This window comes from Reyranella sp., assembly GCF_036558665.1.
Lineage (GTDB): Bacteria > Pseudomonadota > Alphaproteobacteria > Reyranellales > Reyranellaceae > Reyranella.
Window position 1 is genome coordinate 1 of sequence record NZ_DATBFE010000013.1, and the last position, 113,398, is coordinate 113,398.

At 65.6% G+C, this 113,398-nt stretch carries 109 protein-coding genes and 2 tRNA genes (1 of these 111 cut by a window edge); 58 read left to right on the plus strand and 53 right to left on the minus strand.

The window, feature by feature from the left end; all coding sequences use genetic code 11:
- The 4 genes from VH499_RS02395 (at position 1) to VH499_RS02410 (ending at position 2,879) form a co-directional block, all read left to right on the plus strand.
- A complete protein-coding gene (locus VH499_RS02395) occupies positions 1-816 on the plus strand; it encodes an ABC transporter ATP-binding protein (RefSeq protein WP_332051084.1) in 816 nt (271 codons plus the stop codon).
- Position 817: 1 nt separating this feature from the next.
- Complete coding sequence (locus VH499_RS02400) at positions 818-1,615, plus strand: ABC transporter ATP-binding protein (RefSeq protein ID WP_332051085.1); 798 nt, start codon at positions 818-820, stop codon at positions 1,613-1,615.
- Positions 1,616-1,750: 135 nt separating this feature from the next.
- Positions 1,751-2,083 (plus strand): iron-sulfur cluster insertion protein ErpA, encoded by a 333-nt coding sequence (erpA, locus tag VH499_RS02405; RefSeq protein WP_332051086.1) that lies wholly within the window; start codon positions 1,751-1,753, stop codon positions 2,081-2,083.
- Positions 2,084-2,093: 10 nt separating this feature from the next.
- A complete protein-coding gene (locus VH499_RS02410) occupies positions 2,094-2,879 on the plus strand; it encodes an exodeoxyribonuclease III (RefSeq protein WP_332051087.1) in 786 nt (261 codons plus the stop codon).
- Between the two features lie 3 nt (positions 2,880-2,882).
- Here the strand turns inward: VH499_RS02410 and VH499_RS02415 are convergent, their stop codons facing one another.
- The 5 genes from VH499_RS02415 to VH499_RS02435 are packed head-to-tail and all read right to left on the minus strand — an operon-like array spanning position 2,883 to position 7,893.
- On the minus strand, positions 2,883-3,653 hold the full coding sequence (locus tag VH499_RS02415; protein WP_332051245.1) for an SDR family oxidoreductase: 771 nt from the start codon (positions 3,651-3,653) through the stop codon (positions 2,883-2,885).
- Between the two features lie 30 nt (positions 3,654-3,683).
- Complete coding sequence (locus VH499_RS02420) at positions 3,684-4,940, minus strand: RNA methyltransferase (RefSeq protein ID WP_332051088.1); 1,257 nt, start codon at positions 4,938-4,940, stop codon at positions 3,684-3,686.
- 11 nt (positions 4,941-4,951) lie between these two features.
- A complete protein-coding gene (locus VH499_RS02425) occupies positions 4,952-5,953 on the minus strand; it encodes an asparaginase (protein ID WP_332051089.1) in 1,002 nt (333 codons plus the stop codon).
- Entirely contained in the window at positions 5,950-6,657 is a 708-nt protein-coding gene (locus VH499_RS02430; RefSeq protein ID WP_332051090.1) for a PP2C family protein-serine/threonine phosphatase, read from the minus strand. The genes VH499_RS02425 and VH499_RS02430 overlap by 4 nt, the downstream gene beginning before the upstream one ends.
- 3 nt (positions 6,658-6,660) lie before the next feature.
- On the minus strand, positions 6,661-7,893 hold the full coding sequence (locus tag VH499_RS02435) for a cytochrome P450 (protein ID WP_332051091.1): 1,233 nt from the start codon (positions 7,891-7,893) through the stop codon (positions 6,661-6,663).
- 60 nt (positions 7,894-7,953) lie between these two features.
- Between VH499_RS02435 and VH499_RS02440 the strand changes: the two genes are divergently transcribed.
- Both VH499_RS02440 and VH499_RS02445 read left to right on the plus strand, forming a co-directional pair.
- Positions 7,954-8,883 carry an AMP-binding protein gene (locus tag VH499_RS02440; RefSeq protein ID WP_332051092.1) on the plus strand — a complete coding sequence of 310 codons (930 nt, stop codon included), beginning with the start codon at positions 7,954-7,956 and terminating at the stop codon, positions 8,881-8,883.
- Positions 8,884-8,885: 2 nt separating this feature from the next.
- Complete coding sequence (locus VH499_RS02445) at positions 8,886-10,436, plus strand: long-chain fatty acid--CoA ligase (RefSeq protein ID WP_332051093.1); 1,551 nt, start codon at positions 8,886-8,888, stop codon at positions 10,434-10,436.
- Positions 10,437-10,441: 5 nt separating this feature from the next.
- Here the strand turns inward: VH499_RS02445 and VH499_RS02450 are convergent, their stop codons facing one another.
- Positions 10,442-10,792 (minus strand): cupin domain-containing protein, encoded by a 351-nt coding sequence (locus VH499_RS02450; protein WP_332051094.1) that lies wholly within the window; start codon positions 10,790-10,792, stop codon positions 10,442-10,444.
- A 102-nt stretch (positions 10,793-10,894) separates the two neighbouring features.
- Here VH499_RS02450 and VH499_RS02455 point away from each other — a divergent pair, with 102 nt between their 5' ends.
- Both VH499_RS02455 and VH499_RS02460 read left to right on the plus strand, forming a co-directional pair.
- Positions 10,895-11,548, plus strand: a complete 654-nt coding sequence (locus VH499_RS02455; protein ID WP_332051095.1) for a glutathione S-transferase family protein — start codon at positions 10,895-10,897, stop codon at positions 11,546-11,548.
- A gap of 24 nt (positions 11,549-11,572) precedes the next feature.
- Positions 11,573-12,055 carry a DUF2786 domain-containing protein gene (locus VH499_RS02460; RefSeq protein ID WP_332051096.1) on the plus strand — a complete coding sequence of 161 codons (483 nt, stop codon included), beginning with the start codon at positions 11,573-11,575 and terminating at the stop codon, positions 12,053-12,055.
- Positions 12,056-12,070: 15 nt separating this feature from the next.
- Here VH499_RS02460 and VH499_RS02465 read toward each other — a convergent pair whose 3' ends face one another.
- Both VH499_RS02465 and VH499_RS02470 read right to left on the minus strand, forming a co-directional pair.
- Complete coding sequence (locus VH499_RS02465) at positions 12,071-12,535, minus strand: GNAT family N-acetyltransferase (RefSeq protein ID WP_332051097.1); 465 nt, start codon at positions 12,533-12,535, stop codon at positions 12,071-12,073.
- A 190-nt stretch (positions 12,536-12,725) separates the two neighbouring features.
- A complete protein-coding gene (locus VH499_RS02470; protein ID WP_332051098.1) occupies positions 12,726-13,667 on the minus strand; it encodes a dihydrodipicolinate synthase family protein in 942 nt (313 codons plus the stop codon).
- A 59-nt stretch (positions 13,668-13,726) separates the two neighbouring features.
- On the opposite strand from VH499_RS02470, the gene VH499_RS02475 reads away from it, so the two are divergent.
- The 3 genes from VH499_RS02475 to VH499_RS02485 are packed head-to-tail and all read left to right on the plus strand — an operon-like array spanning position 13,727 to position 16,982.
- Complete coding sequence (locus tag VH499_RS02475) at positions 13,727-14,851, plus strand: fumarylacetoacetate hydrolase family protein (RefSeq protein WP_332051099.1); 1,125 nt, start codon at positions 13,727-13,729, stop codon at positions 14,849-14,851.
- Entirely contained in the window at positions 14,848-16,272 is a 1,425-nt protein-coding gene (locus tag VH499_RS02480; RefSeq protein ID WP_332051100.1) for an amidase, read from the plus strand. Before VH499_RS02475 ends, VH499_RS02480 begins: the two co-directional genes overlap by 4 nt.
- Positions 16,257-16,982 carry an RNA pseudouridine synthase gene (locus tag VH499_RS02485; RefSeq protein WP_332051101.1) on the plus strand — a complete coding sequence of 242 codons (726 nt, stop codon included), beginning with the start codon at positions 16,257-16,259 and terminating at the stop codon, positions 16,980-16,982. The genes VH499_RS02480 and VH499_RS02485 overlap by 16 nt, the downstream gene beginning before the upstream one ends.
- Here the strand turns inward: VH499_RS02485 and VH499_RS02490 are convergent.
- From VH499_RS02490 to VH499_RS02530, 9 genes are all read right to left on the minus strand, one after another.
- Positions 16,966-17,553, minus strand: a complete 588-nt coding sequence (locus tag VH499_RS02490) for a hypothetical protein (RefSeq protein WP_332051102.1) — start codon at positions 17,551-17,553, stop codon at positions 16,966-16,968. The genes VH499_RS02485 and VH499_RS02490 overlap by 17 nt on opposite strands.
- A gap of 83 nt (positions 17,554-17,636) precedes the next feature.
- Positions 17,637-18,608 (minus strand): ABC transporter permease, encoded by a 972-nt coding sequence (locus tag VH499_RS02495; protein ID WP_332051103.1) that lies wholly within the window; start codon positions 18,606-18,608, stop codon positions 17,637-17,639.
- Positions 18,598-19,536, minus strand: a complete 939-nt coding sequence (locus tag VH499_RS02500) for an ABC transporter ATP-binding protein (RefSeq protein WP_332051104.1) — start codon at positions 19,534-19,536, stop codon at positions 18,598-18,600. Before VH499_RS02500 ends, VH499_RS02495 begins: the two co-directional genes overlap by 11 nt.
- A gap of 10 nt (positions 19,537-19,546) precedes the next feature.
- Positions 19,547-20,755: an NEW3 domain-containing protein gene (locus VH499_RS02505; protein WP_332051105.1), complete on the minus strand. Its 1,209-nt coding sequence runs from the start codon at positions 20,753-20,755 to the stop codon at positions 19,547-19,549.
- A gap of 96 nt (positions 20,756-20,851) precedes the next feature.
- A complete protein-coding gene (locus VH499_RS02510; RefSeq protein ID WP_332051106.1) occupies positions 20,852-21,466 on the minus strand; it encodes a glutathione S-transferase family protein in 615 nt (204 codons plus the stop codon).
- Positions 21,463-22,560, minus strand: a complete 1,098-nt coding sequence (locus tag VH499_RS02515; protein WP_332051107.1) for a zinc-binding dehydrogenase — start codon at positions 22,558-22,560, stop codon at positions 21,463-21,465. Before VH499_RS02515 ends, VH499_RS02510 begins: the two co-directional genes overlap by 4 nt.
- On the minus strand, positions 22,557-23,159 hold the full coding sequence (locus VH499_RS02520) for a uracil-DNA glycosylase family protein (protein ID WP_332051108.1): 603 nt from the start codon (positions 23,157-23,159) through the stop codon (positions 22,557-22,559). Before VH499_RS02520 ends, VH499_RS02515 begins: the two co-directional genes overlap by 4 nt.
- 5 nt (positions 23,160-23,164) lie before the next feature.
- The gene (locus VH499_RS02525; RefSeq protein WP_332051109.1) at positions 23,165-24,049 is read right to left on the minus strand and encodes an alpha/beta hydrolase; all 885 of its coding nucleotides are present in this window, start codon (positions 24,047-24,049) and stop codon (positions 23,165-23,167) included.
- A 34-nt stretch (positions 24,050-24,083) separates the two neighbouring features.
- Complete coding sequence (locus tag VH499_RS02530) at positions 24,084-24,884, minus strand: IclR family transcriptional regulator domain-containing protein (protein ID WP_332051110.1); 801 nt, start codon at positions 24,882-24,884, stop codon at positions 24,084-24,086.
- Between the two features lie 73 nt (positions 24,885-24,957).
- On the opposite strand from VH499_RS02530, the gene VH499_RS02535 reads away from it, so the two are divergent.
- From VH499_RS02535 to cutA, 3 genes are read left to right on the plus strand one after another with little or no spacing between them, the layout of a single operon-like run.
- A complete protein-coding gene (locus VH499_RS02535) occupies positions 24,958-26,292 on the plus strand; it encodes an aromatic ring-hydroxylating dioxygenase subunit alpha (protein WP_332051111.1) in 1,335 nt (444 codons plus the stop codon).
- A complete protein-coding gene (locus VH499_RS02540; protein WP_332051112.1) occupies positions 26,293-27,732 on the plus strand; it encodes a glutamine synthetase family protein in 1,440 nt (479 codons plus the stop codon).
- 10 nt (positions 27,733-27,742) lie between these two features.
- Positions 27,743-28,054: a divalent-cation tolerance protein CutA gene (gene cutA / locus VH499_RS02545; protein WP_332051113.1), complete on the plus strand. Its 312-nt coding sequence runs from the start codon at positions 27,743-27,745 to the stop codon at positions 28,052-28,054.
- On the opposite strand, the gene VH499_RS02550 is transcribed toward cutA, so the two are convergent.
- The gene (locus VH499_RS02550) at positions 28,051-29,127 is read right to left on the minus strand and encodes a nitronate monooxygenase family protein (protein WP_332051114.1); all 1,077 of its coding nucleotides are present in this window, start codon (positions 29,125-29,127) and stop codon (positions 28,051-28,053) included. The two genes, cutA and VH499_RS02550, sit on opposite strands and share 4 nt — an antisense overlap.
- A gap of 91 nt (positions 29,128-29,218) precedes the next feature.
- Here VH499_RS02550 and VH499_RS02555 point away from each other — a divergent pair, with 91 nt between their 5' ends.
- The 3 genes from VH499_RS02555 to VH499_RS02565 are packed head-to-tail and all read left to right on the plus strand — an operon-like array spanning position 29,219 to position 31,867.
- Positions 29,219-30,091 (plus strand): LysR family transcriptional regulator, encoded by an 873-nt coding sequence (locus VH499_RS02555; RefSeq protein ID WP_332051115.1) that lies wholly within the window; start codon positions 29,219-29,221, stop codon positions 30,089-30,091.
- The gene (locus tag VH499_RS02560; RefSeq protein WP_332051116.1) at positions 30,088-30,450 is read left to right on the plus strand and encodes a VOC family protein; all 363 of its coding nucleotides are present in this window, start codon (positions 30,088-30,090) and stop codon (positions 30,448-30,450) included. The genes VH499_RS02555 and VH499_RS02560 overlap by 4 nt, the downstream gene beginning before the upstream one ends.
- A 10-nt stretch (positions 30,451-30,460) precedes the next feature.
- Positions 30,461-31,867: an amidase gene (locus VH499_RS02565; RefSeq protein ID WP_332051117.1), complete on the plus strand. Its 1,407-nt coding sequence runs from the start codon at positions 30,461-30,463 to the stop codon at positions 31,865-31,867.
- Positions 31,868-31,873: 6 nt separating this feature from the next.
- On the opposite strand, the gene VH499_RS02570 is transcribed toward VH499_RS02565, so the two are convergent.
- A complete protein-coding gene (locus tag VH499_RS02570) occupies positions 31,874-33,697 on the minus strand; it encodes a hypothetical protein (RefSeq protein WP_332051118.1) in 1,824 nt (607 codons plus the stop codon).
- Between the two features lie 70 nt (positions 33,698-33,767).
- On the opposite strand from VH499_RS02570, the gene VH499_RS02575 reads away from it, so the two are divergent.
- Positions 33,768-34,802, plus strand: coding sequence for a 5-methyltetrahydropteroyltriglutamate--homocysteine methyltransferase (locus VH499_RS02575; protein WP_332051119.1), 1,035 nt, complete (start codon positions 33,768-33,770; stop codon positions 34,800-34,802).
- Position 34,803: 1 nt separating this feature from the next.
- Here VH499_RS02575 and VH499_RS02580 read toward each other — a convergent pair whose 3' ends face one another.
- Positions 34,804-35,070, minus strand: a complete 267-nt coding sequence (locus VH499_RS02580) for a hypothetical protein (protein WP_332051120.1) — start codon at positions 35,068-35,070, stop codon at positions 34,804-34,806.
- Positions 35,071-35,141: 71 nt separating this feature from the next.
- Positions 35,142-35,561, minus strand: a complete 420-nt coding sequence (locus VH499_RS02585; RefSeq protein ID WP_332051121.1) for a hypothetical protein — start codon at positions 35,559-35,561, stop codon at positions 35,142-35,144.
- A 143-nt stretch (positions 35,562-35,704) separates the two neighbouring features.
- Here VH499_RS02585 and VH499_RS02590 point away from each other — a divergent pair, with 143 nt between their 5' ends.
- The 6 genes from VH499_RS02590 (at position 35,705) to VH499_RS02615 (ending at position 41,850) form a co-directional block, all read left to right on the plus strand.
- On the plus strand, positions 35,705-37,411 hold the full coding sequence (locus VH499_RS02590; protein ID WP_332051122.1) for a GMC family oxidoreductase: 1,707 nt from the start codon (positions 35,705-35,707) through the stop codon (positions 37,409-37,411).
- Between the two features lie 7 nt (positions 37,412-37,418).
- On the plus strand, positions 37,419-38,390 hold the full coding sequence (locus VH499_RS02595; protein ID WP_332051123.1) for a peptidyl-alpha-hydroxyglycine alpha-amidating lyase family protein: 972 nt from the start codon (positions 37,419-37,421) through the stop codon (positions 38,388-38,390).
- Entirely contained in the window at positions 38,390-39,433 is a 1,044-nt protein-coding gene (locus VH499_RS02600; RefSeq protein ID WP_332051124.1) for a hypothetical protein, read from the plus strand. Before VH499_RS02595 ends, VH499_RS02600 begins: the two co-directional genes overlap by 1 nt.
- Positions 39,433-40,392, plus strand: coding sequence for a 2-hydroxyacid dehydrogenase (locus tag VH499_RS02605; protein WP_332051125.1), 960 nt, complete (start codon positions 39,433-39,435; stop codon positions 40,390-40,392). Before VH499_RS02600 ends, VH499_RS02605 begins: the two co-directional genes overlap by 1 nt.
- A 402-nt stretch (positions 40,393-40,794) precedes the next feature.
- Positions 40,795-41,577: a DUF2189 domain-containing protein gene (locus VH499_RS02610; protein WP_332051246.1), complete on the plus strand. Its 783-nt coding sequence runs from the start codon at positions 40,795-40,797 to the stop codon at positions 41,575-41,577.
- A gap of 84 nt (positions 41,578-41,661) precedes the next feature.
- On the plus strand, positions 41,662-41,850 hold the full coding sequence (locus VH499_RS02615) for a hypothetical protein (protein WP_332051126.1): 189 nt from the start codon (positions 41,662-41,664) through the stop codon (positions 41,848-41,850).
- A 236-nt stretch (positions 41,851-42,086) separates the two neighbouring features.
- On the opposite strand, the gene VH499_RS02620 is transcribed toward VH499_RS02615, so the two are convergent.
- The 3 genes from VH499_RS02620 to VH499_RS02630 form a co-directional block, all read right to left on the minus strand.
- Entirely contained in the window at positions 42,087-42,788 is a 702-nt protein-coding gene (locus tag VH499_RS02620; RefSeq protein ID WP_332051127.1) for a hypothetical protein, read from the minus strand.
- 27 nt (positions 42,789-42,815) lie between these two features.
- Positions 42,816-42,998 (minus strand): hypothetical protein, encoded by a 183-nt coding sequence (locus VH499_RS02625; RefSeq protein ID WP_332051128.1) that lies wholly within the window; start codon positions 42,996-42,998, stop codon positions 42,816-42,818.
- Between the two features lie 176 nt (positions 42,999-43,174).
- Positions 43,175-44,662 (minus strand): sulfatase family protein, encoded by a 1,488-nt coding sequence (locus tag VH499_RS02630; RefSeq protein WP_332051129.1) that lies wholly within the window; start codon positions 44,660-44,662, stop codon positions 43,175-43,177.
- Positions 44,663-44,866: 204 nt separating this feature from the next.
- Between VH499_RS02630 and VH499_RS02635 the strand changes: the two genes are divergently transcribed.
- Positions 44,867-46,444 carry a winged helix-turn-helix domain-containing tetratricopeptide repeat protein gene (locus VH499_RS02635; protein ID WP_332051130.1) on the plus strand — a complete coding sequence of 526 codons (1,578 nt, stop codon included), beginning with the start codon at positions 44,867-44,869 and terminating at the stop codon, positions 46,442-46,444.
- Between the two features lie 133 nt (positions 46,445-46,577).
- Positions 46,578-47,636: a tellurite resistance/C4-dicarboxylate transporter family protein gene (locus VH499_RS02640; protein WP_332051131.1), complete on the plus strand. Its 1,059-nt coding sequence runs from the start codon at positions 46,578-46,580 to the stop codon at positions 47,634-47,636.
- Position 47,637: 1 nt separating this feature from the next.
- Here VH499_RS02640 and VH499_RS02645 read toward each other — a convergent pair whose 3' ends face one another.
- A complete protein-coding gene (locus VH499_RS02645; RefSeq protein WP_332051132.1) occupies positions 47,638-50,187 on the minus strand; it encodes a tetratricopeptide repeat protein in 2,550 nt (849 codons plus the stop codon).
- A gap of 112 nt (positions 50,188-50,299) precedes the next feature.
- On the opposite strand from VH499_RS02645, the gene VH499_RS02650 reads away from it, so the two are divergent.
- Positions 50,300-51,925, plus strand: a complete 1,626-nt coding sequence (locus tag VH499_RS02650) for a thiamine pyrophosphate-dependent enzyme (protein ID WP_332051133.1) — start codon at positions 50,300-50,302, stop codon at positions 51,923-51,925.
- A gap of 7 nt (positions 51,926-51,932) precedes the next feature.
- Here the strand turns inward: VH499_RS02650 and VH499_RS02655 are convergent, their stop codons facing one another.
- Positions 51,933-52,475 carry a hypothetical protein gene (locus VH499_RS02655; RefSeq protein WP_332051134.1) on the minus strand — a complete coding sequence of 181 codons (543 nt, stop codon included), beginning with the start codon at positions 52,473-52,475 and terminating at the stop codon, positions 51,933-51,935.
- A 45-nt stretch (positions 52,476-52,520) separates the two neighbouring features.
- On the opposite strand from VH499_RS02655, the gene VH499_RS02660 reads away from it, so the two are divergent.
- Positions 52,521-53,660: an alanine racemase gene (locus VH499_RS02660; RefSeq protein WP_332051135.1), complete on the plus strand. Its 1,140-nt coding sequence runs from the start codon at positions 52,521-52,523 to the stop codon at positions 53,658-53,660.
- On the opposite strand, the gene VH499_RS02665 is transcribed toward VH499_RS02660, so the two are convergent.
- Positions 53,661-54,416 carry a glucose 1-dehydrogenase gene (locus tag VH499_RS02665; protein WP_332051136.1) on the minus strand — a complete coding sequence of 252 codons (756 nt, stop codon included), beginning with the start codon at positions 54,414-54,416 and terminating at the stop codon, positions 53,661-53,663.
- A 59-nt stretch (positions 54,417-54,475) separates the two neighbouring features.
- Between VH499_RS02665 and VH499_RS02670 the strand changes: the two genes are divergently transcribed.
- The 3 genes from VH499_RS02670 to VH499_RS02680 are packed head-to-tail and all read left to right on the plus strand — an operon-like array spanning position 54,476 to position 57,095.
- A complete protein-coding gene (locus tag VH499_RS02670) occupies positions 54,476-55,240 on the plus strand; it encodes an SDR family NAD(P)-dependent oxidoreductase (protein WP_332051137.1) in 765 nt (254 codons plus the stop codon).
- A 53-nt stretch (positions 55,241-55,293) separates the two neighbouring features.
- Positions 55,294-56,439, plus strand: coding sequence for a CynX/NimT family MFS transporter (locus VH499_RS02675; RefSeq protein WP_332051247.1), 1,146 nt, complete (start codon positions 55,294-55,296; stop codon positions 56,437-56,439).
- Positions 56,436-57,095, plus strand: a complete 660-nt coding sequence (locus tag VH499_RS02680; RefSeq protein WP_332051138.1) for a DsbA family oxidoreductase — start codon at positions 56,436-56,438, stop codon at positions 57,093-57,095. The genes VH499_RS02675 and VH499_RS02680 overlap by 4 nt, the downstream gene beginning before the upstream one ends.
- A gap of 46 nt (positions 57,096-57,141) precedes the next feature.
- Here VH499_RS02680 and VH499_RS02685 read toward each other — a convergent pair whose 3' ends face one another.
- The 6 genes from VH499_RS02685 to VH499_RS02710 are packed head-to-tail and all read right to left on the minus strand — an operon-like array spanning position 57,142 to position 65,785.
- Positions 57,142-57,861 (minus strand): peptidylprolyl isomerase, encoded by a 720-nt coding sequence (locus VH499_RS02685; protein ID WP_332051139.1) that lies wholly within the window; start codon positions 57,859-57,861, stop codon positions 57,142-57,144.
- The gene (narI, locus tag VH499_RS02690; RefSeq protein WP_332051140.1) at positions 57,858-58,574 is read right to left on the minus strand and encodes a respiratory nitrate reductase subunit gamma; all 717 of its coding nucleotides are present in this window, start codon (positions 58,572-58,574) and stop codon (positions 57,858-57,860) included. Before narI ends, VH499_RS02685 begins: the two co-directional genes overlap by 4 nt.
- A gap of 22 nt (positions 58,575-58,596) precedes the next feature.
- Entirely contained in the window at positions 58,597-59,208 is a 612-nt protein-coding gene (gene narJ, locus VH499_RS02695) for a nitrate reductase molybdenum cofactor assembly chaperone (protein WP_332051141.1), read from the minus strand.
- 10 nt (positions 59,209-59,218) lie between these two features.
- A complete protein-coding gene (gene narH, locus VH499_RS02700; RefSeq protein ID WP_332051142.1) occupies positions 59,219-60,751 on the minus strand; it encodes a nitrate reductase subunit beta in 1,533 nt (510 codons plus the stop codon).
- The gene (locus VH499_RS02705) at positions 60,748-64,506 is read right to left on the minus strand and encodes a nitrate reductase subunit alpha (protein WP_332051143.1); all 3,759 of its coding nucleotides are present in this window, start codon (positions 64,504-64,506) and stop codon (positions 60,748-60,750) included. Before VH499_RS02705 ends, narH begins: the two co-directional genes overlap by 4 nt.
- 25 nt (positions 64,507-64,531) lie before the next feature.
- On the minus strand, positions 64,532-65,785 hold the full coding sequence (locus tag VH499_RS02710; RefSeq protein ID WP_332051144.1) for an MFS transporter: 1,254 nt from the start codon (positions 65,783-65,785) through the stop codon (positions 64,532-64,534).
- A gap of 204 nt (positions 65,786-65,989) precedes the next feature.
- Between VH499_RS02710 and VH499_RS02715 the strand changes: the two genes are divergently transcribed.
- Positions 65,990-66,628, plus strand: coding sequence for a TetR family transcriptional regulator (locus tag VH499_RS02715; RefSeq protein ID WP_332051145.1), 639 nt, complete (start codon positions 65,990-65,992; stop codon positions 66,626-66,628).
- Here VH499_RS02715 and mfd read toward each other — a convergent pair.
- Together mfd and VH499_RS02725 are read right to left on the minus strand one after the other, a co-directional pair.
- Entirely contained in the window at positions 66,522-70,016 is a 3,495-nt protein-coding gene (mfd, locus tag VH499_RS02720; protein ID WP_332051146.1) for a transcription-repair coupling factor, read from the minus strand. The genes VH499_RS02715 and mfd overlap by 107 nt on opposite strands.
- Positions 70,017-70,286, minus strand: coding sequence for a succinate dehydrogenase assembly factor 2 (locus tag VH499_RS02725; RefSeq protein WP_332051147.1), 270 nt, complete (start codon positions 70,284-70,286; stop codon positions 70,017-70,019).
- A gap of 86 nt (positions 70,287-70,372) precedes the next feature.
- On the opposite strand from VH499_RS02725, the gene recG reads away from it, so the two are divergent.
- A complete protein-coding gene (gene recG / locus VH499_RS02730; RefSeq protein ID WP_332051148.1) occupies positions 70,373-72,454 on the plus strand; it encodes an ATP-dependent DNA helicase RecG in 2,082 nt (693 codons plus the stop codon).
- Between the two features lie 2 nt (positions 72,455-72,456).
- On the opposite strand, the gene VH499_RS02735 is transcribed toward recG, so the two are convergent.
- The 8 genes from VH499_RS02735 to VH499_RS02770 form a co-directional block, all read right to left on the minus strand.
- Positions 72,457-74,454 (minus strand): DUF4139 domain-containing protein, encoded by a 1,998-nt coding sequence (locus VH499_RS02735; RefSeq protein WP_332051149.1) that lies wholly within the window; start codon positions 74,452-74,454, stop codon positions 72,457-72,459.
- A 75-nt stretch (positions 74,455-74,529) separates the two neighbouring features.
- Positions 74,530-74,937 (minus strand): iron-sulfur cluster assembly scaffold protein, encoded by a 408-nt coding sequence (locus VH499_RS02740; protein ID WP_332051150.1) that lies wholly within the window; start codon positions 74,935-74,937, stop codon positions 74,530-74,532.
- Positions 74,934-76,154 carry a SufS family cysteine desulfurase gene (locus tag VH499_RS02745; protein ID WP_332051151.1) on the minus strand — a complete coding sequence of 407 codons (1,221 nt, stop codon included), beginning with the start codon at positions 76,152-76,154 and terminating at the stop codon, positions 74,934-74,936. The genes VH499_RS02740 and VH499_RS02745 overlap by 4 nt, the downstream gene beginning before the upstream one ends.
- A complete protein-coding gene (locus VH499_RS02750; protein ID WP_332051152.1) occupies positions 76,151-77,815 on the minus strand; it encodes a molybdopterin-binding/glycosyltransferase family 2 protein in 1,665 nt (554 codons plus the stop codon). Before VH499_RS02750 ends, VH499_RS02745 begins: the two co-directional genes overlap by 4 nt.
- Positions 77,812-78,540: an XdhC family protein gene (locus VH499_RS02755; protein WP_332051153.1), complete on the minus strand. Its 729-nt coding sequence runs from the start codon at positions 78,538-78,540 to the stop codon at positions 77,812-77,814. The genes VH499_RS02750 and VH499_RS02755 overlap by 4 nt, the downstream gene beginning before the upstream one ends.
- Before the next feature lie 3 nt (positions 78,541-78,543).
- The gene (locus tag VH499_RS02760) at positions 78,544-78,864 is read right to left on the minus strand and encodes an XdhC family protein (protein WP_332051154.1); all 321 of its coding nucleotides are present in this window, start codon (positions 78,862-78,864) and stop codon (positions 78,544-78,546) included.
- A 3-nt stretch (positions 78,865-78,867) separates the two neighbouring features.
- Entirely contained in the window at positions 78,868-80,133 is a 1,266-nt protein-coding gene (locus VH499_RS02765; RefSeq protein ID WP_332051155.1) for a VWA domain-containing protein, read from the minus strand.
- A gap of 162 nt (positions 80,134-80,295) precedes the next feature.
- The gene (locus VH499_RS02770; RefSeq protein WP_332051156.1) at positions 80,296-81,219 is read right to left on the minus strand and encodes a MoxR family ATPase; all 924 of its coding nucleotides are present in this window, start codon (positions 81,217-81,219) and stop codon (positions 80,296-80,298) included.
- Between the two features lie 109 nt (positions 81,220-81,328).
- Here VH499_RS02770 and VH499_RS02775 point away from each other — a divergent pair, with 109 nt between their 5' ends.
- Entirely contained in the window at positions 81,329-82,072 is a 744-nt protein-coding gene (locus tag VH499_RS02775) for an SDR family NAD(P)-dependent oxidoreductase (protein ID WP_332051157.1), read from the plus strand.
- Between the two features lie 17 nt (positions 82,073-82,089).
- A complete protein-coding gene (locus tag VH499_RS02780) occupies positions 82,090-83,499 on the plus strand; it encodes an amidase (protein ID WP_332051158.1) in 1,410 nt (469 codons plus the stop codon).
- On the opposite strand, the gene prpB is transcribed toward VH499_RS02780, so the two are convergent.
- Genes prpB through VH499_RS02795 form a run of 3 tightly spaced genes read right to left on the minus strand, consistent with a single transcriptional unit; the run spans position 83,496 to position 85,416 of the window.
- On the minus strand, positions 83,496-84,416 hold the full coding sequence (gene prpB, locus VH499_RS02785) for a methylisocitrate lyase (RefSeq protein ID WP_332051159.1): 921 nt from the start codon (positions 84,414-84,416) through the stop codon (positions 83,496-83,498). The genes VH499_RS02780 and prpB overlap by 4 nt on opposite strands.
- A gap of 11 nt (positions 84,417-84,427) precedes the next feature.
- Positions 84,428-85,081: a DUF1007 family protein gene (locus VH499_RS02790; RefSeq protein ID WP_332051160.1), complete on the minus strand. Its 654-nt coding sequence runs from the start codon at positions 85,079-85,081 to the stop codon at positions 84,428-84,430.
- Positions 85,078-85,416, minus strand: coding sequence for an acyl-CoA thioesterase (locus VH499_RS02795; RefSeq protein ID WP_332051161.1), 339 nt, complete (start codon positions 85,414-85,416; stop codon positions 85,078-85,080). The genes VH499_RS02790 and VH499_RS02795 overlap by 4 nt, the downstream gene beginning before the upstream one ends.
- Before the next feature lie 137 nt (positions 85,417-85,553).
- Here VH499_RS02795 and parE point away from each other — a divergent pair, with 137 nt between their 5' ends.
- The 4 genes from parE to VH499_RS02815 all read left to right on the plus strand — a co-directional run bounded on the left by parE (position 85,554) and on the right by VH499_RS02815 (position 89,943).
- A complete protein-coding gene (parE, locus tag VH499_RS02800) occupies positions 85,554-87,572 on the plus strand; it encodes a DNA topoisomerase IV subunit B (RefSeq protein WP_332051162.1) in 2,019 nt (672 codons plus the stop codon).
- Positions 87,573-87,674: 102 nt separating this feature from the next.
- Complete coding sequence (locus VH499_RS02805; protein ID WP_332051163.1) at positions 87,675-88,241, plus strand: hypothetical protein; 567 nt, start codon at positions 87,675-87,677, stop codon at positions 88,239-88,241.
- A gap of 37 nt (positions 88,242-88,278) precedes the next feature.
- Positions 88,279-89,322, plus strand: coding sequence for a quinone-dependent dihydroorotate dehydrogenase (locus VH499_RS02810; protein WP_332051164.1), 1,044 nt, complete (start codon positions 88,279-88,281; stop codon positions 89,320-89,322).
- Between the two features lie 9 nt (positions 89,323-89,331).
- Positions 89,332-89,943: a LysE family translocator gene (locus tag VH499_RS02815; protein WP_332051165.1), complete on the plus strand. Its 612-nt coding sequence runs from the start codon at positions 89,332-89,334 to the stop codon at positions 89,941-89,943.
- Here the strand turns inward: VH499_RS02815 and ilvD are convergent.
- Positions 89,940-91,691: a dihydroxy-acid dehydratase gene (ilvD, locus tag VH499_RS02820; RefSeq protein ID WP_332051166.1), complete on the minus strand. Its 1,752-nt coding sequence runs from the start codon at positions 91,689-91,691 to the stop codon at positions 89,940-89,942. The genes VH499_RS02815 and ilvD overlap by 4 nt on opposite strands.
- 146 nt (positions 91,692-91,837) lie before the next feature.
- Between ilvD and VH499_RS02825 the strand changes: the two genes are divergently transcribed.
- From VH499_RS02825 to VH499_RS02850, 6 genes are all read left to right on the plus strand, one after another.
- Positions 91,838-92,743 (plus strand): DMT family transporter, encoded by a 906-nt coding sequence (locus tag VH499_RS02825; protein WP_332051167.1) that lies wholly within the window; start codon positions 91,838-91,840, stop codon positions 92,741-92,743.
- An 18-nt stretch (positions 92,744-92,761) separates the two neighbouring features.
- Complete coding sequence (locus VH499_RS02830) at positions 92,762-93,913, plus strand: CaiB/BaiF CoA-transferase family protein (protein ID WP_332051168.1); 1,152 nt, start codon at positions 92,762-92,764, stop codon at positions 93,911-93,913.
- On the plus strand, positions 93,910-95,454 hold the full coding sequence (locus VH499_RS02835; RefSeq protein WP_332051169.1) for an acetyl-CoA acetyltransferase: 1,545 nt from the start codon (positions 93,910-93,912) through the stop codon (positions 95,452-95,454). The genes VH499_RS02830 and VH499_RS02835 overlap by 4 nt, the downstream gene beginning before the upstream one ends.
- A gap of 130 nt (positions 95,455-95,584) precedes the next feature.
- Positions 95,585-95,854, plus strand: a complete 270-nt coding sequence (locus VH499_RS02840; protein ID WP_332051170.1) for a hypothetical protein — start codon at positions 95,585-95,587, stop codon at positions 95,852-95,854.
- Positions 95,855-95,997: 143 nt separating this feature from the next.
- On the plus strand, positions 95,998-96,831 hold the full coding sequence (locus VH499_RS02845; RefSeq protein WP_332051171.1) for a phytanoyl-CoA dioxygenase family protein: 834 nt from the start codon (positions 95,998-96,000) through the stop codon (positions 96,829-96,831).
- Positions 96,832-96,850: 19 nt separating this feature from the next.
- On the plus strand, positions 96,851-97,324 hold the full coding sequence (locus VH499_RS02850; RefSeq protein ID WP_332051172.1) for an N-acetyltransferase: 474 nt from the start codon (positions 96,851-96,853) through the stop codon (positions 97,322-97,324).
- A 6-nt stretch (positions 97,325-97,330) separates the two neighbouring features.
- On the opposite strand, the gene VH499_RS02855 is transcribed toward VH499_RS02850, so the two are convergent.
- The 4 genes from VH499_RS02855 to VH499_RS02870 all read right to left on the minus strand — a co-directional run bounded on the left by VH499_RS02855 (position 97,331) and on the right by VH499_RS02870 (position 102,751).
- On the minus strand, positions 97,331-100,012 hold the full coding sequence (locus VH499_RS02855) for a valine--tRNA ligase (RefSeq protein ID WP_332051173.1): 2,682 nt from the start codon (positions 100,010-100,012) through the stop codon (positions 97,331-97,333).
- A 68-nt stretch (positions 100,013-100,080) separates the two neighbouring features.
- Positions 100,081-100,635 (minus strand): DUF2497 domain-containing protein, encoded by a 555-nt coding sequence (locus VH499_RS02860; RefSeq protein ID WP_332051174.1) that lies wholly within the window; start codon positions 100,633-100,635, stop codon positions 100,081-100,083.
- A gap of 5 nt (positions 100,636-100,640) precedes the next feature.
- Entirely contained in the window at positions 100,641-101,984 is a 1,344-nt protein-coding gene (locus tag VH499_RS02865; RefSeq protein WP_332051175.1) for a TolC family outer membrane protein, read from the minus strand.
- Between the two features lie 137 nt (positions 101,985-102,121).
- Positions 102,122-102,751: a protein-L-isoaspartate O-methyltransferase gene (locus VH499_RS02870; protein ID WP_332051176.1), complete on the minus strand. Its 630-nt coding sequence runs from the start codon at positions 102,749-102,751 to the stop codon at positions 102,122-102,124.
- Between the two features lie 154 nt (positions 102,752-102,905).
- On the opposite strand from VH499_RS02870, the gene VH499_RS02875 reads away from it, so the two are divergent.
- From VH499_RS02875 to VH499_RS02920, 10 genes are all read left to right on the plus strand, one after another.
- Positions 102,906-102,979 (plus strand) — tRNA-Cys (locus VH499_RS02875).
- 100 nt (positions 102,980-103,079) lie between these two features.
- Positions 103,080-103,154, plus strand: a tRNA-Asn gene (locus tag VH499_RS02880).
- Between the two features lie 266 nt (positions 103,155-103,420).
- Positions 103,421-104,035, plus strand: coding sequence for an NUDIX domain-containing protein (locus VH499_RS02885; protein ID WP_332051177.1), 615 nt, complete (start codon positions 103,421-103,423; stop codon positions 104,033-104,035).
- Between the two features lie 75 nt (positions 104,036-104,110).
- Complete coding sequence (locus tag VH499_RS02890; RefSeq protein ID WP_332051178.1) at positions 104,111-105,112, plus strand: cysteine synthase A; 1,002 nt, start codon at positions 104,111-104,113, stop codon at positions 105,110-105,112.
- A gap of 7 nt (positions 105,113-105,119) precedes the next feature.
- A complete protein-coding gene (locus tag VH499_RS02895) occupies positions 105,120-106,034 on the plus strand; it encodes a ribokinase (RefSeq protein WP_332051179.1) in 915 nt (304 codons plus the stop codon).
- A 9-nt stretch (positions 106,035-106,043) separates the two neighbouring features.
- Complete coding sequence (locus VH499_RS02900; RefSeq protein ID WP_332051180.1) at positions 106,044-106,745, plus strand: alanyl-tRNA editing protein; 702 nt, start codon at positions 106,044-106,046, stop codon at positions 106,743-106,745.
- A gap of 11 nt (positions 106,746-106,756) precedes the next feature.
- Positions 106,757-107,614, plus strand: coding sequence for a 3-mercaptopyruvate sulfurtransferase (gene sseA, locus VH499_RS02905; RefSeq protein WP_332051181.1), 858 nt, complete (start codon positions 106,757-106,759; stop codon positions 107,612-107,614).
- Complete coding sequence (locus tag VH499_RS02910) at positions 107,583-108,182, plus strand: GNAT family N-acetyltransferase (protein ID WP_332051182.1); 600 nt, start codon at positions 107,583-107,585, stop codon at positions 108,180-108,182. Before sseA ends, VH499_RS02910 begins: the two co-directional genes overlap by 32 nt.
- 22 nt (positions 108,183-108,204) lie before the next feature.
- Positions 108,205-109,398, plus strand: coding sequence for a cystathionine beta-lyase (gene metC / locus VH499_RS02915; RefSeq protein WP_332051183.1), 1,194 nt, complete (start codon positions 108,205-108,207; stop codon positions 109,396-109,398).
- Entirely contained in the window at positions 109,399-110,538 is a 1,140-nt protein-coding gene (locus VH499_RS02920; protein WP_332051184.1) for an enolase C-terminal domain-like protein, read from the plus strand.
- A 4-nt stretch (positions 110,539-110,542) separates the two neighbouring features.
- On the opposite strand, the gene VH499_RS02925 is transcribed toward VH499_RS02920, so the two are convergent.
- Entirely contained in the window at positions 110,543-111,028 is a 486-nt protein-coding gene (locus tag VH499_RS02925; RefSeq protein WP_332051185.1) for a Fur family transcriptional regulator, read from the minus strand.
- Between the two features lie 72 nt (positions 111,029-111,100).
- On the opposite strand from VH499_RS02925, the gene hisI reads away from it, so the two are divergent.
- From hisI to VH499_RS02940, 3 genes are read left to right on the plus strand one after another with little or no spacing between them, the layout of a single operon-like run.
- On the plus strand, positions 111,101-111,523 hold the full coding sequence (gene hisI / locus VH499_RS02930; protein WP_332051186.1) for a phosphoribosyl-AMP cyclohydrolase: 423 nt from the start codon (positions 111,101-111,103) through the stop codon (positions 111,521-111,523).
- Positions 111,524-111,525: 2 nt separating this feature from the next.
- Entirely contained in the window at positions 111,526-112,020 is a 495-nt protein-coding gene (locus tag VH499_RS02935; RefSeq protein ID WP_332051187.1) for a hypothetical protein, read from the plus strand.
- 15 nt (positions 112,021-112,035) lie between these two features.
- Positions 112,036-113,208, plus strand: coding sequence for an MFS transporter (locus VH499_RS02940; protein ID WP_332051188.1), 1,173 nt, complete (start codon positions 112,036-112,038; stop codon positions 113,206-113,208).
- On the opposite strand, the gene VH499_RS02945 is transcribed toward VH499_RS02940, so the two are convergent.
- Positions 113,205-113,398, minus strand: the 3' end of a protein-coding gene (locus VH499_RS02945; RefSeq protein WP_332051189.1) for a M81 family metallopeptidase. It continues 1,333 nt past the right edge of the window; 194 of the gene's 1,527 nt are visible here — the last part of the coding sequence; the start codon falls outside the window, past its right edge — the gene reads right to left on this strand; the stop codon is at positions 113,205-113,207. The genes VH499_RS02940 and VH499_RS02945 overlap by 4 nt on opposite strands.

The following is a 113,398-nucleotide window of genomic DNA, read 5'->3' on the forward strand; positions in this document are numbered from 1 at the left end:
ATGGTGGCGCAAACACGATTGCGCACCACGCCCGCAGGAGCCGGCGATGCCCGCTCGCTGCTGAGCGTGCGTGATATTTCCGTTCGCTTCGGCGGCATCGTGGCGTTGGATGGCGTGTCCTTCGATGTCGAGCCCGGCCAGATTGCCGGTCTGATCGGCCCCAATGGCGCCGGCAAGACGACGCTCTTTAACTGTTTGAGCCGCCTCTATATCCCGAACCAGGGCGACATCCTGTTCGAGGGGCGCTCGATTTTGCGCAAGAGCCGGCACGCCATCGCCAAGCTCGGCATCGGGCGCACCTTTCAGAACGTGGCACTGTTCGACCGCATGTCCGTGCTCGACAACGTCAAGGTCGGCTGCCACAGCCGCACCTCCGTCGGCTTCATCACCGACGCCTTGCGTCTGCCCAGACACGAGGCGGAGGAACGCGAGATTAGCGAGCGCGCGCTCGAACTGATCGCTTTCATGGAACTTGACGGCTTTGCGCGGCTGCCGGCCGGGCCGCTGCCGTTTCCCGTGCGCAAACGCGTCGAGCTGGCGCGGGCCCTGGCGGGACGCCCGAAACTCCTGTTGCTGGATGAGCCCGCCGCCGGGCTCAACCATGACGAGGTCGACGTGCTGCGCGGCCAAATCCGGCGGGTACGCGACACCCAGAACGTCACGGTCTTGCTGGTCGAACATCACATGAGCCTGGTGATGTCGGTCTCCGACAAGGTGGTCGCCATCGATTTCGGCAAGAAGATCGCCGAAGGTTCGCCGGCCGACGTGCAACGCGATCCGGAAGTGATCCGGGCCTATCTCGGAACGGAGGCGTAAGATGGCCGCGCTGCTCGAGGCTCAAGGTCTCAAAGCATTCTACGGCCAAACCCAAGCCCTGCACGATGTCAGCTTTTCCCTGCAGTCAGGCGGCATCACCACCCTGCTGGGCGCCAACGGCGCCGGCAAGACGACGACGCTCAAGGCCATCTCCGGCGTCCTGCGCAGCGAGCGTGGCGAGGTCACCAAGGGCACGATCCGCTTCGGCGAGCGTCGCATCGACGGCATGCGCGCGAACGAGGTGACGAAGCTCGGCCTCGCCCAGGTTTTCGAGGGCCGGCGTGTGTTCGAGCACCTGACGGCCGAGGAGAACCTGATCGCCGGCGGTCATGTACAGAGCGGTCCGTCCGTCAAGCAGGGCATCGATATGGTCTACACCTATTTCCCGAGGCTGCGCGAACGGCGCAGCCAACTATCCGGCTATCTGTCGGGCGGAGAGCAGCAAATGCTGGCAATCGGCCGCGCCCTGATGAGCAGGCCCCGTGTCGTCTTGCTGGACGAGCCTTCGCTGGGACTGGCTCCCCGGCTGGTCGAGGAGATCTTCGGCATCGTCGGCCGGCTCGTGAAGCAGGAGAAGCTGTCGGTGCTGCTGGTCGAGCAGAACGCCGCCATGGCGCTGGCCGTGGCCGAGCACGGCTATGTCATGGAAAACGGCCGCATCGTGCTGGAAGGTCCAGCGGCCCAGCTGCGCGACAACTCCGACATCAAGGAGTTCTATCTCGGCCTCAACGAGGGCGGGACGCGCAAATCCTATCACGACACCAAGCACTACAAGCGGCGCAAGCGCTGGCTGCATTGAGACCGCGGCGGCCCGCTCGCACGGTGCCGGAACCGCCAGATAGCCCAATTGCCTATGGTTTGTCGCCGGCCTCAGCTCTCTGTCCGCTCCTTCTTGGCATTGACGAAAAGGCTTCCGATCCACATCTTGTAGGGCATGAGTGAAACTCCCTTCTCCGTTTCCGAGAACGCCGCCAAGCGGATCGCCTTCCTGGCAGCCAAAGAAGCCAAGCCAGTCATGATGCGGGTCGCCGTGCTGGGCGGTGGATGCTCGGGCTTCCAGTACAATTTCTCGTTCGAGGAGCGGCGCAACGACGACGATCTCGTGATCGAGCGCAATGGCGCTGCCGTGCTGGTCGACAGCACCTCCCTTGAGCTTCTCAAGGGCAGCGAGCTGGACTACGTCGAGGAAATGGTCGGCTCGTCCTTCCAGGTAAAGAACCCGAACGCCACTTCGTCCTGCGGTTGCGGCAACTCCTTCAGCGTGTGATCCGGCCGCGATGAAGATCGCGACCTGGAATGTGAATTCCGTCCGCAAGAGGACGGGCAACCTCTTGGCATGGCTGCAAAAAGCCAAACCCGACATCGTCGTGCTGCAGGAGATCAAGGCCCAGGAGGCGCAGTTCCCCCGCCTCGAGATCGAGGCGGCCGGCTACAAGGTCGAGATCGTTGGCCAGAAGGGATTCAATGGCGTGGCGCTCCTGTCGCTGCACCCGGTCGAGATCACGGCCCGCAGCCTGCCCGATCCGGCAGCCGACGAGCCGGCGCGCTATGTCGAGGGCCGGGTGCAGACGCCAAAGGGACCGCTCACCGTGGGCGGTCTCTATCTGCCCAACGGCAACCCGATCCACACCGACAAGTTCGCCTACAAGATCGCCTGGATGGACCGCCTCGGCCAGCGGGCACGGTCGCTGCTGGCGCGGGAAGAGATGTTCGTGCTGGGCGGTGACTACAATGTCTGCCCCACCGATGCCGATGTGTTCAGCCCCGCCGCCTTTGCCGACGACGCCCTTTGTCAACCACAGTCGCGCCAGGCATTGCGGGCATTGCTCAATCTCGGTCTGACAGACGCCGTACGCGCCTTCGATATCGAAGGACCGCAATACACCTATTGGGACTACCAGGCGGGTGCCTGGCAGAAGAACAACGGTCTGCGGATCGACCACCTGCTGCTTTCACCCCAGGCCGCCGACCGCCTCGCCGCCGTCGGTATCGACAAGGAAGAACGCAGCCAGCCGGAGCCTTCGGACCACGTGCCGGTCTGGTGCGCGCTGGACCTCGCTTGACGCCTACTCCGCTCCCGAGCCGATCACGCCGCCGTCGGCAATGATGCACTGACCGCAGACGAACGCTGCCGCTTTGGACGCGAGGAAGACCGCCACGCCGCCGATGTCCTCGGGTTGACCGATCCGCTTCAGTGCCGCCTTGCTCTCTTGGGCGCTGCGGATCTGTGGATTGTCCCACAGGGCCTTGGCGAAATCGGTCTGGATCAGGCCCGGCGCGATGGCATTCACCCGAATATTGTGCTTGCCCCATTCCATGGCGAGCGACTTCACCAGCGACAGGTCGGCTGCCTTGCTCATGTTGTAGGCGGCGATATGGGCCGACCCGACGAGAGCGCCGATCGACGAGACGACGATGAAGGCGCCGTCCCTTCGCTCCGCCATCTCCGGCCCTACCATGTTCATCAGCCAGAGGTTGGACATCACATTGTTCATCATGATCTTCTGGAACACGTCCTCCTTCAGTCCGGTGAGCGGTCCGAAATAGGGATTGGAAGCGGCGTTGCAGACCATGATGTCGATCTTGTCGTAGGTCCTGCGCGCCGTGGCGACCAGGTTCTCGAGTTGCACCTTGTCGGAGATGCTGGCGGCGACCGCCGTCGCTTCCCCGCCTGTTGCCTTGATGCCCTTCACGACTTCCTCGCACGCCGGCAGCTTGCGGCTCGAGACCACGACCTTGGCGCCGTGCGCGGCCATCTGCTCGCAGATCGAGCGGCCGATACCGCGGCTGCCGCCGGTCACCACCGCCACCTTGCCGGAAAGGTCGAACATCATCAGGTCATCTCCTCGTCCCGTGTTGCGGCGACCTTAGCGGCGGCTGAAGAGCGCGATCAACTCCAGATGCGCCGACCACAGGAACTGGTCGACAAGCATCAATTTCTCCAGCCGGTATCCGCCGTCCTGCAATGTGCGCGCATCGCGGGCAAAACTGCCGTGATCGCACGAGGCATGGACGATTCGCGGCACGCTCGAGGAGGCGAGCTCCGCAACCTGCGCCGCCGCGCCGGCGCGCGGCGGGTCGAGCAGCACGGCGTCGAAATCGTCGAGTTCCCTCGTCGGCAAGGGATTGCGGAAGAGATCGCGGCGCTCGACCGTGACACGATTGCTGCCCTCCTTGCGGGCAGCGGCGTCCGCAGCAGCCACGCTCGATCGATCGTTCTCGAACAGGCAGGCCCGCCCCTGCCTGCCAAGCGACAGCGAGCCAATGCCGGCAAAGAGATCGGCGAGCCGCGCCGCCCCACCCGCCCAAGATGTGACGGCCGCCCGCATGGTTTGCTCACCGCGCTTTGTCGCCTGCATGAAGGCCCCGGGCGGCGGTTCAACCGTAACATCTCCCAAGGTGAGCGCCGGCTGCCGGCGAATCACGATGGGTTCGGCATGCGCTCGATCGCCCCAGCTCAGCCGGGCGAGATCCGCGCGGTCTGAGAGACCGACCAGTGATCGGCGCCGGTCAAGCGAAAGGTCGAAGCGCTTGTGCGGGCGGATGAGCACGTCGAGACCGGTATCCGTCTCGTTCGCGACCGCGTCGGCGGCGCCGCCGTCCGGCAGAACCTCGCCCATCGTGGCCCGCATTGTCTGGAGAAGCGCGGTGAGAGATGGCCGCGCAACCACGCACGTGCCGATGTCCACCACGCGCGCACTCACCCGCTCATGGAAGCCCGCCAGCACGCGCCGCCCCTGGCGGCGCAAGACGAAGTCCACCCGCCGGCGCTCGCCAGCCAGGCCAACCATGGGCGCTTCGAACCGCGGCGTCTCGACACCGCGCTGCTCGAGCGCGCGTTCAACAAGGGTCGACTTCCATGCGGCATAGACATCGCCGCGCCAATGTTGCAACGCGCATCCGCCGCACATGGTGAAGTGTGCGCAAGGCGGCGTCTCGCGATGGCGGGATGGCGACCGCACCTCGACGAGCCGGGCGGCGATCCCGCCGCCGCGCTGATCCAGGGGCTCCGCCTCGATGGTCTCCCCCGGCAACGTGAATGGTACGAAATAGCGCCTGCCGCCTTGTTCCGCGACACCATCGCCACGCGCGCCAACTTCCAGGATGTCGAGCGTGAGCGTCACGCTCCCACTCACTACCCCAACCAGCTCTTGGCCGGGCGCATCTCGCCGACCAGCAGACCGACCACGTTCCTGACTGGTGGATGCAGGAGCTCTTGCATTTGATCCGCCGCCAGGATGCCGAGGTGTCCAAGCAGGGTCGCCATCGCGAGCTCGGCCGCACGGCCCGCGCCGTCCCACATCTTGAGCGCGATCCCCAGGCCGAGGCCCGGCAGCATGGCGCAGAATACGCCTTCGGCGCCGGTCTTGACCTGGGCCACACCGGCAAGCGTGCCGTTGATGCGCGTACAGAAGCGCCCCGTGCCCGCCATCATGAACGGTTCGGCATTCATCGCCGCGCGGATGCGGCCGGCCGCTTCGGCCCGCCTGTTCGAGAGTCGCGACGGCTCGGCCATGTTGGCCATCGCCCGGGCAAGCCTCCTGAGCGGCGTGGCAAGAGTAGGGATACCGCAGCCGTCGGTGCCATAGGCAAAGTCGTTGGCGTCCGTCCCGCACAGATCCGTCATCACGTCGCGCAGTCGACGCTGCACAGGATGATCGTACTTGATGTATCCGCGCGTCGGCTCGCCATAGGTCACGGCAGTCGACAGGAAGCCGCTATGCTTGCCCGAGCAGTTGTTGAAGGCGGGCGTGGGCGCCGTGCCCTCGCGCGCCAGCGACTCGATCGTGGACTGCAGGCGCGGCGGATGGGTGCCGCATTCGAGATCGGCCTCGCGCAGCCCGACCTTGCCAAGCCATGCGCGCACCGTTTCGACGTGGCGCGGCTCGCCGTTGTGCGAGGCACAGGCGAGGGCAATGTGCTCGTTGCCGAGGCCGAACCGCTCGATCGCGCCGCTCTCGACGAAGGCCATCGCCTGGATGGGCTTGTTGGCCGATCGCGGAAGGATGGCGGCATCGATGTCGCCCCACGAGGCTACGATTGTGCCGTCGGGCTTCATGACGGCGGCAATACCCTCGTGCCGGCTCTCCACCACGGGGCCCCGCGTGACCTCGATGACGACAGGGCCGTTGCTCACGATTCCCGTTCCAGTTTGACGATCGTGACGTTGTCCTGGTGGGGAACGCCGGCCGCGAGTACGGCGGCAATCAACTTCCGCACCGGCTGCGCCGCCAGCGCCGCGACATCGTCTGCACCCAGACTGTGCACGCCATCACTGCACAAAAGGAGCCGCACATGACGGTCCAATCGCCGACTGCCCTGGTCTATCAGGCTGAGCGGTTCGCCCATGACCGCCTCGCGTAACGTATGGCGTCCGGGATGGGCAGCGGCTTCCTCGGCCGTCAGCATGCCACGCGCCTGAAGTGCATCGATTTGCGGCGCCATCGAATGATCGGCATTCAAGCGCTCCATCGTCTTGCCGGCAACGACATAGAACGGCGAGTCGCCCACGCTGACCCACTGCACCTCGTCTTCGTTGACGAGGGCCGCAACCACGGTCGAGCCCATTCCTTCGAGCTCGGGCCGGCCTTTTCCGCCCTCCCGCACCGCCGCGTTCGCCGCCTGCAGGGCATCGGTCAGCGAGCTACCCCGCTCGACCATCTTCACCACCGCCTCGACCACGAGCTTCGACGCCGTTGCTCCGCCGGAATGGCCTCCCATGCCGTCGGCGACGATCGCGAGCAGCGATCCATCCGCGAGCGGGCGCAATGCCCAGCTGTCTTCCTGATAGGGGCGACCACCGCGATGCTGGCCGCCCTCGCCCCGCCAGCGAGAACTCATGTCCTAGTGCCACACCGCCGGAAGCTTGTTGAGGCCGCGCAGCGTGAAGTTGCGCCGCCAGTCAGGGCGGTCCTTTTCCGGCAATTCAAGCGAGGGCAGGCGCTCGACCAGGGCGGTAAAGACCAGTTCGGCCTCCAGCCGGGCAAGCTGGGCGCCCAGGCAGTGATGAATGCCGCCGCCGAACGACATCGGCCGCACGTTCTCACGTGCCACGTCCAGCCGGTCGGGATCGTCGTACTGCGCCGGATCTCGGTTCGCCGCTCCCAGCAGCATTATGATGCTTTCGCCGGCCGGGATGGTCACGCCGCCGACCTCGACCTCGGTGTTGGTCACGCGGCCGGTCATCTGCACCGACGAATCGAAGCGCAGCAGCTCCTCGACCGCCCCCGCGATCAACGACGGCTCGTCCTTCAGCCGCTGCCACTGATCCGGTGACCGATGAAGCGCCAGCAGGCCGTTGCCAATCAGATTGGTGGTGGTTTCATGGCCAGCGCCGAACAGCAGGCCGATGTTGGAGCGCAGCTCCTCGGCGCTCAGCCGGTCTCCCGCCTCCTCCGCCTTCACGAGTTCAGTCGTCAGATCGTCCTGCGGCTGGCGGCGGCGCAACTCGCAGAGCTGGTCGAAATAGGCGTTGCCGGCTTCGGTCATGGCATTGGCATGGTCCAGCTCCTGGCGAGTCATGGGGACCGGGTCGAGGACGCGGCCGCTGACGTTGCTGCCTGCCAGGAACGCCGCCCGGTGTTCCTCGGGGATGCCGAGCATGTCGCAGATCACGATCACCGGCAGTCGATGGGCGAGATCGCGGATGACATCCATGCCTCCCTTGCCGGCCACGTGATCGAGCTGCTGATCGACCAGCCGTCGGATGCGCGGCCGCATGTCGGCAATGCGACGGGCGGTGAAGGCCTTGGTCACAAGGCTGCGCAGGCGGGTATGGTCGGGCGGGTCGAGGACCAGCATGGTGCGGGACAAATTGGCGATAGTCGGTTCGCGCAACCGATCCTCGCCATAGCGGCGGCGGATGGTCCCGGCGAAATCCTTGCCGAAGCGCTTGTCGCGGAGTGAAAACGCCACGTCCTCATATCGCGTCAGCAGCCAGAAGCCCTGCTCCGCCTTGAACACAGGCGCTTGCTCGCGCAGCCGGCGGTAGAAGGAATAGGGATCGGCGAGAAAGGCGGGATCAAGCGGATCGAAGACCAGTGGCGTCGCTGTCGCCGGACGGCTCATGTCGTTCATGATCCTCCTCTAGCACGATACTGCTTGCGGCGCGAACGACGGCCACCCTAGCATCGCACCATGCATGCATTGACCTTGGGGCTGCGCCAGGCGGTCGAGCGGAAACCCGACGCGCAGTCCACGAGTTTCGCGCCGCGCCGACGGACCTGGCGGCAAACGGCGGATCGTGTCGGCCGGGTCGCCGGCGCGCTGGCTACACTTGAGGTAGAACGCGGCGACCGGGTCGCCATCCTGGCCCAGAACAGTGACCGCTATTTCGAGCTTATGTATGCCGTGGCCTGGGTGGGCGCGGTCCTGGTTCCGATAAACACCGGACTTGGCTCGGCGGAAATCGAACACATCCTTGCCGATTCGCACGCCTCCATCCTGTTCATCGACGGAACCATGGCCCACCATCTGACGGCCCTGCAGCACAGGGTGCCTCACGTCCGCGAGGTGGTCTGGATCGACGACATCGCTTCGCCGGAGGGTATGCTGCATTACGAAGATCTGTCGGCCGACGAACTGGTACCCGATGCCGGCGCCAGTGGTGCGGACCTTGCCGGTCTTTTCTACGACGGCATGGCCGAAAATACGGCCGGCACCGCCCTCACGCATGGCGCCATGGTCGGCAACGCCGTCGAGGCCATCGGCCATCTCGGCTTCGACAGCAACACGGTGTACCTTCACGCCTCGCCGATGTTCGAGCTGGCCGAAGACGCCTTGACCTTTGGCGTCACCCTGGCAGGTGGCCGCCACGTCTTCGTGCCGCGCTTCGAGCCTCGCGAAGTGCTGCAGATCGTCACTGCCGACAAGGTCACACATGCACAGCTTCGTCCCGATATGATCGATCAACTCCTCTCGCATCGCCGGTTCAGCGACTTCGACCTCTCGACCCTGTCGGCCATCCTCTGCGGCAGCACGCCGATCTCCGAACCGCTTCTCGGCAAGGCGACAATCCTGCTGCCGGGAGTCCGGCTGATCGACGCGGAAGGCAATAGCGCGAGCTGATCATGTCTGGCGTCCCTCCCTACTACGACTGGATCGCCCACCATGCCGGCCGTCGCCCCCGGCAACTCGCGATCCACGACCTGCAGACGACGCGGAAATTCAGCTATGCCGATCTCGACCGCCGCACGAATCGACTCGCGGCGGCGCTCGCGGCGCGGGGAATCGCCAAAGGCGATCGGGTCGCGCTGCTGGCACCCAATTGTGCCGAATATTTCGAGCTCCAGTTCGCCTGCGGCAGGATCGGTGCGATCATGCTGCCTCTCAACTGGCGGCTCACCGTGCCGGAGCTCCAATATATCCTGGGCGATTCAACACCCAGGCTCCTGATTCACGACAGCAGCTTTGCCGCCGCCGCGGCCGAACTGGCAATACTTTGCGCGATCCCGCACCTGATCGAGATCGATCACGAGCGTCCTGCGAGCGCCTACGAGGATGCCCTCGCCGGCGTTGCCGCCGAGCCAACGCCCGTCGTGCTCAGTCACGACGATATCGGCATGGTGATGTACACATCGGGCACGACGGGACACCCCAAAGGCGCCATCATCACCCACGGCATGGTGTTCTGGAATTGCGTCAATCTCGGCATTCCGGCCCTCATCTCTCCGCAAACCGTCCAGCTCGTCGTGTTGCCGCTGTTCCATACCGGCGGGCTCAATTGCTACGCCAACCCGGTTCTGCATGCCGGCGGCACGATCCTGATCATGCGTACTTTCGATCCGGGCCTCGCGCTGGACTGCCTTTCCGACCCCGCGCTCGGCATCACGCACTTCTTCGGCGTCCCCGCACCCTACCAGTTCATGATGCAGCATCCGAAGTTCCCGGATGCCGACCTTTCGCGCCTGCAGGTGGCCGGCGTCGGCGGCGCACCGTGCGCACTTTCGATCCTGGAAGGCTGGACGGCGCGCGGCGTGCCGCTGGTGCAAGGTTGGGGCATGACCGAGACCAGCCCTGCCGGCACGATGCTCGACGCCGCAGATGCGATCCGCAAGCTGGGCTCGGCCGGCAAGGCCATGATGCATACCGCCATCCGCATCGCCGACGAGGCGGGCGGCGATGCGCCGAGCGGCGCGATTGGCGAGCTGCTGATCAAGGGTCCGAACATCACTCCGGGTTACTGGAACAAGCCGGAAGCAACGGCCAGCGCTTTCACCGACGGCTGGCTCCACACCGGCGACGCCGCCCGCATGGACGAAGAAGGCTTCGTCTATATCGTCGACCGCTGGAAGGACATGTACATCTCGGGCGGCGAGAACGTGTATCCGGCGGAAGTCGAAAATGTCCTCTTCCAACTCCCCCAGGTCGCGGACGCCGCCATAATCGGTGTGCCGAACGAGCGTTGGGGCGAAGTGGGCATGGCCATCATCGTGCGCAAATCAGACCACGCCCTGGAAGAAGGCGAAGTGATCCGCCATTGCCTCGCCAGGCTGGCCAAGTTCAAGGTGCCGCAATCGGTCACCTTCGTCGAAGCCCTGCCTCGCAACGCGACGGGCAAGGTGTTGAAGCGCGAATTGCGGACTCAGTTCGTGGGGGCCGACAAGCCGGCGATCACTTGATCGTTTCAGACCATTGGAACGTAGTCGTACTCGCCGATACCCTGCAAGACGAGGAAGGTAAGCGATGTCGTTCCGGCGTTGGTAACGAGGTGTGGTCGCTTGGCTTTGGCGACGAAGCTTTCGCCGGGCCCCAGCCGCACTTCTTCCTTGGGATCCTGGAGGAAAAGGCGCATCCGGCCCTCGAGCACGTAGAACGTATCGCTGACGTTGGTGTGATAGTGCCAAGGGACCTTCTGAGCGGGCGAAAGCTGCAGCTCGCTGATGTGGAAGCCGTTTCGCACGACATGCCGTGCCCGATGCTCCACCTCGTAGAGATGGCTGGCGTCCTTCACCGGCTGGAGTGGTCGCGTGTCCATTGTGAAAAAGCCTAGACCTACGCGACTTCGCCGGCAAGCACGGTCCCTACTGCAGTTTTTTGGCACGGACAGGACGGCCGGCACCTGATAGACAGGCGTGCCATGCTGACGATCTACGGCATCTATCGGTCGCGCGCGTCGCGCAACATATGGTTGGCCTACGAACTCGGCCTGCCTTTCAAGCACGTGCCGGTGATCCAGCACTACCGGCTGGCCGATGCGACAGCGCCCGATGCACCGCTCAATACGCGATCGCCAGCCTTCCTCAAGGTCAATCCCAACGGCCATGTGCCATCGATCGACGATGACGGCCTGGTCCTCCACGAATCGCTGGCAATCAATCTCTACCTCGCCAAGAAGCATGGCGGTCCGCTGGCGCCGGCCAGTGTCGCGGAAGATGGTGAAATGACGATGTGGGCGCTGTGGGCCGCGACCGAGCTCGAAACCAAGGCGCTCGACATCATGTACCATCGTGTCGGCAATCCGAGCGGTCCAAAGGATCCAAAGATTGCCGACGCCGCCGTGGCGGCACTGCGCGGTCCGTTCACCGTGCTCGACCGGGCGCTGGCGAGCGGCTATCTCGTGGGCGGTCGCTTCACAGTGGCCGACATCAACACCGCAGAGATCGTCCGTTATGCCGTACCCGCTCCCGAATTGTTCGAAGCGGCTCCAGGGGTGAAGGCCTGGCTGGATGCTTGCCAAAGCCGGCCGGCCTTCAGGAAGATGTGGGAGATGCGCGACAAGGAGCCGGCCTGACCGGCGCTCATTCCGGGGGCGCAGGTGGAACTCGACAAGGATCGTCTGGCGAAGCTCCTGAACCTGACCGACAGTGCGCATGACGCAGAGGCTTTGGCGGCGATCCGCAAGGCAAACGAACTACTCCGCCTCTCACAGACGGACTGGCCTTCGGCTCTCGGCATCAGGTCGCCGGACGACGCAACTGCACATCCCGACGCGCCGGAGACCGAACGAGCCAATCGCGCGGCCGAACCGCCGACCCGCCCCGTTTCGGAACCCCCGCCTTTCGGCCATCTTCGGGCGTACGCCTACCGCAATGCGTTCCGCCGCGAACCGCTGATGGCACGGCTGATCGGCTTCCCGTTCTGGATCGGAGTCGAGCTCCTGGCGTCACTGGCTCCGGACAAGCTGCTCGATACCCGCGGACGGTGGCTGATGGCCGTTTTCACGCTTTGCGTGATCCTGGGGCTGATGGCCTGGATCGGGTTCGGCTACGCGGCGTTGATCGGCTTCGACTTCACCTGACGTCAAGCCCCGAGGTCAAGCCGCCAACACAAGGCGATCGGAGGAACGCGCGAAACCGAAGCTTTCGTAGAAGCGCTTGGCATCGCGATTGACGTCGCCTACGAAAGCCTCGACCTGAACGGCGCGGCGCTGGCGGGACCACTCGACTGCGGCCGCCAGCAGCCGTCGTCCAATGCGGCGGCCGCGCTGGTCGGCACGCACGACGAGATTGTCGACTTCCACCACCTTGTGGATGCCGCCTTCCGGTCGGGGCACGATCCGAGTCACCAGCACCGCGACGGCCAGCACGCCGATCTCACTTTGCGCTACCAGGAGCGTAGTCGCGGGGTTCGACATCCACGTCATCACCTGCTCGCGCGCATGCAGGGGATTGTCCAGCAGCGTGCACAGCACATCGCAGTCGCGCGGTCCCCCCAGCCGCACGCGAATCGAGAGCGGCGGGGCCACCGCCTTTATTCCTTCAGCATCAACGATCGACACTTCATCCTCCGTCTGCGGTCCCGCCGCGGCCCGGAGGCCGATCCAGAAACAAAGAAGCCGCCGGGATGCGGCGGCTTCGTTTGGTCATGACCCTTCGCGCCGCCTATTTTAGCGACGTAAAGTACCAACCCTTCTGAAGCAGGTTCGTGGTCATGGTTCGTGTATAGGGCCGGGCGGCGCGGCTTGTCAATTACTCCGCAGCGACAGCCATGGCCTGCTTGAGGCCGGGCATGGCGAAGCCGAGCTTGTCGAGCCTGGCGATCATGTCCTTGCCCTGCGCGTCGGCCGTTTCCACGAGTGGCGGCCGAACCGGCGCCCAGCCGGCATCGCTGCCGTAGTGGGCGATGCAGTACTTGAGCGCGGGGATCATCACGTAGCCCTGCATGACTGCCCGCACCTCGTTGATCCAGCCCTGAAGCCTCTCGCCTTCGGCCGTCGCGTACTTCTTGTAGGTCTCGGCGATCCTGCCGGGATTGATGTTGGCGGTGGCGCTGATGCAGCCCGCGCCCCCCGATTTCACATTGTCGATCAATGGCTTTTCATTGCCCGAAAAGACGTCGAAGCCATCCTTCGCAAAGGCATCGATCATGCTCCTGGTATGGGGCCAGTCGTCCGACGAGTCCTTCATTCCCGCGATCTGCTTGGGGTATGCCTTCATCAGCCGCTCGACGAGCCTGTGGGTGATCGGCACGGCCGACACCGGCGGGATGTGATAGAGATAGATGCGCAGGCGATCGTCGCCGACCCGCTGCACGACCTCCGAAAAGAAGCGGAACAATCCCTCCTCCGGGACACCCTTGTAGTAGAACGGCGGCAGCATCAGCACCCCCGAGACCCCGATCCTGGTGGCATGAGCGCTCACCTTGGCCGCCTCCACGATGGAGCAGGCACCGGTGCCCGGCATCATCCGGTCGGTCGGCACCCCGGCGGCGACGACCTTCTCCAGGAGCTCCATGCGCTCGCCCGCCGACATCGAGTTGGCCTCGGAGTTGGTCCCGAACATGGCCAGCCCGCAATCCTGGCTGAGCAACCACTTGCAGTGCGCAACGAAGCGGCCGACATCCGGTGACAAGTCGCGCTTGAAAGGAGTGACGACCGGCGAAAGAACGCCTTTGATCCGCGCTGCGGCCATGATTTTATTTCTCCGGGGAATGGCGCACCTGTTTTGCAACGAAGCGCCGGAGACGTCCAGTGGCTTCGACCCACGATATCCTTCCCGATGACGGAACCGCAGGGACTCTGGTTGGCCGGGTGCGGCGAGCGGCCGGCCCGAGCGTCGTTTGCGTGCGCGCCGACGGCGTGTTCGACATCACCCACGCCGTGCCCACGACGGCCGACCTCTGCAACGCCGACGATCCGGTGTCGATGGCGCGCAGCAAGGGTGAACGCATCGGCGTCCTCGAGGATGTCGTGGCCGACCTGCTGGCGCCGATCGACCTGCAGGCCATCAAGGCCGCTGGCGTCACGTTTGCCGTGAGCCTGGTGGAGCGGCTGATCGAGGAGCATGCCAAGGGCGATCCGGCCCGCGCCGGGCAGGTTCGCAGGGAGCTGAACACGATCGTTGGTACCGACGTCGGCGCCATCAAGCCCGGCTCGGCCGAAGCAGAGGCCCTGAAGAAAACGTTGCTCGCACGCGGCGCATGGTCGCCATACCTCGAAGTGGGCATCGGCCCCTATGCCGAGATTTTCACCAAGGCGCCTCCGATGGCAGCCGTCGGCCATGGCGCCGAGATCGGCATCCGTTCCGACTCCGATTGGAGCAATCCCGAGCCGGAAGTGACGCTGATCGTGAATGCGAAGGGCACGATCGTCGGCGCCACTCTCGGCAACGACGTCAATCTGCGCGACATCGAGGGCCGGAGCGCACTGCTGCTCGGCCAGGCCAAGGACAACAACGCCTCCTGTGCCATCGGCCCTTTCATCCGCCTGTTCGATGCCACCTTCACTCTCGACGACGTGCGTCGGGCAAAGGTCGAACTCGAGGTCAGCGGACCCGACCAGTTCCGCCTGCGGGGCCAAAGCGACCTGTCGAAGATCAGCCGCGACCCGACCGAACTGGTGGCGCACGCGATGGGCAGGACGCACAACTATCCCGATGGCATGGCGCTGATGACCGGCACGCTGTTCGCGCCTACCGAACCGCGCACGCCGGGCGGCCCGGGCTTCACCCACATGGTGGGTGATCTCGTCTCCATCCGTTCGCCCAAGCTCGGCACCCTCAGCAACAGGGTGAATCACTGCGACAAGGTTCCGCCCTGGACGTTCGGCGTCTCGGCTCTGATGCGCAATCTGGCGAAGCGAGGCGTACTGCGATGAACGACGATCTTTGCCGCCTGCCCGCGTCGACGTTGCGCGACTACATCGCGGCGAGGAAGCTCTCGCCAGTCGAGTTGATGAAGGCGGTGCTGAGCCGGGCCGAGAAGCTGCAGCCCGTGCTCAATTGCTTCATCACGCTCGTGCCCGAGGAGGCGATGAAGGCCGCGGGAGACGCAGAGAACGCCGTCATGCAGGGCAAACCGCTCGCCCTGATGCACGGCATTCCCTACTCGGCGAAGGATCTGGTGAATACCGCAGGAGTCCGCACGACCTTCGGCTCGCGTCTTTACGAGCATAATGTGCCCGGCGAGGATGCCGTGGCCACTGCGCGCATGAGGCAAGCCGGCGCCATCCTGTTCGGCAAGACAACCACGCCGGAATTCGGCCACAAGGCGCTGACCGACGCACCCCTGTTCGGTCGCACGCGCAATGCCTGGAGCGCCGAACGCAGCTCGGGCGGATCGAGTGGCGGCGCCGCGGTCGCGGTCGCGGCGGGGATCGGCCCTATCGCCATCGCCACCGATGGCGGGGGCTCGACACGTATTCCCGCGGCGGCCAATGGCATGGTCGGGCTGAAGCAGAATCTCGGCACCATTCCGCACAGCCAGGCCGTCGATGCCTTCGGCAACTACACCTACGTCACGCCGTTGACGCGCACAGTGATGGACACGGCCCTGATGATGCAGGCAATGGCCGGCTCGCATCCCTCCGATCCGTGGTCGATCGGCGTCGAACCGCAGAACTATCTCGCCGCAGCGCAGGCTGATGGCGATCTCAAGGGCAGGAAGATCCTCTACAGCCTCACCTTCGGCAACAAGGCTGTCGCCAAGGACGTATGCGCGGCCTTCGAGCAGGCGCTTGCCCGCCTGCGCGAGCTCGGAGCCGACCTGGTCGAATTGGCGGAAGCGGTGCCCGATATGGAAGCCGTATGGAAGGTGATCAATCACACCACCTGGCGCGCGCGCTTCGACGACATGATCCGCCGCGACGGCGAGCGCATGTCGCCCTCGCTGGTGCGCCAGGTGGCGATGGCCATGGACTGGACGGGCGCCGACTACCAGCGTGCCATGTTTCAACGCGCCGAGATCTTCCGCCTGGTGCAGGGCTGGTTCGAAGGGGTCGATTTTCTGGTCATGCCGACGCTCTCGCGTACGGCACTGCCGATCGACCAGGACCTGTTCGAACCGATCAATATCGATGGCGTCGAGGTGGGCGAGCTGCGGCGCAACTGGTTCCCCTACACCATGGCCTTCAACATCACAGGCCACCCTGCCCTGACGCTCTGCTGCGGCTACGATAGCGAGAGCCTGCCGATCGGCCTGCAATTCGTCGGACGTTTCCGCGACGATGCCTCGGTGCTGCGTGCCGCGGCGCTGTACGAGGCGAGCGAGGATTGGCTGTCGCGATGGCCCGACCTCTGAAGCACTCGGCTCCACGACGGCCGCCGCTTTCAGCCGAAGAAATCCAGAGCCGCGTGCTGCATCGCGACGGACTGATCCTGGTGATCGACAAGCCGGCCGGGCTCGCGGTCCACGCGGGCCCCAGCCGGGCACCCAACCTCGAGGAGTGCTTCGAAGCCCTGCGCTACGGTCTGCCACGGCCGCCGGCACTGGCACACCGACTCGATGCCGACACCTCCGGTGTGCTCGTGCTCGGACGCCATCCCAAGGCGCTGAGCAAGCTCGGACGCCTGTTTGCCGGCCGGGGCGCCGAGAAGATCTACTGGGCGGTCGTCCATGGCAGCCCGCCGGCCGACGAAGGCCTGTTCGACTGGCGGCTGCTGAAGGTGAATACAAAGAGCGGCTGGTCGGTCCATGTTTCCGGCGACGGCCAGAACGCCAGCACACGCTACCGGATCATGGGCCGCGGGTCCGGTGTGAGCTGGCTGGAGCTGAAGCCCCAAACCGGCCGCACGCATCAGATCCGCGTGCATTGCGCGCACGCCGGCTGTCCTGTGCTCGGCGACCGCCTCTACGGCAAGGCCGAGGCTGGCCTGCAGCTCCATCTCCACTCACGGGCGATCGTCCTGCCGCTTTCCAGGACCAGGCCGCCGATCGAGGTCGAGGCGTCGCCGCCACCGCACATGCTCGAGGCGCTGCAGGCATGCGGCTATGTCAGTCCCGTGCCTTGACCCAGATCCGCAGCGGATCGCCGATCTCGAACCCGGCCTTGTGCGCCGCATTCAATTCGTCCCCCGACTCGTATCCGACCAGCGGCAGGCCGGGAAACGTCGCCGCGGCCAGAGAGCTGAGATCGCGCCACACGGCAGGCTCATCATCGGCATCGGCCACGACATTGGAAAGGCCGACGACCTTGTCCGTCCGATAGAGCGTCCCGCCGGCCACGATCGTACCGGCGCGGCGACCGGAGAACATGACGAAATTTCCGTCGCCGAAGAGTGCGGCAGGAAATCCCTCGTTGCCCGGTCCCGCCCGTTCCCACGTCAGGCCCGAGGCCATCTGAGCAGGTTTCGGGTGGTGCTTGCGAATCCAGTTCGCCTCCAGCAGCACCTCGAAGCCCAGCCGGGCGATATCGAGGGTGTGGAAGCTGTCCTTTACCGCCCAACGCCCCGGCAGGTGGGACTTCAGGAGGATGCGCACGGCTTGCCGCTGCTCGCTGATGTCGGTGTCGCCGGCCGTCAGCGTCACGACGTTGGGATAAAAGCGCGGCGCCGGCTCGGCGTTCACCCAGGTATGGACCAAAAACCTCCCCGCGGTGCCGTGCGCGAAGCACACGGCATTGCACCAGCGCGCATTGTTGAGCGCGGCGGTGATCGTCCAGTCCTTCAGGCGCGCACTTCCTCGCGCTGGAAGATGACGTAGGTGGCCGAGAACACCACGATCATGCCGGCAATCAGACCGGTAACCTGCGGCCAGATCAAGAGCAGGCTTTGATCGAGCGGCAGCGGCGCCCCCATGATCGCCCCACGCATCTGGCTCGGCAGCATGGGACCGAGCGTCCGCGTCTCGGGATTGAGCAGGCCCAACACCGCCTCGCTGAACAGGGTGCCGGGCGAAACCCGTTGCAGGGCGAGCGCCAGTTCCTGCAGGCCGATGAACTGGTCGAGGCTGGTGATTTCCGGCGGCACGAACGCCATGGTGATCGCTTGCGCGATCATCGGCCAGAGGATGAAGAAGAACAGCCACAGGCCGAGCGCGCACAATGCCGAGGTCGCGGTCGATCGGAAGATCACCGAGAACAGCATGGCCACGGCGAGCCATACGCCGCCATAAGCGATCGCCACCACGAGGAAGCCCAGGGCACGCGCCACCTCCACTCCGCGCGGCGGCAGGCCGAGCAGCAGCAGGCCGGCGCCGAACACGATCAGCCACAGCGCCACCATCGCCACGGCCAGCGTCGTCAGGCCGGCCAGAAACTTGCCCAGCAGCAAGGCATCGCGATAGAGCGGCTGCGACAACACCCGGCTCAAGGTTCGACGGTTGAACTCGCTGTTCACGAGGTCGAAGCCGAGTCCGATCGCCATCAGGGGAATGACGAAGTTCAGGGCCTGGACGAAGGGAATCGGCACTTGCTGCGGCTCGATGGTGAAGATGCGCAGGAACAGGAAGGCATCCGATCCGATGGTGGTACGAAGCTGCTGCAGCGACGACGCCACCGGAAACGCGCCGAAAACGATGATGAACAGCGTCAGCACCAGCATGCGGATGCTGCTGAGGTGATCGGCCAGTTCCTTCATGTAGACCGGGCCGATCCCGGTGAAGGGAGATCCTTCGCGGTCGGCCCGGCTACGCGGCATGACGGGCCTCCTGGAAGTAGCGCGTATAGACCTCCTCGAGGCTCGGCTGCAGGTCGGAGAGCTTGGTCAATGCCCCGCCCGCCGTCACGATGCGCTGCGCCACCTCGGCGCGCACGTCGTGGTCGGCCGTCACCCGCCAGGCGCCCTCGCCCGCGGGCACGACCTGCCGCACCCCGGCAATGCCGCCCAGGGTGCCCGCGACGTCGTTGCCGGTCGCCTCGATCAGGAGCGGATGACCCGCCCCCAAAACCTGATTGGCGAGCTCGACCACTGTCCCCATGAGGGCGATCCTGCCCTTGTTGAAGAGCGCCACGCGGTCGCACACGCTCTGGACGCGATCGAGCAGGTGCGAGGAAAGCAGAACCGCGACACCGGCCTTCTTCAGCCGCCGGATCATCTCCAGAAGCTCGAAGGTGGCGTGCGGATCGAGACCCGAAGTGGGCTCGTCGAGGATCGCCACCTCGGCCTTCTTCATCACGATCTCGGCGATGCCGAGCCGCTGGCGCATGCCGCGCGAGTAGGTCGCGACCCGCTTGTCGGCGACCTCGGCCAGATCGACGCTTCGCAGCGCGTCCATGATCCGGGCGTCGGTCTCCCGCCTCGGCACGTCGAGCAAGCGCGCCGTATAGGTGAGGTTCTCGCGCGCCGTCAGGTTGTCGTAGAAGCCGACCGCATCGGGCAGGTAGCCGACCCGCCGCTTGACCTCGAGCGGCTGGCGCACGGGATTGAAGCCCAGCACGTCGACCGAGCCGCCGCTGATCTCCGTGAGGCCGAGCATCATCAGGATCGCCGTGGTCTTGCCCGCCCCGTTGGGGCCCAGCAGGCCGAAGATCTCGCCTCGGCGGACGCTGAGGTCGATGGCGTCGACCACGCGCGCCGCGCCGTAGAGCTTCAACAGCCCGCGGGCTTCGATCACATTGTCACTCATCGCCGGCAGCTTACCGACGGCCAAAGCGCGCAACCGCGCCCAGCAGGACCAGCAGCGCCACGGCGATGATGCCGATGCCGACGATGCCCCATAAGGTCGAGGTCGTCACCGTGATACGGAAGTCGGCGTTGGCGGAGTCGCCCCGCGCGCCGGCGCGGAATGATGCCACGTAGTCGCCGGCGATCGCCTTGTCCGAAGGCGTGACAATCGCCTGCACCTCCTTCTTTTCGCCCGGCGCAATGCTCGCGATGGTCTTGGGGTTGAACTCGACCTTCCAGTTGGTCGGCACGGTGCCCGAAAGCTCGACATCCTCGAGCGGCGCGGTGCCGTCGTTGCCGACAACCAGATTGTAGGTAGCCGTCTTGCCGACCGTCGCGTCACCGCTCAACCGACCGTCCTTGGTGCTGAGCGAGAGCTTGCCCTGGCCGCTGATCTGCAGCGTCACGCGCTGCTCGGCGGTCGCACCCTCGGCTGCCGCCTTCACGAGCACCGGATAGTCGCCGGCCTTCACCTCGCGCGGCGGTGTGACCTTGATCTTGATGTCCTTGGACTGGCCGGCGGTGATCGGAATCGAGCTGATCTCGTTGCTGCCATAACCCTCGGTGAAGGTCGTCTGGAAGTTGCTGGGTGCCTGGGCGCTCAGCGCCACCGTCAGGTCCTTGCCGCTATCGTTGGTCACCGACAGCGTATAATCGAAGGACGACTTGGGTGTGCCGCGCAGCGCCGGCAGACTCGATTTGATGGTGAGCTTGGCGGGCGCGATCTCGCCGATCGTCAGGGTGACCGGCAGGTCGATCGACTGGCTCGGACCCTTGGCGTGGATCGTGACGACGTGCGAGCCGGGCTTCGCGCCCTTGGGCACCTCGACGCGCAACTGAAGGCTCACGCTTTCGTTAATCGCAGGCATCGCCGCCGCCACCGGCTGGCCGCTGCCCATCAACTCGATCTTCCATCCGGCCGGCACGTCGCTAACCGAGAGTGCGAGTGGCTCAGGCGGCAAGCCCATGTTCTGCAGCTTGAAGTGGACATTCGTCACTTCGCCTGCGCGCACCGTCTGGGACGGATAGTCCGTGAGCAGCCACAGACCCTTGGCCGTCGCCGTCGATGCGGTGGCGGCGGCCGGCACCGGTGCCGGTTGATGTGTTGGAGCGGCGAAGACCTGGACGGCGGTAAGAGCCGAAGTGGCGGTAAGAGCCAGTAGAGCAATCAGACGGCGCATTGTGATCCCTGCGTCTTATTGAATCATCCCCGTTTTCGCGGGCGCGAACCTAGGTCTCGGAAAACGACGAAAAAAAGGCAACCCGCCCCAATTCGTTCAAGCGGCGGCGCTTGGTCGCGCCTTCATCGCTTCGAACCATGTCGTCAGCTTCTTGCAAGCCGGGTCGAGCGGCTGGCCGACGCCCTTGAAGAAATCGATGAAAGCGAAGAGCAGAATGTCGGCCATCGTGAGCTTGGCCCCGGTGATGAACGGCTTGTCGCCCATGAGCGCATCGAGCCAGGCGATCTTCTCGCGCGCGACCGCCTTCAGATCGTCGGCGGCCTGCGGTATGCAGCGAATGCGATTCTGGAAGATCTTGAGGCCTTCGGCGTAGCGGAAGCCATTGGTTCCAGGTTCGGCGATGTTGAGATCAATCCGTCGCGTCCACATGCGGGTCCTCGCGCGTTCGTCAGCCGTCTCGCCGATCAAAGACGGCGTGTCGTTCTTGACCTCGTCCACGTATTCGCAGATCGCCGTGATCTCGGCCAGCACCGTGCCGTCATCGAGCTCCAGTGCGGGTAATTGTCCTGATGGATTGATCTTGAGATAGGGCTCGCGCCGGTTCTCCCCGCCACGCAGATCGACATCGACCTTCGGCACCGTGAATCTCTTCTCCGCCATGAACATCCGTACCATGCGCGGGTTGGGCCCGAGCGAGTTGTAGAATTTCATTGCCTCATTCCCCTTTTCGTTCCGGAGTTGGTCGAATCGCAAAACCATGTCATCCGGACCGCCGAAGGATCGTGTCCCCGCCATGGCTCGATCAGGATTTTGGTGTGCCTTTCGGGATTGGCGAGCTCTTGGAATGCGTTCTTGACATCGTCAAGACCAATCTTGCCAGTAACCAACGCCGACGCGTCGATCGCTCCCTCGGCCAGCAAGCGCAGCGATCGCGCGAACTCTTCAGGCGTGTAGCCCAGCACGAATTGCAGGCTGATCTCCTTGACGATACCGAACATCGGCTCAATGGCATCGGGCTCCATGCACACTCCGACCACGACGATCCTGGCGTCACGAGGCGCCTTCTCCAGGGCCTGCTGGATCAGGCCCGGCACGCCCACGCACTCGAACAAGACGGCGCACCTGCCGGCGGCAAGCCTGGCATAGGGATCCTCGTCGGCCGGATCGACAACGATGTCTGCGCCCATCCTGACGGCGAGCTCCCGGCGCTTCTGCGAGAAGTCGGCTGCCACGATCGGGCGGATATGCTTCAGCCGAAGGGCCGCGATCACAGCCAGCCCGACCGGCCCGCAGCCCACGACCAGCGGCGCCTCGTCGCCGTTCAGAAGAGCTTTCTCGACCGCGTGCACACCGACCGCGATCGGCTCGGTGAGCGCGGCATGCTCCGTCGCCAAGCCGTTCGGCACCTCCAGCACCAGCGGCGCGGAGAGCAGCATCTGCTCGGCGTAGCCGCCGACGTAGTGGTTGGAATAGCCGACGCCCTTGGGCCCGTCGGCCTCCATCATCACCGGCATCGAGCAGACCCGAGTGCCAGGCTTCAGCTTCCTCTCGGTCCTCGGGCCGTAATCCAGCACCTCGCAGCAGAACTCGTGCCCAAACACGATGTCGCGGGAGAGATCCATCGGCACACGGCCCGGCACGCGCCTTGTCACCTCTACCATGCGATGGGCGTGCTTGGCCGCATGCAGGTCGGAGCCGCAGATGCCACAGGCCAGCGTCTTTACCAGCATCTGGCCTTCGGCCGGTATTGGCGCTGGCATCGTATCGACGACCAGGTCGCCGCTGCGAAAGATGGTTGCTCTCATTGGCCGGTTCCTCCCGACAAGGCACGCCGCACGGCTGAACGAAGCGCCGGCAGGACGTCCACCTCGAACCACGGATTACGTCGCATCCAGATACCACTTCGCCATGAGGGATGTGGCAGGGGGAAAAACTTCGGGCCGTGCTGTGCGAAATGCCGCACGGTCTCCGTCAGCGTCTGGCCTTTGGTCCGCGGCAGATACCGCGTCTGGGCGAAGCTGCCGACCAGCAGAATGAGGTGCGTGCCCTTCAGAGCCCCGAGAATACGCTCATGCCAGAGAGGCGCGCATTCCCGACGCGGCGGCAGATCCCCGCTTTTGCCGGCGCCAGGGTAGCAGAAGCCCATGGGGACAAGCGCGACCTTCGCCGAATCGTAGAACTCGCACTCGCTGAGCCCCGTCCATTCGCGCAGCCGCAGCCCGCTGCGGTCGTGCCACGGCACGCCACTTTCATGAACGCGCGATCCGGGCGCCTGACCGATGACGACCAGTCGCGAACGGCGGCTGAACTGAACCACCGGACGCGGCCCTGCCGGTAGCGCGCCGGCGCAAACGGTGCAAGCCCGCACTTCTTCGAGCAATGTCTCGACTTTCGACTCTGGCATCGGTCCTAGGCGATGAAAGCGCGGACGGTGTCGACAAAGCCTTCCAGCCGGTCGTGATGCACCCAATGGCCGGCATTGTCGAACTCAACGACCTTGGCTGTCGCGAAATACTGGAGACGGCCGTCCTTCTCCGGATTGGAGGCCCAGCTCTCCCTGCCGTAGACGAGCAGTGTCGGACAGGTGATGCGCGCCCACAGGCCCTCGATGTCGGCATGGCTCATGTCGTACGGCGGCCAGGTGCGGACATAGTTGTCGAACTTCCAGCTATAAGTGCCGTCCTCGTTCTGGTTGACACCCTGCTGCGTGAGATGACGGGCCTGCTCGGCCGAAAGATGCTTGTTCTCTTCCTGCATGCGCCTGAACGCGTCCTCGATGCTGGCGTAGCGGCGCGGCAGCCGGCCGGAAAGCTTGCGCTGCTCGTCGATCCATTCCTGCATGCGGTCGGCCATGGTCTTGTCGGCGCGCTCAGCGATCGCCCTGGGCGACGGCCCGAGCCCCTCGATCGCCACCAGCTTGCGCACCTTGTCCGGATAGATGCCGGCGTAGCGCAGACAGATATTGCCGCCCAGCGAATGGGAGACGATCGTCACCGGCGCCAAGGTCTGCTGATGGACGAGCTGTGCGAGATCGTAGATATAGGCCGACATCGAGTAGTTGCCGTCGGGCGACCATTGGCTGTCGCCGTGCCCGCGCAGATCAGGGCAGATGACGTGCCAGTCGCGGCGCAGCGCCTGCGCCACCCAATCCCAGTTGCGGCAATGATCGCGGCCGCCATGCACCAGCAAGAGCGGCGGCGCATCCGGATTTCCCCAATCCACGTAATGAAGACGCAGGCGCTGGGAGAAGAAGTGCCGGGACGTCGGCCCGGGCATGCCATTCAATATGTTCATCGCCGCCAATCTAGCGGCTGCGATCACTCCATGGCTAGACGAGCTGTTGCTTGAGGGCGGCGGCCTCTTTCAGGAGCAGGGGCGCGTAGTCGGCTATCATCACCTTCGCCGGGACCTGCTCGGGCTGCACGCCGATATTGATTGCCGCCACCACCTTGCCATCGAAGCGTACCAGCGGCACGGCGATCGAGCGGATGCCCACCTCCGCCTCCTGATCGGCGAGCGCATAGCCCTTCTTTCGCACGTCGAGGATCAGTCTGCGAATCTCCGGCTTCGAGACGACCGTCTGCCGCGTGAAGCGGACGGGCCTCAGTCGCGCAAGAAAGGCGTCGAGCTCGCGATCCTGCATGGCGCTTGCCAGCACCCGGCCGAGAGCGCTGCAAAAGAGCGGCAGCCGGTAGCCGATGCCGAGACCCACGGAGGCCGGACGCGCCGGCACCGCACGAGCAATCATCACGCACTCCTCGCCATCGCGCACCGCCACCGAACAGGAGGCGCCGACCTGACGGCAGATGCGCTCGCAAACCGGCTGCAGCATGCCCGGCACCGGATCGGCCGAGAGATAGGCGATGGCGAGCTTCAGGACCCGCGGCGCGAGCCGGAACAAGCGGCCCTCGCTTTCGACGTAGCCAAGCGCGACCAAGGTCGCAAGCGCCCGCCGCGCCGTGGCGCGCGGGAGGTCGATCGCACGCGCGACGTCGCTCAGCGTCATTTGCCGCCGTTGCCGGTCGAAGGCATTGATGACCGCGAGCCCCCTCGCCAGCGCCTCGGAAAAGTCGGCGCCATTTGCGCGGCGGGCGCGCTTCTCGGCGTCTTGCGGGCGAAGTCGGCTCATGGGAGTATTATAGAACGAATGTTCGTTAATTGAACATCGCCGGCTGTCGTATAATCGGTGCGGAGGACTAGCCATGATGAGTGCCGAACAGAACGAGCTGATCACCCGCGTCGGCCCCGGCACCAGATGCGGCGCGCTGATGCGGCACTACTGGCATCCGGTGGCACTCGTCGAGGAGCTGCCTGACGACCGACCGGCCAGGGCGGTACGTGTGCTGGGAGAGGATTTCGTCCTGTTCCGCGACGAGCGCGGCCGGCACGGGCTGCTCGATCGCGGCTGTCCGCATCGCGGCGTCGATCTTTCCTATGGCCGATTGGAGGACGGCGGCCTGCGCTGCCTGCTCCACGGCTGGCTGTTCGACGTCGACGGCAGGTGCCTGGAGACCCCCGCCGAGCCCGAAGGCAGCGTCCTCTGCCAGCGCGTGCGCCAGCGTGCCTATCCGGTGGTCGTGAAGAACGGCATCGTCTTCGCCTATCTCGGCGAAGGCGAGCCACCGGCGTTTCCCGACCTCGACTGCTTCCTGGCGCCCCTCACGCACGCCTTCGCCTTCAAGGGCCTGATCGACTGCAACTGGCTGCAGGCGCTCGAGGTCGGGATCGACCCGGCACACGCCTCCTTCCTGCATCGCTTCTACGAGGACCAAGACCCCTCCGGCGAGAGCTACGGCCGGCAGTTCCGCGCCTCCTCCTCCGACTCGGACGTCCCGATGGCGCGTCTGATGCGCGACTATCCGCGGCCGCAGATCGACGTCGAGGGCACCGACTACGGGCTGCGCCTGTTCACCCGGCGCAGGATTAATGACGGGGTCACCCACCTGCGCGTCACGAACCTGGTGTTTCCGTACGCGTTCGTGATCCCGATGAGCCCGGAGATGACGATCACGCAGTGGCACGTGCCGATCGACGACACCTCCTGCTACTGGTACGCGATCTTCACGTCGTTCGGCAAGCCGGTGGATCACCGGCAGATGCGCGAGCAGCGGCTACAGCTCTACGAGCTCCCTGACTATCGCCCGCGCCTCGGCCGGCACAATCGCTACGGCTACGACGTCAACGAGCAGAGGAACCAGACCTTCACCGGCATGGGCTTCGACATCAACGTTCATGACCAGTGGGCGATCGAAAGCCAGGGCCGCATCCAGGACCGCACGCGCGAGCATCTCGCCACCTCCGATAAGGCAATCGTCGCCTATCGCCGCATGTTGCTGTCGGCAATCGGCCAGGTGGCGAACGGCGACAAGCCGCCGATGTGGCTCGATACGACGCGGGCCGCGGCGATTCGGGGGCCGGTCACGGTAGATGGCATGGGTCCGACCGAAGGCTGGCAGGCCTATTGGAAGGAGTTCGATGCCCGCCGCCGCAGCGGCTCGAGTTGGGCAGCGTCGACCCGCTCGCCGCTCGCCGCCTAGATGCATCTCGCCGAGAAGGCCGGTCTCTGGACCGACGACCGCAAGGCGGCGGCTCGCGAGGTCGAGCGCCGCATCCAGGCTGGCGAGCTCACGGTCGTGCGACTCTCCTTTGCCGACCAGCATGGCATCCTGCGCGGAAAGACGCTGGCTGCAGGCGAGATCGCTGAGGCGATGAAAGGCGGCGTGGGCTTCAGCGCCACCATGCTGCTCAAGGATACGTCGCATCGAACGGCTTTTCCCGTGTGGGGACCGGGCGGGCCGTTCGGCGCCAGGGAATGGGAGGGCGCGGCCGATGTTCTGATGCTGCCCGATCCCTCGACCTTCCGTGTGCTGCCCTGGGCCCCGCACACCGGCTGGATGCTATGCGACATCGTCTTCGCCGACGGCCAGCCGGTACCGCTCAGCACGCGGCATGTCTGTCGCCGGGCGCTCGCATCCCTGGCCGACGCCGGCTACGACTTCTTCGCCGGCCTCGAGGTCGAGTTCCATCTGTTCAAGCTGGAGAAGCCGAGGCTCGGTCCGGCCGACGCAGGCCAGCCCGGACAGCCGGGAGCGCCGCCCGAAATCTCGTTGCTCAACCAGGGCTATCAATACCTGACGGAGCAGCGCTATGACGCGATGGATCCGATCCTCGAGGTCCTGCGCAGCAACATTGCCGGCCTCGGCCTGCCGCTGCGTTCGCTCGAAGTCGAATTCGGACCGAGCCAGGTCGAGTTTACGTTCCGCGCCGGGACCGGCCTGGAGCCGGCGGATGCGATGGTCCTGTTCAGGAGTGCGACCAAGCAGGTCGCGGAGCGCAACGGCTACCACGCCACCTTCATGTGTCGACCGAAACTGCCTAACGTCATGTCGAGCGGCTGGCATCTCCATCAGTCGCTCCGGGATCGGAAGACCGGGTCGAATGCGTTCGCCGACGGAAAGGACCTGTTGTCACCGGCCGGCATGTCGTTCATGGCCGGCCTGCTGGAGCATGCGCGGGCGGCGGCAGCCTTCAGCACGCCGACCCTCAACGGCTACAAACGCTACCGCCCCTTCTCGCTTGCGCCCGACCGCGCCGTCTGGGGGCGCGACAATCGCGGCGTGATGATACGGGTGCTGGGCGCACCCGGCGATCCGACGACCCATTTGGAGAACCGGCTCGGCGAGCCCGCCGCCAATCCCTATCTCTACATGGCGAGCCAGGTGGTGTGCGGGCTCGACGGCCTGAAACGCACGGCCGATCCCGGTCCTTCGGCCGATACGCCGTACGAGGCCAAGGCGCCGATGCTGCCGCGCACGCTCGGCGACGCCTTGGCGGCGCTTCGCGAAAGCAGAGTCCTGCGCGCCGGCTTCGGCGACTTCTTCGTCGATTATTATGCGAGGCTGAAACAGGCCGAGATCGACCGATTCAACCTCGAAGTCAGCGACTGGGAGCAGCGCGAATACTTCTCGATCTTGTGAAGGATGCCCCATGACCGCCATTGCCGTCGTCACCACGGTGAGCAGCAAGAAGGAGGCGCGCCGCATGGCGCATGCGCTGGTCGAGGCCGGCCTCGCGGCATGCGCGCAGATCTCCAGGATCGACAGCGTCTATGCCTGGAAAGGCGCGATCGAGCACGGCAAGGAATATCGCGTGCTGTTCAAGACCACCGTTGAGCGTTATGGCGCCATCGAGCACGCGATCCGCGACCTGCACTCCTACGAGCTGCCGGCCATCCACGCCTTCGCCTTTGCGCACATCAGCGCACCGTACGCCGACTGGATCGAAAGCAATACACGTTAGGCAAGACGCTCGAGGGCCGCAGCCGTCTCCTCGACGAATGCCGCCACAAGCGCCGCCGTCGGCATCTCGCGCGCGAGCGTCGGCGCCTGTCCGCTCCAGAGCGGCATGAAATCGCTCGAGCCCTTGGGTTCGCTCGCAGCCCGCAGCGGATAGGCCGCTCCCGCCGCCAGCGGAAAGGCCGGCGCATCGGAATTCATGGGCCCGACCTCGCGCACATAGCGGTTGACGATGGCGCGCGCCGGCCGGCCCGTGAAAATGTTCGTCAGCGTCGTGCTGTTGTCGTCGGCCTGCTTGAGCGCCGCACGATGGAGAGGAACCGTCTTTGCCTCGGGCGTGAGCAGGAATGCGGTGCCGATCTGCACCCCGGCCGCCCCCAGCGCAAGGGCAGCCGCGATTCCCCGGCCATCGCCGATGCCGCCGGCTGCGATCACCGGCACCTTCACCGCGTCCACGACCTGCGGCACGAGCGCCATCGTGCCGGCCTGGCGCGCGATATCGTCGTTCAGGAACATGCCCCGATGGCCCCCTGCCTCGGCGCCCTGGGCGATCACCGCGTCGCAACCGTGCTGCTCCAGCCAGCGCGCCTCCTCGGCACTCGTCGCCGAGCCGATGACGAGGACACCGCCGGCCCTCAGTCGCCGCACCAACCCCTCGTCCGGCAAGCCGAAATGGAAGCTCGCGACCTTGGGCTTGTACTCAAGCACCACTTCGCAGAGTGCCGCGTCGAAGGGTGCGCGCACCGGCCCGCCGACGCCGGCATCGGGCGCCAGGCCGAGTTCGCGGTAGTATGGCGCCAGCCGTTTGCGCCAATGGGCATCGCGGTCGGCGTTCGCGACAGGCGGCTTGTGAACGAAGAAATTCACGTTGATCGGCCGCGCTGTCGCCTGTCGGGCGAGCTGAAGTTCGGCACGCAATGTGTCGGGCGTGAGCATCGCCGCGGCAACCGCGCCCAATCCACCCGCCTCCGACACGGCGACCGCCATCTGGGTCGAGCTTGCGCCCGCCATCGGCGCCTGAAGGATCGGATGCTCGATGCCGAATAGTTCAAGCAGACGATGGTCTTGCCACTTCATGCGGATTCTCCTTCCGATCCAAGTCTAGCGCCGGCATGATATCTCGGACAGTGATTTATATCGATTGAAGCCATCTGCCAAAGTGATCGCCATGGATACAAGGGATCTTGCCACTTTCGCCACCGTCGCCCGCCTCGGCGGCATGAGCCGGGCCGCGCGTGAATTGAACACGGTGCAATCCAACGTCACGCAGCGCGTGCGCCGACTGGAGGAGGCGCTCGGCGTCAGCCTGTTCGAACGCAGCCAGCATGGCGCCCGGCTCACTGCCGCAGGTGAACGGCTCATGCCCTATGCGGCGCGCGTCGACGCGCTGCTGGTCGAGGCCGCTCGCGCCGCGCGCGACGATGGTGCGCCGCGCGGCACGCTGGCCATCGGTGCGCTCGAGACCACCGCGGCGCTGCGCCTCTCGCCTCTCCTCGCCTCCTATGCCACCGCGCATCCACATGTCGACCTGGTCCTCCGTACCGGCACCACGGCGGAAATGATCGAGCAGGTGCTCGACCGCAAGCTCGAAGGCGCCTTCGTCTGCGGGCCCGTCGTTCACCCCGAACTCGCGGCCACGTCGACGTTCGTGGAGGAACTGGCACTGCTCAGCGCACCATCGAGGAAATCGATTGCCGAACTGCTCGGCCAGCCCGATCTGCGCCTCGTGATTCTGCGCGCTGGCTGTTCCTATCGGCAGCGCCTCGAGGAGGTACTGGCGCGCCGCGGCATCGTCGGCCTGCGCCGCCTCGAGTTCGGCACGCTGGAGGCGATCCTTGGCACGGTCGCCGCCGGGCTGGGCATCACGCTGCTCCCCCGATCGCTGATCGGCCCGGCCTGGCGGGGCAGCCGCATAGCGGCTCACCGCTTGCCACCGGCCGAGGCGCGCGTGCAGACCGTGTTCGTCCGCCGTCGCGACATGCTGTGTTCCAGCGCCCTTGTCGCCTTCCAGAATCACGTCACCCGAGGGAGAGCCCGATGATGCATGGGAGCACGACCGTCTTCACGGTCAAGGATGTCATGACGAGCCTCGCCTACTATCGCGACAAGCTGGGGTTCGACGTTGCGTTCGAGTATGGCACGCCGACCTTTTACGTGGGCCTGTGCAGCGGCGACGTCACGCTGCATCTGGTCGCCGCCAGCCGGACTCCGCGCCAACCGGGCCACGGCGGGGTGTGCATCTTCGTCGACGATGTGGATACGCTGCATGCCGAGCTAACGAAACGCGGCGCGAATGTACTCAAGGCGCCCGCCAACTACGACTATGGTCTGCGCGACTTCGATGTTGCCGATCTCGACGGCAACATGATCTTCTTCGGCATGGAAATCCCGAAGACCTGACGGAGCGGACATGGACCTCTGGCAACTCGACGCGACCGACCTGGCGCGGCTCATTCGCAACGGCAAGGCCTCGGCCGTCGACGCCGTGGATTCTGTCCTGAAACGCCTAGGCAAGGTGAATCCGGTGATCAACGCGGTCGTGCGTGTGTACGAGGAGGAGGCGCGCGCTGCCGCAGAAACGGCCGATGCCGCACGAGCCCGCGGCCATGCCCTGCCGCCGCTGCACGGTGTGCCGGTCACCGTGAAGATCAACGTCGACGTTGCCGGCCAGCCGACGGACAACGGCGTGGTGCCGCTCAAGGATTTCGTCGCGCAGGAAGACAGTCCGGTCGTCGCCAACCTCAGGCATGCCGGCGCCATCATCGTCGGTCGCACCAATGCACCGGCCTTCTCCATGCGCATCTTCAGCGACAATGCCCTGCATGGACGCACGCTCAATCCGCGCGATCCGAGCGTCACGCCGGGTGGCTCGAGTGGCGGTGCCGGAGCCGCCACGGCGACCGGGATCGGCGCCATCGCCCACGGCAACGACATCGGCGGATCGGTCCGCATTCCGGCCTATTGCAATGGCGTGGTCGGCCTGCGTACCGGCTTCGCCCGCATCCCTTCCTTCAATCCAAGCAGCGCCAATGTCGGGCGCCCGGTCGGCGCGGTGCTCATGGCGGTGCAGGGACCACATACACGGACGGTGCGCGATGCCCGCCTCGCGCTCGAGGTGATGGCCCGCGGCGATCGCCGTGACTGGCGCTGGAACGACGTGCCCATGCAGGGTCCGCCGCCGGCGCGGCCGATCAAGGCCGCTATCGTGCCGGAATTCCCCGGCGCCAAGACCCATCCCGCACAGGCTGCCGCGGTACGGCAGGCGGGCAAGCATCTGCAGGGCGCGGGCTACGTCGTCGAGGAGATCCTGCCGCCCGATCTCGAGCGCGGTGTCGAGCTGTGGCACATGATCTGCGTCACCGATGTGTTCGCCGGGCTGTGGCCGCAAATGCAGAAGATGGGCGATCCCGACGGCATCGCGGCCATGCGCGCCTGGCTGGAGCTGCACAAGCCGGTCGACCTCACGACCTATGTTGCCGCCCTGACCGAGCGCGAAGGCATGCTGTTCCGCTGGATGTCCTTCCTGCAACAATGGCCGCTCGTCATTTTCCCGACGCTTGCCGACTTGCCGCCCAAGCAGGTCGCCGACGTGACCGTCGAGGGGCAGAAGCAGGTCCTGAATTCGATGCGCCCCGCGTTGATCGCTCCTCTGCTTGGCCTGCCCGGGCTCGCCGTCCCCGTCGGCCGTCATGACAAGTTGCGCACCGGCATCCAGATCATGGCCATGCGCAACCGCGAGGATCTCTGTCTCGATGCAGGCGAAGTGATCGAGGCGGCCGAAGGCGTCGTGGCGCCGATCGACCCGGTGCCGGCATAGAGGCTGCTACCTGTTGGGGACGCTGCGGAAGATGCAGGGCTCGACGCCGGGGCCGGAGACGGCGGCGCGGCTCGACCACTCCCACAGCGGCGTCCAGTAGGCGGCGGTGATGTCGGCGGCAGCTTTGGGATCGTCGACGATGTAGCCGTACTCCTGAAGGTTCACCGGATACATGTTGTCCGAGCCGATGTAGAAGGTTCGATCGTCGACCATCCAGAACTTGGCGTGATTGGCGATCGGATGGCCTCCTGGCCATGCCGCATCCGGCCCGAATCGAAACGGTGCGATGTGCACCCGGCTGCACAGCAACGCATTCACCGGGTCGGGACCCGTGCGGATCCGGTAGCGCGCCAATGGATCGCGGGCGTAGACACGGCGTTGCACCGCATCGCGCAGATGCTGCGCAAGCTGTGCCAGGGTCACATTGTTGGAATAGCTGCTGCCACTGTCGCCGACAGCGCCCAGGTCCGACAGCACGATATAGATGTCACCCTGCTTTCGGCGCAGGAAGTCCACAAGGCGATCGATCATCGAGTCGGGATAAAGCGTGTCGGCCCGGCCGAGATTGAAGCCGAGATCCTGCTGGACGATTCGGATATCGTGCTGCGCGGCTCCGAGCATCAGGTCGCGCGCAAGCTCGCTTTGATTGGCGAAGTCCGGCGTGATGCCTGCCGCGAGTCGGCCGACGCCAAGAATGGGAATGCCGCCTCCGCCCGACACGCGCGGCTGGCGCGGCAAGGGTTGCGGGGGGAGGCAGTCGTGGATCGGAACGGTCGCACCGGCCGGCAAGCTGGCCACCGAGATCGCCGGCCCCTTGTCAAGATTGGCGCAAACATACTGCCAGAGCGCGTCGGCGAAGCGCGCCGCGCTTGCCGCCGCCGGGCCGGTCACTTCCATCGATAGGTCGTGCACCGGGTTGTCGATCAGATAATCCTCGGACCAGAGATTGTGGCCGCCGACCAGGGCCTCGCGGCCGTCCACGGTCACGACCTTCGAATGGTTCCACGAGTAGCTGTCGCAATCCTCGAAGGCGACGCACGAACGCATCGCCGAAACGCTGACGGACAGGCCCGATCCCTTGATGTCCTCCAGGCCGGCAGTCAGCGCCCTCAGGAACGCCGGCACGTCGACGTCACCCGTGGGATACTGGCCGATCAGGATCCGCACCGAAATGGTTCGACGGGTGCGGGCGAGCGAATCGAGCGCATCGTGGATCGTCCCCAGAAACCGCGTTCCCGGCGGCGGTTCCAGCAGATTGATGTCCACGCGTTGTCGCGCGCTCGCGATCAAATCGTGAAGCCTTACGATCAAAGCATCGGAATGACCGAAACAGACCTTGCGCCTGGCATTGCGCGCGCCGCCTGGTCTCGGCCAGATCTCATGGCAGGTACCGCCGCCGGCACAATCGGCATCGCTGGCGCAGTCAGGCAGGCGCACATCGGTCTCACAATTGGTGCACTCGAGTGGATAGAACGGCAGGTCGGCGGCGCGTCGCCCCCACCAGTTCGGCGTCTGGACAATCCAGTCGCCGGCGAGCTTGTTCCCGCGCGTCAGATCGTAGGTGACGCCTGCAAAAGCGCTATGGACGTCGCTCCGCGCCAGCTCGGCCTCGAGCTGGTCAAGGATCGGCACGTCCGACGCCGGATCCGGAACGTGGATGCCGCGGTCGTGAATGACGGTGGGGATGGGCGTCGCCGCATCGAGCGCGCCCGTGAACCGCATCGCGAGATGACGCGAGACCGCACTGTTGGGAATCATTCCGCTGCAGGCCACCACGGCGCCGACCAGAAGGCCACCCAGCGCGAAGACGAAAATCCTGCCGGCGGACATGGACAAGCGACCTGGTCCCCTCTCAAACTGCGGCGAAGGCAACGCAAAGACCGCATCGAGGTTCCATAGCATGGCCGAGGCGCTATTGCAGACGACCGTCGTAGGTTCGTATCCACAGCCGGACTGGCTGGTGAACCGGGAGATGCTCAGCAAGGTCGTGCCCCGCACCCGCATGAAGGAGATCTGGCGTGTGGCCGCGCCTTTCCTGCAGCAGGCACAGGACGACGCGACCATCCTTGCCATTCGCGACATGGAACGTGCCGGCCTCGACATCATCACCGACGGCGAGATGCGGCGCGAGAGCTACTCCAACCATTTCGCCACTGCCCTCGCCGGCATCGACAATGATCATCCCGCCGAGATCGTGAATCGAACTGGAAACCGCACTCCCGTGCCGCGCGTCGTGGGCAAGATCACGCGCACACGCCCGGTCGAAGTGCGCGACATGCAGTTCCTGCGCGCCAATACGGCAAAGTCCGCCAAGATCACCCTGCCCGGGCCCTTCACCATGGGTCAGCAAGTCAAGGACGAGTTCTATGGCGACGCCGAGGCGATGTGCATGGACTACGCCCGGGCGGTGAATGAGGAGGCGCACGATCTCGTCTCGGCCGGCGCCGACGTGATCCAACTCGACGAGCCGTGGCTGCGCAACGACCCCGACGAGGCAAAGCGCTATGCGGTCAAGGTGATCAACCGCGCTCTGCAGGGCATCACCGTTCCCACGGTCGTGCATCTTTGCTTCGGTTACGCGGCGGTCGTGCCGGGCCTCAGCAAGCCCAGCGGCTATTCTTTCCTGCCGCAACTGGCGGACACCGTCGCTCAGCAGATCTCGATCGAGTCGGCGCAACCCAGGATCGATCTCGGCGTGCTGAAGGAGCTGGCGCCCAAGAAGGTGATGCTGGGCGTGATCGACCTCAGCGACCCCGAGGTCGAGACGCCGCAGAAGGTCGCAGGACGCATCCGCGCCGGCCTGAAGTATCTTTCGCCTGACAAGCTCCTGCCCGCGCCCGATTGCGGGATGAAGTACCTGCCGCGGGAGACGGCCATCGGCAAGCTGAGAGCACTGGTGGCCGGAGCGGCGCTCGTGCGCAGCGAGCTCGGCTAGCTCAGCGGGCGGTCAGCGTACCGTCGGGACTTGCCGTCACGGTGTAGCCGACGCCGTTTCGCTTCGCCTCGCCGATCCATTTGCCATCCGGTCCGCGACGCAGATTCCGGATCTGGGAATAACCCTGCGACTGCAGACGTGCAGCGACGCCGGCCGCGCCGGCCTTAGTGGTCTGGCTTGTCGACACCGGGCCCTTGGGCATCGTCTGCGCACTTGCCGCCGAAGCGGCGAGGACCAAAGCAGCGGCCAGCCAAGCGCGATTCACCATGCCACGTCCTCTCGGAACTCGATGTCCGGTCGGCCCGCAGCCTCCCCATTCCCTGTGTCAACTTTTTGGCCTTATCGCGCGGAGACCATGCCGCTGCGGTCCACGGTGACCTGGACCCGGGTGGTTCCCCGCATGGCTTGCGCGTGCCAGAGACCGTCGCTGCCTTTGGCGATGCCCTGCACGTCCTTGTAGCCATCGCGCTCGATCGCCTTCTTCGCGGTCAGAGCGGCACCGCTCGGCTGTTCGCCCGTCGAATTGGCCATGTTCGGCGCTTCAGCGGACTTGTCGCGATTGCCCATGGCACTGCTTCCGCCGTTGCCCTCCACGGCCGCGTTCGAGCTATCCGGTCCTCCGGCTCCCGGCGAGTTGCCGCCGCCGCCTTTGTCCGAGGGAAGCGCGGGCGTCCCGGTCGAAGGCGTATTGCCCGGGGACGACGAAGTTTGAGCCACCGCAGCCGTACCGACCGCCGCCGTGACAATCGCCAGGATCAAGAGGGAGCGCTGCATTGGTGGTTCTCCATTATTTGATCGCGTCCAAATGCAACGCCCGGCCCGCAGAGCATGTTGCGGCCGCATTCTCTCTTTGCCCCGCTTTCGCCACAGGCGTAGCGTGCCGCTTGGAAACGGGGAAACGCGTGGCATACGACTACATCATCGTCGGCGGAGGCTCTGCCGGTTCCGTGCTGGCAAACAGGCTGTCGTCGCGCAGCACCAACAGGGTGCTCGTTTGCGAGGCCGGTCAGGATACGCCGCCCGGCCATGAGCCTCCGGAGATTCGCGATTCCTACTCGGGTACCGCCTATTTCGACCCGCGCTTCCATTGGACGGAGCTCAAGGTCCACACCCAGATCGTGTCGCACAACAACCCGCACGAAAACCGCCCGCCGCTGCGGAAGTACGAACAGGCACGGGTGCTGGGCGGCGGCTCCTCGATCAACGGCCAGATGGCCAATCGCGGCGCTCCGACCGACTATCAGGAATGGGCCGAACGCGGCGCCGAGGGCTGGGGCTGGAACGAGGTCTTGCCCTATTTCAAGAAGGTCGAGCGCGACCTCGATTTCGACGGCCCCTGGCACGGCAAGGACGGCCGCATTCCTGTTCGCCGCATTCCCGTCGAACACTGGACGAAGTACGCACAGGCCGTCGGCGAAGCCTGCAAGCTTGCAGGCATGGCCTTCCTTCCCGATCAGAATGGCGAGTTCACCGACGGCTATTTTCCGGTCACCCACTCCAACGCCTCCGAGCAGCGCGTATCGGCGGCGATGGGCTATCTCGATGCGGAAACCCGCAAGCGCGCCAATCTCGCTCTGTCGACCGACACGCAGGTGAGGTCGCTGCTGTTCGACGGCGCACGCTGCGTGGGCGTCGTCGCCGTGGTCGACGGCAAGGAAGCGGAGTTCCGAGGACGCGAGGTGATCCTCTCGTCGGGCGCCATCCACTCGCCGGCGCATTTGCTGCGCGCCGGCATCGGACCTGTCGGCCACCTGAAAGACATGGGCATTCCAGTCGTTGCCGCCCTGCCGGGCGTCGGCCAGCGGCTGATGGACCACCCCTCGATCTCGCTCTCCTCCTTCATCCGTCGCGGTGCGCGCATGAACGCGCATACGCGCCGCCACATCCACGTCGGCATCCGCTATTCCTCCGGTCTTCCCGACGTACCCAAGGGCGACATGTTCGTGGCCGTCGTCAACAAGTCCGCCTGGCACGCGGTCGGCGAGCAGATCGCGTCGCTGCTCACCTTCATCAATCGCACCTACTCAGAGACCGGCCAGGTGAAGCTCAGCTCGCGCGACTGGCGGACGGAGCCCACCGTCGAGTTCAACCTCCTGTCCGACAAGCGCGATCTCGACCGCCTGATGACGGGCTTCCGCAAGATGGCGGCGCTGCAGATGAGCGCGCCCCTGAAAGCGGTCACGGACAACCCCTTCCCCGCTTCCTATTCCGACCGCGTGCGCAAGATCGGCGTCGTCAATGCGAAGAACAAGTTCCTCACCAGCGTCGTGGCCAGGTTTCTCGACGGGCCGGCGGCCGTGCGCCGCTACATGATCGAGAAGTTCGTGGTCGAAGGCTTCACCTTCGACCAGGTCATGACGGATGACGAAGCGCTCGAGGCCTTCGTCAGGAAGGCCGCGATCGGCGTGTGGCATGCCTCATGTACCTGTCGCATGGGCCGGGTGGACGATCCGATGTCGGTCGTCGACACGCAGGGCCGCGTCAAGGGCGTGCAAGGCCTCCGCGTCGTCGATGCCTCGGTCTTTCCCATCGTGCCTTGCGCCAACACCAACTTTCCCACCCTGATGACGGCCGAGAAGATTTCGGACGCCATCCTCGCCGGCCAATAGCGGCACCATGTCCGTTGTGCTGGGCGCCGGTGAGCATCGCTATCGCGTGGTCGAGGACTGGGCCAGCTTGCCCGACGGCTGGGAGTTCCGGGACGTGGCCGCAGTCGCGGTGGACAGCAAGGATCGGGTCTACGTGTTCAATCGCGGCCGCCATCCGATGATGGTGTTCGACCGCGAGGGCAATTTCCTGCGCTCGTGGGGCGAGGGCCTGTTCAGGCGCGCGCACGGCCTGCACATCGATCGCGACGACGTCCTCTACTGTACCGACGACGGCGACCACACCGTGCGCAAGGTGACCACCGAAGGCAAGGTGCTGCTCACGATCGGCGTGCCGGACCAGCCCGCCCCCTTCATGAGTGGCCGGCCGTTCAACCGCTGCACCCATACCGCCCTCTCGCCCACGGGAGAAATCTACGTCTCCGATGGCTACGGCAATTCGCGGATCCACAAATATTCGCCTGACGGCAAGCACCTGATGTGCTGGGGCACGACCGGCACCGATCCCGGTGAGTTCAACATCCCCCACAATATCGCCGCCGACTCCGAGGGGTGGGTCTACGTCGCGGACCGCGAAAATCATCGGGTCCAGGTGTTCGACGGCAACGGCAAGTACGAAGCGCAGTGGAACAATCTCCACCGGCCTTGCGCTCTCTATTGCTGCGCCGGTGCGGCCGACCCGTTGCGGTTTGTCGTCGGCGAGCTCGGCCCTGGCATGCCGGTGAACGCGCATCATCCCAATCTCGGGCCGCGGCTCAGCATCGTCGACGGCGACGGCAAGCTCCTTGCCCGTCTGGGTGGGCACGATGGTCCGGGCGAGCAGGTTGGCCGCTTCCTGGCGCCCCACGGGCTCGCCGTCGATTCGCGCGGCGACATATATGTCGGCGAGGTGAGCTACACAAACTGGAGCAACACCTTCCCCGGCAAGCCGACGCCAACGTACCTGCGCTCCCTGCAGAAGCTCGAGAAGGTGGTGGCGTAATGCAAAGCAATGACCGGTTGCATCTGATCGGCAGCATTCCGCTCGACAGCAGCGAGCAGGTCTTCCGCCGGCTCGCCGCGGAACTCGGCCCTCATCTCAGTCGCATGCCCGACGGCGAGACCGGCGAGCGATCGCGCTGGGTCTATTTCCAGCGTCAGATGCTGCTCGATCATCCAGCGATGGAGATCGACCCGACGGCGCCGCCCTACAAGTTCATCCAGTGGGACGGCAAGGTCGTACGCGAGATCGAGCAGATACGCTTCAAGCCCGGGGTCGATGCCGACACGGTCTCGTTCGAGACCGGCTACGACAAGGCGGCGATCGCCTCCTGGGAAGTGTTCAAGCGCCTGCGCGATGCCGGGATCATCGGCCGGCACGTGAGATTCCAGGTCTGCCTCTCGACGCCGATGGCGAGCGGCTATCTTTACGTCAGCCCTGCCGCCCGCGAGGCCTACTTCGGCGTCTACGAGCGCGCCCTCAAGGCAGCCCTCGCCAATATCGTGAAGGCCATCCCCGGCCAGGACCTTTCGATCCAGTGGGACGTCTGCCAGGAAGTGCTGGTATTCGAGAACTATTTCACGGATCGGCCGCTGCACTACAAGCAGCAGATCTTCGACATGCTGGGGCGGCTTGGCGATGCGGTGCCGGCCGAAGTCGAAATGGGTTACCATCTTTGCTACGGCTCGCCGCGCGACGAGCACCTGGTGCAGCCTAGGGATGCCGCCATTCTTGCCGAGATGATGAACGGCATCGCGGCCGCCACCGGGCGGCGGATCGACTTCTTCCACATCCCGGTACCCAAGGGACGGACCGACGAAGCCTATCATGCGCCGCTCAGGAATTGGCGGCGCCCGGCCGGTACGCGGCTCTATCTCGGACTTCTCCATCACGGCGATGAAGCGGGCGACAAGGCGCGCATCGCCGTGGCGCGCCGGTTCGTCGACGATTTCGGGCTCTCCGCCGAGTGCGGCTGGGGCCGGACCGAGCCGGGTCGGCTGCCCGGCCTGCTGAAGGGTCATCGCGTGGCAGCGGAGGGATGGTGATGGTCGAGCGTGTTCTGGTCGTTGGTCCGAAGGATTGTCTGGCGATGGTCGACGACCTCGCGCCCAAGGGCTTCGAAATCGTCAAGGCGCTGCACAATTCGCCCGAACAAAAAGCGGCATTGCCGAGCACGAATTATTTCGTGGGCTTCGTGCAGCAATACGTCACCGCGCAGCTCTACAAGGATGCGCCGCATCTCAGGCTCGTGCAGATGCTGAGCGCCGGCTATGACAGGGCCGACCTCGATGCCGCGCGCAACAGCAGGGTGCCGCTCTGCAACAATGGCGGCGCCAACTCGGTGGCGGTGTCCGAGCATGCTCTCCTTCTGATGCTGGCGGTGTCACGCCGGCTGATCACGCAGCATCACAACGTCACGGCCGGCCGCTGGCACGGCAATGCGCCGCCGACGGTCCACGAGCTGCGCAACAAGGTGCTGGGTATCATCGGGCTCGGCACGATTGGCAAGAAGGTCGCGCGCCTCGCCCTCGCCTTCGGCATGCAGGTCCATTACTACGACATCGCACGCCTGAAGGAGCAGGAAGAGGACGCGCTCGGCGTGCGCTTCCGACTGCTGCCGGAAATCCTGCGCGGCTCCGACCTTCTCTCCCTGCATGTGCCCCTGAACGAGTCGACCCATCACATGATCGGTGCGGCCGAGCTGGCGCTCATGAAGAAATCGGCGATCATCGTGAACACTTCGCGCGGCCCGGTGATCGACGAGAAGGCCCTGACCGAGGCGCTGGCCGCCGGCCGACTGTTCGGTGCCGGTCTCGACGTCTTCGACGAGGAGCCCACGCCCCCCGACAATCCGCTCCTGAAGCTCGATAACGTCGTGCTGACCGCGCATCTTGCCGGCCCGACCTTCGAGAGCAACATCACGCGCCTGCGCAACGGCTTCGACAACGTCCAGCGTGTTGCGCGCGGCGAGCCGGCCCTGTGGGTCGTCCCGGAGCTGGGTTGACGCAGGGGCGGCGATGACAAGGCCGCTCCGTTCGGCCAGCCGATGAAGCTCGGCGACATCGTGGCTGCTTCGCCAGGGTCAAGGGGCAGCCGGCTCGAGCAATCGCCGATCTCCACCACAGGTTCCCCAATTAGTTCGCATTGACGAACTTTCTTTTTCGGTTCGATACCGCGACGTCAACGATTGGAAAGCATAGAATAAATTTCCAAGTGGTTGAGTAAAGGTTCGCGGCTCCTTCGTGACCGGCGAAACGACGAAATGTCGACCACGACCGGCCGCGCCTTCGGACTGTCGTTCCGGGAGGAAGAAGCTATGGCCATGCAACACATCCGAAACCCGATCGAATGGGGTTGGGACCAACTGAAGCAGACCGGCCACGCCATGGACGCGGCCGCGCACTCCATGGACGGCGCTTGGGAGACACGTGACGCGACGCCGCTTGTCGTGCAGCGGATCAAGGCTGCCGACCTGCGCGACGTTCTCCGCAAGGGCTTCGAGGATTTCGGCGCCTATCGCACCGATGTGATCTTCCTCTGCCTCTTCTACCCCATCGCCGGCATCGTCCTGTCGCGCTTCATCGTCGGCAACGGCATGCTGCAGCTGCTCTTCCCGCTGGTTTCGGGCTTCGCAATCATCGCGCCCTTCTTCGCCGTGGGGCTCTACGAGATGAGCCGTCGCCGCGAGAGAGGCAGCGCCACCGGCTGGGCCGATGCCTTCGGAGTCGCGAGCTCGCCGGCCTTGGGGCAGATCGTGGTCATGGGCCTCCTGCTCGCGGCGCTCCTGGCGCTCTGGCTGTTCGCCGCCCATTTCATCTATCTGCTGAGCTTCGGTCCGGAGCCACCTGAATCATTGAACGGTTTCGCCCAAGAGGTATTCACCACCTCGGCCGGCTGGACCATGATCGTGGTCGGCGTCGGCGTGGGTTTCCTGTTCGCGCTGGTCGCGGCGGTCGTCAGCGTGGTGTCGTTCCCGCTCCTGCTTGACCGGAATGTCGGCGTCCTCACGGCGATCAGCACGTCCGTCCGTGTCGTGCGCGCCAATCCCGGCGTGATGGCCTTGTGGGGTCTCATCATTGCCGGCGGGCTGGTCGTGGGAGCGATCCCCCTGCTGCTCGGGCTCGCGATCGTGCTGCCCGTGCTGGGGCACGCGACCTGGCATCTGTACCGCAAGGTGCTGCCGCGCTGACCACAGACCGTGAAGATCGAGCATGCGGACTGACCTGCCCTCGAAGGTACCTTCTGCGCCTTCCTTATCCACATGGAGCCATCCTTGAGGGCGTTGTGGACCGCGGTCGTCTATTTCGGATCCTTCCTGATCCTGGGCTTCGTGGCGAAGATCGCGCTCGACCGCTGGGCGCAGCGGCACGATATCGACCTCGCCGGCATCCAGACCCGGGCCGGCCTTCATCGCGGCAAACGCCGCCTCTTCCTGCTGGGCGCCTGGCGGGACGAAGACTGACCGGCGGGAACTCGGATCGCGACGGATGACGGGCGCTGCAGGCCGGCGTTGCAATTGAAACACTGAACGGTGAGACCCCGTGCCGGCGAGCCGATAAGGTGGCTTCGAGGGTGCTTGCTCGATGCTCACCGTTTGCGTTGTGCTGATGATTGTGGCGTTCGGCCTCGGTGCTTCCGGCGTTTGGCTCCTGCTGCGGCGACCGCAACGGTAGCTGCGCTTTCGCCGCGCGCGCTCCGCTAACGGGATCTGTGGAGGCGAACGGTCCACGCCTCGGAACCTGCGACGGTAGTCGCCTTGCCGCTGCATTGCGCCGCATCGCCAGCCCCACGGCTGCAATCGAGCGCCTCGGGATACGCGCCGCCGTCGCTGCAGGTCGTTGCGAAGATGCGCAGGCGAAGCTCCGTGCCTAGGTACGCAGCCTGCGCCGAGGCGCGGCAAAAGAAGCCCGGCTGATCGAGGCGCGTGTACAGAAACCGGCCGCCACCCGTGCCGTCGAAGCAATAGGTGGCCACGCCTGACTCGTGGGCAAGCTGGAACACGTCGCTTCGCCAGCACCCCTTGAGGAACGACAGATCGCTGGCCGGCCGCTCGGGGAGCTGCAGCAGCGGACGCGGTGCAACCGACGGGCCCGCCTCGCTCCTTGTTGCCGGGCCGAAGGGATCGAGTGGCTTCGGGTAGGAAGGCGGCCTCGCCGTCGAGATCGAAGGCGGCGGCGCCAGGGGCGCGACACTGCCGCCCGGCGGTGGCGGCGGGGGCAGTGTTGGCTGCGTCGTACCGTTGGGATAACTCGGGCCGGTGCCTCCGATCACGCCGCCCAATCCACTGCCAATTCCGGTGCTGTTGCCGATCGATCCGCCGGGCGCCACGCCTTGAGCGAGTGCGGTCGTGGCAGCAACGCCGAAAGCGCATACCGCCGCCGCGGCCGTCAGTTTGCGCATCTGTCGCATCCTGGCAGCATGCCGCCGCTAGATCGGAAAGCCCCCGGAATAGGGCGGAAGGCGAGCGTCGGCCGCGCGCATGGCCTGTCTGGCGCTTTCGTCCAAGTTGTCCTTGGCGAGTCGTGCGTCGTAGAACCGGGCATCCATGTCAGCGGCTTCGACCTTCTTCCGCTTGACGAAGATCCGCATGAACCGTTCCCACAAGCTCATGATGCACCTCCGGATGGAAGCGGCGAGATATTGGTCAGGAAAGGCGCCGGCCCGCAAGGAGGACCATGAGGGATCCGGCCTCTCCCCGACAAACGAACCGTTTTAAGACCCGGGACAGGGCCGACGTGTTCGGGACATGGTGGACACATGTCAGATTGGCTCGGCCTAGCCAATCATCAGTTCCTGGGTAGACTGAGCGGTGCGGAGTTGGGCGCCGGATTAACCACGCCGTAGTGATCTGCCATGCCATTGCCCGGATTGCCGTAGCGCATCGGCCGCGGCCGTTCCGGCAGCATGGTTTCGTTCCAGGCCTCCCAATCGCGTTTCAATCGTTCAAAGACATTTCTTTCCCGATCCTTCAGATTGGCCCTCTCGCGCAGGTCTCTGGCCAGATCGAAGAGAAACTCGTTACCGGCAATGCGCAGGTATTTCCAGTTGCCGTCGCGGATGGCGCGCTGCGATCCGGAATGATAGCGCCAGTAGAGCTTGCGCGGATGCGGCTCCACATTTCCAGACAGGATCGGCCCCAGGTCCTCGCCATCGGATGGATGGAGCGAGTCCGGCGACGTGCCGACTGCTGCCAACAACGTCGGCATCCAGTCCATCGTGGCAATGATCTGCTCGGACACCGATCCTGCGGCGATCCGCCCGGGCCAGCGCACGATCGACGGTACGCGAAGGCCGCCTTCGAGCAATTCCTCTTTCATCCCGGTGAACGGCCAAACATTGGAGAACCGCTCGCCCCCGTTGTCGCTGGTGAAGACGACGACGGTGTTGTCGGCAAGCCCATTCGCGTCGAGCGCGCGCAATACCCGGCCGATATTGCTGTCCAGGCTCTGCACCATGGCGGCGTAGGTTCTTTGCGATCCGCCGTCCCGGTGAAAGAAGTCCCTGATGCGCAAGGACTCGGCCTCGTCGTCCGGGCTCTCCCATGGCCAGTGGGGAGCAGTGAAATGCAGGCTCAGCAGAAACGGCTCTCGCGAGCTGGCATATTTTTCGATCAGTTGGACGGCCCGGTCTCCCAGCAGGTTCGTCAAGTAGCCATGCCGCTCCACCGGCACTTCCTGTTCGTGGAGCTGGCCGTAGACAAGGCCGCCGGGTTGGCCGAACGCGAGACTGCGCAGCGCGTCCGGACCATGATTGAAATAGTCTGCAGCACCGGCGAGGACGCCGAAGAAGTGGTCATAGCCGCTCTTCAACGGGCTGAAATCAGGCAGGAAGCCGAGATGCCATTTGCCGACCAGCGCGGTGGCATAGCCAACCTTCTTCAGGAGCGAAGGCAGAGTGGGATGATCTGGCGGCAGGCCTGCATTCCCGGGGCTGGTTGGACCTATTGGCTCCTCGAGTCCCACGGCGAGGCGGTATTGGTAGCGGCCGGTCATCAGCGCTACCCGCGTCGCCGAGCAAACCGGGGAATTGGCGTACCCTTGCGTGAACCTCAGTCCCTCGACAGCCAGCCGGTCGATGCTCGCAGTCGCAAAGTCGCGCTGGCCGTAGCAGCTCACGTCGGCGTAGCCGAGATCATCCGCCAGAATGAAGACGATGTTCGGTCTTGTCGGTTGAGTCCAGGCCGGGCGACCAGGGCCCAGTCCAGCCAGTGCCAATGAGCTCGCAGCAGTCGCCCGGACAAATCGGCGCCGAGAGATCTCGCGCGGTTGTACCATAGCTCTTCCTCCTCCCAGCCGGGCTGGCGGCCGAGATCATCGGGCCGCACCCGAGGCGTCCGAAGTTGCTGCATGAAAATACGCCTCGGCAGTGGTCCGTGCCTTCAGAAGGGCTTCCTTTTCCTTACCGCCATCTTGTTTTTGCCTACCGATGCGTGTGCTAGCCTCGCTGACGAGGCCGCCCAGCGATTGCCGGAACAGCGAATGCGCTATCTGTTTGAGGACTATGCGCTCGACACGGACCGGCGGGAACTGTGCCGACGAAGCGAGGTTGTGCGGCTCGAGCCGCAAGCTTTCGACCTTCTGGAGTACCTGATCCGAAACCGCGGGCGTGTGGTCAGCAGGGGCGACTTGATTGCCGCCGTCTGGGCGGGGCGGATCGTCTCCGACTCGGCCATGACGACCCGCATCAACGCAGCACGATGTGCGATTGACGACAACGGCAAGGCGCAGCGTCTTATCAAGACCGTGCCTCGGAAAGGCATCCGCTTCGTGGGCACGGTGCTGGAGCAACAGGCCGGCGGGTCGGAGATTGGCTGGCAACCGTCGACGCCCCGCCTCGCCCTGCCGGACAGGCCCTCGATCGCGGTTCTCGCCTTCACCAACATGGGTGGCGACCCGGGGCAGGAATATTTCAGTGACGGCATCACCGAGGATATCATCACCGAGCTGTCCCGTTTCTCCGAGCTGTTCGTCATCGCCCGGAACTCGAGCTTTCAGTTCAAGGGTAGATCACCGGACATACGTCAGGTCGGCCATGAGCTCGGCGTGCGCTACGTCCTCGAGGGAAGCATCCGTCGCGCGGGCGATCGCGTCCGCATCGGTGCTCAGCTCATCGATGCCGTGACCGGCGCGCAGCGTTGGGGAGAGCGCTACGACCGCGAGCTGAAGGACGTCTTCGCTGTCCAGGACGAAGTTTCCCGTACGATCGTCTCGATCCTGGTCGTCCAGGTAAGCAAGGCCGAAGCCGAACGCACGCTTTTGAAACCGCCAGCAACCTGGCAGGCATATGATTTCCTGATGCGCGCTTCAGATGTCTGGTCGGCGCGCAACGCGGCCGACCTTCACGAAGCGCGGCGTCTTCTCTACGAAGCTCGACGTCTCCTCGAGCGCTCCATTTTCCTCGACCCAAACTACGCTCGCGCCTACGCCATGCTTTCGCAAACTCACCTGGCCGCCTGGATCCAGCCGCTGGATGAAGACCACCTGAACCCTGCCGCCCTCGAACGCGCGCATCGCTTCGCTCGAAAGTCGCTTCAGCTTGGCCCCGATCTACCGATCACGCATGCCCAGCTCGGAGGAGTGCTGACCTTCGAGGGCCAGCATGAGCAGGCCATCGCCGAATTCGAGAAGGCGGTTGCGCTGAACCCTAATTTTACGGATTGGTGGTTCGGCATGGCGCTACTGCGCGCGGGAGAGCCTGCGAGGGCCATCACGGTCATCGAGACGCACATCCGCTATGATCCGTTTTGTTCACCGTGGGCGCTGGGCCAGTTGGGGCTCGCCCACTATATGCTGAACGAGTATTCGGAGGCGCTGCCTCCCCTCCGCGCACTTGCGTTGCGGGTCCCAAACATGAGGCAAGGTCACGTTTTCCTTGCCGCCAACCTGGCGCAGCTCGGGCAGCTCGATGGAGCCCACGCAGAGGCCGCCGAGATCCTGCGGATCGATCCGAAGTACACGATCGACGGCACGCAAAGGCAACTGGCGCTGTTCAAGCGTACCGAGGATGTCGAGCATTTCCTTGATGGCCTGCGCAAGGCGGGCCTGCCCGGGAAATGAACAGACCGATCAGATGGCACATTTTGCCGCGGCAGACCGAGGGACAGCGGCGCCGGTAGCCGACCGTCCCTCATGGGCCACGTTCGATACCTATATCCGGTGACTGAAACCACGCCCTTCCTGGAAGCGAACGATGGCGACCGGATCGACGGCCGAAGCCGGCCCCGGATGGCTGAGGGACTTCTTTCCCGGCTACTTCGCCCTGGTGATGGGCACCGGGATCGTCGCCGTGGCCGCGCGCCTGCTGCACCACGAGGCGCTGTCGTGGGTCTTGTTCGCGATCGCGCTCGCGGCCTACCCGGTCCTGTGGGCCATCCTGCTGGCGCGGCTGATCCGCTTTCCCGGCGCCGTCGTCGCCGACCTCGCCAGCCACGAGCGCGGGCCGACGTTCCTCACCATCGTCGCCGCCAACGGCGTGCTGGGCAGCCAGTTCGCCGTCTTCCACGTGCTGACCGGCCTGCTGGCCGCGCTGTTCTGGTCGAGCGTCGGGCTGTGGGCGGTGCTGGTCTACGGCTTCCTGAGTGCCGTCACGGTGCGCATCGCCAAGCCCGACCTCGAGCATGGCCTGAACGGCGCCTGGCTGTTGCTCGTGGTGGCGACCGAATCGCTCTCGGTGCTGAGCTGCCTGCTGGCGCTCGGGACCGGAGCGTCGGCGCCGCTCGTCTTCGCCTCCCTCGCCTTCTACCTGCTGGGCTCGATGCTCTACGTGCTCTTGTCGGCGCTGATCTTCTTCCGCTGGATCTTCCGCCCGATGCACGCCGCCGAAATGGGGGCGCCGTGGTGGATCAACATGGGCGCCGTCGCCATCGCGACGCTCGCCGGCGCGCAGTTGATGGCCCTGCCCGGCAGCGACGCCGTGCTGGCGCCGCTGCTGCGCCTGGTGCCGTCCTTCACCGTGCTGTTGTGGGCGACGAGCACGTTCTGGATCCCGCTGCTCGTGATCCTGTTCATCTGGAAGGAGATGCAGCGCGGCCCGCACGGCTACGACCCCGGCCTGTGGTCGGCGGTCTTTCCGCTCGGCATGTACGCCGCCGCCACCCACGAATACGCCCGCGTCGCCGGTCTGCCCTTCCTCGACCCGATCTCGCAGACATTGTTCTGGGCGGCGCTGTTCGCCTGGGTTTTGACCTTCATCGGCATGTCGGTGCAGCTCGTGCGGCCAGGTCGCAACGCGCAGCCCGGGTCGCGATAGCTCAGTTGATGGTGACGCCGAACCTGGTGAAGTCGCCGGCGATGGTCGGGGCGAGCCGGGTCGCCGCGCTCATGTCGGCCTCGCCGCCGGCCTTGTCGCCGCTCTTCGCCCGGGCGAGGCCGCGTCCGTAGAGCGCGCGGGCATGGTTGGGATCGGCCTGCAGCGCGAGGCTGTATTCGGCGATCGCGTTCGCGAACTCGCCGCCTTTGAGATAGATGAAGCCGCGGGTGTCGCGCGCATCGAGGTTCGCAGGGTCGAGCTTGAGCGCCTGGTCGCAATCGGCCATGGCCTCCGCCGCCGGCTGGCCGGCGATGGCGCGGCTCAGGCAGCGATTGGTGTAGGCCACCGCGAGGCCGGGCTCGAGCCTGATCGCCTCGCTGTAGTCGGCGATGGCCGCGTCGTAGCGGCCCTCGGCGAAACGGGAAAAGCCGCGGTTGTAGTAGGCGGTGGCCGAGGCCGGCGCGAGCGCGATCGCGCGGTCGAGATCGGCGATCGCCTTGTCGTGCTGGCCCAGGCGCGCATAGAGCCCGGCGCGATGGAGATAGGCGTCCGCCGACTTGGGATCGAGCCGGATGGCGGTACCGAAGTCGGCGAGCGCCGCCTCGCTGTCGCCGTGCAGCGCGTGGAGCGTGGCGCGATAGGCGTAGGGCTTGGCGGAGTCCGGCGCCAGGCCGACCGCGCGGTCGAGATCGGCCAGGCCCTTGTCGAAGTCGCCGCTTGCGCCATAGGCCATGCCGCGATGCATGAACGCCTCGACATTGCCGGGGTCGAGCTTCAGGGCCGTGGCGAAGTCGGCGAGCGCTGCGTTGAAATCGCGCCGCCGCGTGTAGTCGAGGATGCCGCGGTCGAGATAGGCGGTGATGTATTTCGGATCGAGCTCGATCGACTTCGTGTAGTCGGCATAGGCCTTGTCCAGCTGGTTCAGGGCGTGGAAGGCGAAGCCGCGCTGGAAGTAGGCGAAGGCGTAGCCCGGATCGAGCCGGATGCCGTCGTCGAAATCGGCGATGGCGCGCTTGTAGTCGCGGCGCACCAGCCAGACGCCGCCGCGCGCGACGAAGGCCTGCGACCGGCTGGGGTCGAGCCGGATCGATTCGTCGAAGTCGGCCAGCGCCTGGTCGGCCTCACCCTTGGCGGCGTAGGCGGTGCCGCGCCGGTAGCGCGCATCCGCCACCTGCGCCCAGTGGCGGGCCGCTTGCGGATCGCCGGAGCCGAAGCCGAGCGCGTCGGCGGTCTGCAGGCCGAGCCGCAGCGCCTCGCTGAAATCGGCGATCGCCCTGTCGAGCTCGCCCTTCTCCTGCCAGCAGGTGCCGCGATTGAGGAGCGCATCGATCGCCTTGGGATCGATCTCGAGCGCTGCCGTGAAGTCGGCGATGGCGCGATCGTAGTCGTTCTTGCGGGAGTAGTAGACGATGCCGCGGTCGATCAGGGGAACGGCGTCGCGCGGATCAAGGCGATGGGCCTCGGTGTAGTCGGCGATGGCGCGGTCGGCCTCGTTCAGCGAATGCCAGGCGATGCCGCGATGCAGGTACGCGAATGCGTTGCCCGGCGCGAGCCGCAGCGCCTCGCTGAAGTCGGCGACGGCCGGCTTGAAGTCGTGCAGCTCCATGTAGACCGAGGCACGGCCGATGAAATGCGCGGCCACCGTCGGATCGATGCGGATCGCCGCCGAGAAATCGGCCAGCGCCTGGTCGAGCGCGGGCCTGGGCTGCTTCGCATCCTTGCCCGCCCGGTAGAGATAGGCGAGGCCGCGCTGATAGTGGGCATTGGCAAGCTGCACGGCGGCCTGCACGCCCTGGAGATAGGCCGCATCCACGACCCTGCCGGCCGGAACCTCGCCGCCCGGCCGCACCGGCGAGGCATTGGCGGGCAGGCAGGCGATCGCGGTGGTGAAGTCCGAGACGGCCTGATCGATATTGCCCCGGCGCCTGTAGACGACGCCGCGATTGATCAGGGCGGTCACCTCGCAGCGGTCGAGCCTGATCGCCGAGTCGAAGTCGTGGATGGCGCCTTCGTCGTTGTTCTTCCGGGTGTAGAGGACGATGCCGCGATTGACGTAGGCATAGGCCTCCTTGGGCGCCAGGCGGATCGCGTCGCTGTAGTCGACGATCGCCTCGTCGGCCTCGCCCATCGCGTGATAGACGAGGCCGCGCTGGAACAGGAGCGGCGCGCTCGGCGCCGAGCTCTGGATGGCCTGGTTGAACAGCGTCAGCGACTGCCTGTAGTCGGCCTGCGACTCGGTCCGCTCGCCGATGCTGCCCGATGCAGCGGCGCGGTTGAAATACGCCAGCGCCAGGGGAATGCCGCTCAAGCCGCCCTTCTCGATCGCCTCGCTGCAGACCTTGATCTTCTCGCGCGGCAGCACGCCGTAGCCGGCGTAGCAGGCATCGGCGCTGGCGCTGGTCGTCGCCGGGAGAGCGGGCCCGGAAGACGACGGTCCTGCGGTCTGGGCCGAGCTGTCGGTCGCGACGATCGAAAGAGCAAGCGCGGCCAGGGCGATCCGGATTGCCGGTCGACCGATGCCCCGCCGTACCCCTACTCTGCCGCTGCTCATTTCCACGCCTTCGCGGTGACCATATCATGGGTCACCAACAATCTCCATCGGCAGTGCGACAATCCCGGCCAGGGTGATCGAGCGCCCGTCGACGCGCGTGTAGAGTAGGCCGATGAAAACGCTGACCACCGCCCAGGCCGTCGTCTCGATGCTCGAGCTCAACGGCATCGACACGCTGTTCTGCCTTCCCGGCGTCCAGAACGATCCGTTCTTCGATGCGCTCTATGACCGGACCAACGCGATTCGTCCGATCCATGCCCGGCACGAGCAGGCCTGCGCCTACATGGCGCTGGGCCATGCGATGGCGACCGGCAAGCCCTCGGCCTATGTCGTCGTGCCCGGCCCCGGTTTCCTCAACACGACGGCGGCCTTGTCCACGGCCTACGCCGTGAACGCGCCGGTGCTGGCGCTGACCGGCCAGATCCAGCAGGCGATGATCGGCCGCAATGTCGGCCTGCTGCATGAATTGCCTGACCAGCTTTCGATCATGCGCGGCCTCACCAAATGGGCCGATCGCATCACCTCGCCCGGCGAGGCGCCGGGGCTGGTGAACGAAGCCTTCCGTCGCCTGCTCTCCGGCCGCCGCCGTCCGGTCGCGCTCGAATGCGCGATGGATACCTGGGCGCGCAGGATGCCGGTCGAGCTGCCGGCAGCGGCTGCCAAGGCGGATCCGTGCCTGGTCGACGAAGAGGCGGTCGAGCGCGCGGCCAGGCTGCTCGGCGGCGCGCGCAAGCCGATGATCGTGGTCGGCGGCGGCGCACAGGACGCCGGCCGGCATGTGCGGGAGATCGCCGAGATGCTGGAGGCGCCGGTCGCCACCGGACGCATGGGACAAGGCGTGATCGACGGCCGCCATCGCCTGTCGGTGACGGCGCTCGCCGCCTACCGGTTCTGGAGCGAGGCCGACGTCGTGCTCGCGGTGGGCACCCGCCTGCAGCAGCAGCAGATGACCTGGGGTCTCAGCGACGATCTCAAGATCATCCGCATCGACATCGACGGCGAGGAGCTCGACCGCCAGCGCAAGCCCGAGATCGGCATCATCGGCGATGCCGCCGCCACGTTGAAGGCGCTGGCCGAGCGGCTGGGCAGGCACAACACCAAGCGCAACGGGCGCGCCGATGCGATTGCCGAGACCAGGGCGGCAGCGGTCAAGAAGGTGCGCGAGACGCTGGCGCCACAGGTTTCCTACCTCGATGCGATTCGCGCCGCCCTGCCCGAGGATGGCATCCTGGTCGACGAGCTGACGCAGATGGGCTACGCCGCGCGCCTCGCCTATCCGACTTACAGGCCGCGTACCTTCCTCTCGCCCGGCTACCAGGGCACGCTCGGCTGGGGCTATGCCACCTCGCTCGGCGCCAAGGTTGCCAGCGCCGGCACGCCCGTGGTCTCGATCAGCGGCGACGGCGGCTTCCTGTTCACGGCGATGGAGATGGCCACGGCGGCGCAGAACAATATCGGCGTCGTCGCCGTCGTGTTCAGCGACGGGGCCTACGGCAACGTGAAGCGCATCCAGCAGCAGGCCTTCAACAACCGCACCATCGCCTCCGACCTGCACAACCCCGATTTCGTGAAGCTCGGCGAGAGCTTCGGCGTCGCCGCCGAGCGGGCGAAGTCGCCGGCCGAGCTCGGTGCTGCGATCTCGCGCGGACTGGCGCGCGGCGGCCCGATGCTGATCGACTGTCCGGTCGGGCCCCTGCCCGATCCGTGGGCGCTGATCGCCCAGCCGCGCCGCGCCTGAACGGGCGCTACTCGACCTTGCCCGAGCGCCTGATGTCGCCGAGCAGGCGTTCGGCATGGACTTGATCGGCCAATCGCTTGGAGGTGAAGCGCGGATCGCCGAGCGGCGCGAGGCCGAGCACGTGCCGCGCCAGTGGGGGCGGCGCCGACGGCGGAACGGTCTCGTCTTCCGGCATCTCGACCTCGGCCAGCGCGAAGTAGGTCGTGCCCTCGTCGGTCTTGAAGAAATCGACGTCCCAGTGGAAGCGCCCGTCCTCCCACGAATAGCGGACCTTGCTCAGCGTCTCGCGGCGCAACGTCCACAGGCGCGCGAAGTCGGCGGCCGCGATGTCGGTCTCGATCTCGACCATCCGGCCCTCGACCGGCCGCTTGAAGGTGAAGACATGGCGAACGGCATCGCCCTTCGCGATCGCACGGATGCGCACGCCCGACCCGTCGAGATAGGCCTGGCGAAGCACCGACCGCGCGATACCCGGCAGTTTCGCCAGCTGCGTCTCGAGTTGGCCGTCGTCGTCGAGCAGGATGTATTTGCGTTCGTTTTCGATGGGCATCCGCGAAGGGACCGTCGTAGAAGAGGACATCCGGAGAGCAATTCCATGGCACCGCAGACGATCGAGGATCTTCCGACGCCGGCGCTCATTCTCGACCGCGCCGTCCTGTGCCGCAACCTGAGGCGCATGAGCGACCGGATGCGCCAAGCGGGCGTGGCGCTGCGGCCGCATCTCAAGACCGCCAAGTCGGTGGCCATCGGGCGCATGGCGGTCGAAGGCCACGACGGCCGCATTACCGTCTCGACGCTCGCGGAAGCCCGCTATTTCGCGCAGGGCGGCTTCACCGACATCCTGTACGGCATCGGCATCGTGCCCGCCAAGCTTGCAGCGGTGACGGAGCTCCGGCGCCAGGGCATCGAGCTGCGCGTCGTCACCGACAATCTGCCGGTGGCGCGCGCCATCGCCGATGCCGCCAGGGAGGGCGATACCTTCTCGGTGTTCATCGAGATCGACAGCGGCGGCGGCCGCGCCGGCCTGCCGTGGCCCGGGCTGCCGGGCCTGCTCGACATTGCGCGCGTCCTTCACGACGCGCCCAACGTCGAGCTCGCGGGCGTGATGACCCATGCCGGCCATTCCTATCATGAGAGCACGCCCGAGGGGATTGCCGCCGTCGCCGAGCAGGAGCGGCAGGCGATCGTCGGTGCGGCGGAGAAGCTGCGTGCGTCAGGCATTCCCTGCCCGATCGTGAGTGGCGGCTCGACGCCGACCGCGGTCCATTCGCGCGACTTCAGCGGCATCACCGAGATGCGGCCGGGCGTCTATGTGTTCAATGATCTCGACCAGGAGTTCATCGGCTCCTGCGGGTCGGCGGATCTCGCGCTGTCGGTCCTGGCCTCGGTGATCGGCCACTATCCGCACCGCAACCAGCTCCTGATCGATGCCGGCGCACTGGCGCTCTCCAAGGACGTCAGTGCCCAGGAGTTCCAGCCCAAGGTCGGCTTCGGCACCATCGCCGATGCGCCGGCCAAGGACATGGCGGTGGTCGCCTGCTCGCAGGAGCACGGCTTCGTCGGCGCCGACGATCCCATCCCCTTCGGCAACCTGCCGATCGGCAGCCGCGTGCGCGTCTGGCCCAACCACGCCTGCATCACGGCCGCCGCCTACGACCGCTACTACGTCGTCGACAGCGAGCTCGACGGCGGCAAGTCCGTGGTCGACACCTACGACCGCGTCAACGGCTGGTGATCACAGCGAGCTCACCGTGTGGCCGCCGTCGACGGTGATCACGCTGCCCGTCATGAACGTGCCGGCTTCGGAAGCGAGCAGCAGCAATGCACCGTCGAGATGCCCGGGCTGGCCGATGCGGCGTTGCGGAATTCGCTCGATCAGCTTCTGGCCGCCCGGCGTCTTCCAGAAAGCGCTGTTCATCTCGGTTTCGATATAGCCCGGGCAGATCGCGTTGACGCGGATCCGGTAGCGCGCCCATTCCATCGCCAGCGCGCGGGTAAGATGGATGAGGCCGGCCTTGGAGGCATTGTACGGTGCCACCTGACCGATCGTCCGCAGTCCGAGGATCGAGCCGATATTGACGATGCAGCCCGGCTGTTTCCCGGCGACCCAGCGTTTGGCCGCGCCCTGTGCAACCAGCCAGGCGCCGCGCAGGTTGGTGTCGACGACGGCGTCCCAGTCCTTCTCCGGCATCTCGAGCGCCGGCTTCACGATCGAGACGCCGGCATTGTTGACCACCACGTCGAGAGGACCTGCCGCCTCGAGCGCCGCCGCAATCGAGTCCGACGACTGCACGTCGAGCTCGACGGCCTTCGACGTCACGTTTTTCCGCGCAAGTTCCGCCTGTAGGGATTGAAGTCGATCGGCGCGCCGCGCTGCCAGCACGACCGACGCTCCGGCCTCAGCCAGACATTTCGCGAAATGGGCGCCAAGTCCGGAGGAAGCGCCGGTGACCAGCGCCACCTTGCCGCCGAGGTCGAATAACTTGGACATCGCCGCCGCTCCCGCGTTTTATGCCCGCCTTATAAGCGAGCCTTTCTCGCGGAGGAACCATGGACCTGGGTCTCAAGGACAAGCGCGCACTTGTCACCGGCGGCACGAAGAGCATCGGCCGCGCCATCGTCGACGCCTTCGTCGCCGAAGGCGCGATCGTCGGCTTCTGCGCCCGCGACGCCGGGCTCGTGAAGCAGCGCGAGGAGGAATGGCGCGCGCGCCAGGCGCGCGTGCAGGGAGCGGCGCTCGACGTCACCGACCACGCCGCGCTCAGGAAATGGATCGACGCCTTCGCGGCGGGGGGCGGGATCGATCATTTCGTCGCCAATGTGAGTGCGCTCGGTACCGACGACACGCTCGAAGGCTGGCGCAAGAGCATCGAGATCGACATCGTCGCGACGGTCGAGTCGGTCCGGTACGCGATGCCGCATCTCCTGAAGAGTGGCCACGGCGCCACCTGCACCGTCATCGGCACCGTATCGCTGAACGAAGGCGGGCCGGGCCCGGTCCAGCCCTACCGCTCGGTGAAGGCCGCGCTGGTGCCGTTCGTGAAGTCGCTGGCGATCGAGATGGCGCCCAGGGGCGTGCGTGTGAACATGGTCTCGCCGGGGTCGATCCTCGAGGACGGCAACACCTGGGGACGACAGCGCGATGCCGGCAGCGAGCGCTACAAGCGGACGCTGGCGCGCAACCCGCTGGGGCGCATGGGAACGCCGCAGGAGGTCGCGGCACCCGTTGCCTTCCTCGCAGGAAAGGCGGCTTCCTTCATCACCGGCGTCAATTTCATCGTCGACGGCGCGATAACCACACGGGTGCAATACTGAACGACCAGGGACGGACCGACTGGACCCTGGTCGGACTGCTGGTCGCGAGCGGCATCGTTGCGGCTTTCCATGTCGGCAAGATGCCGCCCGCCCTGCCCTCGGTGCGGGCCGACCTGGGTGCCACCCTGCGCCAGGGTGGTTGGCTCCTGTCGGTCATCAGTCTCATGACCGCCGCCGGTGGCATGGCGATCGCGCTCACCGCCGATCGCTTCGGTCATCGGCGGCTGGTGCTGATCGGCACGGCGATCTGTTTCGCGGCGGGCCTGTTCGGGGCGTTCGCAAGCGACGTCGATCAGCTCCTTCTCGGCCGCTTTTTCGAAGGGTTGGGCTTCATCGCCACGACCGTCGCCGTGCCGCCGCTGCTGCTCCGCATCGCGCGCACGGGCGATGCCGGACGGGCGATGTCGCTATGGACGACCTACATGCCTGCCGGCGCCGGGACGATGATGCTCGTAACGGCGCTGATCCTGCCGCATGCGTCGTGGCGGGTCGTGTGGCTGGTGGCGGCGGCCGCGTCCGCCGTCATGTTGCCGGCGCTCCTGTCGCGCGCCCCGCCGCCGCGGCAAGTCGCGCCACCGTCATCCCTCCGCAAGCCGCTCTGGCACGACATGCTCGCGGTGCTGACCAGCGGCGGGCCGCTCGCCATCGCGCTCTGTTTCGGCGCCTATTCGAGCTGCTGGTTCGCCGTCGTCGGCTTCCTGCCGACGCTGCAGATCGAGCGATTGAAGTTCGACGCGTCGACGGCGGCGATCGTGACTGCGTTCGTGACCTTCGTGAACGTCATTGGCAATCTCCTCGCCGGCCTGCTGCTCAGCCGCGGCGTGCCTCGCGGCGCCCTGATCGTGGGCGCTGCGGTGCCGATGGTCTTCTGCGCCGGCGGCATCTTCATCGACGGCGTGCCGGACATCCTTCGCCTGATCCTGGCGGGCGTCTATTCCGCGGCGATCGGTCTGGTCCCCGGCGCGCTGTTCACCGCCATCCCGATCCATGCACCGCGCCCGGAGCTTGTCGGTGCCGCGACGGGGCTTCTCATGCAGGGTTCGAACATCGGCGCCCTGCTGGGGCCGCCGATCACCGCAGCGCTCGTCGCATCGGGCGGATGGCCGGCGGCCGCCTGGCTGACCAGCATCGCGCTGGCCATCGTGGCGGCGAGCGGCGTCTTCCTGCACTGGCGGGAAAGGCGTAGGCTTGCACGATGATCTTCGTCGACATTGTCTCCGACACCATTTGCCCGTGGTGCTACATCGGCAAACGCCGTTTCGAGCGGGCGCTGACGTTGAGCGGCCGCAACGACGTGGCGATTTCGTGGCGGCCGTTCCAGCTCAATCCGGACATGCCGGCGGAGGGCATGACCCGCGACGACTACGTACGCGCCAAGTTCGGCGGCGGCGACCGTCCGCGCCAGATCTACCAGGCGATCGCCGAAAGCGGACGCGAGGCCGGCATCGAATTCCAGTTCTCGCGCATCCGGCGGACCCCCAACACGGTGCTGTCGCACAGGCTGGTGCACTGGAGCGCCAGGAACGAGCGCCAGGACGAAGTGGTTGGCGAACTGTTCAAGGCCTATTTCGAGGACGGACTGGATATCGGCGATCTCAAGGTCCTGGTCGAATGCGCGACACGCGCCGGCCTCGACGCGGAACTGACCCGCCGCTTCCTGCAAAGCGACGATGGCCGCCAGGAGGTCGTGGCCTCCGACGTCTATGCGCGGCGACTGGGCATCAACGGCGTGCCGTGCTTCATCGTCAACCGCAAGTACGCCGTCTCCGGTGCGCAGCCGCCTTCCGCTTTCGTCGAGGTCTTCAACCTTGCCGAGCGTGACGCCGCAACGAGCGCCGCCCAGTCGACGGTCTGAGCGCTTTTGCACTCATAGACGCCGTTGAACCGGCACGGAGATCGCTTCACTGCACCAGCGGCGAGGTGGCAGCTTCGAGGTGAGCGCCGACGATCTCGGCTTCTGCCGCCAGGATCGAGACATACTGCCGGAGCGCTCGTTCCTCGACATCGCTTCGAAGCTTTCCGGCCACCTGTTCGCGCACCGCCTCGAACGGCGGGACGTCGCCGGGAATGCTTCGGTCGACCGCCACGATATGGAAGCCGAAGCGCGTCTTCACCAGTTCCGGCAGCAGCCCGACCGCATCCAGGCGGAACAGCGCCTTCTCGAATTCCGGCACCGTATCGCCGCGGCCGATCTGGCCGAGATTGCCGCCGTGCTGGCCGGATGGGCAGTTCGACAGTTCTGCCGCCATGGCGGCGAAGCGATCGGGCTCACGAAGGAGTTCGTTCAGCGCCTGCTCGGCGCGGGCGCGGATTTCCGCGATGTTCACGCGCGGCGTGACCTGGAACAGGATGTGCCGTGCATGCACCAGATCGCCACTGCCGAAGCTGTCGCGATGCTGCTCATAGTGGCGCCGGCATTCGGCTTCGGTCGGCGCCGGCGTCGTCACTTCGCGTGAAAGAAGGGCCTCGATTGCAGGCCCTATTTCCTTATCGTCCCTGGTCTCGCCATCGAGCAGTCCGACGGCCACCGCGCGCTGCCGCAGCAACTCGCGCACGGCCGCGAGCTCGGCAGAAGCCGCCGAATCGACCGCCACCGTGACGCCGTTCACCGTGATCGTCATGGCCGCACCGGTTCCTTGGCCCGTGTCTTCGGCGTACGCACGATCTGGTAGGGGCGGAACAGGTAGGCAAGCGCGCCGGCGCCACTCCAGATATGGATCATGCGCGTGAATGGCGAGATCAGGAACAGCGTGAATCCGAGCAGGACGTGCAGCTTGTAGGTCAGCGGAACGTCCGTCATCAAAGCCGCAGCGCCGCCATCGAGCGTCACGATCGACTTCACATAGCTCGTCAGGGTTTCGAACAGGGCGCCATCCATGTGGAAGGCCGACAACGGCACCGTCAGCAGCCCCAGCGCCAGTTGCAGCCAGAGCATGAACGTAACGGCGATATCCCACTTTCGGCTGTTGAGCCGGATGCGCGGATCGGCGAGACGGCGATAGATCAGGATCGACAGCCCGACGATGGCGACCGCCCCGGCTATTCCGCCGACGACCATGGCAAGAAGCTGATGCGCCACGGGGTCGAGCGCCCAATCCACCGCCCAATGTGGCGCGAGGAAGCCCGCGAAATGGCCGAGGATCACGACGATGACGCCATAGTGAAACAGGTTCGATCCGAGACGAAGCTGGCCGGCCCGCAACATCTGCGAGGAATCGCTCTTCCATGTGTAGGGTTCGCGATCGAACCGTATCAGGCTGCCGATCAGCAGGACGACGAGGCATATGTAAGGATAGATGCCGAAGAGGAGCGTGTTCACATAGACATTGGACACGAAGTTTTCTCCTTTCAGGGCGTCACCGGCGTCCAGTCGGATCGGCGAAAGCCGGTTGCTCGAACCACTCGCGGTCGAGCGCCTCGTTGCGCTCCTTGACCGGGCGCACCGCCGACGCATCGACCGGTTTCTCACCGGCGATGACCAGCAGTGCCTGCAGGACAGCGGCATAGCGGCTGCGCCGGGCGATCAGCGACCGCGCGATGGTCCTGAGAATGCCGGCGCAATCCGTCAGCATGTCGCGCACCTCGGCCATCCCGCGACCGCTCAGATATTCGAGCACGACCGGGAGATAGTCCGGCAGTTCGCGAGTCGCGAGGTCGAGGCCGGCTGCGGCATAGAGCCCCTTCAACTCGACCATCGCGGCACCCCGGTCCCGGCTTTCTCCATGGAGATGCTCGAACAGATGCAGCGACAGCGCCCGCCCCCGGTCGAAAAGGTCGACGTAGTGCTCCTGCGCCGACAGAAGGTCGCCGCTGCCGATCTCCTCGACCAAGGCAAGAAGTGCCGCCCGCTCGCGCGATGCGACGAGCGGCGAGCCGCGGATCACGTCGCCGATTTCCGGCAGCGCCTTTCGCATCTCCTCGCCGGGGTACGAAAGCAGAGCGCTGAACGCCTTGAGCACCAGGATCATGGCCTGCTCGTCAAGTATCCAGCGGCCGCATCGGATTGAGCTTGCGGCGCCCCATCTTGCCGCCGAACAGGCTCGAGTGCGGCGGCCCGAAATCGCAGCCGTTGCCGAAGGTGAAGCCGCACGAGCCCTTCAGGCCGTAGGCGTCCTCGGCGTCCTCGCGATGGCTGGTCGGGATGACGAACCGGTCCTCGTAGTTGGCGATCGAGAGGTAACGGTGCATCTCCTCGACCTGGGCGAGGCTCAGTCCCGCCTGCGCGAGCACCGTCGTGCCGTCGCCCTCACCGAGCTGGCGCTGGCGATAGTGGATGCGCATGGCGAACAGGCGCTCCAGTGCCCCGACGATCGGCTGCTCCGCCCCGGCGGTCAGGAGGTTCGCGAGGTAGCGCACGGGAATGCGCAGCGAGCGGACGTCCGGCAGCTCGCCGACCGTGTCGATCGCGCCGGCATTGGCATGCGACTGGATCGGCGAGAGCGGCGGCACGTACCAGACCATCGGCAGCGTGCGATATTCCGGATGCAGGGGAAAGGCGATCTTCCAGTCGACCGCCATCTTGTAGGCGGGCGACCGCCTGGCTGCCTCCAGCCAGGCGTCGGGCACGCCGTCGGCGCGCGCTTGCGCCTGCACCGCCGGATCGTTGGGATCGAGGAAGATGGCGAGTTGCGCTTCGTAGAGATCCTTTTCGTCCTCGACTGCCGCGGCGCGCTCGATGCCATCGGCATCGTAGAGCAAGACGCCGAGATAGCGGATGCGGCCGACGCATGTCTCCGAGCACACGGTCGGCTGGCCGGCCTCGATGCGCGGATAGCAGAAGATGCACTTCTCTGCCTTCCCCGAGGTCCAGTTGTAATAGATCTTCTTGTACGGGCATCCCGACACGCACATGCGCCAGCCCCGGCACTTGTCCTGGTCGATCAAGACGATGCCGTCCTCCTCGCGCTTGTAGATCGACCCGGAAGGACAGGATGCGACGCAGCTCGGATTGAGGCAGTGCTCGCAGAGCCGCGGCAGGTACATCATGAAGGTGTTCTCGAACTGACCGTAGATGTCCTTCTGGACGGCTTCGAAATTGTAGTCCTGGGAGCGCTTGTCGAACTCGCCGCCGAGGATCTCCTCCCAGTTCGGGCCCCATTCGATCTTCTCCATGGGCCGCCCGCTGACGAGGGAGAGCGGCCGCGCGACCGGGGTCGTCGGCAACTCCGGCGCCTTCTGCAGATGCTCGTAGTCGAAGGTGAAGGGCTCGTAGTAGTCGTCGATCTCCGGCAGGTTGGGATTGGCGAAGATTCTGGCGAGGATCGCGAGACGGCCGCCCTGCTTGGGCACGATCCTGCCGTTCTTCCTGCGCTCCCATCCGCCGCGCCAGCGTTCCTGGTTTTCCCAGTCCTTGGGATAGCCGATGCCCGGCTTGGTCTCGACGTTGTTGAACCACGCGTATTCCATGCCCTGGCGCGAGGTCCACACGTTCTTGCACGTGACGGAGCAGGTATGGCAGCCGATGCACTTGTCGAGGTTCATCACCATCGCGATCTGCGCGCGGATCTTCATGACGCTGTCTCCCTGGTGGCGCGGTCGACCGGATTGCTGTGGTCCATCCAGTCGATCCGGGTCAGCTTACGGACGACGACGAACTCGTCGCGATTGGAGCCCACGGTACCGTAGTAGTTGAAACCGTAGGAAAGATGGGCGTAGCCGCCGACCATGTGCGTCGGCTTGAGCACGGTCCGCGTCACCGAATTGTGGATGCCGCCGCGCAGCCCGGTGATCTGCGACCCCGGCACGTTCACGATCTTCTCCTGCGCATGGTACATCATGCACATGCCTTCCTTCACACGTTGGCTGACGACGGCACGGGCAGCAATCGCGCCGTTCAGGTTGAACAGTTCGATCCAGTCGTTGTCGACGATGCCCGCCTTCTTCGCGTCGGTTTCCGAGATCCATACGATCGGCCCGCCCCGCGAGAGGGTGAGCATCAGGAGATTGTCGGTGTAGGTCGAATGTATGCCCCACTTCTGATGCGGCGTGATGAAGTTGAGGACGATCTCCTTCTCGCCATTCGAGTGCTTTCCGACCATGTCGGCGACCGAGCGTGTGTCGATCGGCGGCCGGTAGACGGCGAAGCCCTCGCCGAAGTCCCTCAGCCAGCGATGATCCTGATAGAACTGCTGGCGGCCGGTGAGCGTGCGCCATGGGATCAGCTCGTGGACGTTGGTGTAGTTGGCCGTGTAGCTCACGTGCTCGCTTTCGATCCCCGACCAGGTCGGTGACGAGATGATCTTGCGCGGCTGCGCCTGGATGTCGCGGAAGCGGATCTTCTCGTCCTCGCGCTTCCTCGCCAGGTGGACGTGGTCGCGCCCGGTCACCCTGCCGAGCGCCTGCCACGCCTTGACGGCAACCTCGCCGTTGGTCTCCGGCGCGAGGTGAAGGATGGTTTCGGCCGCCTCGATGTCGGTCTCGATCCGCGGCCGTCCGGCCGCCGGCCGGCCCTCGTCGATGCGATAGTTGAGCTCGCCGAGGCCGCGGACCTCGTCGGCCGTGTTCCATGAAATTCCCTTGCCGCCGTTGCCGAGCCTCTCGGCGAGCGGCCCGAGCGAGGTGAAGCGGCTGTAGGTGTTCGGATAGTCCCTTTCGACCACGACGATCTGAGGCGCCGTGACGCCCGGAACGAGCTCGCATTCGCTCTTCTTCCAGTCCTTGACATCGAACGGCTGGGCGAGCTCGCCGGGCGTGTCATGCTGGATCGGCGTCAGGACGACATCGCGCTCGACACCGAGATGGCCCGGCACCAGCTCGGAGAACCGCCTGGCGATCGTCTTGTATGTCTCCCAGTCGCTGCGCGCTTCCCAGACCGGATCCACCGCCGTCGACAGCGGATGGATGAACGGGTGCATGTCGGAGGTGTTGAGGTCGTTCTTCTCGTACCAGGTGGCCGTCGGCAGAACGATGTCGGAGTAGAGACAGCTGGTCGACATGCGGAAATCGAGCGTCACCACCAGGTCGAGCTTGCCCTCGGGGGCTGCATCACGCCACGCGACTTCGCGCGGCTTCGCGCCGCCCATCTCGCCGAGGTCTTTGCCCTGCATGCCGTTGCGCGTCCCGAGGAAATGACGAAGGAAATACTCGTGCCCTTTGCCGGACGACCCGAAAAGGTTGGAGCGCCAGATGAACAGATTGCGCGGGAAGTTCGCCGGATTGTCCGGATCCTCGCAGGCCATGGCGAGAGCGCCCGACTTGAGACCGGCGACGGCATGGTCCTTCACGTCGGCCCCCGCCCTTTCGGCATCGGCCGCGATCGTCAACGGATTCGTGGCGAGCTGCGGCGCAGACGGCAGCCACCCCATGCGCTCGGCGCGGACATTGAGGTCGATCATGCTGCCGCGATAGGGCACCGGATCGGCGAGCGGCGACAGCAACTCGGAGACGTCGATCTTCTCGTAGCGCCACTGGTCGCTGTGTGCATAGAAGAACGAGGTGCCGTTCATCTGGCGTGGCGGGCGCACCCAGTCGAGCGCGAAGGCGAGCATGGTCCAGCCGGTCTGGGGCCGGAGCTTCTCCTGCCCGACATAGTGCGCCCAGCCGCCGCCCGAGACCCCGATCGTGCCGCACATCATCAGGACGTTGATGATGCTGCGGTAGCCCATGTCCTGGTGATACCAGTGGTTCATGCCGGCGCCGATGATGACCATCGACCGGCCCTTGGTCTTCTCGGCGTTCTCCGCGAAGCCGCGGGCGACCGCGATCGCCTGGGCGGCCGCCACGCCGGTGATCGCTTGCTGCCAGGCCGGCGTGTACGGCACATTGTCCTCGAAACTCCTGGCGCAGTCGCCGCCGAGACCGCGATCCAGGCCATAGTTGCCGCACAGCAGATCGAAGACCGTGGCGACCGCCGCCTCGCCGTCCGCGAGCCTGATGCGGCGTACAGGGACGTGGCGCAGCAATATGTCGCCATCCTGGTCGTTGCCGGAAAAATGCTCGTGCGGGCGGCCGCCGAAATAGGGAAAAGCGACAGACAGCACGTCGTCTCGGCGATCGATCAGGCTCAACGCCAGACTGACCTCCTCGCCCGTTTCGCCGTTCCTGGCCTCGAGGTTCCACCGCCCCGCGACCTCGCCGTCCATCGGCCAGCGGTAGCCGATCGAACCCTGCGGAACGACGAGATCGCCGGATCCCTCGGCCACGGCGACCGTTTTCCAGTCGGCCCGGCCCGACGGCGGCGCATCCGGCAAGTCGCTTCTGCGGAGATAACGATCCGGTACCCAGCGTCCGCCGTCCTGCCGCAACCGCACCAGCATGGGCAGGTCGGTGTAGCGACGTGCATAGTCGTGGAAGTAGGGCACCTGTCGGTCGAGAAAAAATTCGCGCAGGATCACATGGCCGATGGCCATGGCGAGGGCGGCGTCCGTTCCCTGCTTGGGATGCAGCCAAAGGTCGGCAAACTTGGCCACCTCGGCATAGTCGGGCGTGATGGCGACGACCTTGGTGCCATTGTAGCGCGCCTCGACGAAGAAATGCGCGTCGGGCGTCCGCGTCTGCGGCACGTTGGAGCCCCAGGCGATGATGTAGCCCGAATTGTACCAGTCGGCCGATTCCGGAACGTCGGTCTGCTCGCCCCAGGTCTGCGGGCTCGACGGCGGCAGGTCGCAGTACCAGTCGTAGAAGGAAAGAAGCGTGCCGCCGATGAGGCTGAGATAGCGCGCGCCCGCGGCATACGAAACCATCGACATGGCGGGAATGGGCGAGAAGCCGACGACGCGATCGGGTCCCCAGCGCTTGATCGTATGGACGTTGGCCGCGGCGATGATCTCGCTCACCTCGTCCCAGGTCGAGCGCACGAAGCCGCCGCGGCCGCGCACGGCCTTGTAGGCCCTGGCGGCCTCCTCGTCGCCGACGATCGCCGCCCACGCCTCGACCGGCTCGTGGCTCTTGCGCGCCTCGCGCCAGGCCCGGATGAGCCGCCCGCGCACCATCGGATACTTGATGCGACTCGCGCTGTAGAGATACCAGCTGTAAGAGGCGCCACGCGAGCAGCCGCGCGGCTCATGGTTGGGCAGCCCCGGCCGCGTGCGCGGATAGTCCGTCTGCTGGGTTTCCCAGGTGACGACCCCGCTCTTGACGTAGATCTTCCAGCTGCAGGAACCGGTGCAGTTCACACCGTGCGTCGAGCGCACGATCTTGTCGTGCTGCCATCGCTGCCGATAGCCCTCCTCCCACATCCGGTCCTCGTCGCGCAACTCGCCGTGACCGTCGGCAAAGGATTCGTGCCGGCGGGTCAGATAGGCGAGACGCTCCAGAAAATGACTCATGTGGTTTCTCCTCGCCCGGCCGGGATCATGCCGACGATGCCAGACGCGGCTCCGCGGCCTCGCCCATCACCGGTGCCCGCCGGACTTCGGTCAGGTAGCTGAGCATCAGGGACACCGCGACGATGCCGTAGAGCAGCATGAAGATGCTCGAGTTGAAGCCGAGCCAGTCCAGCAGGCCGCCGAACATGACCGGCAGCAGGAAGCCGCCGAGACCGCCTACCATGCCGACCAGACCGCTGACGGCACCGATGTCATTGGGGAAATCGGCACTGATGTACTTGAAGGTCGAGGCCATGCCGAAGGCAAAGGCTATTCCGACGATGAAGAGAAGGCCGCAGAACAGCCAAGGTGACAGCGCGATGGTGAAGCTTCTGCTGCCGTCCACGGTGCGGATGGTGAAGTCCGTGTGCGGATAGGACAGCAGGAACAAGACGACCCAGGCGACCCACAGCACCCACCAGGTGACTCCATGGGCACCGAAGCGGTCCGACAGCGCCCCGCCCACGCTTCTCAGGGCACCGCCGGGCAGCGAGAAGCAGGCGGCCAGCAGCGCCGCCTGCGCGACCGAGAACCCGTACTCGCTCACGAAATATTGCGGCATCCAGATCGACAGCGCGGTAAAGCCGCCGAATACGATGGAGTAGTACTGGCAATACTTCCAGACTCGCCGGTCCCGCATGATGGCCAGTTGCTGGCGCAACGTCGCACCGGCTTTGCCGGCGCCGGGATCCGGCGCGGACAGCGACCAGAAGACGACGGCCGTGATCAAAAGGGCAACGGCGTAGACGCGCGGCACCGCCTGCCAGCCGTAGGCACTCATCACCGACGGTGCGAGGAACATGTTCAAGGCGGCGCCGACGGTGCCGGCACCAAAGACGCCCATGGCGAGGCCCCGCCGTTCCGGCGGAAAGAAGCGCGATACGTATGGTGTGCCGACGGAAAAGGACGCGCCGACCAGACCGAGGGCCAGACCGAGCAGAAGAAACTGCCAGAGGGCCGTCGCGTCGGCCGCAAACCACAGGGGAACGGCGCACAGCACGAGCAGCGACGTCATCAGGATGCGCCCGCCGATGCGGTCGGTCCAGATGCCCAGCGGCAGACGGAAAAGAGAGCCCGTGAGAATCGGCGTGGCCGTCAGCAAGCCGAACTGTGTCGAATCGAGTTGCAATTCGCGCCGCAGCGGGATGCCGATGACTCCGAACATCATCCAAACGGCGAAGCAGATGGTGAACGCCCACGTCGTGACGATCAGGACGGTGATGCTGCGTCGGCTAGACATTTGGCGCCCCCGCGAACCATCCAGCGAGACTGTCATATCCTGTGCAAACGCTCGCACAGGACCGTCAGCCGGTCTATCGGCTTTTTGGCACACGTCCCCAGCTTCCGCCTGACGGACTCGTGGGCGCGTCATGCCTTCCAGTCGGATTGCCGATAGTATGTCCTAAAACATATGGTATGTTTATAAACATATATGGGAGACTGAATGCCGGTCAGTGCCGCGCGCAAGGCGCGCACCAGAACCGAGATCTTCGAGCACGCCGCGCGCCTCTTCCGGCTGCGCGGATATGCTGGCACGAACATCGACGACATCATGCTGGCGGCCGGGCTCACGCGGGGCGCTTTCTACGCGCATTTCAGATCCAAGGATGATCTTTTTGCGGAGGCGGTCCGCGCCGGGCACGGCCTGCTCGGCAAGGCACGCACCTCCGATGCCAGGACGGCGCTCACCGACTATTTCGACAAGGCCCAGCTCGCCGCGAATGGCCAGGCCTGCACCTTGGCTGCCTTGCCCGGCGACGTCGCGCGGGCGCCGATGCCAGCGCGCCTGGCCTATGCCAATGTGCTCTACGGTCTGATCGGCGAGCTTTCGCGTGGACGGACGCGCCGGCTTGATGCCGATGCGACGACAGTGGCGATCCTGGCTGTCGGCGCTCTGATCCTCGCCCGCGCTTCCGGGGACACGCGGCTCAGCGACTGGCTGCTGCGCTGTGCGAAACGGGCGGCGCTGCCGCTTCTCAAGCCGCGAGCTTCGCCATCGCGGAAACGATGCCGCTCACGCCGGAAAGCCGCTGGCGCTCGTCGGGCCAGACACGCTGCACGACCACGCGCTGGTCGGGCCTAGCCTTCACCAGCGGCGCATTCTTCTGGATCCAGCTGATCAGGCGGTCGGGCTTGGGGAACCTGTTCTCGTGGAAGCTGAAGACGACCGCCTTCTCGCCGGCGTCGATCTTCTCGACCGAGGCGCTGCGGCACAGGAGCTTCAGCGACACCGTCTGGAGCAGGAATTCCGCTTCCAGTGGCATCTTGCCGAAGCGGTCGACCAGCTCGGCGGCAAAGGCATCGATGTCGGCCTGACTGGTCAGGCTGCCGAGGCGGCGATAGAGGCCCATGCGGACCGACAGATCGGCGACGTACTCCTCGGGGATCAGCACCGGGATCCCGAGGTTGAGCTGCGGCGACCATTCGGCCCGGGCCGCCTCTTGGGCACGGCCGCGCGCCGCGGCCACCGCCTCCTCGAGAAGCTGCTGATAGAGTTCGATCCCGACTTCACGGATATGGCCCGACTGCTCCTCGCCCAGGAGATTGCCGGCGCCGCGGATATCGAGGTCGTGGCTGGCGAGCTGGAAGCCGGCGCCCAGCGTGTCCAGGGTCTGCATCACTTCGAGCCGCTTCGATGCCGCCTCGTTCAGTGCCCTGCCCGGCGGAACCGTCAGATAGGCATAGGCGCGGGTCTTGCCCCGGCCGATCCGACCGCGCAGCTGGTAGAGCTGCGCCAGGCCGAACATGTCCGCGCGATGGATGACCATGGTGTTGGCATTTCGGATGTCGAGGCCGCTTTCGACGATGTTGGTCGACAGCAGAACGTCGAACTTGCCGTCGACGAAATCCTGCATCGTGTTCTCGATCTGCCTCGCCGCGAGCCGGCCATGCGCCATGCCCATGCGGATTTCGGGCACCAGCTCGCGCAGCTGCTCGGCAATGCCCGCCAGGTCCTCGATGCGCGGACAGACGTAGAAGCTTTGTCCGCCGCGATACTGCTCGCGCAGCAGCGCTTCGCGGATGGTGACGCCGTCGAAGGGCGTGACGAAGGTACGGACTGCCAGGCGATCAACGGGGGGCGTCGCGATCAGACTCATGTCGCGCACGCCGGTGAGCGCCAGTTGCAGGGTCCGCGGGATCGGCGTAGCCGTCAGCGTCAGCACATGGACGTCGGCGCGCAGCTCCTTCAGGCGTTCCTTGTGGGCGACGCCGAAATGCTGCTCCTCGTCCACGACCAGCAGACCGAGGTCCTTGAACTCGATACCCTTGGCCAGCAACGCGTGCGTGCCGACCACGATATCGATCGTGCCGTCCTTCAGACCGGCCCTCGTCTCCCTGACCTCCCTGGCATTGACAAGCCGCGACAGGCGCCCGATCCGGACCGGCAATCCCTGGAAGCGCTCGACGAAGGTCCGGTGGTGCTGGCGCGCCAGCAGCGTCGTCGGTCCGATCACGGCGACCTGCTTGCCCGAGAGCGCAGCCACGAAGGCGGCGCGCAGTGCCACTTCCGTCTTGCCGAAGCCCACATCGCCGCAGATCAGCCGGTCCATCGGCTTGCCGGACGACAGATCGTCGATCACGTCGGCGATCGCCTGCAACTGGTCATCGGTCTCGGCGTAGGGAAAGCGGGCGCAGAATTCCTCGTAGAGACCTTCCGGCGGGCTCATCGTCTCGCCGCGGCGAACGGCACGCTCCGCCGCGATCCTGATCAGCCGGTCAGCCATGTCGGCGATGCGCTGCTTGAGCCTCGCCTTGCGTGATTGCCAGGCGACGCCACCCAACCTGTCGAGCTGGGCGCCCTCCTCCGTGCTGCCGTAGCGGCTCAGCACGTCGATGTTCTCGACAGGCACGAAAAGCTTGTCCCCGCCCTCATACGTCAGCCGCAAACAATCGTGACGAGCGTTCTGGATCTCGAGCGTGGCCAGGCCTTCGTAGCGCCCCACGCCGTGCTCGCGATGGACGACGAGGTCGCCCTCACTCAGCGCCGAGGCTTCGGCGATGAAGCGCTCGGAGGGCCGGCGTCTTTTGGCGGGCCGCGAGAGCCGGTCGCCCAGGATGTCTTCCTCGCCGACGACTTCCAGCCCGTCCAGGACGAAACCATGCTCGAGCGGCCAGATCGCAATGCCGAGCGTGCCGGCTGGCAATGCGAGCACGGTCGCGTAGTCGGTCACCGGAACGGGCGTCGTGGCGCCATGCTCCTGCAGGAGATGCTGCAGTCGTGATACCGAACCCTCGGTGTAGCCCGCGATCACGACGCGGCGCCCGGCATCGTTCGCCGCCTTCACATGCTCGGCGACCTTGTCGAACAGGTTGATCCCCTGCGCGGTACGTGCGTGGGCGAATCCTTCGTGGCGGCGACCGCCCAGATCGATGGCGTTCGCGGTTTCGGGGGGAGCGTCGAAGCTCGTGAACTGGACGACGCTGCGATCTTCCAGCAAGGCGTCCCATTGCGACGGCTTGAGGTAGAGCCGCTCCGGCGGCAGCGGCTTGTAGTCTGCGCCACCGCTCATGCCTCCCTTGGCGCCGGTCTTCAGGCGTGCCTCGTAGTAGTCGACGATCAGTTCGTGACGCGCCTCCAGCGCTTCCCTGAGTTGATGGTCGGCCGTGACGACGGCCTCGGGGCAGTAATCGGGGATCGTCTCCATCCGCTCGTGGAACAGAGGCAGCCAGTGCTCCATGCCGACATGACGCTGGCCGGCGGACACGGCTTCGTAGAGGACGTCCTCGCCGGCGACGTTGCCGAACAGTTCGCGATAGCCGCTGCGAAAGCGGGCAATGCTGTCGGGAGTGAGCAGCACCTCGCTCACCGGCAGCAGCACGGCCTCGTCGCGCTCGCCGGTCGATAGCTGGCTCATCGGGTCGAAAGAGCGGATTGCCTCCAGCGTGTCGCCAAACAGATCGAGCCGTAGCGGCTCTCCGGTACCTGGCGGAAAAAGATCGACCAAGCCGCCGCGTATTGCGAACTCGCCGGGCTCCATGACCGTGTCGGCGCGGCCATAGCCGTTCTCGCCGAGGAACTTGGCAAGCGAGTTGACATCGATCGTCTGCCCCTTGCGCAGCGTGGTCGCGGCCCCGGCATAGAGGCTGTGCGGGGGGATGCGCTGTAGGACAGCACCGACAGAAGCCAGAATGATGCGGGCAGGCGCCCCCACCCTGCGGGGCGCCGCAAGCCTGACCAGAGTGTCGAGCCGTTCGGCGACGATATCCGGATGCGGCGAAAGACGGTCGTACGGCAGACAGTCCCAGGCCGGAAGGACCAGGACCTCGCGCTCCGGGGCAAAAAAGCGCAGCCCGTCCTGCAGTCGATCGAGGCGCTGGCCGTCGCGTGCGACATGCAGAATGTCTTGTCCGCCTGTCGTGCGCGCGATTTCGCTCAGCACCAGTGCGTCGGCACCCTCAGGCAGGCCGGCAATGGTCCAGCGGCCGGCCTTGCGATGCAGCGCGGCCAAACGTTCGGCAAGCGATGACACTCAGAACCTCACACGAAACGCCAAGAACTTGCGCAGGATCGGCGTATCGGCCTCGGGCGGCACGTCGGCCCTGCCCGAGACCCAATCGAAGATCTCGTTGTCGCCGGCCTCGAGCAGCCGCTCGTACTGATCGAGCTCGGCCGCGTCGAAATCGGCGACATGGGCGCGCGCAAACTGGCCAAGGAGGATGTCGTTCTCCTTGTTGCCGCGATAGACACTGCGATAAAGCAAACGCTTCCGCCGCGTCTCCAGTTCGGGAGCTCCGCCCATTTTCCCCAACTTCGGGCCTCGAAAAGGGGCGTAGCATATAGGCGGCGGCGGTGGCGAAGTCACGCGGCCCAAAAGGCTGATCACCCATGCGCCCGCAAAGCCTCACGCCCCTCTTTGCCCAGGTGACATCGCTGCCCGGTATCGGGCCGCGCCTGGGGAAGCTCGTGGAACGGCTGACCGGCCCGCTGGTGGTGGATCTGCTGTGGCACCTGCCCTTTGCCGTGATCGACCGGCGCAACGCGCCCGAAATTGCCCGAGCGCAGGAAGGTGAGGTCGCCACGCTCACACTCGCGGTCGAGCAGCACCTCGTGCCGCGCACTCCCCGACAGCCCTACAGGGTTTGGTGCGCCGACCAGAGCGGCCGGCTTTGCCTCACCTTCTTCAATGGCCGGGAGGACTATCTGAAGAAGCTGCTGCCGACCGGCGAGACCCGCGTGGTGAGCGGCAGGGTCGAGACCTACCAGGGCGAGGTGCAAATGACGCACCCCGATCACATCGTGCCTCTCGACCAGCGCGACTCCATACTGCGCGTCGAGCCGGTCTACGGTCTGACCGCCGGCCTGACGCAGAGGGTCGTGCAGAAGGCGATCGAGACGGCGGTTGCGCGCGCGCCGGACCTGCCGGAATGGCAGGACCCCGCCTATCTTGCCGGCCAGCGATGGCCGGGATGGAAATCGGCTCTCGAACAGGCGCATGCGCCGACCGAAGCGGCCGATCTCTTGCCGCAGCACCCGGCGCGGGCGCGCCTGGCGTTCGACGAGCTCCTCGCAAGCCAGCTCGCGGTCGCGCTCGTGCGCCACCACAATCGAAGCCTGGCCGGGCGCTCGACGAAGGGCGACGGCCGCCTCCGGAAGCAGGTGCTGGCCTCCCTGCCCTTCGACCTGACGTCGAGCCAGAAGGCGGCGATCGCCGAGATCGCTGCCGATCTCGCCAAGCCCGAGCGTATGGTGCGGCTGCTGCAGGGGGATGTCGGCAGCGGCAAGACGCTGGTCGCGTTCCTCGCCATGCTGATCGCCGCCGAAGCGGGCGCACAGGCCGCGCTCATGGCGCCGACCGAGCTGCTGGCCCGCCAGCACCTGGCCACCATCGCGCCGCTTGCCGAAGCCGCCGGCGTGACCGTGGCACTGCTCACCGGCCGCGACGGCCAGCGTCTGAAGAAGGCGACGCGCGCGGCGCTGGCCGATGGCTCGGTCCAGCTCGTCGTCGGCACGCATGCCCTGGTGCAGGAAGACGTCGAGTTCGCGGACCTCGCCCTCGCGGTCGTCGACGAACAGCATCGCTTTGGCGTCCACCAGCGCATGGCGCTCTCCTCCAAAAGCCACGCCGTCGATCTACTGGTCATGACGGCAACGCCCATCCCGCGCACGCTCATGCTGGCGGCCTACGGCGACCTCGATGTCTCCAAGCTCACCGAGAAGCCGGCCGGCCGACAGCCGATCGACACACGAACGATCCCTCTGGAACGCATCGATGAAGTTGTCGACGCGGTCGGTCGCATGTTGGCAACTGAGGCACGGGTCTACTGGGTCTGCCCTTTGATCGAGGAATCCGAAGAGGTCGATCTCGCCAACGCCGAGGAGCGCTTTCGCGAGCTGCGCGCACGCTTTCCCGACAAGGTCGGGTTGATCCATGGCCGGATGAAAGGCCCCGAGCGCGAGGCGACCATGGCCGCTTTTGCCGACGGTCGCCTGTCAGTCCTCGTGGCGACCACCGTGATCGAGGTGGGTGTCGATGTTCCGGCGGCGACGGTCATGGTCATCGAGCATGCCGAGCGGTTTGGCCTCGCCCAGCTCCATCAACTGCGCGGGCGCGTCGGCCGCGGCCGCGCCAAGTCGACATGCCTGCTGCTCTACGCCCAGCCGCTCGGCGAGACCGCGAAGGCGCGGCTTGCCATCATGCGCGAAACCGAGGACGGCTTTCGCATCGCCGAGGAAGACTTGCGCCTGCGCGGCGCGGGCGAGCTGCTGGGGACGCGGCAGAGCGGCTTGCCCGACATGCGACTCGTCGATTTCCCCGCCCATGCCGACCTGCTCGAAGCGGCGCGCGACGACGCCCGGCTGGTGATCGACCGCGATCCCGACCTCGAGTCGCCGCGCGGCGAGGCGCTGCGCGCCCTGCTCTACCTCTTCCGCCGCGACGACGCGGTGCGCACGCTGCGAGCCGGCTAACCCTAACCGAGCTTGGAAACGTAGGTGCGCAGGGCATCATGGGCCGAGTCGACGGCCTTCTGCGCTTCAGTGTGCTGCTTGAGCAGCGCCTGTATCTCGTTTTCCTGCTGATCCAGCATACCGAGATAGCGCCGCTGCAGATCGCTGTTGGCCGGCACGCTGGCAAGATTTTGCCGGATCCGGGCCTGATCCTGTGTGATCCGCTGCTGCTGCGCCTCCATTTGGCCGAGCCGGCGCTGGGCATCGGCCACCCCCTGCTGAAGCTGCAGGATCTTGGTGAGTGCCTCGCGGGTCTTGTTGTCGAATTCCTGCGCCGAGGCCAGGACCTTGATCTGGTCCGTGGGTCCGTCGATCAGACGCACTACCTGCTGCTGGGTCTGCTCCTGCACGACGTCGAACACCTGCGTCTGCTCGCCGCCGGCCAGCTTGAACAGGAAACGGTAGTTGCCTTCGCTGATCTCCACGCCTTTGGGATCGGGCTTCATCAGCGTCCAGCCCGGCAGGCGCGGCTGCGTGACGATCAGGTCGCGGGTGGCTCGCGACGGCCCGCGGACGCGGTAGGTGGTCGTCTGGCGCTGCAGACGGCCATAGCGCAACACGCCGTCGGCGATGGTGCCGTTGGCGATCTGCTCGTTTCGCGCGGCATCGCGCTCGATCGTGATCTTGTCGTCGAGCGCATAGGGCAGCAGGCGTGTCTCGCCGACCGGCAGGCCTGGAAGCTGCGCGTCACCCATATAGGTGACGTCGTTGGCCTTGCCGCGCTGATAGATGGTGAGGATACCCGGCGGTAGTGCACTTTCACCGTCATTGTTGAGCCGAATGGCCGCCAGCGGATTGCGTGCAGCGGTCTCCGGCTGATAGAGCGCGACACGCTGACCGGCTACTTCGCGATCGAGGAACGGGATCGAGAGCGTGCGCCCGTTGTCGACGCTCACCGGCTTGGGAAACTTGAAGCTCACCTGCGTTGCCGCCTCTGTCGCCTCGAGCTGCTCGGAGCCGGCCGCGAGCTGCGGTATTGCCGCCGCCTTGGGTGCCTGCTGGCGATACCCTTGGCTCGGAGCAGGCGGCGGGGTGGGCGCGGCCGCAACCGCCACGCTCCCGCGATCGATGGTCGGCGTCAGCCGCCCCGCGACCTCGATCGGCACCTCGGGTCGGTTGGCGTAATAGGCCTCGTACAGCGCCTGATGGAAGGCGACCGGCCGGCCGGAAACGAGCGTCAACTCGACATCGTTCCAATCGCGGCCGCTCAGGTTCTCGAGCGTGGCCCAGCCCTGCAGGCTCGAGCGCGGTGTGCCCGCATCGGGCGGCAAGGTGAGCCGATACGATGCCTTCCAGACCGGCACGGCCACGATATAGGCGACCCGCACGTTGCGCTTGCCGTCCCCGCGGACCGAGAGATCGAGCGTCCGCGCGTCCCTTGTCCGATTGGCCTGCAGTGCCAGCAGGGCCTGGCCAACCTTGTCGCGCAACGCCGGATCGGTGAACTGCAGATTTTCCGCCTCTTCCAGCACGAACTGCTGCAGGCCGTGGTCGGTCAGCAGCGTCACCCGGGTGTGCCTGGCTGCGCTCTTGCCGTCGTTGGTGTCCGCCGTGCCGGTTTCCTCGACCGACACGATGCGGCCTGCCATCGCGCGACTGCCACCGATGGAGACCTCGGCCCCTTTGAGTGCGCCGAGCAACGCGGCCGGCGTCTCGAGCGACGTTTGATCGAACGGCAGGTCCTTGAAGACCTGTTTCAGGGGCTCGCGGCCCGGCAGGCTGAGTCCACCGACATTTCCCTTGTCGTCGTAGACGACGAGGCTTTTCAGCACATCGTCGACCTGGTCGAGCGGCACGGTGAGCCTGAGCTTCGCTTCGCCGTCGACCGCCGCCTCGTACTCGAAATAGCCCAAGCCACCGGAGGACAGCATCACCCTCTTCAGGGCGAGCTCCTGCGCCAAAGCAACCCCGGGCAACGCCAGAAGACCCAGAAGAGCGATGGCGGCCAGCAAGCGTCGCATGAAGTCTCCCCGCAACTCGGTCGCCGCAACGGTGGTCCGTGACTGTGACACAACCGCGGCAGGGCTGGGGAAAGTTTACGAAAGCGCGTCCTCGAGCGCCTCGAACGGCAGCAGCACGCATTCCTGCCGGGACTTGTGCTCGCGCACCGGCGCGAAGGCCGAGAACGGTTCCCGAGCCTCGCCCGCTTCGCGTCCGATCGCGCGCTCCGCATCGTGACGCAGGTCGGCAATGCCCGCCGCGTCGCGCCCGACAGCGACCGACGCCAAAGCGGATGCCGACGCCTGGCAGAGCAGACAGCCACGAACCTGATGGGCGATTTCGGCAATCTTGCCATGTCCGTCGAGCGCGATGTCGATGGTCACCCGATCACCACACAGGGGATTGTCGCGACGCGCCGACCTCGTGGGCGATGCCAGCCTGCCCGCGCCCTTCTTGGCCTTGGCAAGCGCCACGATCCGTTCCTGATAAAGCCGGTCGTTCATCGCAGGGTCTTGGCGGCATGCTTGACGCCGGCGAGCAGCGCATCGATGTCGTCGTTGTCGTTGTAGGGTGCCATCGACGCACGCGTCGTGCCGTCGAGATCGAACCGGTCCATCAGCGGCTGCGCACAGTGGTGGCCGGCGCGCACCGCGACGCCAAAGGCGTCGACGGTCTGCGCCACGTCGTGCGGATGGACACCGTCCAGCATGAACGAGACGACCGGATAGCGATTCTGCAAGCTTCCAGGTCCCAAAATCCGGGTGCCGTCGATCCCCTGCAGTCCGTCCATCAGCCGCTGCACCAATGCCATCTCGTGCTCGTGGGCCGCACTCCAGTCGAGCGCCGCCATCCATTTGCAGGCGGCACCGAGACCGATAGCGGGACCGATCGGCGGTGTTCCTGCCTCGAATCGGCGCGGCGGCGGCGCCCACGTCGTCTCGGCCAGCGTCACCCGGTCGATCATCGAGCCGCCGCCGTGAAATGGCGGCATTGCCTCCAGGACCTCGGGCCTCGCCCACAATACGCCGACACCATTCGGACCGTAGGCCTTGTGTCCGGCAAAGGCATAGAAATCGACGCCGAGGGCGGGCAGATCGAGCGGCCCGTGCGGCGCGCGCTGGGCCCCGTCGAGCATCACCCGGGCGCCCACGGTCTTCGCTGCCTCGACGACTGCCCGCACATCCACCAGCGCGCCCGTGACATTGGACACGTGCGCGAGCGAGACGAGCCTGGTCTGGTCGCTCAGCATTCTCGGCAGAGCCTCGAGATCGATACGGCCGTCGATCGTGACCGGCAACATGTCGAGCTCGATGCCGCTGCGCTGACGCAGGAGCTGCCATGGCACGATATTGGAATGGTGCTCGAGCTCCGAAAGCAGGATGCGGTCGCCGCGCTGCAGCAACTGGCCGTACGAATAGGCGACGAGATTGATCGCCGCAGTGCAGCCGCCGGTGAAGACGATTTCCAGCGGTTGCACGCCCAGGAACCTCGCCACCTCGATGCGCGCATTCTCGTACGCTTCTGTCGCGCGCTCCGCGAGGCGATGGACGCCGCGCAGGACATTGGCCCGGCTTGTCGTCTCGTATGTGCGCACCGCGTCCAGCACGGCGAGCGGCGCCTGCGCCGAGGCGCCATTGTCGAGATAGTGGACCGGCCGGCCATCGATGATTTCCGACAGGATCGGAAACTGGCGGCGGACGGCGGCGACATCGAAGCTCATGGGGAACCTTGGACCGCCCCTTCGGCTCTGAAGGCCGCCAGTGCCTCGGGCGTGTCGATATCGGTCAGAGCGGCTTCGCCCGGCATCTCGACCTCGCAGACGAGATCGGTATGCTCGCCGATCAGATGCTTGGCCCCGCTGTCGCCGGAGAGAGCCGCCATCTCGGCAAAGAAGCGACGGTCCCACAGCACCGGATTGCCGCGCTTGCCACGAACCGTCGGCACGCAGATCGACCGGCCTTCGACCGGATTGAAGGCGGCAATCAGCCGGTCGAGCAGTGCGATATCGACGGCGGGCATGTCGCCGAGCTGGATGACGGCCGCGTCGATGTCCTTGCCCAGTGCGCCAATGCCGGTTCGCACGGACGTGCTGATGCCTGCGGCGAAGTCGGGATTGGCAACGAAGCGCAGCCGAGCCCTGGACGGTATCGCCTGTTCGATCACGTCCCTCACCTCGTCGGCCATATGGCCCAGCACGACCACGACCTCGACCGCCTGCGAACTCAACGCCGCCTTGGCAGCGTGTACCACGAGCGGCTGGCCGTTGGCGTCGGCAAGAAGCTTGTTCGGGCCGCCCATCCGCGTCGAGCGGCCGGCAGCCAGGATCACTATGGCGACGCGTGGCGCCTGCTGCGGCCCCGCTTCCTCGCCGTCGCCCTCGTCGCGCGGCTGCGGGCGGGTCGAAATCTCTGCCAGCAGGCCGCCCGCGCCCATGCGAACGAGTTCCGCCCGCCCGATCGGCAGGCCGGCGGCAAGCCGCTCCAGAACCATGTCGAAGCCGTTGTACTTCGGCGACTTGGCGCAGCCGGGAAGGCCCAGAACCGGCTTGCCGTCGAGCTCGCCAGTGAGCAGCAGGTTGCCAGGATCCACCGGCAGGCCGAAATGGGTGACCCTGCCGCCGGCCCGCACGATTCCCGAAGGCACGACATCGTGACGGTCGACGATCGCAGACGCTCCGGCGATCAGAAAAAGGTCGCATCCCTCTTTCTCGAGTTCCGTCAGTGACGCGGCGATCGCCGCGGCGTCGTGACCGCAGCGGCGCTCACCCACCAGCGTGCTTCCGAGCGAGGTGAGTCGCTTGCCCGTCGTGCCGACCGCCTTGTCGAGGACCTTGTCACGCGTGCCGGGCAGCTTGGTCTGCACCAGGCCGGCCCGCATCGCCTTGAAGGGTACGACGGAAACCAGCCGCCGGTTCGCGGATTTCGCGAGCTCGACTGCGCGCGAAACTGCAGCACGCGGAGCACCGTAGGGAATGATCTTGACGGTGGCCACCATCTGCCGCGGCGTCACCCGCGCGAACGGCGGCAGCGTGGCGACCGTCACCGATTCGTCGAGCTCGTTCAGTGCGTCGATGCGTCCGGGATCGATGACCGCGAGTCCGGCTTCGCGGGCGAAGTGATTGCAGCGTCCGGTGAAGGGCGCGGTGACCTCGATCCCATCGCCGGCCAGCGCCCTGGCTACCGTCGCTGCGGCCTCGTCCTCATGGAGGTCATCGGGGTCGAGACGCGCCGCCACCACACTCGCAGCGCCGGCTGCCTTGAGCTTGGTGACATCGTCGGCGGAAAGGACGCGTCCCTTGGCGAAGTTGATGCCGTTGGCACGCCAGCTATGCGCCAGGATGGCGCCGCCCGCCTCATCGATCGGGGTGTCGCCGAACCTCATGCCGCCGCCACCTTGGGGGTGGCGAGCGCCGCGAGGCGTCGCGCGCGCACTTCTATGATCTGCGCCAGGATCGAGACCGCGATCTCCGCCGGCGACCTGGCGCCGATATTGAGTCCGACGGGCCCGTTGATGCGGGCGAACTGCTCGTCCGTGATGCCCGCCTCGGCCAGGCGTTCCTTGCGCCTGGCGTGCGTGCGCTTGCTGCCGAGCGCGCCAATATAGAACACATCCGACTTGAGCGCCGCCTCGAGCGCCGGATCATCGAGCTTGGGATCGTGCGTGAGCGTCACCACCGCCGTCGAGACATCGAGGCCCATCCTCTCAAAGGCTTCGTCGGCCCATTCCTGCATCACCCTCACGCCGGGAAAGCGCGCGTCGGTCGCGAAGGCGCGGCGCGGATCGACCACGGTTACGTCGAAGTCCATCAGAGACGCCATCGGCGCCAGCGATTGGGCGATGTGGACCGCCCCGACGATGATGAGCCGCGCCGGCGGAACGTAGACATTCAGGAAAATCTTCTGGCCGGAAAGATCGACGGTCTCGCTGCGGCCGATCTCCATGGCGCGCCGCGCTGCCGACACGAGCGTGGTGTCGTCCGCCAGGTCACCCTTGGCGCGATCTGGATAGACCAGCGTCTCGGCGGCATCGCTCAACCGCGTCGCCAGAACGACCGCGCGGCGGTTGGCGCGCGCTTCCTGCAGTGCCCTCAGGGTCTCGCTCTTCATCGCTCAGCTGACCTTCTCGACGAACACCTGCACCTTGCCGCCGCAGGCGAGGCCCACGTCCCAGGCTTGCTCGTCCGTGACGCCGAAATCCAGGAGTCGCGGCTGGCCATCGGCGATCGAGGCCAAGGCTTCCTTGACCACGGCGCCCTCTATGCAGCCGCCGGAGACCGACCCCACCATGGCGCCCGTGTCGTCGACCGCTAGCTGGCTGCCGACGGGGCGCGGTGAGGAGCCCCAGGTCGTGATCACGGTGGCGACGGCCACGCCCTTGCCCGACGCTTTCCATTTGCCGACCTGATCCAATACTTCCAGCGCGTCGCTCATCGTCTACTCCTTGCGCAGTTCCGTCCGCCAGCTCGAGAGCCGGCTGTCCGCAGCATGGCCCCGTACATCCAGCGCTGCGATCAACCCGGCTAGGCTCTCGAGATTGTGCACCGGCCGGAATTCGTCGACATGCGGCAGCATCGCCTTGTTGCCCTGAGATTTGGGTTCGTAGCCGCCATATCTCAAGAGCGGGTTGAGCCAGATGAGGCGGCTGCAGGATTTGTGCAGGCGCTCCATCTCCTCCGCCAGGCCGGCCGCACCCTCGCGGTCGAGCCCGTCGGTGATCAACAATACCACCGCGCCCTGGCCCAGCACGCGTCGCGACCAGCGATTGTTGAACTCGTGCAGCGCCTGGCCGATGCGCGTGCCGCCGGACCAATCCTCGACCTGTGCCGACGCCTTTTGCAGCGCGATGTCGACGTCGCGATTGCGCAAGGCACGTGTCACGTTCGAGAGCCTCGTGCCGAAGGTGAAGCAGAAAACCCTGTCGCGATCATTGGTGATAGCGTGCATGAAATGCAGGAACATCCGCGTGTAGCGCGCCATCGATCCGGAGATATCGCACAGGATCACGAGCGGCGGCGGGCGCCGTCGTGGTTCGCGGCGACGCAGCTCGATCAGCCCTTCCGGCCTCAGAGCGCGCCGCAGCGACGCCCGGAAGTCGACCCGCGGTCCGCGCCGGGCCGGCCGATGGCGGCGCGTGCGCCGCTCCGGCACCGGCAGTCGCAGCCGCGAGATGGCGCGCAAGGCCTCGTCGATTTCGGCCTGGGTCATCTGCTCGAAATCGCGGTGCTGCAGCACCTCTCGGTCCGAGACGGTGAACGTCGCCTCGACTTCGACTTCCGGCGGTTCGTCTCCCTTGTCTTGCCGCGATTCGCCATGGCCCGGCTGCAACGCTTCCTGGAGCCGGCGGCTAAGCTGCTTTCGCTTGTCCTCCTCGCCCGGCACACCGACCTGCGGCAGAAGCATCTCCATCATCTTCTCCAGAAGACGTGGATTGCGCCAGTAGACGTGAAACGCCTGGTCGAAGATCTCGCGCTGATCGCGCCGGTTCACGAACACCGAATGCAGCGTCCAGTAGAAGTCGTCGCGGCTCCTCAGTCCTGCCGCTTCCACCGCCTCGATCGCCCGTAGCACCTGGCCCGGTCCGACGCGCAGTCCCGCCGTGCGCAAGGTCCGCGCGAAATGCACGATGTTGGTGGCAAGCTTGTCGCCGCCTGCGCGGCCATTCCGTCCCGGTTCCGCTGCAGAAGGCGGCAGCGCGTCCATCATTCCTGCCCAACGAAGTCAGGGAGGGGTCGCCGTCTTACGGCGATGGTGGAGTCATGGATCGGCCGTACAAAGGGAACACGACCCCTCCGTCCACCACGCGGACACCTCCCCTCGCAACCGAGGAGAGGAAGAGAAGCTCCCTTCGACCCAATCATCGAACTAGCCCAGCGGCTGGGCGGCGATATCGGCCTTCACCTTGCGAAGGATATCGGCCGCTTCCGAGCCCTGCAGGCGCTGGATATCGTCCTGATACTTCAGGAGTACGCCCAGCGTGTCGTTGATCATCTTGGGGTCGAGATCGAGCGCGTTGAGCTCGGAGAGCGCCGTGGCCCAGTCGATCGATTCGGCGACACCCGGCGACTTGAACAGATCGAGCTTGCGCAGCTCCTGGACAAAGCCCACGACCTGGCGCGACAGCCGCTCGCTGGCACCCGGCGCCTTTACCTTGAGGATCTCGAGTTCACGCTGGAGGTCGGGATAGTCGACCCAGTGATAGAAACAGCGCCGCTTCAATGCGTCGTGAATCTCGCGGGTGCGATTGGAGGTGATGACGACGATCGGCGTCTGCGCCGCCTTGATCGTCCCGAGTTCGGGAATCGTCACCTGGAAGTCGGACAGCACCTCGAGCAGATAGGCCTCGAACGGCTCGTCCGTGCGGTCGAGCTCGTCGATCAAGAGGATGGGCGCGCCTTCGGCATGTGGTTGCAGCGCCTCGAGCAGTGGCCGGCGAATCAGGAAACGCTCGTTGAAGATGTCGGACTCGAGCTCGCTGCGATCGTGCACACCCTGCGCCTCGGCAAGTCGGATCTCGATCATCTGGCGCGAGTAGTTCCATTCGTAGACCGCCGACGAGACATCGAGGCCCTCATAGCACTGCAGGCGAATCAGCGGCCGCTTCAGGGTCGCGGCCAGCACCTTGGCAATCTCGGTCTTGCCCACGCCCGCCTCACCCTCGCAGAACAGCGGGCGGCCGAGCTTCAGGGCCAGGTAGAGGACGGTGGCGAGGCTGCGGTCGGCGATATAGTCGCCGGCTTTCAAGAGCTCGACAGTAGCGTCGATTGACGCCGGCACAGGCGAAGGCATGGAACTCCCAGAAACGCTCGGGGTGACGCGAAACAGTGAGTGTAGCGGATGAGGCGACGCGCCGGTATGGTGGGAATCGCCTGCGAATTCAAGCGGTTGAGAGGTAACCATGGCCGACGGGTTGTTCAAGGGACGAAGCGCGGTTGTCACAGGCGGCGCGCGCGGCATCGGGCTCGCCTGCGCCGCCCGGATCGTCGCCGGCGACGGCCGTGTGGCACTATGGGACCGCGACCTGCAGCGCGCCCAGCGCTCCGCCAAGGAACTGAAGGAGGCGATCGCTGTCGAGGTCGATGTCACCGACGACGCCTCGATCGACAAGGCGCTGGCGACCACCGAACGTCAGCTTGCCGCTCCGGATATTTTGATCGCGAGTGCAGGAATTACCGGCCCCAACACGACAGTGGTGCAATATCCGATCGACGCCTGGCGCCAGGTGATCGATATCAACTTGACCGGCGTCTTCCTCTGCAACCGCGCGCTGGCGCCCGGCATGGTCAGGCGCGGTTGGGGGCGCATTGTCAATATTGCCTCGGTCGCCGGCAAGGAGGGCAATCCCAACGCTTCGGCCTACTCGGCATCGAAGGCCGGCGTGATCGGTCTGACGAAATCGCTGGGCAAGGAGCTTGCGACGTCGGGAGTGCTGGTGAACTGCGTGGCACCGGCAGTGATCAAGACGGAGCTGTTCAGCCAGATGACCGAACAGCACATCCAGTACATGCTGTCGAAGATTCCTATGAACCGGTTCGGCGAGGTCGAGGAAGTGGCCGAGCTCGTGTCCTGGCTCGCCTCGCCGCTCTGCACATTCAGCACGGCGTCGGTGTTCGATCTCTCCGGCGGCCGTGCAACCTATTGATCCGGGAGCAGCGCACGATGTCCGATCTCCACGATCTCACGCTCAGCGAACTTGCCGAAGGCCTCGACGCAGGCCGGTTCTCCTCACGCGACATCGTCGATGCGCTGGTCGCGCGCATCGACAAGGCTGATGGCAAGCTCCATGCCTTCACCGAGGTCTACGGCAAGGAGGCCAAGGCGCTCGCCGACGCAGCGGACGCGGCACGCCGTTCCGGGTTTCCGCACGGACCTCTGCATGGGCTGCCGATCGCCTACAAGGATCTCTGCGACATCGCCGGCCGCGTCGGCACGGGCGGCTCGAAGATGTTCGCCTCGCGCCAGCCGACCGAGACGTCGAACACGGTCGAACGTCTCACCGCGGCCGGCATGATCCCGCTCGGCAAGCTGCACATGGTCGAGTTCGCCTTCGGCGCCTGGGGCACCAATCCGCTGATGGGCGCGCCCTGGAATCCGTGGGATCTCGAGACGCATCGTGTACCGGGAGGCTCGTCGAGCGGCACGGGTGTCGCGGTTGCCGCGCGCCTGGCGCCAGCCGGCATCGGCAGCGATACCGGCGGCTCAGTGCGCGTTCCTTCCGCCTTCAACGGGCTCGTAGGCCTCAAGGTCACGTTCGGCCGCATCGGGCTTTCCGGAACGATGCTCCTGAGCTGGACCCTCGATTCGATCGGACCGCTGGCGCGCTCGGTCGAGGACTGCGCGCTGTTGCTCAATGCGCTCGCGGCGCCTGATCCGCGCGACCCGACGACCCTCGACCAGCCTCTCGAGGATTTTACCCTCGCCACCAGGCCCGCTTCGATCAAGGGAATGCGGGTTGCGTTGCCCGACGCCGCGCAGCTTCCCGACTTTGTGAAGCCCGATGTGGCGAAAGCCTGGCAAGCGGCCGCAAGGACATTTGAAACGCTCGGCGCGACCGTCGAAACGGCCCGGCTGCCGGACTGGTACCTCGACTTGGCGCGCCCGGTCGGCACCATCATCGCATCCGAGGCCTATGCACTCCATCGCGCGTATATCGGAGACATGAGCAAGCCCATCGGCCCCGCCGTGCGCGCTCGCATCCTCGCGGCAAAGGAGCTGGGACCGGGCGCCTACGCGGAGGAGGTCCGCATCATGGCCGAGCAGCGGCGCGCTTTCGCCGACTGGTTCCGACGGTTCGATGCCGTCCTGCTGCCAACGGTCGCGGTCTCGGCGATCCCGGTGGCTGAAGTCAATGAAGCGTCACCCGTTGCCGCCTACCTGACACGGCCTGCGAACTACCTCGGCCTCTGCAGTCTCGCCATGCCCTCGGGCTGGTCGAACGGTTTGCCGATTGGCATCCAGATCGTGGGCAAGCCCTATGCCGAGCGGGACGTGCTTCGTCTGGGCAAAGCCTTCCAGGACGCGACCGACTTCCACCGACGGGCGCCGGACCTCTCCGCGCTCGGCCTTTAGCGCTGCGGCATGCCTTGCGGGATCACGGTCGCCACGATCGAGGCATCGAGCGCCTCGTATTGATGGTAGCCGATCGTCTCGTACAGCTCGGCACGCGTCTGCATCTGGTCGAGCATTCTCTGGGTGCCGCCGTCGCGCCGGATCGCGGCATAGAGCTTCGCCTGGGCCTTGTTGGCCACGCGGAAGGCGGAGACCGGCCAGATCACCATCTTGTACCCCATGGCCTCGAACTCGCTCGCAGTGAAGAAAGGCGTGCGGCCAAACTCGGTCATGTTGGCAAGGAGTTTCACGCCCGGCAGCGCCCTCGCAAAGGCACGGAACATCTCGGCACTGGTGAGCGCTTCGGGAAAGATCGAGTCCGCCCCGGCCTCCAGGTAGCGGCGGGCTCGCGCCACCGCGCCGTCGATACCTTCGCTGGCGGCGGCATCGGTGCGGGCGATGACGACGAGATCACGCCGCGCCTTGGCCGCGGCCGCGACCTTGGCCGCCATGTCGCTCGGATCGGCGAGCCTCTTGTCGTTGAGATGGCCGCATTTCTTGGGCAGAAGCTGGTCCTCGATATGGACCGCGGCAGCGCCCGCTTCCTCGAACGCGCGCACCATGTGCATGACGTTCAGAGCCTCGCCGTAACCCGTGTCGCCATCGACCAGTACGGGCAAACCGCTGGCGCGGGCGACCTGCCGGATGAAGAAGCAGACTTCGTCCATCGTGATGACGCCGAGATCGGGCAAACCCATGGAGGCCGACATGGCGCCACCGGAAAGGTACAGCGCCTCGAAGCCCTCCGCCTTGGCCTGCAGCGCCGCAAGGCCATTGTGCGTGCCTGGCATCTGCAGGATGCCGGGGCGCTCCAGCAGCGCGCGCAGTCGCGTCCCGGCGGACGAGGGCGGCAATTCGGCCGAAACAAGATAGGGCATCGTCTTTTCCTTCAAGGAAGCTTGCAGGAGACCATGTCGGCCAAGATCGGATGGCCTGGCACAAACTCCGATTTGTAAGTCGGATGTTTGCCGGGCGTGCAGCCGGCGGGCAGCTTGCTCTTGTCGACCTCGACGCGGATGAAGTCCTCGGGATCGTAGGTCGTGATGGTGAGCGTCTTCACGGGTCGTGGAAGTGCCACGCGGATCACGTAGACCAGATTGCGCGGTTTCCCCGATGCCTTCGGCGGCTCGGATCCGGACATTGCCGCTTCCTTGTCCCCAGCACTGCGGTCCCAGTCGGGCGGCGTGAATGTCGCGGGATCCTCGACACGCGCATCAAAGCGCTCGGCCTTGTTAAGCCGGAAGTCCTTCCCGCCGGTGTTGAGCCAGGTCATGAAACCTGCCTGCTCGAGCGCCTGCAGCGTGTCGGCCGTAAGGCGCCGGACCTCGGCCGGCGCAATGGTCCCGTCCTTGTTCTCGTCGATGACGGCGATCTCGTTCTCGCTCGAGGCCGGATCGAATCGCCACTCGAGCTCGAGTTCGGTATAGTTGCCTTCGTCGACGACCGGTTTCACCCGCTGCAACAGCCAGATGTGAGGATGAGCCGAGGCGACGGCCGGCGCGAGGAAAGTCGCCAGGACCAGCAGGAGCGCTGCCGGCCTCATTTCGGCAACTCGCGCGGCTTTCCGTCGGCATCGATGGCGACGAACACGAAAGTGCCGTGGGTTACCCGGATTTCCGCCGCGTCATGGCGGCGCTGGACCATGGTTTCCAGGTCGATCGTGATGGAAGTGCGGCCGATCCGCGCCACCTTGCCGTAAATCGACACCATGTCTCCCACCTTGATCGGCTGCACGAAGGTCATGGCCGTGATGGCCACCGTAGCCACCCGGCCCTTGGCGGCACGCGCGGCCATGGCGCCGCCCGCCACGTCCATCTGCGACAGCACCCAGCCGCCGAAAATATCGCCGTTGCCGTTCATGTCGGCCGGCTGCGGCACGGTCCTGACGATTGGATCGCGCGGATTGTCGGACATTAAATTCTGCCGGATGTTGTTGCTTTCCCGCGGTTTTCCTACCATATCCATATCGAAGCGGTCACCCTGCGAACCCCTCGCGCGACCGACAAGAAGCAGGCATGGCGAAAAACGGCGATCTGTTCGAGCGGTCGGGCAGCGGCAAGCGCGGCGCGACGAACAAGGACTCCTCCTATACCGCACGCGACATCGAGGTGCTGGAAGGGCTCGAGCCTGTCCGCAAGCGCCCGGGAATGTACATTGGTGGCACCGATGAGCGTGCACTACATCATCTCGTCGCCGAAGTGCTCGACAATGCGATGGATGAAGCCGTCGCGGGCCATGCCGACACGATCTATCTGGAGCTGCTCGCCGGCAACAAGGTCCTGATCCGCGACAACGGGCGTGGCATTCCGGTCGACCCCCATCCCAAGTTCAAGAACAGATCAGCGCTCGAGATCATCCTCACCACCCTGCACTCGGGCGGCAAGTTCAACAGCAAGGTCTATGCGACGTCCGGTGGCCTGCATGGCGTAGGCGTGTCCGTGGTCAATGCCCTGTCCGACGAACTCATTGTCGAAGTCGCACGTGATCGCCAGTCCTGGACGCAAAGCTTTTCGCGCGGCAAACCGACCTCCAAGCTGAAATCCAACGGCGCGGCGCCGAACCGACGCGGCACGACGGTGGTCTTCCATCCCGATCCCGAGATCTTCGGCAAGCAGGTCTTCGTCCCGGAGCGACTTTACCGCATGGCGCGCTCCAAGTCGTACCTGTTCCGCGGCGTCGAGATCCGCTGGAAGTGCGACAAGAGCCTGCTGAAGCCCGGTGCGGTCCCGGAAGAGGAATCATTCCACTTCGCGGGAGGTCTCAAGGACTACCTGATCTCGGAGATCGGCGAACGGCCGACCGTTGTGCCGCAGCCGTTTGCCGGAGAGGCCAGAAGCGAGACCAACGGTACGGCCGGCGGCAAGGTCGAATGGGCCGTCTGGTGGCCGAACGACGAAGAGGGCTTCGTCCGCTCCTACTGCAACACCGTGCCGACCTCGGACGGCGGGACGCACGAATCGGGTTTTCGCGGCGCCCTGGTGCGCGCCCTCAAGCGTTACGCGGACCTCACGGGCAACCGCAAGGGATCGATCATCACGGCTGACGACGTGATGGATGGCGCTGCAGGCCTCGTCTCGGTCTTCATCGAGCAGCCGCAATTCCAGGGTCAGACCAAGGAGAAACTGGTCAGCGTCGAGGCGGCGAAGTTGGTCGAGACCATCGTCGGCGACAATTTCGAGCATTGGCTCACGGGCGACAAGGAAGTCGGCAACGTCCTGCTCGAGCATGTGATCGCTAGGGCGGAAGAACGCGTGCGGCGCAAGCAGGACCGCGAGCAGCAGCGCAAGACCGCGACGCGCAAGCTCCGGCTTCCCGGCAAGCTTGCCGACTGCAGCAACACCGCTGCCGAGGGCACCGAGATCTTCCTGGTCGAGGGCGATTCGGCAGGCGGCTCGGCCAAGGCGGCGCGCAATCGGGAGACGCAGGCGATCCTGCCGCTGCGTGGCAAGATCCTGAACGTCGCGAGCGCCAGTGCCGACAAGCTGCGTGACAACCAGGAAGTTCAGGACCTGATCCAGGCGCTGGGGTGCGGCACGGGCGCGAACTACAACGATGATCGCCTGCGCTATGAGCGGGTCATCATCATGACCGACGCCGATGTCGACGGCGCGCACATCGCATCGCTTCTGATGACTTTCTTCTATCGCGAGATGCCGAAGCTGATCGAGAACGGCCATCTCTTCCTCGCCCAGCCACCACTCTATCGTCTCAGCAAGGGCGGCCGAACCGAGTATGCTCGCGACGAGGCGCACAAGGACGAGCTGATGCGCGACGTCTTCGGCGGCGGCAAGATCGAGATCACCCGCTTCAAGGGCTTGGGCGAGATGCAGTCGGCGCATTTGCGTGAGACCACCATGGATGCGGGCAAGCGAATCCTGCTCAAGGTCGACATACCGACCGCGGCCGACGCCGAACAGCGGCGCGAGGCCATGCGCACCGCGTCGCTGGTCGAGGACCTGATGGGGCGCAAGCCGGAAAAGCGCTTCGCCTTCATCCAGGAGAATGCCAAGTTCGCCCGCGATCTGGACGTGTAATGCCTTACGCCAGGCTGATATTTCACGCGCGACAATGTGACGTGCTGGAAGATGGGCCTTTGTCCTATCCTCGTCCGGAAAACTGCCACGGAGAACGCTTCCATGCACGCGATCTGGAAAGTCGTGACGGCAATGGCCGCCGCGGCGGCCGTTCCCCTTCCGGTCCACGCCGCGACGCTCGGTGGGCCGGACTACGCCACGCAGTATGACTACCGCGAGTTCTACACCGCGACGGACAACAAACCGTTCCGCGTCGTGTTGCTCGGCAATCCGTTCCCCAACATGCCGATGGCCAATGTCGCGCAGCGTCTCCTGCCGGTGATGCAGGTGGCCAAGCCGCCGCCGCGCCTGACCTTCACCTACGACGCGCCAGTCGACCAGCCGCGGCCGGACTACCGGTTGATGCTGGTGTTCAATCCCACGAACGACCTCAGCGCCGACGCGGTCTGTAACGGCGCCAAGCGCTTCCGGCCCGGAAAACCCGGCCAAGTCTACGTTTTCGGGGTCTACTGCCGCAACGATCTGGCCTTGTCGCAGGTGAGCGGATGGACCGACGCCACAGCGCCGGACGATCCGGCCATGCTCGACCTGATGAAGAGCCTGTTTTCGGTGCTGTTCGATCCCGCGCCCGGTCTGCTGCCGCAGCACGGCCTGCAGCAATTCCGCTAGGGCGGCGCTCCACAGGCATCTCTGCTAACCAGACGACATGGCCGTCTGGTACGCGCTCGCCGATCTCTTGCTTTCGCGCCTCGATGCTGAGACTTCGCATCGCCTCGCCATTCGCGGGCTGAAGACCGGCTGGCTGCCGCGGGATCGCCATTCCGACCCTTCCTCGCTGGCGGTCGAGGTCTGGGGCCGTCACGTGCCTAATCCGATCGGGCTGGCGGCCGGGTTCGACAAGAATGCCGACGTCGCCGATGCGGCGTTGGCCATGGGGTTTGGCCTGGTCGAGATCGGCAGCGTCACACCCAGACCCCAGGCTGGCAATCCGCGGCCGCGCGTCTTCCGCCTTCCCCAAGATCGTGGCGTCATCAACCGCATGGGCTTTCCCGGAGAAGGCCTGGACGTGGTCCTGGCGAGACTGCAACGGCGGCGACGTGCAGGCTTCGTCGGCGTGAATGTCGGCGCCAACAAGGACAGCGTCGACCGGGCCGCCGACTATGCGGCCTGCAGCAAGGCGTTGGCGCCCTATGCCGACTACCTCGTCTGCAACGTCTCCTCACCGAATACGCCTGGCCTCCGAACTCTGCAGGGACGCGTTCAGCTTGCCGACCTGCTGCAGCGGGTGCAGGACGCGATCGTCCGGCGGCCGGTGCCGCTGGTCGTCAAGATCGCGCCGGACGCGAGCGACGCGGATCTCGACGACATCGTGGCGGTCTGCCGCGAGCGCAGGATCGACGGCATCATCGTCGGCAATACGACCCTGTCGCGACCACCGTCCCTCACCTCGGCCAAACGCGGCGAGGCAGGGGGACTGTCGGGCGCGCCGCTGACGGCCTTGTCGACGGATGTGCTGCGGCGCACGGCGCGACGGGTCGAGGACCAATTCCCCCTGATCGGCTGCGGCGGCGTCGGCTCGGGCGCCGATGCCTATGCCAAGATCCGCGCCGGCGCCACATTGGTGCAGCTCTATTCGGCGCTCGTGTTCGAGGGACCGCCGCTGGTCCGCCGCATCAAGGACGAGCTCGCAGCGCTGCTGGCGCGTGACGGCTTCTCGTCGATTTCGCAGGCCGTCGGCACCGATCTGTAGGAGACTGCCATGAGCATCGATTTCATGCTCACGACGCTGATCGTCGTGGTCTCGCCCGGCACCGGCGTTCTCTATACGTTGGCGGCGGGCCTGTCGCGCGGACGGCGCGCCAGCATCGTGGCGGCCTTCGGCTGCACGCTCGGCATCGTGCCGCACATGGCCGGCGCGATCATGGGACTCGCCGCTCTGCTGCACACGAGCGCGCTCGCCTTCCAGACGCTCAAGTATCTCGGCGTCGCCTACCTCCTCTACATGGCGTGGAATACCCTCAAGGAGCATGGCACGCTCAGGGTCGAGAACGACACGCGAGCGAAGTCGAGCCTGCAGGTGATCGTCGAAGCGATCCTGCTCAACCTGCTGAACCCCAAGCTCTCGATCTTCTTTTTTGCCTTCCTGCCGCAATTCGTGCGGGCCGACGAGAGGCATCCGCTGTCCCACATGCTGCTGCTGAGCGGCATCTTCATGCTGGCGACATTCGTGGTGTTCGTCGGCTACGGCCTTTTTGCCGCGGCGGTTCGCCGGCATGTCATCTCTCGTCCGCGGATTCTCGCCTCGATGCGTCGAACCTTCGCCGCGGCATTCGTGGCTCTGGGAGTAAAGCTGTCGTTGGCCGAGCGTTAGATATCCGCGAAGACGTGGCTTTCCTTCCTGCTGCCGGGATGGGTGACCGCGCCGTCAACGGCGGGACCCACCAGTTCGGCATATTTCCATAGCGCGCCCGCCGTATAGCCATTCTTCCTGGGCTTCCACGCCTTGCGACGCTTCCTCAACTCCTTGTCGGAGAGGTCGACCGAGAGCCGGCCCTTGACCGCGTCGATGGTGATCATGTCGCCGTTCCTCAGCAGTCCGATGGGACCTCCGACCTGCGCCTCGGGTCCGACATGCCCGACGCAGAAGCCGCGCGTGCCGCCCGAGAAGCGGCCGTCCGTGATGAGAGCCACTTTCTCGCCGACGCCGAGCCCATAGAGCGCCGCCGTCGTCGACAGCATCTCGCGCATGCCCGGGCCGCCCTTCGGCCCCTCGTAGCGGATGACGATCACATCGCCTTCCTTGAACTTGCCCTTCACCACGGCGTCGAACGCAGCCTCTTCCGAATCGAAGCAGCGCGCCGGACCGGTGAAGGTAAGCCTATGCATCCCCGCCACCTTCACGATCGCGCCGTCGGGCGCGAGGTTTCCCCTGAGGCCGACGACGCCGCCGGTCGGAGTGATGCAGTTCTTCACCCGGTAGACGACATCCTGATTCTCGGGAAACTTCACCTCCCTGTGGTTCTCGGCCAGCGTTTTGCCGGTAGCCGTCAGAACGTCACCGTGCAGCAGGCCGGCGTCGAGCAGCTCCTTGATCACGACCGGGATGCCGCCGACCTGATAGAGATCGAACGCAACGTATTTCCCGCCGGGCTTCAGATCCGCGATGTACGGCGTCTTCTTGAAAATCCGTGCGACATCATGCAGGTCGAACTTGATGCCGGCTTCGTGTGCCATCGCCGGCAGGTGCAGGCCGGCGTTGGTCGAGCCGCCGGTCGCTGCCACCACGGTGGCGGCATTCTCGAAGGCCTCGCGTGTCGCGATATCCCGCGGACGAATGCCGAGCTTCAGGAGGTTCATCGCTGCTTCGCCCGACGCCTCGGCATATTGGTCGCGCGTCTCGTAGGGCGCCGGCGCGCCGGCCGAGCCCGGCAGCGCAAGGCCGATCGCCTCGGACACGCAGGCCATGGTGTTGGCGGTGAACTGGCCGCCGCACGAACCCGCCGAGGGGCAGGCAACGCACTCGAGCTCGTGCAGATCGGCGTCGGAAAACTTGCCGGCGGCATGCATGCCCACGCCCTCGAACACGTCGACCACCGTGACATCCTTGCCGCGGAATTTGCCGGGCAGGATCGAGCCGCCGTACATGAACACCGACGGCACGTTGAGGCGGAGCATCGCCATCATCATGCCCGGCAATGACTTGTCGCAGCCGGCGAGTGTCACCATGGCGTCGTAGCAATGGCCGCGCATGGTGAGCTCGACCGAATCGGCGATCAGATCGCGCGACGCCAGCGACGACTTCATGCCCTGGTGCCCCATCGCGATGCCGTCTGTCACGGTGATGGTCGTGAACTCGCGCGGCGTGCCGCCGCCACGATCGACGCCGATCTTCGCCGCCTGCGCCTGGCGGTTGAGCGCGATGTTGCAGGGCGCAGCCTCGTTCCAGCAGGTCGCCACCCCCACGATCGGCTGGTTGATCTGCTTCTCGTTCAACCCCATGGCGTAGAGATAGGAGCGATGTGGCGCGCGCTCCGGTCCGACCGTCGTATGACGGCTCGGCATCTTCGCTTTGTCGAAGGTCGGATTGGGATGCAGCTTCAGTTGCTTCTTCTTGGCCATCGCGCTCGGGTCTCCGCCCTTCGAGTGGAAGTCCGGCGGACATTACTCGGCCGCCCTTTGCCGGGAAAGAGGTCCGAGACGCGAAAATCTGAAGGGCAGACGGCCATCGAAACAGCCCATACACTGGCGTTTGCAAAGGGGGAAAAGTGCCGCTCTGGATATCGATCACCATCGCCGCAGCGCTGTTCCAGAACATCCGCACGACGATGCAGCAGAAGATCCGCCATGTCCTGAGCGTCGATGGAGCGAACTTCGTCCGGTATCTCTACGGCGCCCCGCTGGCGCTCGGCATGTTGGCCTTCCTGGTCTTCGCCACCGGACGCGAGATCCCGTCACTTTCGCCGACTTTCTTTGCCCTCGTGACCCTGGCTGGCGTGGCCCAGATCGTGGCCACGTCGCTCATGATCCACTCCTTCTCGCTGCGCAACTACGCCGTGGGCACCGTCTACTCCAAGACCGAGACGGTGTTCGTCGCGCTCTATGCGACCTTCCTCGCCTCCGAGCCGCTGAAGTTCGGCGCCTGGATCGGTATTCTCGTGTGCCTGTCCGGTGTCGCCATCCTGAGTGTACGCGGCTCGTTCGCGAACATCAGGAACGTGATCGCCGACCTGACGCACAAGGGGGCACTCTACGGCATCCTGTCGGGGCTGTTCTTTGCCGTCGCGGCAGGAACGATCCGCGAGGCTTCCAAGCACGAGCACAGCGGCGACTTCATGGTGCGCGGCATCACCGTGCTCGCCTGCATGAACACCATCCAGATCGTGATCATGGCCGCCTATCTCGCCATTCGCGACCGGCCGCAGCTCGGCAAGGTTCGGCACAATTGGCGCTCGTCGATCTGGGTCGGTATCTTCAGCGTGCTGGGATCTGCCGGCTGGGCCCTCGCCATGACGCTCGAAAACGCGGCCCTCGTGCGCGCCGTCGGCCAGATCGAGCTCGTCTTCACCTTCATCGCCTCCCATCTCGTCCTGAAAGAGCGGCCATCCGTCGGTGAATGGATCGGCAGCCTTCTGGTCGTGGGCGGCGTCGTGCTCGTCCTCATTGTCCGGTGATCCATGACAGACCAAACAATGCCTCGTCCTCTCACGGGCGTCCGTGTGCTCGACTTCTCGACCACCATTGCCGGGCCGCACTGCGCCCGGCTGATGGCAGACATGGGTGCCGACGTCATCAAGGTCGAATCCCCGGAAGGCGACCTGATGCGCAGTCGCCCGGTGCAGCGCGACGGCGCTGGCACGATGTTCGGCCAGCTCAACGCCGGCAAACGTTCGATCGTACTCGATCTCAAGCGGCCCGAAGCGGTGGCGGCGGTCAAGAAGCTCGTGAAGGGCATCGATATCGTGCTGGAGAACTATCGGCCCGGCGTGATGAAGCGGCTCGGGCTCGACTATCACGAACTGGCGAAGGCCAACCCGCGACTCATCTACGGCGCGATCTCTGGCTACGGCCAAAGCGGGCCAGCGGCCGGCCGTCCGGCCTATGCACCTGTGATCCACGCCGCCACCGGCTATGACATGGCCCATCTCGGCTACCAGGGCGGTCGCGAACGTCCGGACAATTGCGGCATCTTCGTCGCCGACTATGCAAGCGGCGCCTATGCGCTGGGTGGCATCCTGGCCGCGCTTCACCAGCGGCACGTCACCGGCAAGGGCCAAATGGTGGATGTGTCGATGTTCGAGAGTCTCGTCGGCATGCTGCTGGGCGAGGTCAACCGCGCGCAGTTCGACTTCGAGGTGCCGTCCCGGCCCATGTACGGACCGATCGAGGCCAAGGACGGATACGTGATGCTGGCGACGGCGAGCGAGCGCACCTTCCAGGACATGGCGACCGCGGCAGGCCGGCGCGACTGGCTCACCGATCCACGGTTCGAGAAATACGCCGACCGGCGCATGAATTGGGGCCTGTTTGTCGTGGAACTGGAAGAATGGTCCAGAACGCTCACCGTCAAGGATGTGGTTGCGGCGTTCGAGCAGCACGGCGTGCCCTGCTCGCCCTATCTCACGGTCACCGAAGCCCTGAAGGATCCCCAGGTCGAGCATCGCGGCTCGCTCTGCGCGATCGAGGACAGCGCGGGTGCCTACAAGTCGCCCGCACCGCCTTTTCGTTTTTCCGGCTCGCCGCTGCAAAGCGGGCCCAAGGTGGCAAGCCTCGGCGAGCACACCAAGGCCGTGCTGGCCGACGCAGGCTTAAGCGCGGCCGAGATCGAAGCGCTCGTCAAATGATCGACCCGCGTACCCCCATTCTCGTCGGCGGCGGCCAGATCACCGACACGACCGGCGAGCCCTCGAGCGGACGCTCGCGCGTGGCCTTCGCCGCGGAAGCCGCGCGGCTTGCCCTCACCGACGCCCGGCCATCGATCGGTGGCGACGCGCTTGGCCGTCAGATCGATGCGCTGGCGGTGATGGAGTTCTTCAGCGACATCAGCCCGCGCTTCGCCTCGCCGTTCGGCCGTTCAAGCAATCCTCCCAGGAGTGTCGCCAACCGGCTGGATGCCCGGCCGCGGCAGCTCCTCTACAGCCATTCCGGCGGCAACATGCCCCAGTACCTCGTCAACCGCTTTGCCGAGGAGATCGCGCGCGGTGAGACGCAACTTGCCCTTGTCTGCGGCGCGGAGCTTTTGCGCACTACCCAGAACGCTCGTAAGGCCGGCCTCACGATCGACTGGAACGAGGATGCGGGCGCGGAGCCCGAGCGTGTGGGCGACAAACGCTTCGGTTTCAGCGAAGAGGAGGCACGGCACGGATTGCGCGCGGCCATCCATTTCTATCCGTTGCTGGAGAATGCGATCCGCCGCGGTCTCGAACGCGACGTGCCGGCTCACATGAAGGCGATGGGCCGCTTGTTCGAACGGCTTGCCGCGGTGGCCAAGGACAATCCGCTTGCCACTCGCCGCCAAGGCTACAGCGCTGATCGGCTCGCCACCATCTCCGACGACAATCGCTGGATCTGCTTTCCCTATCCGCGGCTCATGAACGCCAACGCAATCATCGATCAGGCGGCGGCGGTTCTGATGACGTCGGTCGAGAAAGCACGCGAGTGGGGCATTCCGCAGGACCGCTGGGTATTCCTGCATGGGTGTGCCGACGGCACGGACACCTGGTTCGTGTCCGAGCGCGACCGGCTCGACGCCTCGCCCGCCATCCGTGCCTGCGCTCGCCTCGCGCTCGATATGGCCGGCAAGCGGGCATCGGACATCGCCGCCTTCGATCTCTACAGTTGCTTTCCGTCAGCAGTCGAGGTGGCGATGAAGGAGATCGGCCTGGTCGAGAACGACCCGCGGCCGATCAGCATCACCGGTGGCCTGCCCTTCTTCGGCGGTCCGGGCAACAACTACGTTACCCATGCCATCGCCGAGATGATGAAAGTGGTGCGTGCGAGGCCCGGCAGCCTCGGCATGGTGACGGCGAACGGCAATTACCTCACCAAGCATTCGGCCGGCCTCTACTCGACCGAACCAGTGGCGGGCCCATGGCGCCGCCAGGAGCCCAAAATCCTCCAGGCCGAGCTCGATTCTCGACCCAGGCAGAGCGTAAGCGCTGCGCCGACCGGCATGGGCACGATCGAGACCTACTGCGTGGCCTACGGCAAGGCAGCGCCCGAAAGGGCCTATATCTTCGGCCGACACGACGGTTCGGGCCAGCGCTTCGTGGCAATGGCCGATGGCGACCCTTCCCTGCTCGCCGACATGGTGACGCGCGAGCAGCTCGGCCGAAAGGTAAACGTCAGCCAACGGGAAGGACGTAACGTCTTCCAGCCCGTCTAGCCATTCAGGTCCGCGACAGGAACTCGGCGGCAAAGTGGAATGGCCGTGGCCGTTTTTCGGCAGGCGCAACCCATTCCACGGTGCAACGTTGGGGAGGCGCCCGGGGAGAGTTCATCAGGAGGATTTCAACATGAAGCGCTTGGCTCTCTTCTTTGCCGCCCTGATCGGCATGGCCGGCATCGCCCAAGCCCAGTCGGTGGCGACCTCGATCCCTGCCCCGGCTCCGTCGCATCATATGAGCTACCGGTCGGGCGCCATGGCTCAGTCCTGTGGCCACCAAGTCTCGATCACCGACGAATATGGCTTCAAGTACGACAGCATGGGTGATCGGCTCAATGTTCGGGGCTGCGTGATCCCGCCTCCGCACACTCGGCCCGGCGCCAAGGCGATCCAAGGCTGAACAGGGATGCACAGACGGGTCGGCGGTCGTCGATTCCCTGAGCTTGGAAAAGTCCCTCCGGCCCGTCGTCCATGACTTCCCCCAGTCGATCCGGCCTTTACGGCGCGTGATCGGAAGCCCAAGCTTGGCTCCCCGGAGGAAGCATGCCGAATATTCTGAATGCGGCGCAGGCGGCCGAGTTCAATGACAAGGGCTTCACGTATGCGCGCGGTCTCTTTGCGGCCGACGAGGTGAAGCTGCTCACCGAGGCGATGGAAAATGATCCTGCGGTGTGCGGCTCGATTCTCGACCGGCGAGACGGCGAAGGGCGCTCGACACGCATTGCGCTGTGGAACCGGGCCGGCGATGCGGTCTACGGCCTGGCGGCGCGCTGCGAGCGCATGGTCGATACTTCTGCCGCGCTGCTGGGCGGTCCGGTCTATCATTTCCAGTCGAAGCTCACGGCCAAGGAACCGGAGGTCGGCGGTGCCTGGGAATGGCACCAGGATTATGGCTACTGGTACCACAACGGCTGCCTGCGGCCCGACCTTTTGTCGATAATGGTCGCGCTCGACAGGACCACGCGCGAGAATGGCTGCCTGCAGATCGCGGCCGGCTCGCACAAGCTGGGCCGGATCGATCACACGCCGCTGTCGCCGACCCAGAACGAGGTCGATCCCAAGCGCATGCCCCATATTCTGGAGCGATGCCCGATCGAGTATTGCGAGCTCGAGCCCGGCGACGCGCTGATCTTTCATTGCAATGCCATCCACCGCTCCGACGCCAACCGCTCGCCGCGCCGTCGCTGGACCCTGCTGATCTGCTACAACCGAGTCGACAACGATACGATCGTAAAGTCGGACGACCGCTACTTCGTGCCGCTCGACAAAGTTGATGACGGCGCCATCCGCCGCGCCGGTTTGAAGTTCGCCCGTGGCGACAACCAGGAGCACTTCACCTCCCGCCCCTACGTGCCGGACCTGCGCAAGGCATCATAGCCTTTGGGGGAGGCTGACCTTGGATGTTCGCAAGGCCAGTTCTTCCGACATTCAAGCTGCCACCGGGCTGGTGGAACTTGATCGCCGGCACCGTCAGAAATACCAGCCGGTCTTCTGGCGCAAGGCGGCGAATTCGGCGGCGGCTACGCAGGAATTCCTGGCCAAGCTGCTGGAGGAACCCGGCACCTTCTTCCTGGTTGCCACCGAAGGCAGCCAGATGCTGGGCTTCCTGGTCGCGCGGAAGTTCCCGGTGCCGCCCGTTTATGATCCGGGGGGTGATACTTATCTCATCGACGATTTCTGCGTGCTCGAGCCTCGTCATTGGCTGACGGTTGGCGAGGCTCTGCTCTCGCATGTGTCGACGCTGATCCACGAGCATGGCGCCGTCCAGATCGTGGTGGTGTGCGCCGATCGGGATCTCGCCAAGGTCGAGATGCTCCGCCGATCTGATCTGGCGATCGCCTCGAACTGGTGGACGAAGTCGTTGAAATGATCGACATCAGGCGCCGAGCCGTTCCAACGCGCGGCTGAGGCGGGTCCGCGTCTTCTCTGCCTGCGCGCGGCGCTCACGCTGCTCTTCGACGACCTCTTCCGGAGCCCGCGAAACGAAAGCGGCATTGCCAAGCTTGGCATCGATCTTGCCCACCTCGTCGGCCAGCTTTCTGATCTCCTTCTGGAGGCGAGCAGCTTCGGCCTTGAGATCGATGACCTCACCCACCGGAAGGGCGTAAGTGGCCTCGCCCACCACGATCTGCAGCGCGGCCTGCGGGATGGCTTTTGCCGAGGCGTCGACGGCCTCCACGCGCGCCAGCCGTTCGATCGCGGCGCGGTGCGTGTCGAGCCGTCCGCGAGTCGTCTCGTTGGCGCCGACGGCCAGAAGTTTGAGTTTGGCGCCATCCGGTACCTTCAGTTCGGCGCGGGCCGAGCGGATGTCGGAGATCAGCTTCACCAGCCAACCGATCTCGCCCTCCGCTGTCGCGTCGACGGACGTCGGCGCTGGCCAGGGCTGGCTGATCAGCATGCCGTGCACGGTTCGATGGCCGAGCTTGTCCCACAGTTCCTCGGTGATGAAAGGCATCACGGGGTGTAGGAGCTTTAGAGTCTCGCGCAAAACGAAGGCCGTCACGGCGCGCGTCTCGTTCTTCTCAGGCGCGTCGGGCTCCTGCAGGATCGGCTTGGTGAGCTCGACATACCAATCGCAAAGGACGTCCCGGATGAACTCGTAGAGAGTGTTCGACGCGTCGTTCAGCCGGAAATCGGTCAGCGCCTTGTCTATGGCCACGTTGGCGCGCGCCAACTCGCCCAGCATCCATTTGTTGACCGTATGCTCGACGGATGACGGATCGAAATTCTGTGGGAGAGCGGCGCCATACACCTCGGCGAAGCGTGTCGCGTTCCAGAGCTTGGTAGCGAAGTTGCGCGAGCCCTCGACCCGCGCCGGCGTGAGCCGCAGCCGACCGGCCGAAGCCGCCGCCAGCGACGCCATCGTGAAGCGCAGGGCATCGGCGCCATACTTGTCGATCAGCTCCAGGGGATCGATCACATTCCCCTTGGATTTCGACATCTTCTGGCCCTTCTCGTCGGTCACCAGCCCATGCAGGTAAACGGTACGGAACGGCACTTCGTTCATGAAGTGCATGCCCATCATCATCATGCGGGCGACCCAGAAGAACAGGATGTCCCATCCCGTCACCAGCACCGACGTCGGATAGTATTTCCTGAGCGCATCGGTGTCGTCGGGCCAGCCGAGCGTCGAGAACGGCCACAGCGCCGAGCTGAACCACGTATCGAGCACGTCGGGGTCGCGCTCCAGCGGCACCTCCTTGCCGTAGTGCTTGCGCGCCTCGGCACGCGCCTCGCCTTCGGACAAAGCGACGAACAGTGTCCTGTCAGGGCCATACCAGGCCGGAATCTGGTGGCCCCACCAGAGCTGGCGCGAGATGCACCATGGCTCGATGTTCTCCATCCAGCGGAAGAATTCATCGCGGCCGCGTTCGGGCACGAATGTCACGCGGCCGTCACGCACGGCGGCCAACGGGGCGTCGGCGAGCTTCTTGGCATCGGCGTACCACTGCTCGGTCAGGAACGGTTCGACCGGCACGCCGCCCCTGTCGCCGTAAGGCACGGCGTGAGTATGCGGTTCGATTTTCTCGACGAGGCCTTGCGCTTCGAGATCGGCCACGATGGTCTTGCGCGCTTCAAAACGATCGAGCCCGCGATACTCTTGCGGCGCGTTCTCGTTGACGCGCGCGAACTTGTCGAAGATCGAGATCGCCTCAAGCTTGTGCCGCCGGCCGACCTCGAAATCGTTGAAATCATGCGCCGGCGTGATCTTCACCGCGCCCGACCCCTTCTCGGGATCAGAATAGTCGTCGGCGACGATCGGGATGCGACGCCCCACCAGTGGCAGGATCGCGTACCTGCCGATCAGGTGCTGCCATTTGGCGTCGGCGGGATGCACCGCAACCGCGGTGTCGCCCAGCATCGTCTCGGGCCTCGTGGTGGCAACGACGATATGCTCGGCGCTGCCCTCGATCGGATACTTGAGATACCATAGATGCCCCTTTACCTCGCGCGATTCGACCTCGAGGTCCGAGATCGCGGTCAGCATCTTGGGATCCCAGTTGACCAGCCGGTTGTCCTTGTAGATCAGCCCCTGCCTGTAGAGATCGACGAAGACCTTGAGGACGGCGCGCGAAAGTCCGTCGTCCATCGTGAAGCGTTCGCGGCTCCAGTCGCACGACGCACCGAGGCGCCGGAGCTGGCTTGTGATCGCGCCGCCGGAATAGGCCTTCCATTCCCAGACCTTGGCCAGAAACTCCTCACGGTTCAGCAGTTTCTTGTTGCCGTCGCCCCTGTCGGCGCCCTCGACCGCAAGGCCGATCCCCTCCTGCTCGAGGTTGCGCACGACGACCATTTGCGTCGCAATGCCAGCATGATCGGTGCCGGGCTGCCACAGCACGTCGTCGCCCTTCATGCGGCGCCAGCGGATCAGGATGTCCTGCAGCGTGTTGTCGAGGGCATGGCCCATGTGCAGGCTTCCCGTCACGTTGGGTGGCGGGATCACGATGCAATATGGAGGCTTGGCCGATTCAGGGTGCGCCTTGAACGCGCCGGACCGCTCCCACTCGGGATAGCGGCGGGCTTCGATCTCCCCGGGGTCATAGGTCTTCTCGAGCATCGCTTGCCTTATAACGAAAAACGCCACGGCGGGCCCCGTGGCGTTCTGTCGGGAGAGTGCCTCCGGGGTCAGCGGCGGGTCAGCCGGACGATCTCGCGCTCGACATACCGCTCGACGATCGGCGGCAGGTTGCGGTCGAGCCAGTCCTTGAGCATCGGCCGCAGCATCTCCTTGACCATGTCCTCGATGGTCTTGCCGCCGTGTCCCACCGAGGGGCCGGAGTCGGAGGCGCGGGGTGGCGGGACGCTTTCCTGGACCGCCTGATTCAGGCGTTCGAAGGCCGAGCTCGTGGCGCCGGCGACGGTGGAACCGATCAGGGGCTCGGAGGATTCGTTGTTCGACTGGGACATTTCAGGGGCACTCACTGGGTCGATGCGAGGAAGAGGAATGGACGTTGGTTGCGACTCGGGCGTGGCAGGTTCTTCGATCAGGTCGGTGAGAAGCAGAACATCGTCGCCCTTGCCCGGCTCCTTTGGGATGGCCGACTGGGCCATGGCGGAGTCGCGACGCGTGGGCGGCTCGCCTGTGTGCGAACGCGCTTCGTCGTCGGAAATGATCTTGCGGATGGACGCTAGGATGTCGTCCATCGACGGATCGTTGTTCGAGCTACGGCCATCGCTCATTCTTACTACTTCCCGGAATCACTGCTCCAGTCGCCGATCCAACGGGAGCCTACCTCCTTATAGTACTTCTCCTCGTCATAATATTCGACAGGCAATCCAAGGGAACGGGCCGTCAAGCGGCCGATCCCCGAAAGGACACCGTAATAGCTCACCTGCGTATCGTGGCGCGCCTGGAGGAGGCTTACCTGCGAATTCAACAGTTCCTGCTCGGCGTTCAAGACGTCCAGGGTCGTGCGGGATCCCACCAGGGCCTCCTGGCGGACGCCGTTCAACGCCACTTCGTTGGCCCGGACCTGAGCCTCGAAAGAAAGCACTCGTGAACGTGCCGAGTCGAGGTTGCGCCAGGCACGGATGACCGTCTCGGCCGCCTGCCGGCGCGCGCTGTCCAGCTCGTTGCGGCGCTGGCCGACGAGCTGCTTGGCCTGCCTTATCACGGACCACTCGCTGCCATTCTGGAAAATGGGCACCGTCGCCTGCAAACGCACGCCATACTGGTAATACTGGTCGCCCGGCACCTGAAGGTCGGATTGCGTCTGCACGTAACCCACCAGGTTGACCTGCGGCAACAGATTGGCCACAGCGCTGTTGACGCCGTAGCTCGCCGCCGTGATCCGATGCTGAGCGCTCACCGCCCGCGGCCCGTTGTCCATGGCGAGCGCCACGCACTCCTCTTCGGTCGCCGGCAGGGCGCCAATCAAAGGCAGATCGGCGAGCTTGCCTGGCTTCATGCCGATTTGATGCTGGAAAGCCGCCTCGTCGATGCGCACCTGCGCCTGCGCCTGCACGAGGTCGGCCTTCGCCTGCTCAAGCCGGGCTTCGGCCTGCGAGACGTCGGTGATGGTGAGTTCGCCGACCCGAAAGCGCTCGCGCGTGGCATCGAGCTGCTCGACCAGCACCCGCACATTGTTGCGCCGGGCATCGACGATGCCAACGTCCTGCAGCAGGTCGGCGTAGGCCTGCACCGAGGACAGCAGCACCGTCTGTTCGGTGTCGGCCAGCAGCGCCCGCTGGGCCTGGATATTGGCTTGGGCGGCCTTGGTATCCGCCACTGTCTTGCCACCGCGGAACAGGGGCTGAGTGGCCTGCAGAAGCGCGACGCGCCCGTTCAACGCAAAATTGGAGTTGATCAGCCTGACCGGGATCGAATCGGCCTGGATCTTGTTGTATTCGACCGACAGCGTGATCTTGGGGCGCCAGTTGGCGACCGCCTGGGAGAGGGTCTCGTCGGTCTGACGCAGGATCGCCCGGCCTGCCAGCAAATCCGGATTGCTGTTGTAGGTACTGGACAGGGCCTCGATCAGGCTCTGGGCCGATGCGGTCGGAATAGTGCCCAGTCCGATGGCCAGCACGCCTACCGCCCAGGCGCAAGCGCGCTTCAAGGTCGGCCGGTTACCCATTGAAATAACCCCCCAATTCTTTCAGCCAACCCTATCATTGTTGGGCCGCCCATTGATAGTATTTCCGCGACCCATACCAACCTCTTACGTCAGAAAGTGAAGCGCTGGGGCGGCGCGAACCCCGGCAGGAGGGGGGTGCTGGCATCGAACAGCGGCCGCCCGGAAGTCACCCCGCCCTCCTTCAGCGCGAGCCGGGCAACGCCCAAGGCACCATTCGGCCCGGCGAGGACGGTGGTCAACCGGCCCCCCTCGGCCAGTTGGTCGAGGATCGCTGGCGGAATCTCCCGCACCGCACCCTCGATCAGGATCATGTCGTAGGGCGCCGAGGCCGGCACACCACCCTGCATCGGAGCGACGACCTGCTGGACGTTGTCGATGCCCAATTCCTTCATGGTCTGCTCGGCCGCACTGGCGAGCGACTGATCGCTCTCGAGGGCCACTACCGCCTTGACCAGCCGCGACACGAGGGCGGCGCCGTAGCCCCGCCCGGATGCGACGACCAGCGCGCGCTCGTCTGCCGCTGGCTCAAGTGCCTGGATCAGCCGCGCGACGACCATCGGCTCCATGAGGAATCGCCCGCCGCCCAGTGGCACGTCATCGTCCGCATAAGCAACTGATCTCAGTCCCTCGGGCAGGAACCGCTCGCGCGGCAGATCCGCAATGACGGTCAGCAAGGCATTGCTGGTGACCCGGTTGGGCCGGAGTTGACCGTCGATCATATTGCGGCGCGCAAGCGCGAAATCTGTCATTGGCTGATCCCAAAAATCTCGCATTGTTATAGGCGGCGCGCGGCGGAAGCGTCAAAGGTTGGTGCGTCGCAGCCGCTTGACCGTTCTCTCACCCCATGCCTATAGCAGCGCCGTTTCTGCGGCCGGCCTGGTGGCAGAGTGGCTATGTAGCGGACTGCAAATCCGTCAATGCCGGTTCGATTCCGGCCCAGGCCTCCAACGCGGCTGGCGCGAAGATCGCCCCCCTTGCCTGCGGGGGAACACTCTGCCAAAAGTCCGCGGCTTCGCGGGCCGTTTACCGCCGGCCGCAACGAATTTTTCCGGAGTAGCTCAGCGGTAGAGCAGGCGACTGTTAATCGCCGGGTCGCAGGTTCGAACCCTGCCTCCGGAGCCACATAGCTACGGCGCGCCTATGCAAGTGGGCGCGCCGTAGTCGTTTCAGGTCGCCGCAGGCCAATGCCCGCGAGCAGCCGGCGGGGCGCGAGTCGTTTTTCCGGACGTCAAAGCGGCAGCGCAAGGAGACGTGATGAACGCGGTCCTGAGGATGAAGAAACCGGACATCTTGGCCCTGTAGAAGACTTGCGACGGCGGCCGAGTACTCTCGCCACCGGCCCGTGGCTGCGCTATCGAGCGGCTCCCTCATGTTCCGGGAGTCGCGCCATGAACCAGCCCCACCTGCCCAACGAGACCGCCGAACTGGTCCGACAGGAAGTTGCATTCCGGGGCTACTTCAAGGTCGTCCGCTACTTTTTCCGCCATGGATTGCATCAAGGCGGCCAAAGCAAGGTCATTGCGCGCGAGGTGTTCGAGCGCGGCCAGGCGGCCGCCGTACTGCCTTATGATGCCGGCCGCGACGAGGTCGCGCTGATCCGCCAGTTCCGGGCCGGCGCCTATGTGGCGGGCCATCATCCGTTCACGTGGGAGATCGTCGCCGGGATCATCGAGGACGGCGAGACGGCCGAAACCCTGGTTCGACGGGAGGCCGTCGAGGAAGCCGGGCTCGAGGTCGCCGATCTGCTGCCAGTGCAGAACGTCATGCTCACGCCCGGCGCGTGCTCGGAGTCGTGCCAGATCTTCGTCGGTCGTGCCGACACGGGAAGCGCCGGCGGCATCTTTGGCCTCGAATCGGAGGGCGAAAATATCCTCGTCAAGGTTATGTCGTTCGCCGAGGCCTACGCCATGATCGAACGCTGCGAGGTCGACAACGCGGTAAGCGTCATCGCCCTGCAATGGCTCGCGCTCCATCGCGACGATATGCGTCGGCGCTGGCGCTAGCGGTTGCTTTGGCCCCCTATCCCTGTCTACGGTCGGCCGGGAAGCGAGCGCAGGGTCAGAAGAGCGAGTTCCATTATGAACGTCCGGTCGGGTTTCATCGACAGCATCGGCAACACGCCGCTGATCAGGCTGCGCGCGGCGTCCGACGCCACGGGCTGCAACATTTACGGCAAGGCAGAATTCCTCAACCCAGGCGGCTCGGTGAAAGACCGCGCGGCACTCGCCATCATCGAGGACGCTGAGAAACAGGGCAAACTGCGGCCGGGCGGCGTCATCGTCGAAGGCACAGCCGGCAACACCGGGATCGGCATCGCGCTGGTCGCCAATGCACGCGGCTACCGGTCTGTGATCGTGATGCCCGAGACGCAGAGCCAGGAGAAAAAGGACATGCTGCGGCTGTGCGGAGCCGAGCTCATCCTCGTGCCGGCCGTACCCTATGCCAACCCCGGCAACTATGTCCGTTACTCGGGTCGGCTTGCCGGGGAGTTGGCCGCCAAAGAGCCCAACGGCGTGATCTGGGCCAACCAGTTCGACAACGTGGCCAACCGAGACGGCCACTACCGCACGACCGGCCCCGAGATCTGGGAGCAGACCGACGGCAAAGTCGACGGCTTCACCTGTTCCGTCGGAACTGGTGGAACGCTGGGCGGTGTCGCGCGTGCGCTCAAGGAGCGCAACGCCAACGTCAAGATTGCACTCAGCGATCCAATGGGATCGGCGTTCTATAACTGGTTTACAAAGGGCGAGCTGAAAGCCGAAGGAAGCTCGATCACCGAGGGTATCGCCAATAGTCGCATTACGGCCAACCTCGACGGCACGCCCATCGACATGGCCTACCAGATCACCGACGAGGAGGCGCTGCCTCCCTTATTCGACCTCGTGGTGCATGAGGGGTTGGTGCTGGGCGGCTCGACCGCCATCAACATCGTTGGTGCCATGCGTCTCGCGAAGGATTTGGGCCCGGGAAAGACTATCGTCACGATCCTCGCGGATGGCGGCCAGCGCTACCAGTCCAAGCTCTTCAATCCGGCCTTCCTGCGCGAAAAGAACCTGCCGTTGCCGCCATGGATGAAGTGATCCCGTCATGACCCGGGTGGTCGTTTGCGGCAGCCTCAACATGGATGTCGTCGTGCAAAGCGCACGGCGGCCCCTGCCAGGCGAGACGGTGCTGGACGCGGAAGTCGCCTTCCTGCCCGGCGGCAAGGGGCTCAACCAGGCGATCGCCGCGGCCCGGCTCGGCCCGCCGACATCGATTTTCGGCGCTGTCGGCGACGATGCCTTCGGCAACACGTTGCGTGGTTTTCTGGCCGACAACAACGTCGACACGCTCGGTCTCCACGTCGTGACCGGACAGGCTTCGGGGCTGGCGCTCATTCAGGTGGCGCAGGGCGACAACGCGATCACCGTCGCCTCGGGAGCCAACCGGTATTTCAGCGAGATCATGGTGAGCGCCGAGCCGCGCCCCAGCGAAGTCTGGGTGGCGCAATTCGAGACACCGCTCGAGGCGACGCGCATCATCATGCGCAAGGCGCGCCAGGCCGGCGCGCGCACCGTGCTGAACATGGCACCCTTCCAGTCCTATCCTGCGGCGCTCCTGAAATCGATCGATGTCGCGGTGCTGAACGAGATCGAGCTCACGCAGGCTACCGACATCACGATCGGCACCTCGAGTGCGCTATCGACTGTCGTCGAGGCCTGCCACAAGCTTCGCGCCAAGGGTGCGCGCGCCGTGGTGGCGACACTGGGGCCGCGTGGCGCCGTCGTAGTGACGGCCGAAAGCGCCACGGCCATTCCCGGCGCCAAGGCCGACGTGATCGACACCACGGGCGCCGGAGATTGCTTCATCGGCGCCTTTGCCGCCCGTCTGGTGGTCGGGGCCACGCCGGTCGAGGCGGCGCAGTACGCCAACGTCGCGGCCGCCCGTTCCGTCGAGCGGCTGGGTGCCGCACCGTCCATGCCGACCGCCAAGGAAGTTGCGGCCCGTCTGGCGAGCGCCTAAATCCTGCGCATGGTGCAAGAGCTCTTTCGTCAGGACGCCTATCTCAAGGAAGCCGACGCCGTCGTGACCGCAGTCGAGGACCGCGGCGTGCGGCTCGACCGCTCCATCTTCTATCCCACCGGCGGTGGCCAACCCGGCGACACCGGGGTTTTGCGCTGGGAGGGCGGACAGGCGAGCGTGGCCGACGCCGTCAAGGCCGACGGAAGCGACGTGCTGCATGTCCTGGCGCCGGATGCGCCGCGGCCGCCGGTCGGCAGCGCGGTGCACGCGGTGCTCGATTGGGATCGCCGCTACCGCCACATGCGCATGCATACCGCACTGCACGTCATGTCCGCCGTGATCAAGGGCAATGTCACCGGCGGCCAGGTGGGCGCCGACCGCAGCCGGCTCGATTTCAATCTCGAGGGCGAGGTACCGACCAAGGAATGGGTGACCGAGGAGATCAACAAGCTGCTCGCGGTCGACCGGCCCGTGGTTGCGCAATGGATCACCGACGCGGAGCTGACTGCGCGGCCCGAACTGGTGAAGACGATGAGCGTGCGGCCACCGATGGGCGCTGGCCGCGTTCGTCTGCTGTCGATCGACGGCGTTGATCTGCAGGCCTGTGGCGGCACGCACGTGGCGCGCACGGCGGAGATTGGCCGTGTCGAATGCGTCAAGATCGAGAACAAGGGCAAGATGAACCGCCGGTTCATCATCTCTCTCCCCTGAGGAAACGCCGGATGTCCTACGCAAGACCCGATGCCCTGGTCAGCACCGAGTGGCTGGCCGACCATCTCGATGCGCCAGATGTGCGCATCGTCGATGGCTCGTTCTATCTGCCGGCGCAGAAGCGCAACCCGAGAGCGGAGTACGAGAACCAGCACATTCCGGGCGCGGTATTCTTCGACATCGACGAGATCGCGGACACCACGAGCCCCCTGCCGCACATGCTGCCCTCGCCGGAAAAATTCTCGGCGCGCGTGCGCAAGCTCGGCCTCGGAGACGGCAACAAGATCGTGATCTACGACACCACGCCCATGACCGGTGCGGCGCGCGTGTGGTGGATGTTCCGCGCCATGGGCCACAAGGATGTCTCCATCCTCGACGGCGGCTTGCCGAAATGGATGGCCGAAGGGCGGGCCGTCACGGACGATCCGCCGCTTCCACGTAACCGCCATTTCACGGCACGGCTCGACAACACGCTCGTGCGTTCGATCGGCGACGTGAAGGAGCTGATTCAGAGCCACCGCGAACAGATCGTCGATGCCCGCGCCGCGGCTCGCTTTCGCGGCGAAGCGCCCGAGCCGCGTGCCGGCCTGCGCGGCGGACACATGCCGGGCGCCTTCAATCTTCCGTACAACGATCTGATCGATCCGACGACCGGCACCATGCTGCCGGGCAAGCAGATCGCCGCCCGCCTCGCGGCCTCGGGCATCGATCCGACAAAGAAGGTGACCGCAAGCTGCGGATCCGGCGTCACGGCCTGCGTCGTGGCACTCGGCCTCTATCTGGTTGGCGCGCCGCATGCCGCCGTCTATGACGGCTCATGGACTGAATGGGGTGGCCGTGACGATACACCGATCGTCACTGGCGCCTGAGCTTTTCGCCCATCAGCCGGCGCCGCGCGCGGACGGCCGACTCGAGGTCACGATCACCTATCTCGAGCTTGCCTTCGGTGCATGGACGCGGCGAGCCGTGCCGCCCTCTTCGGCCGTCACGATCACGTACGAAGCCACACCGAGCGTCGCGCTCTATCGCGAGCTCTACGATCGTGTCGGCCGGCCCTGGCTCTGGTACGAACGGCGACTTCTTTCCGACGAATCGCTTGGAGCGTTGCTTGCCCGGCCCGGGCATGAGCTGCATACCGCGCGTGCCGGCGGGGACGTCGCGGGTTATTTCGAACTGGACAACGACGAACTGGCCTTCTTCGGCCTCACGCCGGATCATATTGGTCAAAGGATCGGTCCCTGGCTTCTCGACCGTGCCATCGAGCGGGCCTTCGCCCGCGGCTCGCGGCGGCTGAGCCTCAACACAAATACGGTCGACCATCCCCGGGCGCTCGCGACCTATCTCAAGGCAGGCTTCCACGTGACGCGAAGCGAAGCGAAAGAATTGCAGGATCCACGCGTCCTCTGGCCGGACCTCTATCGCTGGCCGCCGGCTTGAGCCCTGTGCCATAGTCGGTCCTATGACTGCGAAGAAAACTTATACCAGACCCGATACCGTCTTGGCCGTCGCCGGACGCGATCCCGACAACAATTTCGGTATCGTCAATCCGCCCGTGTACCACGCCTCGACCATCCTCCAGCCGACCATGGAGAAGTTCGAGAACCGCATCCCGTTCGAAGGATTCGGCTATGGCCGCAACGGCACGCCGACCCAGAAGGCACTGGAGGATGCCGTGGCGGCCATCGAGGGCGCGCATCGCTCGATCGCGGTGCAGTCCGGCCTCGCGGCCGTAACCGGGGCCATGGTGGGGTTCCTGAAGGCCGGCGACCACATGCTGCTAACCGACAATGCCTATGGTCCGGCGCGGCGCTTCGCTAACACCACCCTCAAGGGCTTCGGTGTCGAGACGACGTTCTTCGATCCGATGACCGGCGCCGGCATCGAGAAACTGATGAAGCCCAACACCAAGGTGGTCTACCTCGAAGCCCCTGGTTCGCAGACCTTCGAGGTGCAGGACGTGGATGCGATCGCCGCTGTCGCCAAGAAAAATGGAGCGGCAGTCCTCATCGACAACACCTGGGCAACGCCGCTCTACTTCAAGCCGTTCGACCACGGCTGCGACGTCTCCATCCACGCGGGAACCAAGTATATCGTCGGTCATTCGGACGCGATGATGGGCGTCATCTCGTGTGCCACGCGCCAAGTCTTCGAAACCGCGAAGACGGCGTGCCAGAATTTCGGCTTCCATGCCGCGCCGGACGATTGCTACCTGGCCCTGCGAGGATTGCGCACCATGGCAGTGCGGCTGCGCCATCACGAGAAGAGCGGCCTCCATATCGCCGGCTGGCTCAAGGCGCGGCCCGAGGTCGACAAGGTGCTGCATCCCGCCCTGCCCGACTGTCCCGGTCACGAGAACTGGAAGAAGCAGTTCATGGGCGCCTCGGGTCTGTTCTCCTTCACCTTGCGCGACGGCTACAGCCGCGGCGCGCTCGCGGCCATGCTTGACGGCATGGACATCTTCGGCATGGGCGCAAGCTGGGGCGGCTACGAGAGCCTGATGATCCCGGCCCATCCGGAGCATTACCGCACCGCCGTGCCGTGGCCGGCCGGCAAGCACCTGCTGCGCGTGCATATCGGGCTGGAGGATGTGGAGGATTTGAAGGCCGACCTCGCCGAAGGCTTCGACCGCCTGAACCGGGCGCACAACGCCTGAGTGCCGGCTAGCGTGCGGATCGTCGACATTCGCGAGCGCACGGTCGACATCTCTCGCTACAGCGATCGCTCTCTGCCGTCGGGTGGTCTCACGACCAGCATCGTCGCCCTCGCAACGGATGCCGTGCGCAGGGGCCGGCCCGTGGTCGGGTTCGGCTTCTCCTCGGTCGGCCGGTTCGGCCAGGGCGGTCTGATTCGCGAACGCTTCGCGCCGCGCCTGATCTCCGCCGGCGAAGTCGATCCTGTCGCCGCATGGGCGGCGATGATGAAGGGCGAAAAGCCCGGCGGTCACGGCGAGCGTTGCGTTGCCGTCGGCACGCTCGACATGGCGTTGTGGGATGCTGCGGCGAAGATTGCCGACCTACCTTTGCATGCTCTGTTGCGGCAACGCTTCGGCGATCGCGGCAATCCTGCGGCCGTTTGCATCTATGCGAGCGGTGGCTATCCCCATCCCGAGAACGATCCTGTGCGACTGAAGGAAGAGCTGCGACGGTTCCGAGACAGCGGCTACCAGAGAGCCAAGATCAAGATCGGCGGAGTGCCGCTTTCGCGCGATCTCGATCGGATCGCCGTCGCAGCGGAGATCTTCTCCGCGCCGCATTCCCTGGCGGTCGACGCGATGAACGGCTACGAGCCTGCCGCCGCCATCGCCGCGGCCCACGCCTTCCGTCCCCTGCAGCTCATGTGGCTCGAGGATGTCTGCGATCCACTCGACTTCGAGACCCAGTCGGCAGTAACCGCGGTCTATGAGGGGCCGATCGCTTCGGGCGAGGCGCTCTTCTCCGTTGCCGAGGCGAAACTGCTCGACCGTCACGGCGGCTTGCGTCGTGACCGCGACATCCTGCTGTTCGATCCTGTCCATTGCTACGGGTTGCCGGGCTATCTCGACATCATCGAGACAATGGAGACGCGTGGCTGGAAGCGCTCGGCCTTCTGGCCGCATGGCGGCCATCTCTTCAGCCTGCACGTCGCAAGCGCCCTCAGCCTTGGCGGAACGGAAGTCAATCCGTCGAGCTTCCAACCGTTCGGCGGCCTCGCCGACGGCGCCGTCCTGTCCGCGGGCTGTGCCTCGCCGACCGACCTGCCCGGCATCGGCTTCGAGGGCATCGAGGCACTCGATCATCTCTTCCGCCGCCTGTGATCTGTCAGGCCGATCTCCGGCAGCCGGCGCACGTGCCCGTGACCTCGAGCGTCATATCGCGGGCAACGAAGCCGCGGCGGCTGGCGCTCGCGGCGATCGTGTCGGCAACGCCATCGCTTTGCAGCTCCTCGGCGTTGCCGCATTCGCCGCAGATCAGGAAGAAACCGCGGTGGCTCTCGCCGGGATGGCTGCAGCCGATGAAGGCATTCATGCGCTCGATGCGATGGATCAGCCCGTTCTCGATCAGGAAGTCGAGGGCGCGATAGACCGTGGGCGGCGCCGATCCCCGTTCCTCGTTGCGCAGTTCGTCGAGCAGCGCGTAGGCGCCGACCGGTCTGTGGCTCGACCATACGAGTTCGAGAACGCGGCGGCGCAAAGGTGTGAACCGCAGGCCCTTGACGGCGCACAACTTCTCCGCCGCGGCGATGGCATCCTCGATGCAGTGGCGGTGGTCGTGGCTCTGAGAGGGGGCTTTGGCCGGCCTTTTCAACGCGATCCCGATTTGCCAAGCGAGAAGGCCGCGATTATACGCCCCGTTCCTCTTCGAGGCCAAGGCACGCCCATGTCCAGCGCCGCACCCACGATCTATCCGCAAGCTGCGATCGACAAGATGATCGCGGCGATCCAGTTCAACGACCAGGGCCTCGTTGCGGCCATCGCCCAGCAGCGCGGCACGGGCGAGGTGCTGATGATGGCCTGGATGGACCGCGATGCGGTCGCGGAGACCATGCGCACCGGCCGCGTCTGCTACTGGTCGCGGTCGCGCCAGGCGCCGTGGCGCAAAGGCGATACGTCCGGCCACATCCAGGAGCTGGTCGATCTGCGGGTCGATTGCGACGGCGACACATTGCTGGTCGAAGTCGAGCAGACGGGCGTTGCCTGTCACACAGGACGTCACAACTGCTTCTTCCGCGCGATCCGCAATGGCGAGCTGGAAACCATTGCCGCGGTGGAAGCCGACATGACGGCCGTTGGAAAGGAGTAAGTTTGACCAAGCGCAATTTTCCGCGACGCAGGTTGCTTGGTGTCGTGCTGGCCCTGCCGCTCGGCGCCTGTTCGAAGACCAGTTGGAACAATCCGTTTGGCTCCTACAAGCCATTCACCCTCACCGAACGCGGCGACCGCATGGTGCGATGGCTGCACAACGACGGACATGACGTCATGATGGCCCCGGAGGCCTTCGCGGTCATGGGCCTCTCCAACGGCGGGCGAGACATTCCCGTGATGCAGATGGCAAAGGACGGCCGCGACGGCCGTTACGTCATCAGCCTGGTCAATGTCCGCAAGATCCACGAGTTCGTGATGCATCGCCGCCAGGGTGATGTACTCACTTTCCACCACTGCGATACCGCCTTCGTTCGCCAGAGCTCGGTGCGCTATCCGCGCAATGGCAAGCCGACGCTGATCCTGGACACCGCATTCGCCGAAGCGGACTTCCGTCAGCAGCGCGCCTTTTGGTTCGCGGAGATGCCGGGACGGTAGTATTGTCCCGACGAGATGACGGTTGCCGCCGAGACTTCCTTATCCCCTCGCAAGACCCTCACCGTGTGCGGCGGTGCTCATGCCCTGCATGACGGCTTCACCGATCTTCTGAACGTGCTCTATCCTCTGCTGCAGGCGCAATTCGGCCTGAGCTACGCCGCGGTCGGCGCGCTGAAGGCGGTCTATTCCGGCGCCATGGCGAGCGGCCAAATTCCATCAGGCTGGCTCGCCGGTCGGCTCGGCGGCGTGAACGTCCTGGCTTTCGGCACGGCCTTGGTCGCCGCGGGCTACGGGCTCGCAGGCATCACCGGATCGCTCTACGGCATCGTCGCCGGCCTGCTGCTCGCCGGCCTGGGCGGAAGCACCCAGCACCCCATCGCCTCGACGCTGGTCTCGGCCGCCTTTCCCGGCCTGCGCTCGCGCGGCGCTCTCGGCACCTACAACTTTACGGGCGACGTCGGGAAGGTCGCGCTGCCGTCCCTGTTCGCCCTGCTCGCGGCTTCCTTCGGCTGGCGCGATGCGATGCTGGTGACGGCCGCGATTGCCGTGACTGGCGCCGGCGTCATCCTGGCGACGCTGCCGTCGCGCGGCGGTTCCGGAGCAAGTACCGAGGCCAGGTCCGTGGCGGGCCAAGACCGCCCCTGGGCCTTCTGGTTGCTGTTCTTCATCCACATAGCCGACAGCGCAGTGCGCAGCGGCTTCATGATCTTCCTGCCCTTTCTGCTGCGTGGAAAGGGTGCCGATCTGCCGACCATCGGGCTCGGCTTGTCGCTGATGTTCGCGGGGGGCGCCGCCGGCAAGCTGGTGATGGGCTGGATCGGCGCACGCTTCGGCGTGGTGACGTCGGTCGTAGTGACCGAAGTCGCCACCACCGTGCTGATCCTTGCGATCCTGCCGCTGTCGCTCACGACCTCCCTGGCGCTGTTGCCGCTGCTCGGACTGATGCTGAACGGCACGTCGTCGGTGCTCTATGGCACGATTCCTGAATTCGTCACCGTCGAGCGCCGCACCCACGCTTTCGCGGTTTTCTACACCGGCGGATCGGTTGCCGGTGCCAGCAGCCCGTTCCTGTTCGGCGTGCTGGGCGATGCGATCGGCCTGAGCCCGGCGCTCGCATGCGTCGGCGGCCTGGCCCTGGTCACAGTCCCATTGGTCGCGGCACTGCGTCCTGCCTTCCGCGCCGGCTAAGCGCCCTTCCAGACCGGGCCCATGGGCCGCAATCTGACGCCCGTGCGCAGATGCTTGTAGGGCATCTCGACAGGATCGGTAATGTGCGCGCCCGGAGATTGCACGACCAGGATCGTCTCGGCGATCGGCTGGAAATCGGCTCGGAAATGGACCGTCGATTTCAGCGCCAGGATGGGCACCTTCGAGGGCT

Excerpts from the sequence above, each read along its gene's own strand:
- sseA (WP_332051181.1), top strand. The coding sequence starts at position 106,757 with ATGTCCTACGCAAGACCCGATGCCCTGGTCAGCACCGAGTGGCTGGCC.
- VH499_RS02430 (WP_332051090.1), bottom strand. The coding sequence starts at position 6,657 with ATGAGTTCTCGCTGGCGGGGCGAGGGCGGCCAGCATCGCGGTGGTCGC.
- VH499_RS02885 (WP_332051177.1), top strand. The coding sequence starts at position 103,421 with ATGAACCAGCCCCACCTGCCCAACGAGACCGCCGAACTGGTCCGACAG.
- VH499_RS02595 (WP_332051123.1), top strand. The coding sequence starts at position 37,419 with ATGTCCGTTGTGCTGGGCGCCGGTGAGCATCGCTATCGCGTGGTCGAG.
- VH499_RS02705 (WP_332051143.1), bottom strand. The coding sequence starts at position 64,506 with ATGAGTCATTTTCTGGAGCGTCTCGCCTATCTGACCCGCCGGCACGAA.
- VH499_RS02775 (WP_332051157.1), top strand. The coding sequence starts at position 81,329 with ATGGCCGACGGGTTGTTCAAGGGACGAAGCGCGGTTGTCACAGGCGGC.
- VH499_RS02530 (WP_332051110.1), bottom strand. The coding sequence starts at position 24,884 with ATGAGCCGACTTCGCCCGCAAGACGCCGAGAAGCGCGCCCGCCGCGCA.
- ilvD (WP_332051166.1), bottom strand. The coding sequence starts at position 91,691 with ATGGCCAAGAAGAAGCAACTGAAGCTGCATCCCAATCCGACCTTCGAC.
- metC (WP_332051183.1), top strand. The coding sequence starts at position 108,205 with ATGACTGCGAAGAAAACTTATACCAGACCCGATACCGTCTTGGCCGTC.
- VH499_RS02735 (WP_332051149.1), bottom strand. The coding sequence starts at position 74,454 with ATGCGACGCTTGCTGGCCGCCATCGCTCTTCTGGGTCTTCTGGCGTTG.
- VH499_RS02840 (WP_332051170.1), top strand. The coding sequence starts at position 95,585 with ATGAAGCGCTTGGCTCTCTTCTTTGCCGCCCTGATCGGCATGGCCGGC.
- VH499_RS02570 (WP_332051118.1), bottom strand. The coding sequence starts at position 33,697 with ATGTCCGCCGGCAGGATTTTCGTCTTCGCGCTGGGTGGCCTTCTGGTC.
- VH499_RS02745 (WP_332051151.1), bottom strand. The coding sequence starts at position 76,154 with ATGAGCTTCGATGTCGCCGCCGTCCGCCGCCAGTTTCCGATCCTGTCG.
- VH499_RS02470 (WP_332051098.1), bottom strand. The coding sequence starts at position 13,667 with ATGGCCGCAGCGCGGATCAAAGGCGTTCTTTCGCCGGTCGTCACTCCT.
- VH499_RS02655 (WP_332051134.1), bottom strand. The coding sequence starts at position 52,475 with ATGCCCATCGAAAACGAACGCAAATACATCCTGCTCGACGACGACGGC.
- VH499_RS02805 (WP_332051163.1), top strand. The coding sequence starts at position 87,675 with ATGCACGCGATCTGGAAAGTCGTGACGGCAATGGCCGCCGCGGCGGCC.
- VH499_RS02520 (WP_332051108.1), bottom strand. The coding sequence starts at position 23,159 with ATGCCAGAGTCGAAAGTCGAGACATTGCTCGAAGAAGTGCGGGCTTGC.
- VH499_RS02575 (WP_332051119.1), top strand. The coding sequence starts at position 33,768 with ATGGCCGAGGCGCTATTGCAGACGACCGTCGTAGGTTCGTATCCACAG.
- VH499_RS02660 (WP_332051135.1), top strand. The coding sequence starts at position 52,521 with ATGGCACCGCAGACGATCGAGGATCTTCCGACGCCGGCGCTCATTCTC.
- VH499_RS02480 (WP_332051100.1), top strand. The coding sequence starts at position 14,848 with ATGAACGACGATCTTTGCCGCCTGCCCGCGTCGACGTTGCGCGACTAC.
- VH499_RS02565 (WP_332051117.1), top strand. The coding sequence starts at position 30,461 with ATGGACCTCTGGCAACTCGACGCGACCGACCTGGCGCGGCTCATTCGC.
- VH499_RS02515 (WP_332051107.1), bottom strand. The coding sequence starts at position 22,560 with ATGAGAGCAACCATCTTTCGCAGCGGCGACCTGGTCGTCGATACGATG.
- VH499_RS02790 (WP_332051160.1), bottom strand. The coding sequence starts at position 85,081 with ATGAGGCCGGCAGCGCTCCTGCTGGTCCTGGCGACTTTCCTCGCGCCG.
- VH499_RS02540 (WP_332051112.1), top strand. The coding sequence starts at position 26,293 with ATGCATCTCGCCGAGAAGGCCGGTCTCTGGACCGACGACCGCAAGGCG.
- VH499_RS02890 (WP_332051178.1), top strand. The coding sequence starts at position 104,111 with ATGAACGTCCGGTCGGGTTTCATCGACAGCATCGGCAACACGCCGCTG.
- VH499_RS02750 (WP_332051152.1), bottom strand. The coding sequence starts at position 77,815 with ATGAGGTTCGGCGACACCCCGATCGATGAGGCGGGCGGCGCCATCCTG.
- VH499_RS02525 (WP_332051109.1), bottom strand. The coding sequence starts at position 24,049 with ATGAACATATTGAATGGCATGCCCGGGCCGACGTCCCGGCACTTCTTC.
- VH499_RS02505 (WP_332051105.1), bottom strand. The coding sequence starts at position 20,755 with ATGCGCCGTCTGATTGCTCTACTGGCTCTTACCGCCACTTCGGCTCTT.
- VH499_RS02710 (WP_332051144.1), bottom strand. The coding sequence starts at position 65,785 with ATGTCTAGCCGACGCAGCATCACCGTCCTGATCGTCACGACGTGGGCG.
- hisI (WP_332051186.1), top strand. The coding sequence starts at position 111,101 with ATGTCCAGCGCCGCACCCACGATCTATCCGCAAGCTGCGATCGACAAG.
- VH499_RS02645 (WP_332051132.1), bottom strand. The coding sequence starts at position 50,187 with ATGAGCAGCGGCAGAGTAGGGGTACGGCGGGGCATCGGTCGACCGGCA.
- VH499_RS02870 (WP_332051176.1), bottom strand. The coding sequence starts at position 102,751 with ATGATCGACGGTCAACTCCGGCCCAACCGGGTCACCAGCAATGCCTTG.
- VH499_RS02755 (WP_332051153.1), bottom strand. The coding sequence starts at position 78,540 with ATGAAGAGCGAGACCCTGAGGGCACTGCAGGAAGCGCGCGCCAACCGC.
- VH499_RS02665 (WP_332051136.1), bottom strand. The coding sequence starts at position 54,416 with ATGTCCAAGTTATTCGACCTCGGCGGCAAGGTGGCGCTGGTCACCGGC.
- VH499_RS02630 (WP_332051129.1), bottom strand. The coding sequence starts at position 44,662 with ATGGTACAACCGCGCGAGATCTCTCGGCGCCGATTTGTCCGGGCGACT.
- VH499_RS02610 (WP_332051246.1), top strand. The coding sequence starts at position 40,795 with ATGGACGGCGCTTGGGAGACACGTGACGCGACGCCGCTTGTCGTGCAG.
- VH499_RS02685 (WP_332051139.1), bottom strand. The coding sequence starts at position 57,861 with ATGACGATCACGGTGAACGGCGTCACGGTGGCGGTCGATTCGGCGGCT.
- VH499_RS02860 (WP_332051174.1), bottom strand. The coding sequence starts at position 100,635 with ATGAGCGATGGCCGTAGCTCGAACAACGATCCGTCGATGGACGACATC.
- VH499_RS02620 (WP_332051127.1), bottom strand. The coding sequence starts at position 42,788 with ATGCGCAAACTGACGGCCGCGGCGGCGGTATGCGCTTTCGGCGTTGCT.
- VH499_RS02510 (WP_332051106.1), bottom strand. The coding sequence starts at position 21,466 with ATGAAATTCTACAACTCGCTCGGGCCCAACCCGCGCATGGTACGGATG.
- VH499_RS02895 (WP_332051179.1), top strand. The coding sequence starts at position 105,120 with ATGACCCGGGTGGTCGTTTGCGGCAGCCTCAACATGGATGTCGTCGTG.
- VH499_RS02625 (WP_332051128.1), bottom strand. The coding sequence starts at position 42,998 with ATGAGCTTGTGGGAACGGTTCATGCGGATCTTCGTCAAGCGGAAGAAG.
- narJ (WP_332051141.1), bottom strand. The coding sequence starts at position 59,208 with ATGATCCTGGTGCTCAAGGCGTTCAGCGCTCTGCTTTCGTACCCCGGC.
- VH499_RS02445 (WP_332051093.1), top strand. The coding sequence starts at position 8,886 with ATGTCTGGCGTCCCTCCCTACTACGACTGGATCGCCCACCATGCCGGC.
- VH499_RS02765 (WP_332051155.1), bottom strand. The coding sequence starts at position 80,133 with ATGGACGCGCTGCCGCCTTCTGCAGCGGAACCGGGACGGAATGGCCGC.
- VH499_RS02780 (WP_332051158.1), top strand. The coding sequence starts at position 82,090 with ATGTCCGATCTCCACGATCTCACGCTCAGCGAACTTGCCGAAGGCCTC.
- VH499_RS02940 (WP_332051188.1), top strand. The coding sequence starts at position 112,036 with ATGACGGTTGCCGCCGAGACTTCCTTATCCCCTCGCAAGACCCTCACC.
- prpB (WP_332051159.1), bottom strand. The coding sequence starts at position 84,416 with ATGCCCTATCTTGTTTCGGCCGAATTGCCGCCCTCGTCCGCCGGGACG.
- VH499_RS02810 (WP_332051164.1), top strand. The coding sequence starts at position 88,279 with ATGGCCGTCTGGTACGCGCTCGCCGATCTCTTGCTTTCGCGCCTCGAT.
- VH499_RS02855 (WP_332051173.1), bottom strand. The coding sequence starts at position 100,012 with ATGCTCGAGAAGACCTATGACCCCGGGGAGATCGAAGCCCGCCGCTAT.
- VH499_RS02435 (WP_332051091.1), bottom strand. The coding sequence starts at position 7,893 with ATGAACGACATGAGCCGTCCGGCGACAGCGACGCCACTGGTCTTCGAT.
- VH499_RS02760 (WP_332051154.1), bottom strand. The coding sequence starts at position 78,864 with ATGAGCGACGCGCTGGAAGTATTGGATCAGGTCGGCAAATGGAAAGCG.
- recG (WP_332051148.1), top strand. The coding sequence starts at position 70,373 with ATGCGCCCGCAAAGCCTCACGCCCCTCTTTGCCCAGGTGACATCGCTG.
- VH499_RS02580 (WP_332051120.1), bottom strand. The coding sequence starts at position 35,070 with ATGGTGAATCGCGCTTGGCTGGCCGCTGCTTTGGTCCTCGCCGCTTCG.
- VH499_RS02830 (WP_332051168.1), top strand. The coding sequence starts at position 92,762 with ATGCCTCGTCCTCTCACGGGCGTCCGTGTGCTCGACTTCTCGACCACC.
- VH499_RS02715 (WP_332051145.1), top strand. The coding sequence starts at position 65,990 with ATGCCGGTCAGTGCCGCGCGCAAGGCGCGCACCAGAACCGAGATCTTC.
- narH (WP_332051142.1), bottom strand. The coding sequence starts at position 60,751 with ATGAAGATCCGCGCGCAGATCGCGATGGTGATGAACCTCGACAAGTGC.
- VH499_RS02670 (WP_332051137.1), top strand. The coding sequence starts at position 54,476 with ATGGACCTGGGTCTCAAGGACAAGCGCGCACTTGTCACCGGCGGCACG.
- VH499_RS02635 (WP_332051130.1), top strand. The coding sequence starts at position 44,867 with ATGCGCTATCTGTTTGAGGACTATGCGCTCGACACGGACCGGCGGGAA.
- VH499_RS02555 (WP_332051115.1), top strand. The coding sequence starts at position 29,219 with ATGGATACAAGGGATCTTGCCACTTTCGCCACCGTCGCCCGCCTCGGC.
- VH499_RS02440 (WP_332051092.1), top strand. The coding sequence starts at position 7,954 with ATGCATGCATTGACCTTGGGGCTGCGCCAGGCGGTCGAGCGGAAACCC.
- VH499_RS02600 (WP_332051124.1), top strand. The coding sequence starts at position 38,390 with ATGCAAAGCAATGACCGGTTGCATCTGATCGGCAGCATTCCGCTCGAC.
- VH499_RS02900 (WP_332051180.1), top strand. The coding sequence starts at position 106,044 with ATGGTGCAAGAGCTCTTTCGTCAGGACGCCTATCTCAAGGAAGCCGAC.
- erpA (WP_332051086.1), top strand. The coding sequence starts at position 1,751 with ATGAGTGAAACTCCCTTCTCCGTTTCCGAGAACGCCGCCAAGCGGATC.
- VH499_RS02815 (WP_332051165.1), top strand. The coding sequence starts at position 89,332 with ATGAGCATCGATTTCATGCTCACGACGCTGATCGTCGTGGTCTCGCCC.
- VH499_RS02485 (WP_332051101.1), top strand. The coding sequence starts at position 16,257 with ATGGCCCGACCTCTGAAGCACTCGGCTCCACGACGGCCGCCGCTTTCA.
- VH499_RS02680 (WP_332051138.1), top strand. The coding sequence starts at position 56,436 with ATGATCTTCGTCGACATTGTCTCCGACACCATTTGCCCGTGGTGCTAC.
- VH499_RS02400 (WP_332051085.1), top strand. The coding sequence starts at position 818 with ATGGCCGCGCTGCTCGAGGCTCAAGGTCTCAAAGCATTCTACGGCCAA.
- VH499_RS02450 (WP_332051094.1), bottom strand. The coding sequence starts at position 10,792 with ATGGACACGCGACCACTCCAGCCGGTGAAGGACGCCAGCCATCTCTAC.
- VH499_RS02410 (WP_332051087.1), top strand. The coding sequence starts at position 2,094 with ATGAAGATCGCGACCTGGAATGTGAATTCCGTCCGCAAGAGGACGGGC.
- VH499_RS02455 (WP_332051095.1), top strand. The coding sequence starts at position 10,895 with ATGCTGACGATCTACGGCATCTATCGGTCGCGCGCGTCGCGCAACATA.
- VH499_RS02740 (WP_332051150.1), bottom strand. The coding sequence starts at position 74,937 with ATGAACGACCGGCTTTATCAGGAACGGATCGTGGCGCTTGCCAAGGCC.
- VH499_RS02550 (WP_332051114.1), bottom strand. The coding sequence starts at position 29,127 with ATGAAGTGGCAAGACCATCGTCTGCTTGAACTATTCGGCATCGAGCAT.
- VH499_RS02495 (WP_332051103.1), bottom strand. The coding sequence starts at position 18,608 with ATGCCGCGTAGCCGGGCCGACCGCGAAGGATCTCCCTTCACCGGGATC.
- VH499_RS02500 (WP_332051104.1), bottom strand. The coding sequence starts at position 19,536 with ATGAGTGACAATGTGATCGAAGCCCGCGGGCTGTTGAAGCTCTACGGC.
- cutA (WP_332051113.1), top strand. The coding sequence starts at position 27,743 with ATGACCGCCATTGCCGTCGTCACCACGGTGAGCAGCAAGAAGGAGGCG.
- VH499_RS02395 (WP_332051084.1), top strand. The coding sequence starts at position 1 with ATGGTGGCGCAAACACGATTGCGCACCACGCCCGCAGGAGCCGGCGAT.
- VH499_RS02535 (WP_332051111.1), top strand. The coding sequence starts at position 24,958 with ATGATGAGTGCCGAACAGAACGAGCTGATCACCCGCGTCGGCCCCGGC.
- parE (WP_332051162.1), top strand. The coding sequence starts at position 85,554 with ATGGCGAAAAACGGCGATCTGTTCGAGCGGTCGGGCAGCGGCAAGCGC.
- VH499_RS02640 (WP_332051131.1), top strand. The coding sequence starts at position 46,578 with ATGGCGACCGGATCGACGGCCGAAGCCGGCCCCGGATGGCTGAGGGAC.
- VH499_RS02605 (WP_332051125.1), top strand. The coding sequence starts at position 39,433 with ATGGTCGAGCGTGTTCTGGTCGTTGGTCCGAAGGATTGTCTGGCGATG.
- VH499_RS02650 (WP_332051133.1), top strand. The coding sequence starts at position 50,300 with ATGAAAACGCTGACCACCGCCCAGGCCGTCGTCTCGATGCTCGAGCTC.
- VH499_RS02770 (WP_332051156.1), bottom strand. The coding sequence starts at position 81,219 with ATGCCTTCGCCTGTGCCGGCGTCAATCGACGCTACTGTCGAGCTCTTG.
- VH499_RS02835 (WP_332051169.1), top strand. The coding sequence starts at position 93,910 with ATGATCGACCCGCGTACCCCCATTCTCGTCGGCGGCGGCCAGATCACC.
- VH499_RS02725 (WP_332051147.1), bottom strand. The coding sequence starts at position 70,286 with ATGGGCGGAGCTCCCGAACTGGAGACGCGGCGGAAGCGTTTGCTTTAT.
- VH499_RS02845 (WP_332051171.1), top strand. The coding sequence starts at position 95,998 with ATGCCGAATATTCTGAATGCGGCGCAGGCGGCCGAGTTCAATGACAAG.
- VH499_RS02560 (WP_332051116.1), top strand. The coding sequence starts at position 30,088 with ATGATGCATGGGAGCACGACCGTCTTCACGGTCAAGGATGTCATGACG.